This window comes from Streptomyces sp. NPDC005374, assembly GCF_042872225.1.
Lineage (GTDB): Bacteria > Actinomycetota > Actinomycetes > Streptomycetales > Streptomycetaceae > Streptomyces.
This window is the reverse complement of record NZ_JBIAKA010000002.1, coordinates 453099-565761: the sequence shown is the minus strand read 5'-3', so window position 1 is coordinate 565761 and position 112663 is coordinate 453099. Positions and strand designations below refer to the sequence as shown.

Annotated in this window: 106 protein-coding genes and 7 pseudogenes (2 of these 113 only partly in view); 66 read left to right on the top strand and 47 right to left on the bottom strand. The window is 69.4% G+C overall.

The features are described 5' to 3' along the window. Together ACFYRX_RS08055 and ACFYRX_RS08050 are read left to right on the top strand one after the other, a co-directional pair. Positions 1-535 carry the 3' end of an acyl-CoA dehydrogenase family protein gene (locus ACFYRX_RS08055; RefSeq protein ID WP_389097472.1) on the top strand. Its footprint begins 641 nt before the window's first position, so the window shows 535 of its 1176 coding nt (coding positions 642-1176); its start codon lies beyond the left edge, outside the window; the stop codon is at positions 533-535. 10 nt (positions 536-545) lie between these two features. Then, the gene (locus tag ACFYRX_RS08050) at positions 546-1328 is read left to right on the top strand and encodes an enoyl-CoA hydratase (protein WP_389097471.1); all 783 of its coding nucleotides are present in this window, start codon (positions 546-548) and stop codon (positions 1326-1328) included. 53 nt (positions 1329-1381) lie between these two features. Here ACFYRX_RS08050 and ACFYRX_RS08045 read toward each other — a convergent pair whose 3' ends face one another. Beyond that, positions 1382-2227, bottom strand: coding sequence for a helix-turn-helix transcriptional regulator (locus ACFYRX_RS08045; RefSeq protein ID WP_389097470.1), 846 nt, complete (start codon positions 2225-2227; stop codon positions 1382-1384). Between the two features lie 103 nt (positions 2228-2330). Here ACFYRX_RS08045 and ACFYRX_RS08040 point away from each other — a divergent pair, with 103 nt between their 5' ends. Then, positions 2331-3038 carry an SDR family NAD(P)-dependent oxidoreductase gene (locus tag ACFYRX_RS08040; protein WP_389097469.1) on the top strand — a complete coding sequence of 236 codons (708 nt, stop codon included), beginning with the start codon at positions 2331-2333 and terminating at the stop codon, positions 3036-3038. A gap of 25 nt (positions 3039-3063) precedes the next feature. On the opposite strand, the gene ACFYRX_RS08035 is transcribed toward ACFYRX_RS08040, so the two are convergent. The 5 genes from ACFYRX_RS08035 to ACFYRX_RS08015 all read right to left on the bottom strand — a co-directional run bounded on the left by ACFYRX_RS08035 (position 3064) and on the right by ACFYRX_RS08015 (position 6493). Continuing rightward, positions 3064-3822: an acyl-CoA dehydrogenase family protein gene (locus tag ACFYRX_RS08035; protein ID WP_389097468.1), complete on the bottom strand. Its 759-nt coding sequence runs from the start codon at positions 3820-3822 to the stop codon at positions 3064-3066. A gap of 2 nt (positions 3823-3824) precedes the next feature. Then, positions 3825-4940 (bottom strand): acyl-CoA dehydrogenase family protein, encoded by a 1116-nt coding sequence (locus ACFYRX_RS08030; RefSeq protein WP_389097467.1) that lies wholly within the window; start codon positions 4938-4940, stop codon positions 3825-3827. Beyond that, positions 4937-5353, bottom strand: coding sequence for a nuclear transport factor 2 family protein (locus tag ACFYRX_RS08025; RefSeq protein ID WP_389097466.1), 417 nt, complete (start codon positions 5351-5353; stop codon positions 4937-4939). The genes ACFYRX_RS08030 and ACFYRX_RS08025 overlap by 4 nt, the downstream gene beginning before the upstream one ends. After that, positions 5343-5906 carry a carboxymuconolactone decarboxylase family protein gene (locus ACFYRX_RS08020; protein WP_389097465.1) on the bottom strand — a complete coding sequence of 188 codons (564 nt, stop codon included), beginning with the start codon at positions 5904-5906 and terminating at the stop codon, positions 5343-5345. Before ACFYRX_RS08020 ends, ACFYRX_RS08025 begins: the two co-directional genes overlap by 11 nt. Positions 5907-6037: 131 nt before the next feature. Further along, positions 6038-6493, bottom strand: a complete 456-nt coding sequence (locus ACFYRX_RS08015) for a pyridoxamine 5'-phosphate oxidase family protein (protein WP_389097464.1) — start codon at positions 6491-6493, stop codon at positions 6038-6040. A gap of 135 nt (positions 6494-6628) precedes the next feature. Here ACFYRX_RS08015 and ACFYRX_RS08010 point away from each other — a divergent pair, with 135 nt between their 5' ends. The 12 genes from ACFYRX_RS08010 to ACFYRX_RS07955 are packed head-to-tail and all read left to right on the top strand — an operon-like array spanning position 6629 to position 18672. Further along, positions 6629-8083 carry an aldehyde dehydrogenase family protein gene (locus ACFYRX_RS08010; RefSeq protein ID WP_389097463.1) on the top strand — a complete coding sequence of 485 codons (1455 nt, stop codon included), beginning with the start codon at positions 6629-6631 and terminating at the stop codon, positions 8081-8083. Between the two features lie 26 nt (positions 8084-8109). Continuing rightward, the gene (locus ACFYRX_RS08005) at positions 8110-9495 is read left to right on the top strand and encodes an ABC transporter substrate-binding protein (RefSeq protein ID WP_389097462.1); all 1386 of its coding nucleotides are present in this window, start codon (positions 8110-8112) and stop codon (positions 9493-9495) included. Then, on the top strand, positions 9496-11598 hold the full coding sequence (locus tag ACFYRX_RS08000) for an ABC transporter permease (RefSeq protein WP_389097461.1): 2103 nt from the start codon (positions 9496-9498) through the stop codon (positions 11596-11598). Next, positions 11579-12289, top strand: a complete 711-nt coding sequence (locus ACFYRX_RS07995; RefSeq protein WP_389097460.1) for an ABC transporter ATP-binding protein — start codon at positions 11579-11581, stop codon at positions 12287-12289. Before ACFYRX_RS08000 ends, ACFYRX_RS07995 begins: the two co-directional genes overlap by 20 nt. Next, entirely contained in the window at positions 12286-12993 is a 708-nt protein-coding gene (locus tag ACFYRX_RS07990) for an ABC transporter ATP-binding protein (RefSeq protein WP_389097459.1), read from the top strand. The genes ACFYRX_RS07995 and ACFYRX_RS07990 overlap by 4 nt, the downstream gene beginning before the upstream one ends. Then, the gene (locus tag ACFYRX_RS07985) at positions 12990-13394 is read left to right on the top strand and encodes a hypothetical protein (protein ID WP_389097458.1); all 405 of its coding nucleotides are present in this window, start codon (positions 12990-12992) and stop codon (positions 13392-13394) included. The genes ACFYRX_RS07990 and ACFYRX_RS07985 overlap by 4 nt, the downstream gene beginning before the upstream one ends. Then, entirely contained in the window at positions 13360-13677 is a 318-nt protein-coding gene (locus ACFYRX_RS07980; protein ID WP_389097457.1) for a hypothetical protein, read from the top strand. The genes ACFYRX_RS07985 and ACFYRX_RS07980 overlap by 35 nt, the downstream gene beginning before the upstream one ends. A gap of 15 nt (positions 13678-13692) precedes the next feature. Next, a complete protein-coding gene (locus tag ACFYRX_RS07975) occupies positions 13693-14427 on the top strand; it encodes an SDR family NAD(P)-dependent oxidoreductase (protein WP_389097456.1) in 735 nt (244 codons plus the stop codon). Next, positions 14427-15587: a CaiB/BaiF CoA transferase family protein gene (locus tag ACFYRX_RS07970; protein ID WP_389097455.1), complete on the top strand. Its 1161-nt coding sequence runs from the start codon at positions 14427-14429 to the stop codon at positions 15585-15587. The genes ACFYRX_RS07975 and ACFYRX_RS07970 overlap by 1 nt, the downstream gene beginning before the upstream one ends. Beyond that, positions 15584-16393, top strand: a complete 810-nt coding sequence (locus tag ACFYRX_RS07965; RefSeq protein ID WP_389097454.1) for an enoyl-CoA hydratase/isomerase family protein — start codon at positions 15584-15586, stop codon at positions 16391-16393. Before ACFYRX_RS07970 ends, ACFYRX_RS07965 begins: the two co-directional genes overlap by 4 nt. Beyond that, entirely contained in the window at positions 16378-17511 is a 1134-nt protein-coding gene (locus ACFYRX_RS07960; RefSeq protein WP_389097453.1) for a thiolase family protein, read from the top strand. Before ACFYRX_RS07965 ends, ACFYRX_RS07960 begins: the two co-directional genes overlap by 16 nt. A 12-nt stretch (positions 17512-17523) precedes the next feature. Then, positions 17524-18672, top strand: coding sequence for an acyl-CoA dehydrogenase family protein (locus ACFYRX_RS07955; protein WP_389097452.1), 1149 nt, complete (start codon positions 17524-17526; stop codon positions 18670-18672). Between the two features lie 3 nt (positions 18673-18675). Here ACFYRX_RS07955 and ACFYRX_RS07950 read toward each other — a convergent pair whose 3' ends face one another. Together ACFYRX_RS07950 and ACFYRX_RS07945 are read right to left on the bottom strand one after the other, a co-directional pair. Then, on the bottom strand, positions 18676-19695 hold the full coding sequence (locus tag ACFYRX_RS07950) for a phosphotransferase family protein (protein WP_389097451.1): 1020 nt from the start codon (positions 19693-19695) through the stop codon (positions 18676-18678). Continuing rightward, positions 19692-20993 carry an acyl-CoA dehydrogenase family protein gene (locus tag ACFYRX_RS07945; RefSeq protein ID WP_389097450.1) on the bottom strand — a complete coding sequence of 434 codons (1302 nt, stop codon included), beginning with the start codon at positions 20991-20993 and terminating at the stop codon, positions 19692-19694. The genes ACFYRX_RS07950 and ACFYRX_RS07945 overlap by 4 nt, the downstream gene beginning before the upstream one ends. A 37-nt stretch (positions 20994-21030) precedes the next feature. Between ACFYRX_RS07945 and ACFYRX_RS07940 the strand changes: the two genes are divergently transcribed. The 3 genes from ACFYRX_RS07940 to ACFYRX_RS07930 are packed head-to-tail and all read left to right on the top strand — an operon-like array spanning position 21031 to position 22963. Beyond that, on the top strand, positions 21031-21681 hold the full coding sequence (locus ACFYRX_RS07940; protein ID WP_389097449.1) for a TetR/AcrR family transcriptional regulator: 651 nt from the start codon (positions 21031-21033) through the stop codon (positions 21679-21681). A 2-nt stretch (positions 21682-21683) separates the two neighbouring features. After that, positions 21684-22139, top strand: a complete 456-nt coding sequence (locus ACFYRX_RS07935) for a VOC family protein (protein ID WP_389097448.1) — start codon at positions 21684-21686, stop codon at positions 22137-22139. Next, positions 22136-22963 carry an SDR family oxidoreductase gene (locus ACFYRX_RS07930; protein ID WP_389097447.1) on the top strand — a complete coding sequence of 276 codons (828 nt, stop codon included), beginning with the start codon at positions 22136-22138 and terminating at the stop codon, positions 22961-22963. The genes ACFYRX_RS07935 and ACFYRX_RS07930 overlap by 4 nt, the downstream gene beginning before the upstream one ends. A gap of 195 nt (positions 22964-23158) precedes the next feature. On the opposite strand, the gene ACFYRX_RS07925 is transcribed toward ACFYRX_RS07930, so the two are convergent. Genes ACFYRX_RS07925 through ACFYRX_RS07915 form a run of 3 tightly spaced genes read right to left on the bottom strand, consistent with a single transcriptional unit; the run spans position 23159 to position 24944 of the window. After that, positions 23159-23467 (bottom strand): DUF1330 domain-containing protein, encoded by a 309-nt coding sequence (locus ACFYRX_RS07925; protein WP_389097446.1) that lies wholly within the window; start codon positions 23465-23467, stop codon positions 23159-23161. 11 nt (positions 23468-23478) lie between these two features. Then, a complete protein-coding gene (locus ACFYRX_RS07920) occupies positions 23479-23667 on the bottom strand; it encodes a ferredoxin (protein WP_389097445.1) in 189 nt (62 codons plus the stop codon). Then, positions 23664-24944, bottom strand: coding sequence for a cytochrome P450 (locus ACFYRX_RS07915; RefSeq protein WP_389097444.1), 1281 nt, complete (start codon positions 24942-24944; stop codon positions 23664-23666). The genes ACFYRX_RS07920 and ACFYRX_RS07915 overlap by 4 nt, the downstream gene beginning before the upstream one ends. 129 nt (positions 24945-25073) lie before the next feature. On the opposite strand from ACFYRX_RS07915, the pseudogene ACFYRX_RS07910 reads away from it, so the two are divergent. From ACFYRX_RS07910 to ACFYRX_RS07890, 5 genes and pseudogenes are all read left to right on the top strand, one after another. Further along, positions 25074-25480, top strand: a pseudogene (locus tag ACFYRX_RS07910) (NAD(P)-binding domain-containing protein); the annotation flags it as partial. After that, entirely contained in the window at positions 25478-25942 is a 465-nt protein-coding gene (locus tag ACFYRX_RS07905; protein ID WP_389097586.1) for an NAD-binding protein, read from the top strand. The pseudogene ACFYRX_RS07910 and the gene ACFYRX_RS07905, both read left to right, overlap by 3 nt. 88 nt (positions 25943-26030) lie before the next feature. Beyond that, positions 26031-27299, top strand: coding sequence for an aromatic ring-hydroxylating dioxygenase subunit alpha (locus tag ACFYRX_RS07900; protein ID WP_389097443.1), 1269 nt, complete (start codon positions 26031-26033; stop codon positions 27297-27299). A gap of 17 nt (positions 27300-27316) precedes the next feature. Further along, positions 27317-27646, top strand: coding sequence for a hypothetical protein (locus ACFYRX_RS07895; protein ID WP_389097442.1), 330 nt, complete (start codon positions 27317-27319; stop codon positions 27644-27646). Then, positions 27646-28905 carry an amidohydrolase family protein gene (locus tag ACFYRX_RS07890; protein ID WP_389097441.1) on the top strand — a complete coding sequence of 420 codons (1260 nt, stop codon included), beginning with the start codon at positions 27646-27648 and terminating at the stop codon, positions 28903-28905. Before ACFYRX_RS07895 ends, ACFYRX_RS07890 begins: the two co-directional genes overlap by 1 nt. 51 nt (positions 28906-28956) lie before the next feature. Here the strand turns inward: ACFYRX_RS07890 and ACFYRX_RS07885 are convergent, their stop codons facing one another. Both ACFYRX_RS07885 and ACFYRX_RS07880 read right to left on the bottom strand, forming a co-directional pair. Beyond that, on the bottom strand, positions 28957-29721 hold the full coding sequence (locus tag ACFYRX_RS07885) for an SDR family NAD(P)-dependent oxidoreductase (protein WP_389097440.1): 765 nt from the start codon (positions 29719-29721) through the stop codon (positions 28957-28959). A gap of 5 nt (positions 29722-29726) precedes the next feature. Further along, a complete protein-coding gene (locus ACFYRX_RS07880) occupies positions 29727-31193 on the bottom strand; it encodes a class I adenylate-forming enzyme family protein (RefSeq protein ID WP_389097439.1) in 1467 nt (488 codons plus the stop codon). Between the two features lie 73 nt (positions 31194-31266). Here ACFYRX_RS07880 and ACFYRX_RS07875 point away from each other — a divergent pair, with 73 nt between their 5' ends. After that, positions 31267-32433: an acyl-CoA dehydrogenase family protein gene (locus ACFYRX_RS07875; protein ID WP_389097438.1), complete on the top strand. Its 1167-nt coding sequence runs from the start codon at positions 31267-31269 to the stop codon at positions 32431-32433. Positions 32434-32457: 24 nt separating this feature from the next. Here the strand turns inward: ACFYRX_RS07875 and ACFYRX_RS07870 are convergent, their stop codons facing one another. From ACFYRX_RS07870 to ACFYRX_RS07830, 9 genes are all read right to left on the bottom strand, one after another. Continuing rightward, positions 32458-33420 carry an electron transfer flavoprotein subunit alpha/FixB family protein gene (locus ACFYRX_RS07870; protein ID WP_389097437.1) on the bottom strand — a complete coding sequence of 321 codons (963 nt, stop codon included), beginning with the start codon at positions 33418-33420 and terminating at the stop codon, positions 32458-32460. Positions 33421-33441: 21 nt separating this feature from the next. Then, positions 33442-34230, bottom strand: coding sequence for an electron transfer flavoprotein subunit beta/FixA family protein (locus ACFYRX_RS07865; RefSeq protein ID WP_389097436.1), 789 nt, complete (start codon positions 34228-34230; stop codon positions 33442-33444). A 39-nt stretch (positions 34231-34269) separates the two neighbouring features. Beyond that, positions 34270-35016, bottom strand: coding sequence for a GntR family transcriptional regulator (locus tag ACFYRX_RS07860; RefSeq protein WP_389097435.1), 747 nt, complete (start codon positions 35014-35016; stop codon positions 34270-34272). Continuing rightward, positions 35009-36175 carry an acyl-CoA dehydrogenase family protein gene (locus ACFYRX_RS07855; RefSeq protein ID WP_389097434.1) on the bottom strand — a complete coding sequence of 389 codons (1167 nt, stop codon included), beginning with the start codon at positions 36173-36175 and terminating at the stop codon, positions 35009-35011. The genes ACFYRX_RS07860 and ACFYRX_RS07855 overlap by 8 nt, the downstream gene beginning before the upstream one ends. A gap of 25 nt (positions 36176-36200) precedes the next feature. Then, on the bottom strand, positions 36201-37394 hold the full coding sequence (locus ACFYRX_RS07850; RefSeq protein WP_389097433.1) for a CaiB/BaiF CoA transferase family protein: 1194 nt from the start codon (positions 37392-37394) through the stop codon (positions 36201-36203). A gap of 141 nt (positions 37395-37535) precedes the next feature. Beyond that, positions 37536-37766 carry a hypothetical protein gene (locus tag ACFYRX_RS07845; RefSeq protein WP_389097432.1) on the bottom strand — a complete coding sequence of 77 codons (231 nt, stop codon included), beginning with the start codon at positions 37764-37766 and terminating at the stop codon, positions 37536-37538. Positions 37767-37843: 77 nt separating this feature from the next. Continuing rightward, a complete protein-coding gene (locus ACFYRX_RS07840) occupies positions 37844-39268 on the bottom strand; it encodes a FadD3 family acyl-CoA ligase (protein WP_389097431.1) in 1425 nt (474 codons plus the stop codon). Next, complete coding sequence (locus tag ACFYRX_RS07835; protein ID WP_389097430.1) at positions 39265-40443, bottom strand: amidohydrolase family protein; 1179 nt, start codon at positions 40441-40443, stop codon at positions 39265-39267. Before ACFYRX_RS07835 ends, ACFYRX_RS07840 begins: the two co-directional genes overlap by 4 nt. A 38-nt stretch (positions 40444-40481) precedes the next feature. After that, complete coding sequence (locus ACFYRX_RS07830; protein WP_389097429.1) at positions 40482-42020, bottom strand: AMP-binding protein; 1539 nt, start codon at positions 42018-42020, stop codon at positions 40482-40484. An 87-nt stretch (positions 42021-42107) separates the two neighbouring features. On the opposite strand from ACFYRX_RS07830, the gene ACFYRX_RS07825 reads away from it, so the two are divergent. Further along, the gene (locus tag ACFYRX_RS07825; RefSeq protein WP_389097428.1) at positions 42108-42827 is read left to right on the top strand and encodes an enoyl-CoA hydratase/isomerase family protein; all 720 of its coding nucleotides are present in this window, start codon (positions 42108-42110) and stop codon (positions 42825-42827) included. A gap of 176 nt (positions 42828-43003) precedes the next feature. On the opposite strand, the gene ACFYRX_RS07820 is transcribed toward ACFYRX_RS07825, so the two are convergent. Genes ACFYRX_RS07820 through ACFYRX_RS07810 form a run of 3 tightly spaced genes read right to left on the bottom strand, consistent with a single transcriptional unit; the run spans position 43004 to position 45828 of the window. Further along, complete coding sequence (locus tag ACFYRX_RS07820; RefSeq protein ID WP_389097427.1) at positions 43004-43762, bottom strand: SDR family NAD(P)-dependent oxidoreductase; 759 nt, start codon at positions 43760-43762, stop codon at positions 43004-43006. Next, positions 43759-44595, bottom strand: coding sequence for a TauD/TfdA dioxygenase family protein (locus ACFYRX_RS07815; RefSeq protein ID WP_389097426.1), 837 nt, complete (start codon positions 44593-44595; stop codon positions 43759-43761). The genes ACFYRX_RS07820 and ACFYRX_RS07815 overlap by 4 nt, the downstream gene beginning before the upstream one ends. 21 nt (positions 44596-44616) lie before the next feature. Then, positions 44617-45828 carry a CaiB/BaiF CoA transferase family protein gene (locus tag ACFYRX_RS07810; protein WP_389097425.1) on the bottom strand — a complete coding sequence of 404 codons (1212 nt, stop codon included), beginning with the start codon at positions 45826-45828 and terminating at the stop codon, positions 44617-44619. A gap of 167 nt (positions 45829-45995) precedes the next feature. On the opposite strand from ACFYRX_RS07810, the gene ACFYRX_RS07805 reads away from it, so the two are divergent. From ACFYRX_RS07805 to ACFYRX_RS07770, 8 genes are read left to right on the top strand one after another with little or no spacing between them, the layout of a single operon-like run. Next, positions 45996-46901, top strand: a complete 906-nt coding sequence (locus tag ACFYRX_RS07805; protein WP_389097424.1) for an NAD(P)-dependent oxidoreductase — start codon at positions 45996-45998, stop codon at positions 46899-46901. 17 nt (positions 46902-46918) lie between these two features. Then, positions 46919-47779, top strand: a complete 861-nt coding sequence (locus ACFYRX_RS07800; RefSeq protein ID WP_389097423.1) for a mycofactocin-coupled SDR family oxidoreductase — start codon at positions 46919-46921, stop codon at positions 47777-47779. Between the two features lie 34 nt (positions 47780-47813). Beyond that, positions 47814-48005 (top strand): ferredoxin, encoded by a 192-nt coding sequence (locus ACFYRX_RS07795; protein ID WP_389097422.1) that lies wholly within the window; start codon positions 47814-47816, stop codon positions 48003-48005. 15 nt (positions 48006-48020) lie between these two features. After that, complete coding sequence (locus ACFYRX_RS07790) at positions 48021-49439, top strand: cytochrome P450 (RefSeq protein ID WP_389097421.1); 1419 nt, start codon at positions 48021-48023, stop codon at positions 49437-49439. A 16-nt stretch (positions 49440-49455) separates the two neighbouring features. After that, positions 49456-51099 (top strand): OB-fold domain-containing protein, encoded by a 1644-nt coding sequence (locus tag ACFYRX_RS07785; protein ID WP_389097420.1) that lies wholly within the window; start codon positions 49456-49458, stop codon positions 51097-51099. Then, positions 51096-51995, top strand: coding sequence for an alpha/beta hydrolase (locus tag ACFYRX_RS07780; RefSeq protein WP_389097419.1), 900 nt, complete (start codon positions 51096-51098; stop codon positions 51993-51995). Before ACFYRX_RS07785 ends, ACFYRX_RS07780 begins: the two co-directional genes overlap by 4 nt. Further along, positions 51992-52513 carry a DoxX family protein gene (locus ACFYRX_RS07775; protein ID WP_389097418.1) on the top strand — a complete coding sequence of 174 codons (522 nt, stop codon included), beginning with the start codon at positions 51992-51994 and terminating at the stop codon, positions 52511-52513. The genes ACFYRX_RS07780 and ACFYRX_RS07775 overlap by 4 nt, the downstream gene beginning before the upstream one ends. After that, the gene (locus tag ACFYRX_RS07770) at positions 52510-53352 is read left to right on the top strand and encodes an NAD(P)-dependent oxidoreductase (RefSeq protein ID WP_389097417.1); all 843 of its coding nucleotides are present in this window, start codon (positions 52510-52512) and stop codon (positions 53350-53352) included. Before ACFYRX_RS07775 ends, ACFYRX_RS07770 begins: the two co-directional genes overlap by 4 nt. A gap of 331 nt (positions 53353-53683) precedes the next feature. Here the strand turns inward: ACFYRX_RS07770 and ACFYRX_RS07765 are convergent, their stop codons facing one another. Then, positions 53684-54673: a helix-turn-helix domain-containing protein gene (locus ACFYRX_RS07765; RefSeq protein WP_389097416.1), complete on the bottom strand. Its 990-nt coding sequence runs from the start codon at positions 54671-54673 to the stop codon at positions 53684-53686. 158 nt (positions 54674-54831) lie between these two features. Next, complete coding sequence (locus ACFYRX_RS07760; protein ID WP_389097415.1) at positions 54832-55809, bottom strand: alpha/beta hydrolase; 978 nt, start codon at positions 55807-55809, stop codon at positions 54832-54834. A gap of 246 nt (positions 55810-56055) precedes the next feature. On the opposite strand from ACFYRX_RS07760, the gene ACFYRX_RS07755 reads away from it, so the two are divergent. Together ACFYRX_RS07755 and ACFYRX_RS07750 are read left to right on the top strand one after the other, a co-directional pair. Further along, positions 56056-57027 carry a TerC family protein gene (locus ACFYRX_RS07755; RefSeq protein ID WP_389097414.1) on the top strand — a complete coding sequence of 324 codons (972 nt, stop codon included), beginning with the start codon at positions 56056-56058 and terminating at the stop codon, positions 57025-57027. Positions 57028-57107: 80 nt separating this feature from the next. Then, entirely contained in the window at positions 57108-57989 is an 882-nt protein-coding gene (locus ACFYRX_RS07750; protein ID WP_389097413.1) for an LLM class F420-dependent oxidoreductase, read from the top strand. A gap of 491 nt (positions 57990-58480) precedes the next feature. Here the strand turns inward: ACFYRX_RS07750 and ACFYRX_RS07745 are convergent, their stop codons facing one another. Beyond that, positions 58481-59044 carry an NAD(P)H-dependent oxidoreductase gene (locus ACFYRX_RS07745; protein WP_389097412.1) on the bottom strand — a complete coding sequence of 188 codons (564 nt, stop codon included), beginning with the start codon at positions 59042-59044 and terminating at the stop codon, positions 58481-58483. Positions 59045-59162: 118 nt separating this feature from the next. Here ACFYRX_RS07745 and ACFYRX_RS07740 point away from each other — a divergent pair, with 118 nt between their 5' ends. From ACFYRX_RS07740 to ACFYRX_RS07725, 4 genes are read left to right on the top strand one after another with little or no spacing between them, the layout of a single operon-like run. Next, a complete protein-coding gene (locus tag ACFYRX_RS07740) occupies positions 59163-59819 on the top strand; it encodes a TetR/AcrR family transcriptional regulator (protein WP_389097411.1) in 657 nt (218 codons plus the stop codon). Between the two features lie 47 nt (positions 59820-59866). After that, positions 59867-60916 (top strand): LacI family DNA-binding transcriptional regulator, encoded by a 1050-nt coding sequence (locus ACFYRX_RS07735; RefSeq protein ID WP_389097410.1) that lies wholly within the window; start codon positions 59867-59869, stop codon positions 60914-60916. Between the two features lie 16 nt (positions 60917-60932). Beyond that, the gene (locus ACFYRX_RS07730; RefSeq protein ID WP_389097409.1) at positions 60933-62111 is read left to right on the top strand and encodes a 4-hydroxybenzoate 3-monooxygenase; all 1179 of its coding nucleotides are present in this window, start codon (positions 60933-60935) and stop codon (positions 62109-62111) included. 30 nt (positions 62112-62141) lie between these two features. Continuing rightward, entirely contained in the window at positions 62142-63578 is a 1437-nt protein-coding gene (locus tag ACFYRX_RS07725) for a benzaldehyde dehydrogenase (protein ID WP_389097408.1), read from the top strand. 9 nt (positions 63579-63587) lie between these two features. On the opposite strand, the gene trxA is transcribed toward ACFYRX_RS07725, so the two are convergent. Continuing rightward, on the bottom strand, positions 63588-63974 hold the full coding sequence (gene trxA, locus ACFYRX_RS07720; RefSeq protein WP_328752315.1) for a thioredoxin: 387 nt from the start codon (positions 63972-63974) through the stop codon (positions 63588-63590). 144 nt (positions 63975-64118) lie between these two features. Between trxA and ACFYRX_RS07715 the strand changes: the two genes are divergently transcribed. Next, entirely contained in the window at positions 64119-65558 is a 1440-nt protein-coding gene (locus tag ACFYRX_RS07715; RefSeq protein WP_389097407.1) for a dihydrolipoyl dehydrogenase family protein, read from the top strand. Here ACFYRX_RS07715 and ACFYRX_RS07710 read toward each other — a convergent pair. After that, positions 65555-66202, bottom strand: a complete 648-nt coding sequence (locus ACFYRX_RS07710) for a peptide deformylase (protein ID WP_389097406.1) — start codon at positions 66200-66202, stop codon at positions 65555-65557. The genes ACFYRX_RS07715 and ACFYRX_RS07710 overlap by 4 nt on opposite strands. 136 nt (positions 66203-66338) lie before the next feature. Between ACFYRX_RS07710 and ACFYRX_RS07705 the strand changes: the two genes are divergently transcribed. Further along, positions 66339-67733: a PepSY-associated TM helix domain-containing protein gene (locus tag ACFYRX_RS07705; RefSeq protein ID WP_389097405.1), complete on the top strand. Its 1395-nt coding sequence runs from the start codon at positions 66339-66341 to the stop codon at positions 67731-67733. A gap of 54 nt (positions 67734-67787) precedes the next feature. Here the strand turns inward: ACFYRX_RS07705 and ACFYRX_RS07700 are convergent, their stop codons facing one another. The 3 genes from ACFYRX_RS07700 to ACFYRX_RS07690 are packed head-to-tail and all read right to left on the bottom strand — an operon-like array spanning position 67788 to position 69101. Further along, positions 67788-68129 carry a tetratricopeptide repeat protein gene (locus ACFYRX_RS07700; protein WP_389097404.1) on the bottom strand — a complete coding sequence of 114 codons (342 nt, stop codon included), beginning with the start codon at positions 68127-68129 and terminating at the stop codon, positions 67788-67790. A 55-nt stretch (positions 68130-68184) separates the two neighbouring features. Then, positions 68185-68622 carry a MarR family transcriptional regulator gene (locus ACFYRX_RS07695; RefSeq protein WP_389097403.1) on the bottom strand — a complete coding sequence of 146 codons (438 nt, stop codon included), beginning with the start codon at positions 68620-68622 and terminating at the stop codon, positions 68185-68187. Beyond that, positions 68619-69101 (bottom strand): MarR family winged helix-turn-helix transcriptional regulator, encoded by a 483-nt coding sequence (locus ACFYRX_RS07690; RefSeq protein WP_389097585.1) that lies wholly within the window; start codon positions 69099-69101, stop codon positions 68619-68621. Before ACFYRX_RS07690 ends, ACFYRX_RS07695 begins: the two co-directional genes overlap by 4 nt. Before the next feature lie 117 nt (positions 69102-69218). Between ACFYRX_RS07690 and ACFYRX_RS07685 the strand changes: the two genes are divergently transcribed. Further along, positions 69219-70184, top strand: coding sequence for a pirin family protein (locus ACFYRX_RS07685; protein ID WP_389097402.1), 966 nt, complete (start codon positions 69219-69221; stop codon positions 70182-70184). Between the two features lie 1258 nt (positions 70185-71442). On the opposite strand, the gene ACFYRX_RS07680 is transcribed toward ACFYRX_RS07685, so the two are convergent. Next, positions 71443-72687 (bottom strand): IS256 family transposase, encoded by a 1245-nt coding sequence (locus tag ACFYRX_RS07680; RefSeq protein WP_389097401.1) that lies wholly within the window; start codon positions 72685-72687, stop codon positions 71443-71445. A gap of 1177 nt (positions 72688-73864) precedes the next feature. After that, positions 73865-75058 (bottom strand): IS110 family transposase, encoded by a 1194-nt coding sequence (locus ACFYRX_RS07675; RefSeq protein WP_389097400.1) that lies wholly within the window; start codon positions 75056-75058, stop codon positions 73865-73867. Between the two features lie 846 nt (positions 75059-75904). Here ACFYRX_RS07675 and ACFYRX_RS07670 point away from each other — a divergent pair. After that, on the top strand, positions 75905-77095 hold the full coding sequence (locus ACFYRX_RS07670) for an FAD-dependent monooxygenase (RefSeq protein WP_389097399.1): 1191 nt from the start codon (positions 75905-75907) through the stop codon (positions 77093-77095). 127 nt (positions 77096-77222) lie between these two features. On the opposite strand, the gene ACFYRX_RS07665 is transcribed toward ACFYRX_RS07670, so the two are convergent. After that, positions 77223-77357 carry a hypothetical protein gene (locus ACFYRX_RS07665; protein WP_389097398.1) on the bottom strand — a complete coding sequence of 45 codons (135 nt, stop codon included), beginning with the start codon at positions 77355-77357 and terminating at the stop codon, positions 77223-77225. Between the two features lie 132 nt (positions 77358-77489). On the opposite strand from ACFYRX_RS07665, the gene ACFYRX_RS07660 reads away from it, so the two are divergent. Continuing rightward, entirely contained in the window at positions 77490-77711 is a 222-nt protein-coding gene (locus ACFYRX_RS07660) for a helix-turn-helix domain-containing protein (RefSeq protein WP_389097397.1), read from the top strand. A gap of 135 nt (positions 77712-77846) precedes the next feature. On the opposite strand, the gene ACFYRX_RS07655 is transcribed toward ACFYRX_RS07660, so the two are convergent. From ACFYRX_RS07655 to ACFYRX_RS07635, 5 genes and pseudogenes are all read right to left on the bottom strand, one after another. Beyond that, positions 77847-78206, bottom strand: a complete 360-nt coding sequence (locus tag ACFYRX_RS07655; RefSeq protein ID WP_389097396.1) for a hypothetical protein — start codon at positions 78204-78206, stop codon at positions 77847-77849. 489 nt (positions 78207-78695) lie between these two features. Further along, positions 78696-80130: pseudogene (locus ACFYRX_RS07650) on the bottom strand (IS1380 family transposase). A gap of 93 nt (positions 80131-80223) precedes the next feature. Next, positions 80224-80436 (bottom strand): annotated as a pseudogene (locus ACFYRX_RS07645) (MFS transporter); the annotation flags it as partial. A 27-nt stretch (positions 80437-80463) separates the two neighbouring features. Further along, the gene (locus ACFYRX_RS07640; protein ID WP_389097584.1) at positions 80464-80625 is read right to left on the bottom strand and encodes a group II intron maturase-specific domain-containing protein; all 162 of its coding nucleotides are present in this window, start codon (positions 80623-80625) and stop codon (positions 80464-80466) included. A 918-nt stretch (positions 80626-81543) separates the two neighbouring features. Next, positions 81544-81855: a hypothetical protein gene (locus ACFYRX_RS07635; RefSeq protein WP_389097395.1), complete on the bottom strand. Its 312-nt coding sequence runs from the start codon at positions 81853-81855 to the stop codon at positions 81544-81546. Positions 81856-82047: 192 nt separating this feature from the next. On the opposite strand from ACFYRX_RS07635, the gene ACFYRX_RS07630 reads away from it, so the two are divergent. Beyond that, positions 82048-82593, top strand: a complete 546-nt coding sequence (locus ACFYRX_RS07630; RefSeq protein WP_389097394.1) for a hypothetical protein — start codon at positions 82048-82050, stop codon at positions 82591-82593. A 382-nt stretch (positions 82594-82975) separates the two neighbouring features. Here the strand turns inward: ACFYRX_RS07630 and ACFYRX_RS07625 are convergent. Beyond that, a pseudogene (locus ACFYRX_RS07625) lies at positions 82976-84081 on the bottom strand (IS701 family transposase). A 780-nt stretch (positions 84082-84861) separates the two neighbouring features. Between ACFYRX_RS07625 and ACFYRX_RS07620 the strand changes: the two are divergent. The 3 genes from ACFYRX_RS07620 to ACFYRX_RS07610 all read left to right on the top strand — a co-directional run bounded on the left by ACFYRX_RS07620 (position 84862) and on the right by ACFYRX_RS07610 (position 86043). Next, positions 84862-85143, top strand: coding sequence for a hypothetical protein (locus tag ACFYRX_RS07620; protein WP_389097393.1), 282 nt, complete (start codon positions 84862-84864; stop codon positions 85141-85143). 337 nt (positions 85144-85480) lie between these two features. Then, complete coding sequence (locus ACFYRX_RS07615; RefSeq protein ID WP_389097392.1) at positions 85481-85681, top strand: hypothetical protein; 201 nt, start codon at positions 85481-85483, stop codon at positions 85679-85681. Next, positions 85678-86043 carry a hypothetical protein gene (locus tag ACFYRX_RS07610; protein WP_389097391.1) on the top strand — a complete coding sequence of 122 codons (366 nt, stop codon included), beginning with the start codon at positions 85678-85680 and terminating at the stop codon, positions 86041-86043. Before ACFYRX_RS07615 ends, ACFYRX_RS07610 begins: the two co-directional genes overlap by 4 nt. A 1101-nt stretch (positions 86044-87144) precedes the next feature. Here ACFYRX_RS07610 and ACFYRX_RS07605 read toward each other — a convergent pair. After that, positions 87145-87541: pseudogene (locus ACFYRX_RS07605) on the bottom strand (transposase); the annotation flags it as partial. A gap of 374 nt (positions 87542-87915) precedes the next feature. On the opposite strand from ACFYRX_RS07605, the gene ACFYRX_RS07600 reads away from it, so the two are divergent. Beyond that, positions 87916-88884, top strand: a complete 969-nt coding sequence (locus tag ACFYRX_RS07600) for a transposase (RefSeq protein WP_389097390.1) — start codon at positions 87916-87918, stop codon at positions 88882-88884. 408 nt (positions 88885-89292) lie between these two features. Here ACFYRX_RS07600 and ACFYRX_RS07595 read toward each other — a convergent pair whose 3' ends face one another. From ACFYRX_RS07595 to ACFYRX_RS07585, 3 genes and pseudogenes are all read right to left on the bottom strand, one after another. After that, complete coding sequence (locus ACFYRX_RS07595; RefSeq protein WP_389097588.1) at positions 89293-89445, bottom strand: hypothetical protein; 153 nt, start codon at positions 89443-89445, stop codon at positions 89293-89295. A 70-nt stretch (positions 89446-89515) separates the two neighbouring features. Further along, positions 89516-90037: pseudogene (locus ACFYRX_RS07590) on the bottom strand (YoaK family protein); the annotation flags it as partial. A gap of 171 nt (positions 90038-90208) precedes the next feature. Then, positions 90209-93325, bottom strand: coding sequence for a S8 family peptidase (locus tag ACFYRX_RS07585; RefSeq protein WP_389097389.1), 3117 nt, complete (start codon positions 93323-93325; stop codon positions 90209-90211). Between the two features lie 762 nt (positions 93326-94087). Here ACFYRX_RS07585 and ACFYRX_RS07580 point away from each other — a divergent pair. The 6 genes and pseudogenes from ACFYRX_RS07580 to ACFYRX_RS07555 all read left to right on the top strand — a co-directional run bounded on the left by ACFYRX_RS07580 (position 94088) and on the right by ACFYRX_RS07555 (position 100236). Continuing rightward, the gene (locus ACFYRX_RS07580) at positions 94088-95233 is read left to right on the top strand and encodes an ISAs1 family transposase (protein WP_389097388.1); all 1146 of its coding nucleotides are present in this window, start codon (positions 94088-94090) and stop codon (positions 95231-95233) included. Beyond that, positions 95200-95486: pseudogene (locus tag ACFYRX_RS07575) on the top strand (maturase); the annotation flags it as partial. The gene ACFYRX_RS07580 and the pseudogene ACFYRX_RS07575, both read left to right, overlap by 34 nt. A gap of 292 nt (positions 95487-95778) precedes the next feature. Then, positions 95779-96399 (top strand): TetR/AcrR family transcriptional regulator, encoded by a 621-nt coding sequence (locus ACFYRX_RS07570; RefSeq protein WP_389097387.1) that lies wholly within the window; start codon positions 95779-95781, stop codon positions 96397-96399. 126 nt (positions 96400-96525) lie between these two features. Beyond that, positions 96526-98775: an MMPL family transporter gene (locus tag ACFYRX_RS07565; RefSeq protein ID WP_389097386.1), complete on the top strand. Its 2250-nt coding sequence runs from the start codon at positions 96526-96528 to the stop codon at positions 98773-98775. Between the two features lie 166 nt (positions 98776-98941). Beyond that, a complete protein-coding gene (locus ACFYRX_RS07560) occupies positions 98942-99103 on the top strand; it encodes a hypothetical protein (RefSeq protein WP_389097385.1) in 162 nt (53 codons plus the stop codon). A gap of 284 nt (positions 99104-99387) precedes the next feature. Next, positions 99388-100236, top strand: a complete 849-nt coding sequence (locus ACFYRX_RS07555) for a YceI family protein (protein ID WP_389097384.1) — start codon at positions 99388-99390, stop codon at positions 100234-100236. Between the two features lie 178 nt (positions 100237-100414). Here the strand turns inward: ACFYRX_RS07555 and ACFYRX_RS07550 are convergent, their stop codons facing one another. Next, on the bottom strand, positions 100415-101086 hold the full coding sequence (locus tag ACFYRX_RS07550) for a GntR family transcriptional regulator (RefSeq protein WP_389097383.1): 672 nt from the start codon (positions 101084-101086) through the stop codon (positions 100415-100417). Between the two features lie 276 nt (positions 101087-101362). Between ACFYRX_RS07550 and ACFYRX_RS07545 the strand changes: the two genes are divergently transcribed. The 11 genes from ACFYRX_RS07545 to ACFYRX_RS07495 all read left to right on the top strand — a co-directional run. Continuing rightward, positions 101363-101878 carry a VOC family protein gene (locus tag ACFYRX_RS07545; protein ID WP_389097382.1) on the top strand — a complete coding sequence of 172 codons (516 nt, stop codon included), beginning with the start codon at positions 101363-101365 and terminating at the stop codon, positions 101876-101878. 569 nt (positions 101879-102447) lie between these two features. Then, on the top strand, positions 102448-102825 hold the full coding sequence (locus ACFYRX_RS07540) for a carboxymuconolactone decarboxylase family protein (RefSeq protein WP_389097381.1): 378 nt from the start codon (positions 102448-102450) through the stop codon (positions 102823-102825). Positions 102826-102926: 101 nt separating this feature from the next. Beyond that, positions 102927-104573, top strand: a complete 1647-nt coding sequence (locus tag ACFYRX_RS07535) for a bifunctional 3-(3-hydroxy-phenyl)propionate/3-hydroxycinnamic acid hydroxylase (protein ID WP_389097380.1) — start codon at positions 102927-102929, stop codon at positions 104571-104573. 72 nt (positions 104574-104645) lie between these two features. Continuing rightward, on the top strand, positions 104646-105641 hold the full coding sequence (locus ACFYRX_RS07530) for a fumarylacetoacetate hydrolase family protein (protein WP_389097379.1): 996 nt from the start codon (positions 104646-104648) through the stop codon (positions 105639-105641). Between the two features lie 353 nt (positions 105642-105994). Beyond that, a complete protein-coding gene (locus ACFYRX_RS07525) occupies positions 105995-106477 on the top strand; it encodes an acyl-CoA dehydrogenase family protein (protein ID WP_389097583.1) in 483 nt (160 codons plus the stop codon). 631 nt (positions 106478-107108) lie between these two features. Then, entirely contained in the window at positions 107109-107519 is a 411-nt protein-coding gene (locus ACFYRX_RS07520; RefSeq protein ID WP_389097378.1) for a hypothetical protein, read from the top strand. A gap of 756 nt (positions 107520-108275) precedes the next feature. Continuing rightward, complete coding sequence (locus tag ACFYRX_RS07515; RefSeq protein WP_389097377.1) at positions 108276-108500, top strand: hypothetical protein; 225 nt, start codon at positions 108276-108278, stop codon at positions 108498-108500. Positions 108501-109062: 562 nt separating this feature from the next. Continuing rightward, positions 109063-110445, top strand: coding sequence for an acyl-CoA dehydrogenase family protein (locus ACFYRX_RS07510; protein ID WP_389097376.1), 1383 nt, complete (start codon positions 109063-109065; stop codon positions 110443-110445). A 95-nt stretch (positions 110446-110540) separates the two neighbouring features. Next, positions 110541-111110, top strand: coding sequence for a flavin reductase family protein (locus ACFYRX_RS07505; RefSeq protein WP_389097375.1), 570 nt, complete (start codon positions 110541-110543; stop codon positions 111108-111110). Positions 111111-111379: 269 nt separating this feature from the next. Further along, positions 111380-112198 carry a phytanoyl-CoA dioxygenase family protein gene (locus ACFYRX_RS07500; RefSeq protein WP_389097374.1) on the top strand — a complete coding sequence of 273 codons (819 nt, stop codon included), beginning with the start codon at positions 111380-111382 and terminating at the stop codon, positions 112196-112198. 178 nt (positions 112199-112376) lie between these two features. Further along, a protein-coding gene (locus ACFYRX_RS07495; RefSeq protein ID WP_389097373.1) for an alkene reductase crosses the window boundary here: on the top strand, positions 112377-112663 show its 5' end (the start). 784 nt of this gene lie beyond the right edge of the window; 287 of the gene's 1071 nt are visible here — the first part of the coding sequence; the start codon lies at positions 112377-112379; its stop codon lies off the right edge, out of view.

The following is a 112663-nucleotide window of genomic DNA, read 5'->3' as shown; positions in this document are numbered from 1 at the left end:
CTTCAACGAGGTCTTCTTCGAGAACGTCCGCGTCCCCGCCGAGAACCTCGTCGGCCCCCTCGACCAGGGCTGGCGGGTGGCGGGTGGCTCCCTCGGGCACGAGCGCACCCTGATGTGGCTGGGCGAGGCCGAGCGGATGGACGCCGCCCTGCGCGACTTCCAGCCGGCGAACGCCCTGGAGAAGGACTGGTACGCCACCCTCGTCATGGACCTTCAGGCGCTGCGCCTGCTCGGCTCGGCCGCCCTCGCCCGGGCCGCACGCGGCGAACAGGACGTGCCCGCGCTGTCCGTGCTGAAGGTGTTCGGCTCCGAAGCGGCACAACACGCCCTGGAACGGATCCTGGAGGCGTCCGGACCGGACGGCCTGGACCATCCGGCGACGACGGCGCCGTACTTCCACATGAGCTACGACGACGACTTCGCCGGCTGGTTCAACCGCTTCGCCCGCAGCTTCGGCGGCACCATCGCCGGCGGTACCTCCGAGATCCAGCGCACGATCATCGCCGAGCGGGTGCTCGGTCTGCCCCGACGTTGAGGAGACGGCCGTGCACATCCTGTACGAGGTCAAGGACCGCATCGCGACCATCGGCCTGAACCGACCCGAGGCCGCCAACGCCCAGAACATGGCCCTCCTCGACGAACTCGACGCCGCGTGGACGCGGGCGGCCGAGGACGAGGAGGTGAAGGTGATCGTGCTGCGCGCGGAGGGGAAGCACTTCTCGGCGGGCCACGACCTCAAGGACCGCTGGCCGGCCCCGGACGAGATCACCCTGGAATGGATCTACCGGGCCGAGAACCGCCGGTACCTGGACTACACCCTGCGCTGGCGCAACACCCCCAAGCCGTCGATCGCCGCCGTCCAAGGGCGCTGTATCGCGGGCGGGTTGATGCTGTGCTGGCCCTGCGACCTGATCGTGGCCGCAGAGGACGCCCTGTTCTCCGACCCCGTCGTCCAGATGGGCATCGGCGGTGTCGAATACCACGGACACACCTGGGAGTTGGGGCCGCGCAAGGCCAAGGAGATCCTCTTCACCGGCCGCCCCCTCACCGCGGCGGAGGCCGAGCAGGTCGGCATGGTCAACCGGGTCGTGGCCCGGGAGGAGTTGGACTCCGCGACCCGTGAACTGGCCGAGCGGATCGCGCAGATGCCCGCCTTCGGTCTCCGCCAGGCCAAACGGGCGGTCAACCAGAGCCTCGACGTACAGGGCTTCTACGCGGCGATCCAGTCCGTCTTCGACATCCACCAGACCGGACACGGCAACGCGCTCAGCGTCAGCGGCTATCCCGTCCTGGCCAAGCTGGAGGAGATGAAGGAGAAGCTCCGCTAGCCCTTCGAGCCTCCCCTGGCCCTTCGAGCCTGCGCTAGCCCTTCGAGCCTCCGCTAGCCCTTCGCGACCAGGTTCTGCGTGCCCAGCACCGAGATCAACCGCAGCTTCTCGGCGGCCTCGGTGCCGGGCTCGGCCGAGTAGACCAGGATGTGGAGGTCGTTCTCCGCCACTCGGAGCAGATCGCAGTCGAGGGTGATCGGGCCCACCTGCGGGTGCTCGACCGTCTTGTGGGAGGCGGCGAGACGGCCCACCACCCCCGCGTCCCACAGCTCGGCGAACCGTCCACTCCTGGCGCCCAACTCGGCGACGAGACGGCGCAGTTGACGGTCGGCGGGATAGCGGGACGCGGTCGCGCGCAGCTCGGCGACCATGCCGGCCTCGAATACCCGCCGTTCCTCCGGCGTGTGCCGTACCCGGCTCGGCAGGCCCGTGAAGTTGCGCCACACGGCGTTGCGTTCGAAGCCGTGCCGGGCGGAGGGATCACCCATCAGCGCCGCGTACATCGGGTTGGCCAGCAGCAGCGTCATGGCCGCGTCGGAGACCGCGACGGGGGTGTCGACCAACCGGTCGAGGAGCCGTTGCACACTGGACGGGATATGGCCGGGCACGACGTCGGGTCCGGGCGGCACCAGTCCCGCGAGACCGAAGAGGTACGTCCGCTCGTCTCCCGACAGCCGCAGCGCCCGGGCCAGCGCCTCGACGACCTGCACGGACGGGTTGGCGGCACGCCCCTGTTCGAGACGCGTGACGTAGTCGACGGAGACGCCGGACAGCAGGGCCAGCTCCTCGCGCCGCAGTCCGGCCGCGCGCCGGTGACCGCCTGAGGGCAGCCCGGCCGCGTCCGGGGGAACCCGGTCGCGCCAGCGCCGCAGCGCCCGTCCCAGTTCTGTAGCCGCCATGCTCCTCAGTGAACACCGTCGGCCGTCGATGTGCCTGGTACCGGCAGTCCCAGGAAGAAGGGTCTCCTGGCTGATCCCACCGCCGCGCAGGAACCTGGACGGCATGACGACCACACTCATCACCGGAGCGAACAAGGGTCTCGGCTTCGAGGCCGCCCGCCGACTCGTCGCCGCGGGTCACACCGTCTACGTCGGCGCCCGCGACGCCGAGCGCGGCCGGGCCGCCGCCGACGAGCTCGGCGCCCGGTTCGTCCAGCTCGACGTCACCGACGACGCCTCCGTCCAGGCGGCGGCCAAGGCCGTCGAGGCCGACGGCGGGCTCGACGTCCTGATCAACAACGCCGGCATCGAGACCAGGACCGAGGACAACGGCGTGCCGGTCGCCCGGACCGTCACCGCCGACCAGATGCGCCGCACCTTCGAGACGAACGTCTTCGGTGTCGTCCGTGTACTCGGCGCCTTCCTGCCGCTGCTGGAACGCTCGGCCGCGCCGGTCGTGGTCAACGTCAGCAGCGGCCTGGCCTCGCTGACCCATCTCTCCGACCCGGACCACCCGGCGCACTTCTACCCGGGCATCGCGTACCCGACGTCCAAGACCGCGGTCAACATGCTCACCGTGCAGTACGCGAAGGCCTTCCCGGCCCTGCGGATCAACTCCGTGGAGCCCGGCTTCACCAGGACCGACCTGAACGGCAACACGGGCACGCAGACCGTCGAGGAGGGCGCGGAGATCATCGTCCGGATGGCACAGGTGGCCCCCGACGGCCCCACCGGAGGCTACTTCGACGTCAAGGGTCCGCTGCCCTGGTGACTCACGGACTCACAGACTCACGGACTCACAGGTGAACCAGCCGGGGCGCCGTGCCCTCCGCGCGCAGCCGGGTCCCGGCCTCCCGCGTCAGCTCCCGCGCGCTGCCCAGCAGCCCGTCCAGCACCAGAGCCCGCCGTACGTGCCGGTGCAGCGGATGCTCGGCGGTGAACCCGATCCCGCCGAGCACCTGCTGGCAGTGCCGGGCGGCGGTGAGCGCGGCCTGTCCGGCGGCCGCCTTGGCCAGCAGGGAGCCGAAGGGGTCCTCGGCGGCGACCAGGGCGGCCTCCGCGCCCTCCAGCGCCACGAAGGTCTCGGCGAGCCGATGCCGTACGGCCTGGAAGGAGGCGAGCGGACGGCCGAACTGAACCCGGTCGAGCACATGGGTCCGGGCCAGCGACAGCATGGTCCGCCCCGTGCCCAGGAGCCACCAGCCCAGGGCGCGTCGGCCGGCGTCCAGAGGCAGGGGGTGTCCATCGGTGACCGGCCGCAGCGGAAGTTCGGGATCCAGCGTCCGGCCCGGGCCGTGCCGTTCCCATACGACCCACCTGCCGCCCGCGTACGGCAGCGGGGGTGTCCCGCCGAGCATGACGTCGTTCAGCACCGAGGCGTGCGCCCCCGTCTCGCCCAGCAGCCGGAACACGACCGGGATCGCCACCTCGGGATACTCCGCCAGCAGCTCGTGCCAGCCCAGTTCGCCCAGTGCCGAGTCCAGCGCGGGCCCCGACACGGCCGACATCACCTTGCGCACGGTCTCGGAGAGCAGCTCCACCTCGTCCGCGTCCATGGTCACTCCCTCCCCAGATCGAGCAGGCGCCGGGCGATGATGTTCCGCTGGATCTCGGCGGTGCCGCCGTAGATGGTGGCCGCTTTCGCGTACAGGTACTCCGACCGCCACGGCGACTCGGTCAGCTCCAGCACTCCGGGGAGCAAGTCCCGCACGGTGTCGAAGAGTTGTTGCTCGGCGGTGGCCAGCAGCACCTTGTCGACGGAGGTCTCCGGGCCCAGCGGGGCGCCCTTGGCCAGGCGCCGCTGGGTCGTGTGGGAGCGGCAGCGGGCCGTGTGCAGCGCGAGGTAGGCGGAGCCGAGGGCGGTGTCGTCGGGGTCGGACGTGTCGTCGAGGAGACGGTCCAGGCGCGTGTAGAGATGGGCGATCCGGTGCCAGAAACAGGCGGAGCGCTCGTGCGGGAGCAGGTCCATCGCGAGCCGCCAGCCGTCGCCGGGTCGGCCCAGCATCCGGTCGGCGGGCACCACGACCTCGTCGAAGAACACCTCGGCGAACTCGTCGACACCGTGCAGGGTGCGCAGCGGCCGGACGGTGATGCCCGGGGTGTCCATGTCGACGAAGAAGGCCGTGATTCCGTCATGGCCCGGGGCGGTGCGGGTCAGGAGCACACAGCGGGCCGCGTACTGGGCGAGGCTCGTCCACACCTTCTGCCCGGTGACCGCCCAGGTGCCGTCCTCGCGCGGGACCGCCCGGGTCGTCAGGGACGCCAGGTCGCTGCCGGAGCCCGGTTCGGAGAAGCCCTGGCACCACTGCTCCCGGCCGCCGAGCAGCAACGGGACCATCTCGGCGGCCAGTTGGGGTGGGGCGTAGGAGATCAGCGTCGGGACGAGGACCTCGACCATCGACCAGATGCCGGGTTCGGCCAGAGCGCGCGAGGCGACCTCCTCGCCGAGCACCGCGCGGTACACGGCCGGCCCGCCGAGCCCCCTCACCTCGGCGGGCCAGCCGTACCGCATCCACCCGGCCTCGAACAACGCCCCGCGAACCCGGGCGAGTTGTGCGACCTGGGCGTCGAGCGAGCGGTCCGGGCCGGGGGAGAGGTCGTGCTCGGTGAGCCAGGTCCCGAGCGCGGACCGGAACTCACCGACCGTCTCCATATCGGGCAGGGCCGGCTTCATGCCGTGGGACGTTCGAAGGCGTGGGGGCGCCCCGAGTCGTGCGTCCCGCTGCGTCGGATGAAGGTCATGGCCCGGGTGCGCAGCCGCCAGCCCTCGGCGGTGCGTACGTAGGTGTCGTCGTAGTAGCCGATCCGCAGGTCGTGTGTGGCGTGGTCGACGAAGCAGAGCGGCTGGGTGCCCGTCGCCGTGTCCTGGCCGGATGCCTCGACGGCGGGCGTGCCGGTGAGGAACAGCCCCTTGGGGGCGGCCGCGACCAGGGCCGGGAACTCAGTGAGGGGATAGGTGTCGCCGAACGCGCTGTAGCTGCCGTCGGGGGTGAACACCGCGAGCAGTCCGTCGATGTCGCCCCGGGTGATGGTCACCGCGTAACGGGCCAGGAGCTGCTGGATCTCCACGAGGTCGTCAGTTGTCACGGGCGTCTCCCTCCGGTGCGCCCGGCACGCCGAACGCGTTGAAGACCATGGCCAGCAGGGCGTACGTCCCGACCGTGAACACCAGGTCCATCCGCTGGCGTTCGTCGAAGTGCTCGGCCAGGGCGTCCCAGGTGGCGTCCGAAAGAGTGGAGTGGTCCTCCAGTTCGTCGACCGCCGTCAGGACCAGGCTCTCCACGGGATCGGCCGCCTTGCCCTCGGCCGCCGCCTCGATCTCGGCGTCCGACAGCCCCGCCTCCCGCCCGAGCTTCACATGATGGGCCCACTCGTAGGCGCAGTCGCGGCGCCTGGCCACCCGCAGGGTGGCCTGCTCGCGGATCCGGGGCGGCAGTGAGGACTTGAACAGCATGAAGGTGCTGAAGGGCAGGAAGAGTTCGGCGAGGTCCGGATGCCGGGCCAGCGCGCCGACGGCGGGGCCGGCGCCGCGCTCGTTCCGCAACCGGCGGGGGAGCAGTGAGGACAGTGCCTGACGGGTCCGGTCGTCCCACTGGTCGTCCGGCAGCGGAGGCAGGCGCGGAGATGGACGCGGGGGCATGCGGAACTCCTCACGACGGAACGACGGAACGACGGAACGACGGGACGACGGGGCTGGCGGGGTCACTGGCGAGAATGGCGTTCTCGTCATACGTAGGGAAGATTTCCACGTGCTCCCGCGGGCGTCAACCGTCAGGCGCGCAGCTTGCCAAAGTCCCAGCTGACGATCTTCTCCGGCCGCAGCCGGAGCCAGCCGTGGCGGCCGTCGTAGCGGAAGTCGCCGTACTTCTCGGCGAAGAGCCGCTCGGGTGACCGGAGTTCGTCGTTCGGCTCGCCCGTGCGCGGCACCTCGCCGACCGGGAGGGCGCGACCCAGCAGCTCGACGCCCCGCAGACGCAGGAAGTCGAAGCCGCCGTCGTCCACCACGACGCTGACCCGCCCGTCGCGCGACACCTCGGTCCAACGCTGGCTGCGCACCAGGGAGTTGAGCCACAGCGCTGATCCGTCCCAGGCGAACCAGAGGGCGCCGTTGTGCGGATGTCCGCCGGGTCCCACGGTGGCGACCCGGCAGACGGGGCTGCCGCGAAGGAAGGTGTCCCGCTCCTCGTCCGACATGGCGATCGCGGTACCCCTGCGCTGACCGGGCATGATTCCTCCCACTGGTGCATGAATGTGTAATTCTCCTGCAGGAATGGTTGCTTCTCATCTGACGAGAAGCTACTTTCCACCGCAGGCAGGACCGTGGCAAGCAGGACCCTGCGACACCGGAAGAGATGGGGAGCCGTGAGTCTTTTCCATGAGGACCGGCTGTTGATCGACGGCGAACTCGTCCGCGCCGACCGCAGCTTCGAGACGGTCGATCCGGCCACCGGGAAGGTGCTGGGCACGGCGTCCGACGCGGACCCCGGCCATGTCGCCGCAGCCGTGGCCGCGGCCCGCAGGGCCTTCGACACGACCGGCTGGATGCGCGACCGCGACCTGCGGCTGCGGTGCCTGCGCCAGCTCTACGACGGACTGCACCGGCACCGCGAGGAACTGCGGGCCCTGACCGTCGCCGAGGTGGGCGCCCCGCTGCAGCTCACCCACGGCGCACAACTCGACGAGCCGATCGAGATGGTCCGGTACTACGCCGACCTGCTCGAACGCTACGAGTTCCGTGAGGAGCTCGGCACCGTCGAGAGCCGGGGCCGGCACCACCGCCGCTGGGTGGAGAAGGAGGCCGCAGGAGTCGTCGCGGCGATCGTGGCGTACAACTTCCCCAACCAGCTCGCCCTCGCCAAGCTCGTCCCCGCGCTCGCCGCCGGCTGCACCGTCGTCCTCAAGGGCGCCCCGGACACCCCCTGGACGACTCTCGCGCTCGGCCGGATCATCGCCGAGGAGACCGACATCCCCGCGGGCGTGGTGAACGTCCTCACCTCCTCGGGTCCCGAGACCGGCGAACTGCTCACCACCCACCCCGATGTCGACATGGTGACCTTCACCGGGTCGACCCCGGTCGGCCGGGCCATCATGGCCGCCGCCTCGGCCACCTTGAAGCGGGTCTTCCTGGAGCTCGGCGGCAAGTCCGCGATGATCGTCCTGGACGACGCCGAGCCCCGGAACGCCGCGATGTTCGCCGCGTTCACCATCTGCTCCCATTCGGGCCAGGGCTGCGCGCTCACCTCCCGGCTTCTGGTCCCACGCGACAGGTACGACGAGATCGTCCCCCTCGTCGCCGCCATGTTCGGCAAGGTCACCTACGGCGACCCGAGCGATCCCAAGACGCACATGGGCCCCCTGATCAGCGAGAAGCAGCGCGCCAAGGTGCACGGCATGGTCGAGCGCGCGGTCGCCGCCGGAGCCCGCCTGGTGACCGGCGGCAGGCCCGCCGACCGCGAGGGCTTCTTCTACGAACCGACGCTCCTGGCGGACGTCGACCCCAGCTCCGAGATCGCGCAGGAGGAGGTCTTCGGACCGGTCCTCGCCGTCATCGCCTACGACGACGAGGACGACGCCGTCCGGATCGCCAACGACTCGGTGTACGGGCTGTCCGGCGTGGTGCTCGGCGCCGACGACGAGCGGGCGGCCGCTGTCGCCCGCCGGGTCCGCAGCGGCACCTTCAGCATCAACGGGGGCAACTTCTTCGCCGCCGACGCCCCGTTCGGCGGGTTCAAGCAGTCCGGCATCGGCCGGGAAATGGGTGTGGCGGGGCTCGAGGAGTTCCTGGAACTCAAGACCTTCGCCGTGCCGGCGAAGTAGTCACCGCCGTCGAGAAGGGAACTCTCTTGAGAGTCCAGGCAATTCCCGCCGCCCTCGCGGCGGCCGCGCTGTTCGCCGTCGCCGGATGCGGCGGCCATGACGACACCGGCTCGGCCTCCGACGACGGGCAGGCCACCAAGGCCGCCCAACAGGCCACCGCGGTCGACTTCGGCGATCTGAAGAAGATCTGCGGCCCCGGCACTGCCAGAACCGCGTCCGCCCAGGGCGTCACCGCCGACTCCGTCGACGTCGGGGTCTTCTCCGACGTCGGCTTCACCAAGAAGTCCGAATTCGTCGACACCGCCAAGGTGTTCACCTCCTGGTGCAACGCCGCCGGTGGCATCAACGGCCGCAAGCTCACCGCCACCACCCGCGACTCCAAGCTGATGGAGGTCCGCCAGCGGATGCTGGAGGCCTGTAAGGAGGACTTCGCCCTCGTCGGCGGCGGCGCCGCACTCGACGCCCTCGGCGTCAAGGACCGACTGGACTGTCTGCTGCCCGACTTCCCGGCGCAGGTCAGCCAGATCCAGAACAACGGCTCGGACCTCCAGCTCAACGCCACGGGCGGCGCGTCCTACAACCGCTACGCCGGCTACTACGACTGGCTGCTCAAGCAGGCCTACCCGGACTCGGCGGGCGCCGTCGGCACCATCGGCGGCGACGTCCCGGTCACCAAGGTCATCAACGCCGAGTCACAGGAGGGGCTGAAGGCCGCCGGCGCCACCATCGTCTACAAGGACCTGTACCCGGCCCAGGGCGTCTCCGACTGGACACCGTATGCCCAGTCCATCAAGAGCAAGGGCGTCAAGGGCCTCATCTTCAACGGCGACTTCGTCCAGCTGTCCAAGCTGGAACAGGTATTGACCGGCATCGGTTACAAGCTTGACTGGATCGACGCGAACAACAACGCCTACGGCCCTGCCTTCCTCCAACTCGCGGGCAAGTCCGCCGACTTCCAGAACAACCTCGCCGACCTCAGCGGGGTGTACCCGCTGGAGAAGTCCGCCGACAACCCGGCGACCCAGCAACTCGTCGACCTGTTCAAGAAATACGCCCCCAAGGCCCAGGTCACCCTCCCCGCGGTACGCGGCTTCGCCGCCTGGCTGCTCTTCGCCAAGGCGGCCACCGCCTGCGGCGACGACCTCACCCGCAGGTGCGTCTACGACACCGCCCGCAAGGAGACCGCGTGGACCGGCGGCGGTCTGCTCGCCCCGGTCGACCTCGCCAAGACGGACGCCCCGCTGAGCTGCTTCAACATCGAGAAGGCCACCTCAAAGGGATGGGAGCCGGCCGACTTCGCACCCAACGACGGCGCCTACCGCTGCGACGCGCCCACCTACAAGTTCAAGGGGAACTACGGCAAGCCGCTCACCCTCGCCGACGTGGGCAAATCCCTGAGCGACGTGAAATAGATGGAGCAGTTCCTCACCTTCGGGATCGTCGGCCTGAGCACCGCCGCCATCTACGCGGTGATCGGCAGCGGCCTGGTGCTCACCTACGTCACCACCGGCGTGTTCAACTTCGCGCACGGGGCGGCCGGCATGCTGGCGGCTTTCTGCTACTGGCAGTTCACCGTCGGCTGGGGCTGGCCCGTCCCGGTGGCCCTGGCGTTGGTGTTGCTGGTGCTCGCCCCGGGCTTCGGCCTCGCCGTCGAGCGGGTCCTCATGCGGCCCGTGCAGCACCTCGGCGAGGCCGAACGGCTGGTGATGACGGTGGCGCTGCTCAGCGGCGCCATCGCCGCCGCCCGCTGGATCTGGGACCCCAACGTCCCCCGCCCCCTGGACACCTTCTTCGCCGACCGGAAGCCCTTCCACCTGGGACCGGCCACCGTCACCTGGCATCAGGCCCTCACCATGACCGTGGCTCTCGCCGTCGCCGCAGGCCTGTGGTTCCTGCTGAACCACACCCGCACCGGTACGGAGATGCGGGCCACCGTCGACGACCCCGCCCTCGCCCGGCTGACCGGCGCGGACCCCACCCGGGCCGGCCGCACCGCCTGGATCCTCGGCACCCAACTCGCCGCGATCGGCGGCATCCTGATCGCCCCGACCGTCGCGCTGGACGCCTCCCAGCTCTCCCTGCTGATCGTCAGCGCCTACACCGCGGCCGTCTTCGGACGGCTGCGAAGCCTGCCGCTCACCTTCCTGGGCGCGGTCGTCGTCGGCAGCGTGGAGAGCTACCTCACCGGCTACCTCCCGCAGAACGACTACCTCCCCGGCCTGCGCCTGGCCGCCCCCGCGCTGCTGCTCTTCCTGACCCTGCTGGTCTTCCGCCACCCCCGACTGCGGGGCCGGGAAAGGCGGTTGACCGCCGTACCGGCACCCTCCCTCAGGGGGACGGCCGTCTTCGCCGCCTGCACCGTCGTCCTCGCACTCGTCCTGGCCACCGTCCTCGGCGAAGCCGACCTCGTCACCTACGGCCCGATCTTCTCCCTCGGGATCGTCGCCCTGTCGTACGTCCCGCTCGCCGGGTACGCCGGACAGATCTCCCTGTGCCAGCTCAGCCTGGCGGGCATCGGCGCGGTCGTGTGGGGTCACCTCGGCGCTCACGGCCAACTCTGGGCGCTGCCCGCCGCGATCGCCGTGTCGGCCGCCGTCGGTGCCCTCATCGCCGTACCCGCGCTGCGCTTCTCGGGCGTCTATCTCGCCCTCGGCACAGCCGCCGTCGCGGTCGTCCTGGACCGGTGGATCTTCACCCTGCCCTCGTTCGAGGTCCTCGGCGTGCGGATCGCGCTGTTCGACCAGGGCTCGGTGGACACCGCCGGCCCCGACGTGTTCGGGCTACGGCTGGACTCCGCGGCGGAGTTGACCGTCCTGGCCGCGATCGTCCTCGGCCTCGCCTCCCTCGCCGTCGCGTGGCTGCGGCGCAGTGGCTTCGGGCGGCGGCTGATCGCGCTCCGGGACAGCGAGGCGGCGTACGCCACGCTAGGCGGGAACCTCCTGGTGGCCAAGGTGCTCGTGTTCGCGCTCTCCGCCGGGATCGCGGGGCTCGGCGGCGCGCTGTACGGGATGCAGCAACAGGCCGTCACCGCCGATCAGTTCAACCTCGTCGCCGGACTGCCGATCTTCCTGGTCGCGGTGATCGGAGGACTCGGGGCGGTGGGCAACGGACTGTTCGCCGGCACCGCCTTCGTCGGCCCCAACCTCCTCATCGGGCTCGCCTCCTGGACCCAGAACATCGTCAGCGCACTCCCGGCGCTGGCCGGGATGGGCCTGGGCCACAGCCCGCAGGGCCTCACCTCCCGCTTCCGCGACCAGTGGGAGATCCTCGGCCGCGACCGGATCGCCCTGCCCGCCCTGCTGGGCACCCTCGCCCTGGGCTGGGTCCTGCGGCTGACCCACGTGATCAACGGCTGGACGCTGCTGCTCGGTTCCCTGGCAGTGGCGTACGCCCTGCGCGCCTACGCGTCCCGCCCCCGCGGCGAGCCGGACGTACCGGTGGAGTGGTGGGGCATCCGGCGTCCCTGGCGCCCGCAGGACGGGGAGGTGCTCGCCCGTGGCACTGCTGGAAGTTAGCGCGGTCACCGTCGCCTTCGGCGGCAACCGCGCCCTCGACGGGGTCGCACTGAGCGCCGAGCGCGGCCGGGTCACCGGCCTCATCGGACCCAACGGGGCAGGAAAATCAACCCTGTTCGATGTCGTGTCCGGGCTGCGCAGGCCCTCGGCCGGCCGGGTCGTCCTGGACGGACGGGACGTCACCCGGTTCGGCCCGGCACGCCGGTCCCGGCACGGCCTCGCCCGGACCTTCCAACGCCTGGAACTCTTCGGCCGGTTGAGCGTCCGCGACAACCTCCTGGTCGCCGCCGAACTCGGCCCGGAGCGGCGGCGGGCCCCGCAGGTCACCGACGAACTGCTCGAAAGACTCGGGCTGACCGGCATCGCCGACTCGAGCGCCGACACCCTGCCCACCGGAGTGGCCCGGCTCGTCGAGGTCGGCCGCGCCCTCGCCGTACGCCCCGGGCTGCTGCTCCTCGACGAACCCGCGGCCGGACAGGACGGCGAGGAGACCGAGCGGTTCGCGGCCCTGCTGCGGTCCCTCGCCGACGACGGAACAGCCGTCGTCCTCGTCGAACACGACATGGGCCTGGTGATGAGCGTGTGCGACGAGGTGTACGTCCTCGACCTCGGCAAGGTCATCGCCGTCGGCCCGCCCGCGCTGATCCGCGCCGACGAGACGGTCCTCGCCGCCTACCTGGGGGACGCGTGAAGGCAACTCTCGCACTGCGCGACATCCGGGCCGCCCACGACGGCATCACCGTCCTGCACGGCATCGACCTCGACGTCCGCGCCGGCCAGGTCGTCGCGCTGCTCGGCCCGAACGGAGCGGGAAAGACCACCGCGTTGAGAGTCGCTGCCGGACTCCACCCCGCACAGTCGGGACGGCTGCTGCTCGGCGGCCGGGACGTGACCGGCGCCGACCCGCGCGACCTCGCCCGCGCCGGAGTGTGCCTGATCCCCGAGGGACGCGGGGTGTTCCCCAACCTGTCGGTCCGGGACAACCTCCTGATGATGACCTTCACGGGCCGCAGCCGCGCGGAGATCGAGGAGATCGCCTACGCCCGCTTCCCCGTCCTGGCCCAGCGGTCCTCACAGGCGGCCGGCACCCTCTCCGGCGGCGAACAGCAGATGCTCGCCCTGGCCCGCGGACTGGCCACCGACCCCGCCGTACTGCTCCTGGACGAACTGTCCATGGGACTGGCCCCGTTGGTCGTAGCCAAGCTGTACGAGCAGGTCGCCGAGATCGCCCGGCAGGGCGTGGCGGTCCTGGTCGTCGAACAGTTCGCGGCCGCCGTCCTGGGCATCGCCGATCACGCGGCCGTCGTCGTCCGCGGTCGCGTCGAACGGCAGGGCCACCCCGACGGCGGCCTGCGCGACGAACTGTCCGCCCTCTATCTGGGGAGTTCCGCATGACCACCACCGAACCGCTCAACCGGCCGGGCGAGTCACGGGCCGACCGCTTCATCGAGGAAGTGGCCGAACTGAAGATCCCCGACCCGGCCGCCGCCCGCGCGACCCTCTGGCTGCGCCTCGGCGTCGGCCTCATGGTCCTCGGCCTGGCCCTCGCCGCCTCGGCCTACCTCGTCACCCACTCCACCCAGAACCCCCTCGACCAGCGTGACGGACTCGCCCTCGGCCTCGGCGGGATCGCCGCGACCGTCGTCGGCGCGGCGCTCTTCCTGCGCTACTCGCTCACCGGCTTCCTGCGGTTCTGGATGGCCCGCCAGTCCTACGACCTCGCCGTGCTCGCCGACCGCCTGAGTGAAGGGGCCGCCCGCCATGACCTCACCAGTACCGACCCCACGCCCAGGTGACCAGTTCGCCAGCACCGTCTGCACCACCCGCGTGGTCGTCGTCCGGGCCCCCGCCGACCGGCGGCCCGACCTCACCTGCGGCGGCGAACCGATGATCCCCGCGGCCGGTGCGCCGGCCGCGCCCGCCACGGACACCGGGCCGGTCACGCTCCTCGGCAAGCGGTACATCGACGCCGACGACACCCTCGAAGTGCTGTGTACCAGCGCCGGGACGGGCCGACTCGCCTGCGACGGCGCTCCGATGACGCTCAAGGCGGCCAAGCCGCTGCCGGCCTCCGACTGAACGACTGTGAAAACTGTGAAGGACGACATGATCAACGGGTTGTTCGACCTGACCGGACGCTCCGCGCTGGTCACCGGAGCCGCGGGCGGCATAGGCGCCGCCGTCGCCCACGCACCGGCCGGCTCCGGAGCGGCGGCCGGCGGTACGGCGGACAGCGCACCGCTGGACGTACGGGATCGGTCGGCCGCGGACGCCGCCGTGGCCAAGGCGGCCGCCCTCACCGACGGCGCCCCGCACATCCTGGTGAACAACGCCGGAGTGACCGCACCGGCCATGTTCCCCGACCTCGACGAGGACTCCTTCCGGGGACTGCTCGACATCCACGTCCTGGGCGCCTTCTCCTGCTCCCGGGCCGCCTTGCGCCTCCTGCCCACCGACGGCACGGGACGCATCATCGACGTCACCTCCGCAGCAGGCCTCACCGGCACCCTCGACGGGGAGCACGACCCCCACGCCGGCCAGCCGGACTCCCCAGGGGCGCGGGGAACTGCGCGACCAGCCCCCACGCAGCCGCAGAAGGCCGACGACCCCGAGGCCGATGACGGCAAGCCGCCCGTCGATCAGCCCACCGCCCGCTCCAAGGCCCCTCGGCCCCCCGTGGACCAGCCCGCCACCATGCTCGCCCGCATCCCCCTCGGCCGCTGGGCCGAGCCCGAGGAGGTCGCCGGCGCCTTCGTGTTCCTCGCCTCGGACGCGGCCTCCTTCGTCACCGGCCAGGTGCTGCCGGTCGACGGCGGCCTGGTGATCTGATGGGCCCGCTGGACGGCGTCACCGTCGTCGCCCTCGAACAGGCCGTCTCCGCCCCCCTGTGCACTCGGGCCCTGTCCGACCTCGGCGCCAGGGTCATCAAGGTGGAGAACCCGGCAGGCGGCGACTCGGCCCGGTACATCGACGACGTGGTCGGCGGGATGTCCGCCCACTTCGTGTGGGTGAACCGCGGCAAGGAGTCGGTCACCCTCGACCTCAAGACCGCACCCGGACTCCGCACCCTGCACCGCCTCCTGGACCGTGCCGACGTCCTCGTCTCCAACCTCACCCCGGGCACCACCGCCAAGCTCGGCATCGCCCCCGACGACCTGGCCACCACTCACCCGAACCTGATCGCCGTCGAGATCGACGGCTACGGACAGGGCGGCCCGCTCTCCCACAAGCGGGCCTACGACCTTCTCGTCCAGGCCGAGTCCGGCGCCTGCGCCATCACCGGAACACCGGGCGCGCCCGCCAAGCCGGGGCCGCCGATGGCCGACGCGAGCACCGGCCTGTACGCGGCGCTGTCGATCGTGGCCCTGCTGTACTCGGGGGAACGGCGGGCGATCACGGTCAGCCTCTTCGACACGATGACCGAGCTGATGGGCTACGCCCTCAACTTCACGCGGCACACCGGAGTCGACCAACAGCCGCACGGCATGGGCTCCCCGGCCGTGTCCCCGTACGGCGCCTACCGCACCGCCGACGACCGGACCGTCGTCCTCGGCACCACCAACGACCGCGAATGGCAGCGCCTGGCACGGGAGTTGCTGGAGCGGCCGGACCTCGCGGACGACGACCGGCTGCGCACCAACCCCGGCCGGGTCGCACACCGCGACCTGCTGGACACGGAGCTCGCCGCCTGGTGCGCACGGCACGACCTGTCGTACATCCAGCAGCGCGCCGACGAGGCGGGCATCGGCAACGCCCGCTACAACACCCCCAGCGACGTCCTCGTCCACCCGCACCTCGCGGCCCGCGACCGCTGGCGCGACATCGACACCCCCGCAGGGCCGGTACCGGCGCTGCTGCCGCCTCCGGTCATCTCCGGGTACGACCCGCCCATGGGCGCGGTCCCCGCGCTCGGTGCGCACACCGACCGGGTGCTGGCGGAACTGGGCCTGTCCGACGTGGAGTTGCGCGAGCTGCGGAGGGACGCGTGAGCGTCCTGCTGTCGAGCGACACCGGTGGCGTACGGACCCTGACGCTGAACCGCCCGCACCGCAAGAACGCGGTCGACGCCGAACTGTGGGCGGCCCTGCGGGAATCGCTCATCTCGGCGGCCCGCGACCGTGGCGTACGGGCGCTCGTCCTCACCGGTGCGGGCGGGGCTTTTTGTTCCGGTGCCGACCTCACGGCGGGGGCCGCCGATGCACGCCATCCTCTGGACAAGGTGCGTGACCTGAACGAGGTGGCCGTCCTGCTGCACGAACTCCCGGTCCCCACCGTCGCGAAGGTCACCGGGGTGGCCGTCGGCGCGGGCTGGAACCTGGCACTCGGCTGCGACCTCGTCGTGGCCACGCCCGAAGCCCGCTTCTCGCAGATCTTCACCCGCCGCGGGCTCTCCCCGGACTGCGCCGGCACCTGGCTGCTGCCGAGGCTCGCCGGGCTCCAGCAGGCCAAACGGCTCGCCCTGCTGGCCGAGACGATCGACGCCGAGGAGGCGCGAGCCCTGAACCTCGTCACCTGGGTGGTGCCCGCCGAGCGGATCGACGCCTTCGTCGATGACCTGGGGGAGCGCCTCGCGGGCGGGCCGCCCGTCGCCCTCGCCCAGACCAAGGCGCTCCTCAACGAGGCCACCCACAGCACCCTGCACGAGGCCCTCGCCTCGGAAGCCCGCGCCCAGGCGGTGAACTTCGCCACCACCGACGCCCAGGAGGCCTACGCGGCCTTCGCCGAGAAACGCGAACCCCGCTTCACCGGCCGCTGGTACCGATCCCCGGAGGGCCCCGCATGCGCGAAGCCGTGATCGTCGAAGCCGTCCGCACCCCCGTCGGCAGACGCGCCGGAGGCCTGGCCGAGACGCACGCCGCCGACCTGTCGGCCCTGGTCCTCGGGGAGCTGGCCCGGCGCACGGGCATCGATCCTGCGGTCGTCGACGATGTCGTCTGGGGCTGTGTCTCCCAGGTCGGCGACCAGTCGAGCAACATCGGCCGGTACGCCGTCCTCGCCGCCGGCTGGCCCGACACAATCCCCGGCACGACGGTCAACCGGGCCTGCGGGTCGAGCCAGCAGGCCCTCGACTTCGCCGCGCAGGCCGTCATGTCCGGCCAGCAGGACGTCGTCGTGGCGGGCGGGGTGGAGGTGATGAGCCGGGTGCCGCTCGGCTCGGCACGGGCCACCGGGATGCCGTACGGCCCCCAAGTCCTCGCCCGCTACCAGGGGTTCGACTTCAACCAGGGTGTCTCCGCCGAGAAGATCGCGCAGAAGTGGGGCCTCACCCGCGCCCGGCTGGACGCGTACGCCACGCTCACCCACGAGCGCGCCGCCGCCGCGCAGGACGACGGGGCCTTCGACGCGCAGATCGTGCCGGTGGGCGCGGTGACGGCCGACGAGGGTATACGGCGGGGCACCACCGTCGAGAAGCTGTCCGCCTTGAAGCCCGCCTTCCTCGACGACGGGGTGATCCACGCGGGCAACGCCTCCCAGATCTCCGACGGCGCGGCCGCCCTGCTGGTGACAACCCCGGAGCGAGCGAGGGAGTTGGGGCTGACACCGATCGTCCGCTACCGCGCGGGCACGGTCACCGGATCCGACCCGGTCCTGATGCTCACCGGTCCGATCCCGGCGACCGGGAAGGTGCTGCGAAAGGCCGGAGTGGGCCTGGCCGAGATCGGGTTGTTCGAGGTGAACGAGGCGTTCGCGTCCGTGCCGCTCGCCTGGCTCGCCGAGACCGGAGCGGCCCCGGATCTGCTCAACCCCCTGGGCGGAGCCATCGCGTTGGGCCATCCACTCGGGGCCTCGGGCGCGGTCCTGATGACCCGCATGATCCACCACATGCGGGACCACGGCATCCGCTACGGACTCCAGACCATGTGCGAAGGCGGCGGCACCGCCAACGCCACGCTCGTCGAACTCGCCGACTGAAGGGGGCCTACCGTGCGACGAGACGTCTTCGACGCCGACCATGAGGAATTCCGCAAGCTGGTCCGGGAGTTCGTGGCCAAGGAGGTCGTCCCGCACTACGCCGACTGGGAGAAGGCGGGTCGGCTGCCCCGCTCGCTCTTCGAACAGCTCGGCGCGCTGGGGGTGTTGGGAATGTCGATCCCCGAGGAGTACGGCGGCACAGGCCTCGACGACTACCGCTACAACATGGTCCTCCAGGAGGAGTCCGCCCGGGCCCTGGTCACCCTCGGTACCGTCCGCACCCAACTCGATGTCGTCCTGCCGTACTTCCTCGCCTACGCCGACGAGGCCCAGCGCCGACGCTGGTTCGCGGGGCTCGCTGCCGGGCGGCTCCTGACCGCGATCGCCATGACGGAGCCCGGCACCGGCTCCGACCTGGCCGGTATCCGCACCACCGCCGTCCGCGACGGGGACACCTACGTCCTGAACGGAGCCAAGACCTTCATCACCGGTGGACTCCTCGCCGACCTGGTGATCGTCGTCGCCCGCACCTCCACCGACCCCGACGACCGGCGTGCGGGCCTGACCCTGCTGGTCGTGGAGGACGGCATGCCCGGATTCACCCGCGGACGCGTCCTCGACAAGATGGGCATCAAGGTCCAGGACACGGTCGAGCTGGCCTTCGACGACGTACGGGTGCCGGTGGCCAACCGGCTGGGGGAGGAGGGCGCCGCCTTCGGTTACCTCGGCCACAACCTTCCGCAGGAACGGATGACGGTCGCCGTCGGCTCGGTGGCCCAGGCGCGGGCCGCACTCGACACCACCGTCGCCTATGTGAAGGAGCGCCAGGTCTTCGGCAGGACGGTCTCCTCCTTCCAGAACACCAAGTTCGAACTCGCCGCGGTCGCCGCCGAGATCGAGGCCGGGCAGGCGATGCTCGACCGTGCCGTGCTGTCCCTGGTCGAAGGCGACCTGTCCGGTGCGGACGCGGCCAGGGTGAAACTGTTCTGCACGGAGATGCAGGCCCGTGCCGTCGACCGGTGCCTGCAACTCTTCGGTGGCTACGGCTATATGACGGAGTATCCGATAGCCCGGCTGTACACCGACGCCCGCATCACGCGCATCTACGCGGGCACCAGCGAGGTCATGAAGGTCATCATCGCGAAGTCCCTGGGGCTGTGAGTCCTACGCCCCGTACGGTGTCGTCTCCGCCAGGTCGGCCGCGTTCTTCATGAGGTCGAGCACCATCGGGCCGAAGGCCAGCAACTTCTCGTTGTCGCCCGCCCGTTGGAAGCCCTGCTCCAGGACGATGGCAAGCTTCCACTGGGCGAGGACGTCGTAGTAGTCCATGTCGTCGACCTGGCGGCCGGACACCGACGCGTAGTGCCGGATCAGTTCGGATCGTGAGGGCATGCCGGTCAGGTCGACGTACAGGGCGGTGGCCGCCTCGGGACCGCCGGTGTCCTCGGGCCAGCCGCGGAGCATCCAGGCGAGGTCGAGCTTGGGGTCGCCGACCGTGCCCATCTCCCAGTCGACGATCGCGGCGAGCCGGGCCGGTGCCCCGTTCCTGAACATGACGTTGGCGAACTGGTAGTCGCCGTGCATCAGCCCGGGCACGTAGTCGAGCGGCTTGTGGGTGCGCAGCCATGCGCAGGCCTCGTCGAAGCCGGGCAGTTCCCGCCCCTTCACCCGGTCCAGGTAACGGGTCCAGCGGTCCACCTGGCGTTCGTGGAAGCCGTCGGGCCGGCCCAGGTCGTCGAGGCCTCTCGCCCGCCAGTCCACCTTGGACAGCAGCGCGATGCCCTCCGCGAGCCGGTACCCGAGCCCCGCCCGCGCCGCCAGGTCGGTGTCGAAGGGGGCGGCCCAGCCCCGTACGCCCATCGGCGACCAGCCGTCGACGAACTCCATGAGGTAGAAGGTGCGGCCCAGGACCGCGGGGTCCGTGCAGACGGCGACGGCCTCGGTGTGCGGGACGTCCGTGCCGTTCAGGGCCTCGATGATCCGCCACTCCCGCAGGATCCCCTCGTCCCGGGCGGCCGGAGCGGCGGCCGGCGGGATGCGCAGGGCGCAGTGGAGGTCGCCGCGGCGGATCTCGTAGATCTCGTTCTGGGCGCCGCCGGAGACGTACCGGTGCTCGATCGGCTCGCCCTTGCCTGGCAGTCCGGACCGGTCCAGCCACTCGGCCAGTCGCTCGATGTCGATCATCGGGCCTCCACCCCGGGCTCCAGGAACCCGGCGTACTTGGCGCGTGCCGCCGCGACCCGTTTCGGGAGGTAGGCGCTGGGCCACAGGTCCTCGCTCGGCTCGTGGTCGCGCAGCACCTGGCGGGCGACCGTCACCTTGTGGACCTCGGTGGGGCCGTCGGCTATCCCCAGGACGCTCGCGCCGAGCAGCATCCGGAACAGCGGCATGTCACCGCTCACACCGAGCGCCCCGTGGACCTGGATGGCCCGGTGGGCGATGTCGTGCAGCACCGTGGGCAGCTGGGTCTTGATCATCGCGATGTCCTTGCGGACCTTGCGGTAGTCGTTGTACTTGTCGATCTTCCACGCGGTGTGCAGCACGGCCAGCCGGAACTGCGTGAGCTGGGCGTACGAGTCCGCTATGTGACCCTGCACGAACTGCTTGTCGGCGAGGCGCTCGCCCTGTGTCCGCCGGCTCAGCGCCCGCTCGCACATCATGTCGAAGGCCTTGCCCGCAAGCCCGATCGTCCGCATGGCGTGATGGATCCGGCCGCCGCCGAGCCGCGTCTGGGCGATCACGAAGGCCTGGCCCGCGCCGCCGAGCAGCGCGTCCGCCGGCACCCGTACACCGTCGTACCGGACGAGCGCGTGCGAGCCCCGCTCCTCGGGCTCACCGGCCAGGGCCACGTTGCGTTCGATGACGATGCCGGGTGTGTCGGCGGGCACCAGGAACATCGACATGCTCTTGTACGGGTCACCCTCCGGGTCGGTCACCGCCATCACGATGAAGAAGGCGGCGGTCTTCGCGTTGGAGGAGAAGTACTTCCAGCCGCTGATCACCCAGTCCCCGCCCTCCCGCACGGCCCGGGTCGTGAACTCCTTGGGGTCGGCGCCGGCCTGGGGCTCGGTCATCGAGTAGCAGGAGAAGATCTCACCGTCGAGCAGCGGACGCAGATAGCGGTCCTTCTGCCCCGGGGTGCCGTAGTGGGCGAGGATCTCGGCGTTGCCCGTGTCCGGGGCCTGGCAGCCGAACACGATCGGGGCCCACGAGGAGCGGCCCAGGATCTCGTTGAGCAGGCAGAGCTTGACCTGCCCGTGACCCTCGCCGCCCAGTTCGGAGCCGAGGTGCGTGGCCCACAGCCCGCGGGAGCGCACCTCCTTCTTCAGAGGGTCCAGGACACGGCGGAGGTTGTCGTCGGGCGGGGTGAACTGCAGCCCGTCCCACAGGAGATCGAGAGGCTCGACCTCCTCGCGTACGAACTGGGCGGCCCAGTCCAGCTGTGCCTGGTAGTCCGGGTCCGTTTCGAAGTCCCACGGCATTGTGTCTCCTTCCGGCGGCTGTCAGAATAGCGTTCTCATGAATGAGAACACAATTCCCACGTCGCGGAGTGTCGTTGCCGACCGGATCGCGCACCGTGCTCTGGCGGGCCGCGAAACCCGGTACACGACCGAGGTGCGGGCACTTCTCGACGCCGCACGCCAGGTGATGCGGCGCTGTGGCACCACGTCACGGCCACGCGTCGCCGACATCGTGGCGGCGGCCGGACTGTCCAACGAGGCGTTCTACCGGCACTTCAGGTCCAAGGACGCCCTGGTCGTCGCGATCCTGGAGGACGGCGCCGAGCAGTTGTGCGGCTACATCACCCACCAGATGGCCAAGGAGACCGCACCGGAGGAGAAAGTGCGCCGCTGGGTCGGGGGCGTGCTCTCCCAGGCCATGGACGAGGAGACGGCGGCGACCACGCTCGCGGTGATGTGGAACGCCGGCGGCATCACCGAGGGCTTCCTCGCGGGGCCCCCGTCGGCCGCGGGCCTGCTGGCGCGGCTGCTGCACGGGCCGTACACCGAACTCGGCAGCGCAAACGCGGAGTTGGACGCGTCCCTGGCCGCCCACGCCACCGTGGGCCGGCTCGCGGACCATCTGTGGCGTCGGGAGCGGCCCACGGCGGCCGACGTCGACCGCATCACCCGTTTCTGTCTGCGCACGGTCCTGCCCGAAGGAGCGTAGGAGTGAAGCCAAGTGATCAGTTCCATGTGGGGTTCGTCGTCGACGACCTCGCGACGGCCGCCGCCGAGCTGACGGAGCTCTTCGGCTACCAGTGGTGCGAGGAGATCGGCGCACCGGCCCAGGTGCTGCTGCCCGAGGGCGAGGCCGTTCTCGACCTCCTGTCGGTGTACTCGATGTCCACCCCTCGCGTGGAACTCGTCCGGAGCGTCCCGGGCACCCTCTGGCAGCCCGCCGACTCCGGCGTCCACCACCTCGGCTACTGGTCGGACGACGTGGCCGCCGACTCCGCCCGACTCGTCCGCCACGGCCACCCGTTGGAGGCCCAGGGCAGACGCCCCGACGGCACTCCCTACTGGGCGTTCCACCACTCCGTCGGCGGTCCGCGCATCGAGCTCGTGACCCGTGGTCTCCAGCCGCTGCTGGAGCCCTACTGGACGACCGGCAGGAGGAACGGATGAGCACCGTGGGGATCGTCACCGGGGCGGGCCGGGGGATGGGACTGGAGTGCGCGCGGCGTCTGGCCGACGACGTGGACCGGCTGCTGCTGGTCGACCTCGACGAGGCGACGGTGCTCGCGGCGGCGGCCGAACTGTCCGGCGCCGGACACCGGGCCATCGTGGAGCCGTTCGCCCTCGACGTCACCGACCCCGGCGCACTGGCCCGACTCGCCGCCCGCGCCGGGGAGTCGGGCTCGCTGCGAGCGGTCGCCCACGCGGCCGGGATCTCGCCGACCATGGCCGACTGGCGGCGCATCCTCCATGTCGACCTCGTGGGAACGGCGTTGCTGGCCGAGGCGCTGCGACCGCTGGCCGCCGACGGCACGGCGATGGTGTGCTTCGCCTCGATGGCGGCCCTGCTGGGAGCCGGCGAGCCGAACGCGGCCGCCGACGAGGCCCTCGACGACCCGCTCGACGCCGGGTTCCCCGACCGGCTGAGGGACGCGCTCGGCCCCGCCGTGGAGGAACCCGGCGTCGCCTACAGCTGGGCCAAACGCGGAGTCCAGCGGTTCGTGCGGCGGGAGGCGATGCGGCTCGGTCCGCTCGGGGCCCGGGTGTGCTCGGTGTCGCCGGGCATCGTGGCCACCCCGCAGGGGCTCCAGGAGGCGGCGAACCATCCGTCGATGAAGGCGCTCGTGGACGGGTCGGCGCTGGGGCGCGAGGGGCGCCCCGAGGAACTCGCGGCCGTCGTCGCCTTCCTGCTGTCCGACGGGGCGTCGTTCCTCACCGGAGTCGACGTCCTCGTCGACGGGGGAGTGCTCGCCGCGCTCGCGGGACGGTCATGAACGATGCCGGCGGATCGTGCCCGGGCGCGCGGCCCGTCCGGCACGGTCTGCCGGCACCGAGGGGCGTGCGGGAGGCCCCTGAATCCCTGCTCGGTGAGGGCGAGCGAGGCGGCCGCCGATGCGTTCCGTGCCGCTCACCCGACGGGCCCGCCTCTTTCAGGGCGTCACGCCGACCGGCGGCACCCCGACTTCGCGTCAGCCCGCGGACGGCATCTCGAAGCCGGACACGATCACGCCGTTCGACTCGGCCGCCGCATGCCGCAACGGCTTCGCCTTCTGGTACGACTCCGACTCGTACCAGGCCTTCGCCGCCGCCACGGACTCGAACTCCAGGACCACGGTCTGGGTCCCGTGCCACTCGCCCTCCAGCACCTCGGGCCCGGGGTCGACGACGAGGACCTTCGCGCCGCTCTCGGCCAACGAAGCCGTGGCGGCCTTCGCGTAGGCCGCCATGCCGGCGGCGTCCTTGATGGTCTCGGTGATGATGATGTAGCCCTTGGGCATGGCTCTCCCGGTCAGCTGACGGTGATGGCCCGTTCGGGGCACATCGTGGCGGCGGTGCGTACCGCGTTCTCGTGCTCGGATGGTACGTCGGAGGAGTCGACCACGGCGTAGCCGTCGTCGCTCAGCTCGAAGACCTCCGGGCAGTAGGTGCAGCACACTCCGTGGCCCCGGCAGCGGTCGTCGTCCACGGCGACCTTCACCGCGCCTCGCTCCACTCCAGCTGGAGATGGGTCAGCCCGCGCAGGATGAACGTCGGCACGTACGGGAAGCGGCGGGCGTCCGCGGGCCCGTGCTCGGACTCGGCGATCCGGATGTCCGTCGTACGGTCCAGGAGCCGCTCGACGGCCACCCGGGCCTCGGCGCGGGCCAGCGGTGCCCCCGGGCAGGTGTGCGCCCCGCGGCCGAAGGCGAGGTGGCGGCGGACGTTCGCCCGGCCCACGTCGAACGTGCCCGGATCCTCGAACTGCTGCGGATCGCGGTTGGCGGCGCCGTTGAGCACCATCAGCGTGGTGCCTGCGGGGATGTCCACCCCACCCACCGTGGTCGCCACCCTGGACAGCCGGAAGTCGCCCTTGACCGGGCTCTCCGCGCGCAGCGCCTCCTCGACGAAGTTCGGGATGCGGTCGCGCTCGGCACGCAACAGCCGCTGCACGTCCGGCTGTTCGGCGATGATCCGCAACGCTGTGCTCAGCAGTCGGACCGTGGTCTCCTGGCCGGCCGCGAAGAGGTTGGCGGCGACCCGTACGACGTCGGCGACCTCCGGCGTCGAACCGTCCGGGAAGGTCGCGGTCGCGAGGCCTGTCAGGACATCGCCGCGCGGCTCCCGGCGGCGCTCCTCGACGTACTCGGCGAAACGGCCGTAGAGGAACTCCAGCGGCGAGTGGTGCATGCTGTCGTCACCGGTGCTGCCCACCCCGGCCTCCGTGCGCGGCCGGTTCTGGAGCCGGTCCGTGAACTCCTCGCGGTCCTCCTCGGGCACGCCCAGCAGGTCGGCGATGACGAGCAGGGTGAAGGGGCCCGCGAACCCGCCGATGAACTCCCCCTCGCCGGACGGGAGATACCTGTCCAGGAGGCCGTCGGCGAGATGCCACATCGAGGCCTCGTTCTCCTTGAGGCGCTTCGGCGTGATCAGCCGCATCAGCAGGGCGCGGTGATCCGTGTGCTTCGGCGGGTCGAAGGTGGGGAGCTGGTCGCTCATCGGGAGCGCGTCGCGGTGCTCCTCGATGAGCGCGCTCACGTCGTCGCCCTCGAGCGGTACAGGGAAGCCGGGGAAGGGGCCGCTGACCGACAGGCAGGACGAGAAGGTGTCGGCGTCGTTGTAGACCTGCACGGCCTCGTCGTACCCGGTCACCATCATCACGTCGTGGTGGTTCTCCCGGCGCACGGGGCACTGCCCGCGGAGGGCGTCGAAGTACGGATACGGGTCCGCGACGAGGCGTTCGTCCCGGAAGAAGTCGATGTTCTCGAAGTCGTCCACAGTCTGCCGGTCTCCCTCGGGTCAGCGCCCTGACGGGGTGGGACGGTAGCACAATTCTCCCTTTCGTGGAATCTTGGATGTGCATTTGAGAGAGCGCCATTCTCAACACTCGTCCCCACCGGGAGACCCATGAAAGAGACAGGACGGGAAGTGATCGGCTTCGTCGGGCTGGGCAGCATGGGTGCCGTCCTGGCCGCGAACCTCGTGGACGCGGGCCACCCCGTGGTGGCCCACGACGCGGTCGGCCCGGCGCGGTCCCCCGTGGGGGCGGTGTACGCCGACGACGTGGCCGAAGTCGCCCGCCGTACCGAGGTGATGGTGCTCAGCCTGCCTGACGGCATGGCTTGCGAGCAGGTCGCCCGCGAGATCCTCGCCGCCGAGGGTCGCAGGGTCGGCTGTGTCGTCGACACCTCGACGATCGGGGTGTCGACGGCGGGAGCGATCACCGAACTGCTGGCGAAGGGCGGGATCGGCCATGTCGACGCCCCGTCTCCGGCGGCGTCGCCGGAGCCCGTGCCCGCACCCTCACCGTGATGTACGCGGGCGCCGACGACGCCTGCGCCCGCGCCGGGGACGTACTGGCCGGGTTGAGCGACCGCCGCCACCGGGTGGGCGACCGCCCCGGCATGGCCCAGGCCCTCAAGCTCGCCAACAACTTCCTGTCCGCCACCACGCTCGCCGCCACCAGTGAGGCCGTCGCCTTCGGCCTCGCCGCGGGTCTCGACCTGGCCACCATGCTCGACGTCCTGAACGCCTCCAGCGGCCGCAGCGCCGCCACCGAGGACAAGTTCCCGCGCCATGTCGTCACCGGCCGCTACGCCGCCGGCTTCACCAACTCCCTGATGGCGAAAGACGTCCGGCTCTATCTGGGCGAGGTGGAGGAGCGGGGAGGACCCGCGGTCGTGGGCCGTTCGGCGGCGGCCGTCTGGGAGGCCTTCGCGACGGCCGAACCCGGAGTGGACTTCACCCGGATCTTCCCCTTCACGGAGGGTTCTTGACGGCCGATCGCGAGCGAGAATAGCATTCTCGTACGGAGAGACTGAGATTATCGCATCCTCCGTACAGCCGACTGGAGGACCAGATCCCATGGCGCACTTCAAGAAGCCCGACGAAGGCAGCTGGACCGAACACCTCAAGATCGGCACCGAGCCGGTCTCCTACGAGGACTCCATCTCGCCCGAGCACTACGAGCTGGAGCGGGACGCCATCTTCCGGCGGACCTGGCTGAACGTCGGCCGCGTCGAGCAACTCCCCAAGCGGGGAAGCTTCTTCACGAAGGAACTGGACGCGGCGGGCACCTCGGTGATCGTGGCCCGGGGCACGGACGACGAGGTGCGGGCCTTCCACAACGTGTGCCGGCACCGCGGCAACAAACTCGTCTGGAACGACTTCCCGCGCGAGGAGACCAGCGGGGTCTGCCGCCAGTTCACCTGCAAGTACCACGCCTGGCGCTACGACCTGGAGGGCAAGCTCACCTTCGTCCAGCAGGAGCAGGAGTTCTTCGACCTCGACAAGTCGAAGTACGGCCTCAGCCAGGTCCAGACCGAGGTCTGGGAGGGGTTCGTCTTCGTGAACCTCGACCCCGACAACACCACTGAGCTCAGGGAGTTCCTCGGCGAGTTCGCGAAGGGCATCGAGGGCTACCCGTTCCACAGGATGACCCAGGCCCACAAGTACCGGGCCGAGATCGGCGCCAACTGGAAGCTGTTCATCGACGCGTTCGCCGAGTTCTACCACGCACCGATCCTGCACGCCGGCCAGTACATGGCCGACGAGGCCCGCAAGATCCAGAAGTACGGCTACGAGGCCCTGCACTACGACATCGACGGCCCGCACAGCATGGTGTCCTCCTGGGGCGGCATCGCCCCGCCGCACGACCGCGCGATGGTCAAACCCATCGAAGGCGCCCTGCGCAGCGGCCTGTTCGGCCCATGGGAGTTCCCCGACATCGGCCTGGCCACCGACGACCTGCCCCCGGCCGTCAACCCGACCCGCGACCCGCGCTGGGGCATGGACTCGTTCGTCTTCTTCCCCAACTTCATGCTGCTGATCTGGCGGCCCAACTGGGTGCTGACCTACCACTACTGGCCGACCGCCCACAACACCCACATCTTCGAGGCGACCTGCTACTTCGTCCCCCCGGAGAACGCCTTCCAGCGCCTGCAGCAGGAACTCGCCGTCGTCTCCTTCAAGGAGTACGGCCTCCAGGACGGCAACACCCTGGAGGCGACCCAGTCGATGCTCGAGTCCCGCGCGGTCACGGAGTTCCCGCTGAACGACCAGGAAGTGCTCCTACGGCATCTGCACAGCACCGCCCGCCAGTACGTCAGCGACCACGCGCAGCGCACCCCCTGATCCGAGGAGGACCGAGCATGTCCCCTGTCTTTCCCCCCGAGTTCGCCGCACTGGAGCCCTTCGCCGACTGGGCCGTCCCGACCGAGAAGGCCCGCTACGCCAAGCGGATCGCCTCCACGATGGACGAACTCGACACCTTCTACAACACGGCGTTCCCACTGCTCCAGAACAGCACGGAATACCTGCAACAGGTCTCCATGGAAGGCATATCCGAAGAGGACAAGCACCTGCTGTGGCTGTTCTGCGCCCTGGTGACCGTCGCCTTCCCCGTGGAGGCCTGGCGCCAGCCCAGGGTCCCCGACACCGGCGCGGCCGCCATCGACGCGGTCCTGGAACCGGCGATCTGATGCCACGACCCCGCACGCCCCAGCCGCCCGTCCACCTCCGCGCCGCCCGCATGCTCGACGTGGCGAAGGGCGAACTGGTCGAACCGGGCGACCTGTTGATCCGGGACGAGCACATCGCCGAGATCGCGCCCGCGTCGGTCCCGGCCGACGCGGTGGTCATCGACCTCGGGGACCTGACCCTGCTGCCCGGGCTGATGGACATGGAGGTCAACCTGCTGCTCGGCGGCCCCGACCACCGCAGCCCCCTCAACCCGGTCCAGGACGACCCGGCCGTCCGGACCCTGCGCGCGGTCGCCAACGCCCGCCGGACGCTGCACGCGGGCTTCACGACCGTACGCAACCTCGGTCTGTTCGTGCAGACGGGTGGACTGCTCCTGGACGTGGCCCTCCGGAAGGCCATCGACCTGGGCTGGATCGAGGGACCGAGGGTCGTCCCCGCCGGACACGCGATCACCCCGACCGGCGGACATCTGGACCCCACGATGTTCCAGGCGCTCGCGCCGCACATCATGCCCCTCACCGTCGAGGAGGGAATCGCCAACGGGGTCGACGAGGTCCGCAAGGCCGTGCGCTACCAGATCAAGCACGGGGCCTGCGTCATCAAGGTCTGCGCGTCCAACGGCGTCATGTCCCACACCGGGCCGGCCGGCGCCCAGCAGTACTCCGACGAGGAACTGCGGGCCATCGTCGACGAGGCCCACCGGGCAGGGCTCAGGGTCGCCGCCCACTGCATGGGCGACCGCGCTGTCCGCGCCGCCCTGGCCGCGGGCATCGACTGCGTCGAGCACGGCTTCCTCGCCGGCGACGAGACCCTGGACCTGATGGTGGAGCGGGGCACGTTCCTCGTGGCCACGACCTACATCGCCGACGGCATGGACGTCTCCAAGGCGGCCCCCGAGCTCCAGGCCAAGGCGGCGGAGGTGTTCCCGCAGGCCAAGGCGACGATCCGGCGGGCCATCGAACGAGGAGTCCGCGTCGCCTGCGGCACCGACGCCCCGGCCGTCCCGCACGGCCGCAACGCCCGGGAGCTGATCGCCCTGGTCGACCGCGGCATGACCCCCCTGGCCGCGATCCGCGCCGCCACCACGGTCGCCGCCGACCTCATCGACGTCGACGACCGGGGCCGCCTCGAACCGGGCCTCCTCGCCGACGTCATCGCCGTCCCGGGCGACCCGCTCACCGACATCGGGGTGACGGAGGACGTGCGGTTCGTGATGAAGGGCGGGCAGGTGTACCGGCACGAGGGCGCCGAGCGCTGACCATGGGTGAGGGGGCCCTCCGTCCGTCACGGAGGGCCCCCTCACCCTTGGTCACACCTTGCGCGTGATGCCCCCGTCGACCCGGACGATCGCCCCGGTCGTGAAGCTCGACGCGGCGCTCGCGAAGTGCAGGGCCAGCGGTGCCACGTCGTCCGGCTGTCCGAGCCGCCCCAGCGGGACGAAGGAAGCGTCGAAATCCGAGGCCGCCCAGGCCTGGTGAGCATCCGTCAGAACCGGCCCCGGGAGGATGGCGTTCACCCGGACCTTCGGGGCGTACGCCTCCGCAAGGCCCACGGTGAGGGCGTTGAGGCCCGCCTTGGCGCAGGCGTACGGGAGTTCGTGGACGCTTGCGAGCAACGAGCCCGCGGTGCCTATGTTGATGATCGAACCGCCCCTATGGTCCGTCATGTGCTTCGCCGCGAGCACGGCCAGCCGGAACGGCCCCTTGAGGTTCACGGCGAGCGTCTTGTCGTAGAGCTCCTCGCTGACCGTGTCGAGGCTCTCGTACATCGGGGACATGCCCGCGTTGTTGACCAGGACGTCGAGCCGGCCGAAGTGCCGCAGCGTCTCCTCGACGAGCCGCTCGCAGTCGCTCCACCGTCCGACATGGCAGGCGATCGCGACGGCCCGCCGCCCGGTCGACGCCCGTACCTCCTCGGCCGCCGCCTCGCACGCCTCGATCTTCCGTGAGGCCACGACCACATCGGCGCCGGCCTGTGCCAGTGTCCGCACGATGGACCGGCCGATCCCGCGTGAACCGCCGGTGACCACCGCCACCTTGCCCGTCAGATCGTGCAGCTCCGCGAAGGATGTCACCCGCGTCAGCCTTTCTGCGTCGTCTCGAGCAGCTGCCGGCGCAGCAGCTTTCCGGTGGGTGTGTACGGCAGTTCGGCGAGGAAGACGACCGTGTCGGGTGTCCTGGAGCCCCGCAACCGCTCCCGCACCCAGGCGCGGAGCGCCTCCGCGTCCACGCGAGCCCCCTCGTGCACGACGACGAAGGCGGCGATCCGCTCGCCCCACTCCTCGTCGGGCACCCCCACGACGGCCGCCTCGCGCACGGCGGTGTGCCGCAGCAGGACGTCCTCGATCTCGGCGGGAGCGATGTTCTCCCCGCCCCGGATGATCGTGTCGTCGGCCCGCCCCGAGACGAACAGATAGCCGTCGTCGTCGAAGTGGGCGAGATCGCGGGTGGGGAACCAGCCGTCGGCGTCCAGCAGGGCGTCGGCCCCCTTGTACTCCCCGGACACCTGCGGCCCGCGCACCCACAACTCGCCGGGTGAGCCGGGCTGTCGGGCTCTCCGGACCTGGGCCTCCACCCCCGGGACCATCCGTCCGGCCGAACCCAGCCGGGCCCGCACCGCCGGGTCGTCCGACGACAGTGCCGCGCGATGGTCCTCCGGGCCCAGCAACGCGATCGTCGAGCTGGTCTCGGTGAGGCCGTACGCGTTGGTGAACCCGGTGTCGGGGAAGGCGCGCAGGGCCGCCTCCAGAACGGTGTGCGGCATCCGGGCCCCGCCGTACGCCAGCGACCGCAGCGTGGGCACCTCGGCCGGCCGGCCGTCCAGGTGCTCCACGATCCGGGCCAGCATGGTCGGCACGACCATCGCCGACGTGACCCGCTCGGCACGCACCAGCGCGAGCCACGCCTCCGGCTCGAAGGCGCCCAGATGCACCGTCCGGCGCCCGGCGTAGAGGTTGCTGAGCACCGACCCGACACCCGCCACGTGATACGGCGGCACGCTGGTGAGAACCGTGTCCTCGGGCCCCGCTGACGCGAACTCGACGGTCCCCAGCACGTAACTCGTCAGGTGCCGATGCCTCAGTACGGCCGCCTTGGGGGCCGCCGTAGTCCCGCTGGTGAAGAGCAGTACCGCCGGATCGTCGGGCGAGGCCTCGAGACCGGTCGCCGGTTCGACCGACATGGCCTCCTCGATGAGGGACCCAGGAGTCCGCACCTCGTCGAAGGCGCCGGTGAAGGCCTCGTCGGCGACCACCAACGGCCGTTCCACGTGACTGAGTTGCTCCTTCAACGCATCCGGCGACAGACGGTAGTTGACCGGCACCAGCGGCACTCCCGCCAGCGCGGCCCCGAACAACATCACCGGGAAGGACGGGCCGTTGACCCCGGCGAACACCAACTCCCGTGCACCGGCGGCATGGACGGCCGCGGCCACACCGGCGGCCGTCCGGCGCAACCGCGCACAGGTCGTACCGGACCCGTGCGGGCCGATCACCACCCGGTCGGGATCACCCGCCGCGGCCATGTCGAGCAGCGTCGCGATGTTCAAGGCGCTCTTCCTCTCTCCGTGGACGCGAACGCTATTCTACTTACAGGGAAACCTCATTCTCCAGGGAGTCGCCGTGGATTTCGAGTTGACCGAGCAGCAGGAGGACATCCGCGCGGGCGTCCGCGAACTGGCCGCCTCCTTCGGCCCCGAGTACTGGGCGGCGCAGGACGAACGCGCCGAGTTCCCCTGGAGCTTCTACGACGCCTTCGCCAAGGCCGGCTGGCTCGGCATCGCCGTGCCCGAGGAGTACGGCGGCGGGGGACTGGGCGTACTGGAGGCCTCACTGCTGCTCGAAGAGGTGGCCGCCTCCGGAGCGGGCATGAACGGGTGCAGCACCATGCACCTGACCATCTTCGGCCTCAACGTCCTCGCCCGGCACGGCAGCGAGGAACTGCGCCGCGAGGTCCTCCCGCACGCCGCCACCGGCGACCTGCACGTCTGCTTCGGCGTCACCGAGCCCGACGCCGGTACCGACACCACCAGCATCTCCACCTTCGCCCGTCGCGACGGCGACCACTACGTCATCGACGGGCGCAAGATCTGGATCACCAAGGCCGGGGACTCCCAGAAGATGGTGCTCCTCGCCCGCACGACCCCGCGCGACGAGGTGGACAAGCCCACCGAAGGGATCTCCGTCTTCCTGGTCGACGTCGACCGCACCGCCATGGACATCCGGCCGATCCCCAAGATGGGCCGCAACGCCGTCGCGTCCAACGAGATCTTCATCGACGGCCTGCGCGTCCCGGTCGGCGCACGGATCGGCGAGGAGGGGGAAGGCTTCCGGTATCTGCTCGACGGACTCAACCCCGAGCGCATCCTGCTCGCCCACGAGGCCCTCGGCCTCGGCCGGGCCGCCCTCGACGCGGCGACCCGCTACGCCCGCGACCGTGTCGTCTTCGGCCGCCCGATCGGCCAGAACCAGGGCATCGCCTTTCCGCTGGCCGAGGCACTGACCCGGCTCGACGCGGCCCGTCTCATGGCCCGCAACGCGGCCTGGCGCTACGACCGGGGCCTGGAATGCGGGCGCGAGGCCAACATGGCCAAGTTCCTCTGTGCGGACGCGGGTTTCCAGGCCGCGGACCGGGCCGTTCAGACCCTGGGCGGTATGGGGTACGCCCGCGAGTACCACGTCGAGCGGTACTTCCGGGAGTCCCGGCTGCTCAGGCTCGCCCCGATCAGCCAGGAGATGGTCCTCAACTACGTGTCCCAGCACGTGTTGGGGCTGCCCAGGTCGTACTGACCCGGGCAGCCCCCTGCAACACGCTCAGCCCTTGCGGGTGTTGATCTCTTCGGTGAGGGCGGGGACGACGTCGAAGAGGTCGCCGACGACGCCGTAGTCGACGAGGTCGAAGATGGGGGCTTCGGCGTCCTTGTTGACGGCGACGATGGTCTTGGAGGTCTGCATGCCGGCGCGGTGCTGGATGGCGCCGGAGATGCCGTTGGCGATGTACAGCTGCGGGGACACGCTCTTGCCGGTCTGGCCGACCTGGTTGGTGTGCGGGTACCAGCCGGCGTCGACCGCGGCGCGGGAGGCGCCCACGGCCGCGCCGAGGGAGTCGGCCAGGGCTTCGATGATGGCGAAGTTCTCGGAGCCGTTGACGCCGCGGCCGCCGGAGACCACGATCGCGGCCTCGGTCAGCTCGGGACGCCCGGTGGACTCGCGCGGGGTGCGGCCGGTGACCTTGGTGCCGGTGGCCAGCGGACCGAAGGACACGCTCAGTTCGGAGACGGTGCCGGCGGCCGGAGCAGTCTCCACGGCGGCGGAGTTGGGCTTGACGGTGATGACGGGGGTGCCCTTGGAGATGCGGGACTTGGTGGTGAAGGAGGCGGCGAACACCGACTGGGTGGCGATGGGGCCTTCGTCGCCGGCTTCCAGGTCGGTGGCGTCGGTGATGATGCCGGAGCCGATGCGCAGCGCGAGGCGGGCGGCGATCTCCTTGCCCTCGGCGGAGGAGGGCACCAGCACGGCGGCCGGGGACACCTCGGTGACGGCGGCCTGCAGGGCGTCGACCTTGGGTACGACGAGGTAGTCGGCGTACTCGGCGGCGTCGTGGGTGAGGACCTTGACGGCACCGTGCTCGGCCAGGGTGGCGGCGGTGTCGGCGGCGCCGTTGCCCAGCGCGACGGCGACCGGCTCGCCGATCCGGCGGGCCAGGGTCAGCAGCTCCAGGGTGGGCTTGCGGACGGCACCGTCCACGTGGTCGACATAGACGAGAACTTCAGCCATGGGAAAGCAACTCCTACTTGGTCAGATGAACTTCTGGCTCGCGAGGTACTCGGCGAGCTGCTTGCCGCCCTCGCCCTCGTCCTTGACGATCGTGCCCGCGGTACGCGCGGGCCGCTGGGTGGCGGAGTCGACCGTGGTGTACGCGCCCTCCAGACCCACCTGACCGGCCTCCAGCTCCAGGTCCGACAGGTCCCAGGCCGCAACCGGCTTCTTCTTGGCGGCCATGATGCCCTTGAAGGAGGGGTAACGCGCCTCGCCCGACTGGTCGGTGACGGAGACGACGGCCGGCAGCGAGGCCTCCAGCTGCTCCGAGGCCGCGTCACCGTCGCGGCGGCCCTTCACCACCCCGTCCTCGACGGACACCTCGGACAGCAGGGTCACCTGCGGCACACCGAGGCGCTCGGCCAGCAGCGCCGGGACCACGCCCATGGTGCCGTCGGTGGAGGCCAGACCCGAGATCACCAGGTCGTAGCCGGCCTTCTCGATCGCCTTGGCCAGCACCAGCGAGGTACCGATCGCATCCGTGCCGTGCAGATCGTCGTCCTCGACGTGGATCGCCTTGTCGGCGCCCATCGACAGCGCCTTGCGCAGCGCGTCCTTGGCGTCCTCGGGGCCCACCGTCAAAACGGTGACCTCGACGTCGTCGTCGGAGTTCTCCGAGATCTGCAGCGCCTGCTCGACCGCGTACTCGTCCAGCTCGGAGAGCAGACCGTCCACATCGTCCCGGTCGACGGTCAGGTCATCGGCGAAGTGCCGGTCGCCGGTGGCGTCGGGCACGTACTTCACAGTGACAACGATCCTCAAGCTCAAGGCTCTCTCCTGATTCTTGCGTATGGGGAAACACTCGTGTCAGCGTCCGCTGCGCCGCAGCCGTACGCGATACGAGTAGTGCTCGGGCAGGAAGTGACTGACGGCCAGCTCGACGAGCCGGCCGGTGGCCGACTGGTAGACCCGGTCGATGCGCAGCAGCGCCCGGCCCGGTTCACAGCCGAGGTGTCCGGCGATCTCGGCGCCGGCCGCCGCGACCGTGATGCTCTGCTCGGCCTCGGCGATCGGCTCGGGCAGCCGCTCGTCGAGCAGCCCGATGACGGTGGAGGCACCGGCGGTGCCGGGTTTCGCCAGTTCCGGGGCCGACTCCAGCAGCCGGCCGACCTCCGGTGGCAGGAAGACGGAGGTGTGGCAGAACGCGGTGTCCTCGTGCAGCCGTAGGAAGGCGACGTGGTGCACCTGGTCGGTGTGCAGCCCCAGCCGGCCCGCCGCGGCGACGTCGACCCGCCGGCTGAGCGGTGTGACGACGTCCATACGGGTGTCGATGGACAGGCCCATCAGGTCGTCCACCGAGCCGAACTGGCGCAGGTACTGCTCCTCCCTGGGGGTCGCGAAGGTGCCCCGGCCCGGAATCCGCTGCACCAGCCCCTCGGCGACGAGATCCTGGAAGGCCCGCCGCACGCTCTGCCGGCTGATCCCGAACCGGTCTGCCAACTCGGCCTCGGTGGGCAGCCGTACGCCCTCCGGGAAGTCCTGGCGCAGGATCGCCGCCCGCAGCTCCCGGGCGAGCCGCAGATAGATGCTGTCGCGCTGTGCCTGTTCAGCCATCCAGACCACCCCGCGCCACCAACTGCGCCGCGATCACGGTGCGTTGGATCTCGTTCGTGCCCTCGCCGACGATCATCAGCGGTGCGTCCCGGAAGTACCGCTCGACGTCGAACTCGGTGGAGTAGCCGTAACCGCCGTGGATGCGCACGGCGTTGAGCGTGAGCTCCATCGCCGTCTCGGACGCGAACAGCTTGGCCATGCCGGCCTCCATGTCGACCCGGCGTCCGGCGTCGGCCTCCCGGGCCGCGTACAGCGTGAGTTGGCGGGCGGCCGTCAGCTTGGTCGCCATGTCGGCGAGGTAGGTGCCGATCGCCTGGTGCCGCCAGATCGGCCTGCCGAAGGTCTCGCGTTCCTGGGCGTAGCGCAGCGAGTCCTCCAGTGCGGCCCGGCCCACTCCCAGGGCGCGGGCGGCGACCTGGATCCGCCCGGTCTCCAGGCCCTTCATCATCTGGGCGAACCCGTGTCCCTCTGCACCGCCCAACAGGGCCTCGGCGGACGCCCGGTAGCCCTCGAAGGCCAACTCGCAGCTCTCCACGCCCTTGTAACCGAGTTTGGGCAGGTCACGGGAGACGACCAGGCCCGGCCCGTGTTCGGCGAGCAGGACGGAGATGCCCCGGTGGCGGGGTTCGGCGGCCGGGTCGGTCTTGCAGAGCACGGCGATCAGCCCGGAGCGCCGGGAGTTGGTGATCCAGGTCTTCGCCCCGTCGACGACGTACCCGGCGCCCTCGCGGCGGGCGACGGTGGTGATCGACTGGAGATCGCTGCCACCGGCCGGCTCGGTCAGGGCCATGGTCGCGCGGATCTCCCCGGTGGCCATCCTCGGCAGCCAGCGGCTCTTCTGCTCGTCCGTCCCGAAGAGCAGCAGCAGTCTGGCGACGACGGTGTGCCCGCCCATCGCCCCGGCCAGGCTCATCCAGCCGCGCGCGAGTTCCTCGGTGACCAGGACGAAGCAGGGCGTGGAGACGGGGTTGCCGCCGTACTCCTCGGGGATCGCGAGGCCGTAGACGCCGAGCTCCTTCATCCGCTCGATCAGCGCTTCCGGGTAGGTGTCGCTGTGTTCCAGCTCCCGGACGACGGGCCGGACGTCCCGGTCGACGAACTCGCGCACGGTCCGTACGACGAGACGCTCGTCGGCGGAGAGGATGTCCAGGACGCTCATCGCTCGTGTCTCCTTCGCCCGGGACTCAGACGACCGCGTCGGCGCGCAGGGCCGCGATGTCGTCGCCGGTACGGCCGAGTTGCGTGAGGATCGCCTCGGTGTGCTCGCCCACCGCAGGCACCGGGTCCATGCGTGCGGGCAGTCCCGCGAGGTCGGCCGGCGGAAGCAGTGCTTCAACGGTGGCCCCGCCGGGGAGCGCCACCTCGTGCCAGCGGCCGCGGGCAGCCAGCACCGGGTGGTCGAGGAACGCGGCGACGTCGTTGACCCCGGCGCAGGCGATGCCCATGTCCTCCAGGTCCTTCAACACCTCATCGGCGTCGGAGCGAGCGACCCGCTCGGCGACCAGGGCGTTGAGCTGCTCGCGGTGGGCGACCCGGTCGGAACCGGTGGCGAAGCGCGGGTCCCCGGCCAGTTCGGGCTGTCGGAGGAAAGTGGTGCAGAGGATCATCCACTCGCGTTCGTTCTGGATGGAGAAGAGGACATCCCGGCCGTCGGCGGCCGTGAAGGCGCCGTACGGGGCGATGGTCGCGTGCTGGGTGCCCAGGCGTGGCGGCTGACTGCCGCCGTAGCGCGTGTAATTGGCCGGTTGGCCCATCCACTCTGCCAGTGCCTCGAAGAGCGACACCTCCACCGGGTGAGCGGTGCCGGTGGTGGCGCGGGTGTACAGGGCGGTCAGGATGCCGCTGTAGGCGTACATCCCGGCGGCGATGTCGGCGACGGAGATCCCGACCCGGGCGGTCTCCTCGGGTGTCCCGGTCAGTGACACCAGGCCCGTCTGGCACTGCACCAGCAGGTCGTACGACTTGCGGTCGGCCCACGGGCCGTCGGTGCCGTAGCCGGAGATCGTGCAGGGGATCAGCCGTGGCCGGCGCTCGGTGAGCGCGTCCACGCCCAGCCCCAGCCGGTCGGCCGCACCCGGAGCCAGGTTCTGCACGAACACGTCGGCGCCGTCGAGGAGTTCGCCCAGGATCTGTTGGCCCCGCGGGTCCTTCAGATCCAGGGTGAGCGCCTCCTTGGACCGGTTGAGCCACACGAAGTAGCTGGAGTGGCCGTGCACGGTGGTGTCGTAGCGCCGGGCGAAGTCACCGTCGCCCGGCCGCTCCACCTTGATTACCCTGGCGCCGAGGTCGGCGAGCTGACGGGTGGCGTAGGGCGCGGCCACGGCCTGCTCGAGGCTGACCACCGTGACCCCCGCCAGGGGAAGCTGCGGCAGGCTCATGCGGCCATTTGTACGGCCAAATCAAAGAGGGTGTCAACGGCCGCCGCACCCTCGCGACCTGTGCTCTTCGCCACCTCGTGGGCGTCGCGCAGATCACTTCCGCGGACGCCCGTCAGCTTTGTACGGCCCTTCGTCCGCCGCTCAGTTCTGACGGCCCGGATGGCACAGGACCAGGACCGCGCGGGCGACGAGTTCTCCGGCTCCGCCCAGTTCCTGGCGGTAGCGGTCGGTGATCTCCCGTACGGTCTCCACGAAACCGGGGTCGACGACGCGGGCCCGGGCCGGGGCTGGGAGTTCCCGGGCCATCTCGCGACGGAGCGCGAGCAGCGCGATGATCTCCTCGTCGAGACGCTCTATCCGAGTGAGTGACATGTCTTCCCCCGGGACGGTGGCCTGGTTCGTCGTCACGCTGGATCTCCGATCTTGTGCGCGAAACGCGGCGCGTTCCTTCACAGCTGGTCCTTCAACACCTTGCCCGTGGCGGTCAGCGGCAACTCCTCCCGGAACTCGACGGTCCGGGGCACCTTGAAGTTGGCCATCCGCTCGCGGCTCCAGTCGATGAGTTCCGCCTCGGACACGGGGGCGCGCAGCACCACGTACGCCTTGCCGATCTGTCCGAGCCGGACGTCCGGCACGCCGACCACCGCGGCCTGCGCCACCGCCGGATGTTCGAGGAGGAAGCCCTCGATCTCGGCCGGGTAGGCGTTGAAGCCGCCGACCACGAACATGTCCTTCTTGCGGCCGACGATCCGCAGGCGCCCCTGGTCGTCGAAAGAGCCGAGGTCACCGGTGTGCAGGCGGCCCTCCCCGTCGATCACCCCGGCGGTGGCGGCCGGGTCGTCGAGATAGCCGAGCATCACGCTGTAGCCGCGCACCAGGACCTCACCGTCGTCCGCCAGGGAGATCTCGATGCCCTCGCACGGTCTTCCGACGGTGGTGGCGATGTCCTCGAAGGAGTCGCCGGGCCGGGACGCGGTCACGGTGCCCGCCTCGGTCAGGCCGTAGCCGGTCATGATCGACCGGAAGGGCAGCTCCTCGCGGATACGGCGGATCAGCTCGACCGGGATGTCCGCGGAACCGGTCACCGCCGCCCGCAGCGAGGACAGATCCCTTCTCCCGGTCGCCTCCAGCAGCGAGTGGTACAGCGTGGGCGGCCCGGGCAGCATGGTCACCCTCTCGCGCTCCACCAGGTCCAGCACGACGTCCACGTCGAAGACGGGTACCGGCAGGATGGTGGCGCCCCTGATCAGCGAGGCGATGAGGCCCGCCTTCCAGCCGAACATGTGGAAGAACGGGTTGACGATCAGATAGCGGTCGCCCTCCCGCAGATCCGCCAGCTCGCACCACTCCGAGAACAGCCGCAGGTTCTGGCCGTGACTCATCAGGACGCCCTTGGGCCGTCCGGTCGTCCCCGAGGTGAAGATGATGTCGCAGACGTCGGTCCCGCTCACCTCGCGCGCGAACGGCGACCCGCTCGCCAGGAAGTCCGACTTCAGGTCGATCACCGGGACGCCGGGCGGCCCGGTGAACTCCAGGCCCAGGAAGCCCTGTTGGACGAGCACGGCCTTTGCGTCACTGCGCCTGACGATGTCGTGTGCCTCGTCCGCCTTGTACCGGGTGTTGACCGGCACGAGCACCCCGCCGGCCGTCAGCAGTCCGAAGGCGGCCACGATCCACTCGGCGGAGTTCGGCGCCCAGATCGCCACCCGGTCGCCCTTCTCCACCCCCAGGGAGGCGAAGGCGCCCGCGGCCACCCGTACCCGCTCGACGAGTTCGGTGAAGGTCAGGCGCAGCGGGCCGTCGACGACCGCCTCGGCGTCCCCGAAGCGGTCGGCCGCGCTGAGGACCATCGCGGGGACCGAGTCCCACTTCATGCCGGGATCAGCCTCGACAGGTTCCCGCCCATGATCTTGGCCTGGTCGGTGACGCTCAGGCCCTGGATGGCGTCGACGTACGACGTCGGCTGGGCAAGGCCCTCCGGGTGCGGGTAGTCCGAGCCGAACAGGATGCGGTCGGCGCCCATCAGGTCGACGAGACCGCCCAGGTCCTCCTCGTAGAAGGGGCTCACGTGGATGCTGTTTTTGATGGCCTCGACCGGGTCGCCGAGGAACTGCTCCGGCATCTTCTTGTGGACGTCGGCGAGGGTGTCGAGCAGCGGGGCCACCCACGACGAGCCGTTCTCGATGAGCGCGATCTTCAGCTCGGGGAAGCGGAACAGCGCCCCGTGGCACACCCAGGCCGCCACCGCGTCCTGGATCGGCCGCCACTCGCCGACCTGCCGGAAGGCGTTCGACTTGAACGGCAGCATCTCGCCACCACCGCCCTCCCAGTCGGCGGCGTACTTGGCGTACCCGCTGTCCGAGGAGTGCATGGCGACCAGCACACCACTCTCCACGACCCGCTTCCAGAACGGGTCGAACTCCTCCAGCGCGAAGGAGCGCGAGCCGCCGTAGCCGGGGACCGGCGCCGGGCGTACGAGAATCGCCTTCGCTCCGTGCTCCACCGCCCAGTTGAGCTCGGCGATCGCCTTGTCGACGATGGGGAGCGTGATCACCGGTGTGGTGAGGATGCGGTCCTTGTAGTTGAACGACCAGGTCTCGTACAGCCATTCGTTGAGCGAGTGGATCACCGCGTGGATCAGTTCGGGGTGGTGCCGCATCCGCTCCTCGATGAGGCTCGCCAGCGTCGGGAACATCAGCGTGCGCTGCACGCCCAGTTCGTCCAGCAGCTCCAGGCGCGGACCCGGTTCGCGGAAGGCGGGGATCGAGCGCATCGGCTCGCCGAAGATCTCCCGGCGGGACTTCCCGTCCGGGTTGCCCACCCGGAAGTACTCCTCCATCGCCCCGGGACGGGCGACCACCTCGAAGGTGGGGTTCGGGATGTAGTCGCTGATCTGACCCAGGATCGCGATCTTCGTACGGCCGCGGACCTGCACGTACTCGATCGCGCCCTCGTACTGCTTCGGGAGGTGCCTGGTCAGTGCCTCTTCGGTCTCGTACAGGTGGTTGTCCGCGTCGAAGAGCGGGTACGGCAGCGCACGCGACGGCATGAGACTCTCCTTTGCTTTTTGCGAGAATGCTATTCTCTTCAGTTGTGTACGGCAATGTCCTGCCGCAGTCTGAACTTCTGGACCTTGCCGCTCGCGGTGCGCGGGAAGTCCTCGACGCCGTGCAGTTCCTCCGGCCACTTCTGCCGGGCCAGACCGGCGCGTTCGAGGTGGGCGCGCACCTCGTCGAGGCCGGGGAGGGGTTGGCCTGGCCGCATCCGCAGGACGGCGGCCGCGTGCTCGCCGAGGCGTTCGTCGGGGGCGGCCACCACCGCGGCCTCCGCGACTCCGGGCAGCCTCAGGAGCACTTCCTCGACCTCGGGCGCGCTGATGTTCTCGCCGCCGCGGATGATGATGTCCGCCTTGCGGCCGGTGATCGCGAGATAGCCGTCCTCGTCGAGCACTCCGAGGTCACCCGTGCGGTACCAGCCCTCCTCGTCGAAGGTGCTCGCCGTCAGGTCCGGGTCGGTGTAGCCGAGGCAGAGATCCGGGCCCCGGCTGAGGATCTCGCCGTCCCGCGCCAGCCGGATCTCCACGCCCGACAGCGGATCCCCGTCCGTGAACAGCCGCTTCACCTCGGGTGCGTCGTGCCGGGACGAGGTGATCGAGGGGTGCTCGGTGCTGCCGTACGCCCGGAAGACATGGATGCCGAGGCCGGCCAGCCGGGTGGTCACAGCGGCCGGGACCGACGAGCCGCCCAGACCCGCGTACCGCATGTACGGCAGATGGGTGTCGGCCACGAACCCGGGGTGGTCGAGGAGGCTCGTGATGTAGTACGGCGCCCCGCCACCGACGTGGAGTTCGTGGCCGGTCATCAACTCCAGGGCGCGGCCCGGGTCCCAGACGTCCGTGAGGTTGACCGGGGTGCCGTCGAGGACGGGGATCAGGAAGGCGTTCACCATGCCGATGAAGTGACCCACCGGAGCCGCGGTGAGCTGGTCGCCCCGGTCGGGCGGGTAGCTCGCCGCGAGTTGGCGGGTCTCGTGGCCGAGGGTCTGGTGGCTGTGCACGACTCCCTTCGGGTCCCGGGTGGTGCCCGAGGTGAACGCGATCAGGGCCGGGGCCCTCGGGTCGGCGGGGAGGGTGCCGGGCAGGGGTTCGTCGGCGAGCAGGTCGTCGAAGTCGCGGCCCACCACGCCCACGACCGGCACGTCCGCACACAGGTCGGCCTGGAACTCCAGCCGCCCGAACCGCTCGGCGGCGACGAAGACCCGGGGCTCGACCGTGCCGAGGATGTAGCCGACTTCCTTACGGCCGTAGAAGTGGACGATCGGCACCACCGCTGTCCCGAGGATCGCCGACGCCCAGAACACCGCGGCGGCCTCCATCCAGTTCGGCAGCTGGAAGGCGACCGTGTCACCGGGGCCCACTCCTCGCTCGTGCAGTCCCGCGGCCAGTCGGCGTGCCGTGTGCTCGACGTCCGCGAAGGTTCCGGACCAGGGGCGGACGGCCGAGTGCACCCGGAACTGCGTGTCGGGGGCCGCCGCGAGGCCCCGGGTCAGCAGGTCTCCGATCGTGTCCTGGGTCCACCAGCCCTCCGACTCGTACCGTTCGACCAGCTCCGCGGGAATCCTTCGCATGTGAGTGCTACCTCCAGGGCTGCGGGTCGGCGGCGTATACGCTATTCTCCGATTTCGAGAATGCCAATATCTGGGGAGGGGAATCGCGTGATCGACCTCGCCGTGGACCAGGGCCTCGCCGTGGTGACCATCGACCGCCCTCATGCGCGCAACGCCATCTCGCTCGGCACGATGGACGAGTTGGAGAAGGCGCTGGACGCGGCCGAGGGCGCGCGGGTGCTGGTGATCCGGGGTGCAGGCGACCGGGCGTTCGTCTCCGGCGGCGATCTGAAGGAACTCGCCGCGATCCGTACCGAGGAGGAGGCGGCGGCCATGGCGTGGCGGATGCGCGGCATCTGCGACCGGATCGCCGCCTTTCCCGCGCCCGTGATCGCCGCTCTCAACGGCCATGCCCTGGGCGGCGGGGCCGAGGTCGCCGTCGCCGCCGACATTCGGGTGGCGGCGGACGACATCAGGATCGGTTTCAACCAGGTGGCCCTCGCGATCATGCCCGCCTGGGGCGGCGCCGAACGGCTCGCGGCTCTCGTCGGCCGGGGGAGAGCGCTGATGCTGGCGGGATCGGGCACCGTCCTGGACGCTGCCCGGGCACAGCAACTCGGCCTGATCGACGAGGTGTTGCCGCGTGCCGCCTTCGAGGAGGGCTGGCGTGCCCTGGCCCGCTCGCTCGCCCATGAGCCGGCCGCGGAGATCAAACGCGTGGTCTCGGGCAGCACTTCGCCGAGCGAGGCCGTACAGGCCTTCGCGCGACTGTGGGCGTCCGACGCCCACTGGGTGGCGGCGGACAGGGTGATGACCCGGGGGAAGTGAGCGGGGGAGCGGTCACCTCGGCCGCGCGGGAGGGTACCTCCGAACACGGGACGCCGTCGCTGCTGCCCAGCCCGTACCGCAGGCGCGCGGCCGAGCGCCACGGCCCGGCCGCTCGACCGACCGGGCTGCGCCGAGGGTGCTGTTTTCCCCTCGCCGCCGCCCGCCCGCCGCGACCCTCAGGTGTTGCGCCCGCCGTTGACCCCGATCACCTGCCCGGTGATGTAACCCGCCTCCTCGGACACCAGGAACGAGCACGCGGCCGCGATGTCCTCCGGGCGCCCCGGACGCCGTACCGGAGTCAGCTCGGCATGGTGCTCCACCGAGCCGCCGAGCAGGCCGCGCTGCTCCGAGGCGCGCAGCATCGGGGTGTCGACGAACCCGGGCGGGACGGTGTTCACCGTGATGCCCGCCGGGCCCAGCTCCAGCGCCAGGGCCTTGGTGAAACCGATGAGACCGGCCTTCGACGCCACATAGTGCGTCATGTACTGCTGCCCCGACTGGGCGCTGGAGGACGAGATGTTCACGATGCGGCCCCAGCCCGCCTCCTTCATGTCGGGCACGACCGCCTGGCAGCAGTAGAACGGGCCGTTGAGGTTGACGGCCATGATCCGGTCCCACCACTCGTCGGTGATCTTCAGAAAGCTCTCGGTACGGGCGAAACCGGCGTTGTTGACCAGTGCCAGCACCGGAGCGCCGAAGGTCTCCCGCACCCGCCGTACGGCATCGTCGACCCGGGCACGGTCGGATACGTCGACGCCCCCGAACGCGGCCGCCTGGTGCCCCTTGTGCCGTATCTCCTCCGCTACCTGACCGGCCGACTCCTCGTCGAGATCCAGGACCGCGACGGCGAAGCCGTCCTCTGCCAGCCGGAGGGAGATCGAGCGTCCGATGCCGGACCCGCCGCCCGTCACGACCGCCGTGCGCCGCTCGCTCATGCCACCGTCTCCTCGCCCGCCACGGACGTGCGGTGCATCAGCCGGGAGGAGGCCCTGCCGTAGGGCAGGGCGCGGTGCAGCATCCCGGTGTTGTCCCACACGACGAGGTCCCCCGGGCGCCACCGGTGGCGAAGGGTGAACTCCGGCCGGGTGGCCCGGTCCAGGAGGTGGTCGAGGAACGCGCGGCCCGAGGCGGCGGGCCGGCCCACGACCTCGCCGGCCGTCGCCCCGATCAGGAGGGACCTGCGGCCGTCGGCGCGCTTCCAGACCAGGGGGTGTTCGCGAGCCGGGTTCCGGTCCCAGGCGGCCCGTTCCTCCGGCGACGGATCCGGGGTCACCAGCAGCTGGGAGGCCGCGAAACTGTGGACCGCGCGCACCCCGTCCAGCTCCCGTTTCTCCCGCTCCGACAACGCCTCGTACGCGGCGAAGGTGTTGGCGAACTCGGTGTCGCCCTCCCCGTCGTCCGACACCTGTCGTACCGTCAGAAGTGTGGTGCTGTCCGGGACTTCACTCGTCGTTCCGTCGATGTGCCAGTGGAAGGTGCTCTCGCGGTAGGCGGCGAGCGGGCTCTTCGACGGATCCCGGGTGATGCGCTGGATCTCCCGATGGGTCGGGTGACCGCCCCTCGGCAGGGGCACGACCCGACCGAGCAGCCTGCTGAACGCGACCAGATCGTCGTCGTCGATGTCGGCCCCGCGGTAGATCACCACACCACGCTGCTCAAGAGCGGACCGGCACTCCTTGGCCACGGCCCTGTCGACCAGGCGGCTGCCGGACAGGCCGGTGATCTCGACACCGGTCGTCGGGGTGGGTTCGGTGACGGTGACTGCCATGTACGTGTCCTCTCCTGCGCTTCAGGTCACCGCTCCCGCGGCCTTCAGCTCTGCGATCCGCTCCCAGCCGAGACCCAGCTCCAGCAGGACCTCCTCGGTCTGCGCGGCGAACTCCGGCGCCGGTCCGAGATCGGGGGCGCCGACGTCGAACTGCACCGGGCTCGCGGCGAGTTCGAGCTCACCGGCGCGCACCAGGTACTCGTTCGCCCGGACCTGGGCGTCCGAGGCCACCTGGAGGGAGTCCTGCACGGGAGCCCAGGGGCCGGCCAAGGTGGCGAACCGCTCGGTCCAGTGGGCGAGAGTGCGGCCGGCCAGTACCTCGCGGAGGATCTTCACGGCCTCCTCGGTGTGCGCGACGAGGTCCTCGGAGGTGGCGAAGCGCGGGTCGTCGGCGAGTTCGGGCCGGTCGACGTGCCGGCACACATCCGCCCAGAACTTGCCGGGCTGCATCATGACGAACGCCAGATAGCGATCGTCGGCGGTGCGGTACAGACCGGACAGGGGGTTGGTGGGGGAGCCGTGGCCGCCGAGCGGCGGGGCCACCATGGGTTTGCCGAGGTGGACCGAGAGCGCCACACCGTGCCCCAGCGCCCACACCCCACTGCCCAGCAGGGAGACGTCCACGACCGAGGCCTCGCCGGTGCGTTCGCGTTTGAGCAGTGCGGCCGCGATGCCCCCGGCGAGGTTCGTGCCGGAGATGGTGTCCCCGTAGGCGGGACCTGGGGGCGGGATCATGCCCTGCACGCCGGGCGGGGTCAGACTCGCCGCCGTGCCCGCCCGGGCCCAGAACGCGGTCATGTCGTAGCCGCCCTTGTCCGCCTCCCGGCCGCGTGGCCCCAGCGCGCTGCCCCGGGCGTACACGATCCGCGGGTTCACCGCGCGGACGTCGTCCACGTCGATGCCGAACTTCCGCCGTGCCTCGGGCAGGAAGCTGGTCAGGAACACGTCCGAGCGCCGCACGAGCTCGTACAGCACCTCCCGGCCCTCGGCCCGCGCCATGTCGAGGCCGAGGCTGCGCTTGCCGCGGTTGGCGTGCTCGACGTTGGGGTTGGGATCCCCCTCCACCTTGAACGCTCCCGTCTGCCGCAGTCCGCGCTGCGGATCGCCGCGCACGGCGTGCTCGACCTTGACGACGTCGGCGCCCCAGTCGGCGAGCACGGCACCGGCCGACGGCACGAACCCGTACATCGCGACTTCGAGGACCCGTATCCCCTCGAGCGGCCCTGCGCTCATGCGACCACCTCGCCGTAGGTCTTGCGCTCCATGAACTCCTCCAGACCGTCGATGCCAGGGAACGTTCCTTCCCCGGCGACGGAAATGTGGTTCTCGAAAATTGAGATCTGGCGTCAAGTTCGCTGAGAACCATACCCCTGGCGGTAGGTACCGTCACGACCTGGGTCATGCGCTCCTTGTGGCTGTCACGCAGTGACATGAAGTCGAGACGGGGGACTTCCGATCGGCAGGTTGTTGAAAGTATGGTTCTCGCATTCGGAAGGGAGATTCTTGTGATCGGTGTCGTGGGCGCCGGAAGAATGGGCCGTCCGATGCTCCGCCGACTGGCCGAAGCGGGCCATGACGTGCGAGTGCTGGGCCGTACTCCCGAGGCTCGCCGTGCGCTCGCCGGGGAGCCGGCACGCGTCGTGGCCCGGCCTGCCGAGGTCGCCGAGGGCGCCGACGCGGTGCTGGTGTGCGTGCACAACGACGACCAGGTCCGTGAAGTCTGCCTGGACGGGGACCTGTTGGACGCGATGCCGGCCGGGGCCGTCGTCGTCGTGCACACCACCGGTAGCCCGCACACCGTGGAGGCCGTCGCAGCACGCGGGACCGAGGTGGTCGACGCTCCCGTCAGCGGTGGTCCGCACGACGTGGCCGCGGGCCGGGTGACCCTCTTCGTGGGCGGCGCCGACGACACCGTCGCCCGGATCCTGCCGGTGCTGCGCAGCTACGCCGACCCGGTGCTGCACGTCGGCCCCCTGGGCACCGGACAGCGGGTCAAGCTGATCAACAACACCGTCTTCGCCGCCCAGATCGGACTGCTGTCGCACGCGGTCCGCCTCGGGCAGCACCTGGGCATCGCCGAGGCCGACCTCCTGGACGCCCTCACCCACGGCAGCGCCGCGAGCCGCGCCCTCGCCGGAGTCGTGCGCCGGGGATCGGTGGCGGAGTTCGCCCGGTCCACGGCCGAGTTCCTCGGCAAGGACCTTGACGTCGTCAAAGCCGTCGCCGACGAACTCGGCGCGGACCTGGGGGTGTTGGCCGCCGTGCTCGACGCGTCGCCCCCCGAACAGCACGGCCGGCACGACTGAACACGAAGGGACACGCGATGGGACGAGTAGAGGGCAAGGTCGCGTTCATCACGGGCGCGGCCCGCGGACAGGGCCGCAGTCACGCCGTGAGGCTGGCGGAGGAGGGCGCCGACATCATCGCGGTGGACATCTGCCGCGACTACGAGACGGTCCTGTACCCGATGGCCACCCCCGAGGACCTCAAGGAGACGGCCCGGCTGGTCGAGGAGCAGGGCCGCCGGATCGTGGCACTGAAGGCCGACGTACGGGACACCGGGCAGCTCCGTGACGCCCTGGAGACGGGCCTCGCCGAACTGGGCCGACTGGACATCGTCGTCGCCCAGGCCGGCATCGCCCCGCTGCGCGGCGAGCCCAAGATGCAGGCCTGGTGCGACGCCGTCGACGTCGACCTGATCGGCACCATCAACACCGTCCAGCTCGCCCTCCCGCACCTGCGGGAGGGCGCCTCCGTCATCGCGACCGGCTCGACCGCCGCCCTCATGGACCACGGCATCGTGCAGAACCCCGGGTCGAACCCGGGGGGCGCCGGATACGCCTTCGCCAAACGGGCCTTGTCCGAGTACATGCACGAACTCGCCCGGAATCTGGCACCGTTGAACCAGCGCGCCAACGTCATCCACCCCACCAACGTGAACACCCGGATGCTCCAGAGCGAGCCGATGTACAAGTCGTTCCGGCCCGACCTCGACAACCCCACCCGCGAGGACGCCGAACCGGCCTTCGCGGTGCAGCAGGCCATGCCCGTCCGGTACGTCGAACCGCGCGACATCAGCGACGCCGTGCTCTTCCTCGCCTCCGACGAATCCCGCTACATCACCGGAACCCAGCTGCGGGTGGACGCCGGCGGATACATCAAGTGGTACGACTGGCGCCGCTGAACTGCTCGAACCCACTGCGACAGGGAGGCACGACGTGAAGGTCCACGTAGATTCCGAGCGCTGCCAGGGCCACACGCTCTGCGCCATGATCGCGCCGAAGGCGTTCGAACTGGACGACGTCGACGGGCATTCCACGGCCGTCGGCGAGGACGTCCCGGCCGACCAGGAGGAGGAGGTGCGCGAGGCCGCGCACTCCTGCCCGGAACGGGCGATCCAACTCTTCTGAAAGGAGGGCGACTTCATGAGCGAAACCGCAGGCGGCGACAACAGCGGTCAGTACGACGACGGCAGTCGGCCCGACGACCGTGAGCAGTACGACGACCGCAAGCAGCACCGGGTGCACTTCGACCGTCACACCCCCGAGTACCGCCACCAGTTCGAGGAGACCACCCACGAACTGCACGCCAAGTGCCCCATCGCCTGGACCGACGCCCACGACGGCCACTGGGTCGCCAGCGGCCACCACGAGGTCTTCGAACTGGCCCGGTCCGCCGAGTTCCTCTCCAACGACCACGACGTCAAGGGCGAGCGGCGCGGCTACAAGGGCATCACCATCCCCTCGCCGCCCCGCGCCCGCGAAGTGCAGGGCGGATTCCTCGAGATGGACCCACCCGGGCAGCGCCACTACCGCCAGACCCTGAACCCCTACCTCTCCCCGGCGGCCGTCGCACGCTGGATCCCCCTCGTCGACGAGGTGGTGCGCGCCTGCATCGACGAGAAGATCGAGGAAGGGCGGCTCGACTTCGTCGACGACCTCGCCAACATCGTCCCGGCCGTCCTCACGCTGGCGATGATGGGCATCCCGCTCAAGGACTGGACCGTCTACAACGAACCGGCCCACGCCTCCGTCTACACCCCGCCGGACTCCCCGGACATGCCACGGGTGGCGGAGATGAGCCGGAACATGGGCATCGCCCTGTACATGTCCATCCTCAAGGTGCGCGAGCAGCGCAGGCCGGGACTGATCGACGCCCTCGTGCACGCGGAGATCGACGGGAGGACCCCGTCCGACGAGGAGCTGACCGGCGTCCTCGCCCTGCTCGTCGGCGGCGGCTTCGACACCACGACCGCGCTCACCGCGCACGCCCTGGAGTGGCTGTCCGAACATCCCGGTGAGCGGGACCGGCTCAGCCGTGAGCGGGACACTCTGCTGGACTCGGCCACCGAGGAGTTCCTGCGCTACTTCGCGCCGGCTCCGGGTGACGGCCGTACGATCTCCGCCGACTGCGAGATCGCCGGCCAGCGGTTCGAGGAGGGCGAACGTCTGTGGTTGTCCTGGGCGATGGCCAACCGGGACCCCTCCGTCTTTCCCGACCCCGACCGGGTCGACCTGGAACGCAGGGGCAACCGGCACAGCAGCTTCGGCCTCGGCATCCACCGGTGCATTGGCTCCAACGTCGCCCGCACGGTGTTCAAGCGGATGATCACAGCCGTGCTCGACCGCATGCCCGACTTCCGCTGCGACCCCGACGCCACCGTCCACTACGAGACGATCGGCGTCATCCAGGGCATGCGTCACCTCCCGGCGGTCTTCACCCCCGGCAAGCGGCTCGGACCCTCCCTCGACGAGACCCTGGACATCCTCCAGAAGGCCTGCGACGAACAACGCCTGGCCGAGCCGGTCACCGTACGGACGGGCCGCGCGCGCATCACCCGCTGACGACGGAGGTACCCACGTGGCCGGATCCCCGGGACGCCCCCTGCCCCAACTCACCGACCAGAACGCGTTCTTCTGGACCTCGGGGGCCGACGGCAGACTGCGGATACAGGAGTGCCGGTCCTGCGCGGCCCTGATCCACCCACCGCAGCCCGTGTGCCGCTACTGCCACGGGCGCGACCTCGCCCCACGCCCCGTCTCCGGCCACGCCACCCTCATCGGCTTCACCGTCAGCCACCGCTTCACCCTGCCCGGCCTCCCCTCGCCCTACGTCGTCGCGCAGGTCGCACTCGAAGCGGACCCCCGGGTCCGGCTCACCACCAACGCAGTCGAGTGCGATCCGGACCAACTCGCCCTCGGCATGCGGATGGAGGTCGTCTTCGAGCAGTCCGGGGACGTATGGCTGCCGCTGTTCCGACCGGCGGCCGAGCAGGGCGAACCGGCACCACTGCCCGAGGACGACACCGCGCCCGCGGTCCGCCCCATGGCCACCACGGAGAAGTTCGAGGACAAGGTCGCCCTCACCGGCATCGGCAGCTCGCGGATCGGCCGCCGACTGATGGTCCCCCCGATCTCGCTCACCCTCCAGGCCTGCGAGGCGGCCGTCGCCGACGCCGGACTCACCCTCGACGACATCGACGGCCTCGCCACCTACCCCGGACCCGGCCCCTACGGCGGCTTCTCCGAAGGCGGCGTCACCGCCCTGGAGTCCGCCCTCGGCATCCGGCCCACCTGGTACAACGGCGGCGGCGAGACCTTCGGCCCGGGCGGTTCGATCGTCGCGGCGATGCTCGCGGTCGCCGGCGGCCTCGCCCGCCATGTGCTCTGCTTCCGCACCCTGTGGGAGGCCAGCTACGGGGAGTTGCTGAAGCAGGGCAGACTCCCGGCCCCGGCCGGCGGCGACGCCGGCTGGCTCAAGCCGTTCGGCGCCACCTCGGCCGCCCACACCCTCGCCCAGAACGCCCAACGCCACATGCACCGTTACGGCACCACCCGCGAGACCCTCGGCTGGATCGCCCTCAACCAGCGCGCCAACGCCGCCCTGAACCCCACCGCCGTCTACCGCGACCCGCTCACGATGGACGACTACCTCGAAGCCCGTTCCATCACCACCCCGTTCGGGCTCTACGACTGCGACGTCCCCTGCGACGGAGCCGTCGCCGTGATCGTCTCCGCCGTCGACGCGGCCCGTGACCTCGCGAAACCGCCCGTTCTGGTCGAGGCCGTCGGCACCCAGATCACCGAACGCATGGAGTGGGACCAGAGCACCCTCACCCACGAACCCCACACCCTCGGCCAGTCCGCACATCTGTGGTCCCGCACCGATCTGCGCCCCGCCGACGTCGACGTGGCCCAGCTCTACGACGGCTTCACCTTCAACTGCCTTTCCTGGATAGAGGCGTTGGGGTTCTGCGGCATCGGCGAGGCGAAGGACTTCCTGGACGGAGGAAAGAACATCGCCAGAGACGGCGTACTGCCCCTGAACACCCACGGCGGCCAGCTCTCCCACGGCCGCACCCACGGCATGGGCCTGGTCCACGAGGCGATCGTCCAGCTGCGCGGCGACGGAGGAGCACGACAGGTGCCAGGCGCCCGGGTCGCCGTGGTCAGCACCGGCGGCCTCGCTCCCAGCGGGGTCCTGCTGCTGAGGACGGACACGTGATCGACGGCCACACCGTGGAGGTGGACGGCATCTCCCTGTCGTACCGGGCCAGTTGGGTAGGTGAGCCGCGTGCTGTCGTCCTCGCCCTGCACGGCGGCGCCACGACCTCCACCTACTTCGACTGCCCGCACCACCCGCGCCTCTCGCTCCTGCGCACCGGCGCCGCGCTCGGCTTCAGCGTCCTCGCCCTGGACCGTCCGGGCTACGGCGCCTCGCTCGTCGACGCCGCCCGACTCACCGACCCCGCACGGCGGGTGGACCTCGCCCACGCGGCCCTCGACCGCCTGCTCGCCCAACGCCCGCAGGGAGCAGGGGTGTTCCTGATGGCCCACTCGGCGGGCAGCGAACTCGCGGTCAGGATGGCCGCCGACGCACGCGGACACGGCCTGCTCGGGATGGAGATCGCCGGCACCGGACGCCACCACCACCCGCGCTCCCTGAACTTCCTGGAGTTGGGCCCGGAGGACGAACTGCGCCGGTCGGGGCGGGCCCGTGCGCGGCTGCGTGAAGTGCTGTGGGGGCCCGCCCATCTGTACCCGCCCGAGGTGGCGGGCGGTGCGAGCATCGCCGCCGCCTCGCCCGCCTACGAGTCCGCGGCCCGTCACTGGCGGTACGAACTCCCCGAACTGGCGGCACGCGTGCGTGTCCCCGTGCAGTACAGCCTGGGCGACCACGAGGAGGTGTGGAGCGCGGGGCCCGAGGCCCTGGCGGACATCGCCGCCCTCTTCACCGCATCGCCCCGGGTCCGCGTCAACGAACAGCCCGACAGCGGACACAACCTGAGCCTCGGCCACTCCGCCCGGGCCTACCACCTGAAGGTGCTGTCGTTCGCCGAGGAGTGCGCGGTGGCCCGCGAGAGCGCCTGTGCGCAGGCACGAGAGGGGAGAGCGGGATGAGCGACGCCGACACGCTCGCGCTGCTGCTGGTGCGCCTGGTCCTGGGTGCCGTCATGATCGCGCACGGCCTCAACCACTGGCGCGGCGGCGGCCGCATCGAGGGCACCGCCCGCTGGTTCACCGGCCTGGGCCTGCGCCACGGCACCCTTCAGGCGTGGCTCAGCGTCCTGACCGAAGTGGGCGCGGGCGCACTCCTGTTGCTGGGCCTGTTCACCCCGCTGGCCTGCGCCGCGGTCATCTCGGTGATGCTGGTGGCCGGCCTGCTCGCCCACCGGCCCAACGGCTTCTTCGTCTTCAAAGAGGGCTACGAGTACGTCCTCACGCTCGCCGTCGTCGCACTCGCGCTGGCGCTGCTGGGCCCGGGGGACATGTCCGTGGACGAGGCGGCCGACATCGCGGTGACCGGCTGGGCCGGCGGGGGCGTCGCGCTGGGTGTGGGCGTGGTGGCGACCGCCGGGTTGCTGGCGGTGTGCTGGCGCCCGCAGCCCGCACCGGCGCAGGAGGAGGTCCCCTCATGAGGGTCGGATTCATCGGGCTGGGCAGCCAGGGCGCCCCCATGGCCCGCCGGATCGTCGACGCCGGGTTCGAGACGACCCTGTGGGCACGGCGCCCCGCCTCACTCGTCCCCTTCGCCGACACCGCCGCGCGACGCGCCGCTTCACCGGCGGATCTGGCCGCCGTCAGCGACCTGGTGTGCGTGTGCGTGGTGGACGACGCGGACGTCGAGGAGATCGTCACCGGCGAGTCGGGTGTGCTGGCCGGACTCCGCAGAGGCGGGGTGATAGCCGTGCACAGCACCGTCCACCCCGACACGTGCCGCCGTCTGGCCGACCGTGCCCGCGCCCGCGGGGTCGCCCTGATCGACGCACCGGTCAGCGGGGGAGGACAGGCGGCCGCCGAAGGGCGCCTGGTGCTGATGGCCGGGGGCGAACCGGGCACCGTCGCCTACTGCCGCCCGGTCTTCGCGACCCACGCCGACCCGGTGGTCCACATGGGCCCACTGGGCGCCGGCCAGGTCGCCAAGCTCCTCAACAACGTCCTGTTCACGGCCAACCTCGCTACGGCCGCCGACACCCTGGCCCTCGGGCGCGACCTCGCCGTCGACCCCGCGGCCCTGGCCCGCGTCATCTCCCACGGCAGCGGCACGAGCTTCGCCCTGGACCGGGTGGCCTCGGCCGGAGGCACCCTCGACCGCATCGCCGCCCACGCGGGCCCCTTGCTGCGCAAGGACGTCCGCCTGCTGACGGACGTGGCCACGGCGGCCGGATCGTCGCCGGGCACCGTCACGGCGGCTGCCCAGGACGCACTCGCGCTGATGAACGCGGCGAGCGCGGCAAGCGCGCCCCGCCGCTCCTGACTCGGGTGGCCCTGCGGAGGCTTTCCAGGGGGCTTACGTGGGGCGCGAGTTCGGGGCCCAGCGCCACACCCTCTGGCGCGCCACAGGTCCCGGGGAGCTGGACCTGGTCAGGCTTCTCCCCGGTCCTCGACGAGCATTAGGCGATCAGCACCGCCCGGACCGGAACGTCAAGCACGGCGGCGCCGGTTTCGCGACCCGCTTCGAGGCCGAGCCGGACTGCGCCGGCGGCTGCTCCGTCCACCCCTTCCAACAGCCGGTGGCCGCACGATTCCCGACCTGCGGGTGCCGGCAACGCGTACATCGTCGGCGGGATCGAGGCTCCGACCTCGCGCTACGGTCGGGCCAACTGGCGCATGACCAAAGCCAGTTGCAACCGGATCCGGCCCTGGGGCGTGCGCAGCGGCCAGCCCAGCAGATGCTCCGCGTGGGACAGCCGGTCCTGGAGCGTGGAGTGGTGGACGTTGACCTCGGCGGCGGCCGCCCGCAGGCTCGTCGTCGACACCACGGCGTGCAGAGTGGTGAGCAGCCAGGGCGTGGCGGCCCCCGCCGCCTCCAGCTGCTGGACGTCGGGCGGCGGCTCCGCACCCGGGGCGACGAGGTCGGCCAGCAGCGCGACACCGCCCAGCTCGTCGGCGTACACGGCCCTGGGCCCGGGGTCCTGAGCCGTCCCGTCCGCGGTGAAGCGCAGTGCGGTGCGGGCCTCCGCCCAGGACCGCGGCAGTTCGAGCACGGGCACGGCGGGGCCCACCCCGACCCGCCCGGCGGGCACCTCGGCACCGGGCTGGTCGGGCACGATCCGGGGCCGTCCGTCGAGCGGGGCCAGTGCCCGCACGGACACCGCCGGGTCCAGCCCGAGCCCACGGGCCGCGTGCAGCCGGGCCGCCTCCGGAGCCGTACCGTCCAGCAGCGTCTCCACGAGTGCGGGATCGTCGACGGGCGCGCGTCCGCGCGTACGGTCCAGAACCAGGCGTACGGCCCCCGCGGCCCGCTCCAGGATGACCGCGTCGACCACGCTGGGAGCGGCACCGTCCCGCTCCAGCCACAGGGCGGCGGCACCGCCGGGCGCGAGCGCGGCGGACGGCCAGCCGGAATCCGGGGGCGCCGTGGAGTCCCGGCGGCTGCCGTCCGTCTCCACCCGCACGGCCACCCGCCGCTCGACGTCGACCAGCCGCGCGGGCACCCCGGCCAGCACAGCGGCCCCACGCACCAGGGCTTCCAGCCCCGCTCGGGACTCCGACAGCCGGTCGAAGTAAGCGATCACCCGGACGGCGGCACCGGCATCCGGATCCAGTGCGGTGAGGCGCCCGGCCAGCTCTTTCATAGGCCCATGGTGCGGCATGGGAGCCGCGAAGCGCCCCTGCGGGGGCACACGACTGTGACATCTGCGGCTGTGCCGCGCGGGCGCCAGAAGCCAGGACGGCTCAGCGGGCGGCCACCGACCCGGCGTGACGTCCCCGGGAGTGACGTCCCGGGAGCCGTCTAACTCCCCAGCAGCCTCCGCAGCCACAGCAGCTGCGCCGCCCGTGCCGCCTGCGACAACGCGGCCTGCGGAGCGAACCCGTCGAAACCGTGAAAGCCCCCCGGCCACACATGCAGCTCCGCCACCCCGCCGGCCTGCCAGATCCGCGACGCGTAGGCCACCACCTCGTCCCGGAAGGTCTCCGCGGACCCCACGTCGAGGAAGGCCGGCGGCAGACCCGTCAGATCCTCGGCCCGGGCCGGCGCGGCGTACGCCGGAACTTCGGGACCGCCCCGCAGCTCGCCCAGCAGCGCGGTCCAGCCCGTCTCGTTGGCCGTGCGGTCCCAGACGCCCAGGCCCGCCATCTGGTGGGTCGAAGGACTCTCGTTGCGGTCGTCCAGCATCGGGCACATCAGCAGCTGCCCGATCGCCCGCGGCCCCTTGCGGTCCCGGGCCAGCAGCGCCAGCCCCGCCGACAGCCCGCCACCCGCACTCGCGCCCGCGATGACGATCCGCTCCGGGTCACCCCCGATCTCCTCGGCGTGCTCCGCGGTCCACACGAGACCGGCGTACACGTCCTCGACCGGGGCGGGGTGCGGATGCTCGGGCGCCAGCCGGTACTCCACCGACACCACGACCGCGTCCAGTTCCTTCGCCCAGGCCAGCGGGGAGTCGACCCCGACCCGGTTGTTCCCGAGAACCATGCCGCCACCGTGCACGTGGTAGATCACCGGACGCCCGGTTCCGGCGGGCGCCGGGGCGACCGGACGGCAGATCAGCAGGGAGATCTCGGGGGCACCCTCGGGCCCGGGCACCGACCGGTCCTCCACCTCGAAGAACCCTCCGATGGTCAGGTCCATGTCCGCCAACAGCTGGATACCCGGTCCCTTACGGACGAGGTCGATGTCGTCCAGGGTCATGCCGGGCGAGATCATCTCCTTGATCACATCGAGGGCGGCGGCGAGTTCGGGGTCGAACGGAGGCGGGACGTAGGTCATGGCTTCTCCTCACGCGGGGCGCGGCGGCTCGTGCCGTCATGATCGGGGCACCGGAGCCCGTCCTGGGCGCCGCCGTTCGGCGGAACCTGCCCGCCGTACGGCGGGTGGCGGCCCCGAGACCCGGCCACGTTCCCACGTGACCTGCAGTTCCTTGCCATCACATGACCTTTTGTTCACCTTCCGTAGGTGGAAGGCATCCCCGGTGGTGACAACGCTGTCGATGCCCCCCATGCACCAGGAGAACCAGTGAACGTAACTCTGAGCGTCTGGCTGCTGACCATCCTCGCCCTGTGCGTGCTGGTCGGTGCCGACTTCTTCATCGGCCGCAAACCCCACGACGTGTCGGTCAAGGAGGCCGGCATCTGGACCGTCGTCTGGATCGTGCTGGCCTGTCTGTTCGGGCTCGGCCTGCTGATCTTCGGCGGGACGAAACCCACGGGCGAGTTCTTCGCCGGATACGTCACGGAGAAGTCCCTGAGCGTCGACAACCTCTTCGTGTTCGTCCTGATCATGGGGAAGTTCGCGGTGCCCTCGCAGTACCAGCAGCGGGTGCTCATGGTCGGCGTCGTCATGGCACTGGTGCTGCGCGCCGGGTTCATCGCGGCCGGAGCGGCGATCATCTCCGCGTTCTCCTGGGTGTTCTACATCTTCGGCGCCTTCCTGATCTGGACCGCCTGGAAGCTCGTCCAGGACGCCCGCAAGGACGGACACGACGAGGAGTACGAGGAGAACAAGCTGCTGAAGATGGTGGAGAAGCGTTTCGGCGTGGCGGACCGCTACCACGGCACCAAGCTGTGGATCGAGGAGAACGGCAAGCGGGTGATGACCCCGATGCTGGTCGTGATGCTCGCCATCGGCTCCACCGACGTGCTGTTCGCCCTGGACTCCATCCCCGCCATCTACGGCCTCACCCAGGACCCGTACATCGTCTTCACCGCAAACGCCTTCGCGCTGATGGGCCTGCGCCAGCTGTACTTCCTCATCGGCGGCCTGCTGAAGAAGCTGGTCCACCTCAGTTACGGCCTCTCGATCATCCTCGGCTTCATCGGCGTCAAGCTCGTGCTGCACGCGCTCCACGAGTCCGGCGTCCACGTCCCCGAGATCGGCATCCCCTTCTCGCTGGGCTTCATCGTCCTCGTCCTGACGATCACCACACTGACGAGCCTGCGGGCCGCGAAGAAGCAGGAGGAGCGGGAGGCGGCGGAACGCGTGGCATGACGGGCGCCCCCTTGACTTCGAGAGCACTCCAGGTTCTAGCGTCGGCGAGGTCGGCGAAAGCCCCGTGAACGGAGACGGACATGCGTGTGGGCGTACACATCAACCGGTTCGACCACCCCGCGGGCGGTCCCGCTCTCGGCGCCGAGCTCGCCGCCGCCGGTGCCGCGGCCGAGGCGGCGGGGGTGAGCTGGCTGTCGGTGATGGACCACTACTTCCAGATGGAGTTCAACGGCGGCGCCGAGAACCCCATGCTGGAGGCCTACACGACCCTGGGCTTCCTCGCCGCCCGCACCGAGACGGTACGGATCGGCGCGCTGGTGACCGGAGTGACGTACCGCCACCCCGGGCTGCTCGCCAAGATCGCGACCACACTCGACGTGCTCTCCGGCGGCCGGGCCACCCTCGGCGTCGGAGCCGCCTGGTACGACCGGGAGCACGAAGGGCTCGGCGTGCCGTTCCCGCCGCTCGCGGAGCGCTTCGAGCGGCTGGAGGAGACCCTGAGGATCTGTCTCCAGATGTGGGACCCGGAGGAGAACGGCCCCTTCGAGGGCAGGCACTACCGGCTCGCCGAGACCCTGTGCGTACCGGCCCCGGTCAGCAGCCCGCACCCCGAGATCATGATCGGCGGCAGCGGCGAGAAGAAGACCCTCCGCCTGGTCGCGCGCCACGCCGACGCCTGCAACCTCTTCGCCACCTCGCCGGAGGAGGTCTCCCACAAGCTCGACGTGCTGCGAGGCCACTGCGACACCGAGGGCCGGGACTACGACGAGATCCGCAAGACCGTGACCTACTCGGCCGACCCGTCCGACGAGGGTGACCTGGAGGCGTTCACCAGGAACATCACCGGCTACGCCAAGCTCGGCATCGACACGGTCATCCTCGCCCCGCGCATCGGGGCCCCCGCCGAATGGATCGAGCACTTCGCCGCGCCCGCCGTGCAGCGGCTGGCGGGGCTGGACTGAACGGTCCCGGACCGAGCAGTACCGACACACCGGCCGAGGTTCGGCCGATGGCGGGGGCGAGGGCCAACGGCGCGGGGTCTGGAGGGAGTTCGTCCGAGCGGAGGCTGAAAAGCGCCGGGCCCGGCGGAGGCGGCCCGGCCCGGCCCGGCCGGGGCGACGGCCGGACGACTGCGGGAGAGGATCCGGGTGTCGCCGTCATCGGCCGCCCGGCCCCGCAAAGAGCCGCAGCCGCAGCGGACCCGCACCGTCCGCCCTCCGGCCTTGCCGTGCAGCCGATACGCGGGCCACGAGCGTCCGGCGATCACTGCCGCCCTGAGGGACCGCGAGGGACGGCACCGACGGCACTGGCCTGGGACGGGAACCGGATACCCGCCACACGGCGCGAGCGGAAACGCGCGGCCGGCCCCCACCGGGCCGTGGGCAGCGCAAAAGGGGACCGGAGCACAAAGACCCCGATCCCCTCCAGGCGAATCCGTTCCGGCGCCGCAGGATCAGGCCGCGGCAGTCTCACCCGTGTTGCTGTGCAGCTGCGCCACGACCTCGCTCAGCTGCGCGGCGACCTCCGCGTCGTCCGCCGGGTGGGTCTCGGCGAAGCGGATCACGGAGCCCGGGATGGACAGCTTGACGTCCTCGAGCACCTTGCCGCCGGCGATGCCCACGGACTTGCGGGTCTCGTCCTGGGCCCACACGCCGCCGAACTGGCCGAACGCGGTCCCGACCACGGCGACCGGCTTGCCGTCGAAGGAGCCCGCCCCGTAGGGACGCGACAGCCAGTCGATGGCGTTCTTCAGCACGGCCGGGATGGTGCCGTTGTACTCGGGGGAGAAGAACAGGAACGCGTCGGAGGCCTGGGCGGCCTCGCGCAGCTTGGCCGCGGCGGCCGGCACGGCGCCTTCGACGTCGATGTCCTCGTTGTAGAACGGGATGTCGGCGAGGCCCTCGTAGAGCACGACATCCGCGCCCTCGGGAGCGTGCTTGACGGCCGCCTCGGCGAGCTGGCGGTTGTGCGAGCCGGCGCGGAGGCTTCCGACGAGGGCGAGAATGCGAACAGACATGCGTACTCCAAGGGAGGTGAAACACTGCCGTAATGATGCGGACCGGGGTCCGTTTAATGTTCTACATGGGTAACCGGACCCCGGTCCAGTTTTCTTCCCGTTGCTTTACGCTGATTTCATGCCCGCCGTCCTGCCGCCGTTGCCGACCCCCCCTGACTCCCAGCCCGAACTGCTCCAGGTCGGGCTCCCCGAGGACGAGCCCTGCCTGCGTGCCGACGCCGCGCGCAACCGGGCCCGGCTCCTGGAGGCGGCCGGCCGCCTGGTCGCGGAGCACGGCGCGGCCGGGGTGACGATGGAGGCGGTGGCCGCGGCGGCCGCGGTGGGCAAGGGCACCGTCTTCCGGCGCTTCGGTGACCGTACCGGTCTGCTGACCGCGCTGTTGGACCATTCCGAGCGGAAGTTCCAGGCCGCGTTCCTCAGCGGCCCCGCCCCGCTGGGACCCGGCGCGCCGCCTTCCGACCGGCTGCGCGCGTTCGGCCGAGCCATGCTGCGCCGGTCCGTCGAGGAGATGGACCTGATGCTGGCGTCCGAGCCGAGCCCGGACCGCCGTTTCACCCCCGCCCCCCGCCAGGTGCACCACAGCCACGTGGCCCTGCTGCTGCGCCAGGCCGTCCCCGAAGAGGACTGCGAACTGCTCGCCCAGACCCTCATGGGCTACCTCGACCCCGCCGCGGTCCATCACCTCACCCGCAGGCGCGGAATGCCGATCGAGCGTCTGGAGAGGGGCTGGGACGATCTGGTCGCCCGGCTCACCTGCACCGATTCACCGCGGTGAGGCAGGGGACCGCCCCGGTCCGATACACCTTCACAGCTTCTGCAAAGATGACGACCGTCATGGTGCAGATACCGAAAACGCCCGCGCCCGTCACCCCAGCGACGCGCTCGGTTCCCACGAGCGCCGATGTGGCCCGTCTGGCCGGCGTCTCACGAGCGACCGTCTCCTACGTCCTCAACAACACCAGCGCCGTCCGGATCAGCGAACCCACGCGCCGCCGTGTCCACGAGGCGGCCAAGGAACTCGGGTACGTCCCGCACGCGGCCGCCCGTAGCCTGCGGGCCGGTCACAGCCGCATGGTCCTGATGCCCGCCCCGTCCATCCCGGTCGGCCCGCTCTACAGCCAGTTCATCAGTGAACTCCAGTGGGCGCTCGGCCGGTTGGACTACACCGTCGTGCAGTACGGCAGCGTCGGCCTCCATGGTGACGAGGCCGCCCGCGCCTGGGCCGAGCTGCGTCCGGTCGCCGTCCTCGTGCCCGGTGCCGGACTCGGCCCGCAGGGCGTGTCGCTGCTCCGGCGCTCCGGCGCACGGGCCGTGGTCACCATGGGCCCCGAGCCGGTCGAGGGCGCCCACACCCTGATCATGGACCACGAGAGCGTCGGCCACGGCGCGGGCGCCCATCTCTACGCCCGCGGCCGTCGCCGCGTCGGTGTCGTGGTCCCCGAGGAGGCCGGCCTGCACGCCTTCTCGCTGCCCCGCCTGGCAGGCGTGCGCCGAGCTCTGCGCGACAGGGACGACGCCACCCTGACCGAGCTCCCCCTCGCCTACGAGGAGCAGTCCGCGGCCAAGCTCGCCGTGCGCTGGCGGGATCTCGACCTCGACGCCGTGTTCGCGTACAACGACGAGTACGCGATGCTGTTAATGCGCGCACTTCAGGACGAGGGCGTGCGCGTCCCGGCGGACACCGCGGTGATCGGCGCCGACGACCTGTTGCTGGGCCGGCTTCTGAGGCCCCGGCTGAGCACGGTCCACATCGAACTGCCGTCCGGCCGCGAGCTCGCCGAACTGGTCGACCGCGCGGTGCGCGAACCGGGCGCCGCGCCCGAGACGCACACGGTGCTGGGCGCCACGGTGGTACACCGCGACTCCAGCTGACGCAGGGAGGCCTGCCATGCGCACCACGGTCGGGATCATCGGCGGCGGCCCCGCCGGACTGCTCCTCGCCCGGCTGCTGCACCGTGCCGGCGTCGACTGCGTGGTCCTGGAGAGCAGGACGCGGGACTATGTCGAACAGCGCCAGCGCGCGGGCATGCTGGAACAGGGCACGGTGGATGCCCTGCGCGGGTGCGGTGCGGCCGGGCGCCTGGAGGCGGAGGGCCTGGTCCACCAGGGCATCGAGCTGCGGTTCGCGGGGGAGCGGCACCACATCGATTTCCCCGCCCTCACCGGTGGCCGAACGGTCACGATCTACGCCCAGACCGAGATCGTGAAGGACCTCGTGGCGCTCCAACTCGCCGACGGGCCGCCCCTGTTGTTCGAGGCGGAGGCCCTCGCGGTCGAGAAGCCGGACAGTGACGCACCCGTCGTGCGGTTCCGGCACGAGGGCCGCGAGCAGACGCTGACCTGTGACTGGGTCGCCGGCTGCGACGGCTTCCACGGCATCGCCCGCGCGGCCTTCCCGACGGCGACGAGCCGGACGTACGAGCAGGACTACCCGTACTCCTGGCTCGGGATCCTCGCCGATGTCCGGCCGTCCTGCGAGGAGTTGATCTACGCGCGCGGGGAGCGTGGCTTCGCGCTGCACAGCATGCGCTCGCCCGCCGTCTCCCGGCTCTATCTCCAGGTCCCCAACGGCACCGACCCGGACGACTGGTCCGACGACCGCATCTGGGACGAACTCGCCGCCCGCTTCGCGGTCGACGCCGACTGGACGCTGGAGCGCGGCCCGGTCACCGCCAAGTCCGTGACGCCCATGCGCAGTTACGTCCACGAGCCGATGCGTCACGGCCGCCTCCTGCTCGCGGGCGACGCGGCCCACATCGTGCCGCCGACCGGGGCCAAGGGGCTCAACCTCGCCGTGTCGGACGTATCCGTCCTCGCCCGGGCCCTGACGGATCTGTACCGCACGGGATCGACACAACTGATCGACAGATATTCGGAGTTGTGTCTGTCTCGTGTGTGGCAGGCCACGCGTTTCTCGTATGACATGACTAGGATGTTGCACGCTCAACAAGATGGGGATGCGTTCGAGAGCAGGGTGCAGCTCGCGCGGCTGCGCCGCATCACCGCATCCCGCCATGCGGCCGCCGAACTGGCCGCGAACTACACGGGACTACCGCTCCCGGCGTGAGTCCCATCGGTGATCGAACGGAGAGCCGTCATGTCGTTGCTCGACCCCAAGAGCTGGCAGCCCCACCCCCTTTCGGGACCTGAGTACGCCGTCACCGAGCCCGCCACCGGTGACACCCTCGCCACCGTCGGCCTCGCCACCGGCGAGGACGTGGAGCGCTCCGCCGGGACCGCCCGCGCCGCCCAGGCCGAGTGGGCCCGGCTCCCGCACTTCGTCCGGGCCGGGGTGCTGCGCAAGGCAGGTGACCTGTTCTCGGCGCACGCCGAGGAACTGCGCGGATGGATCGTCCGCGAGTCCGGGTCGATCCCCGGCAAGGCCGACTTCGAACTGCACGTGGCCGCCCAGGAGTGCTACGAGGCAGCCGCCCTCGCCTCCCGCCCCGCGGGCCAGGTCCTGCCCAGCGAGGCGCCCCGGCTGTCCTACACGCGTCGCGTCCCGGTCGGAGTCGTCGGCGTCATCGCGCCCTTCAACGCCCCGCTGATCCTCTCGATCCGTTCCGTCGCCCCGGCCCTCGCCCTCGGCAACGCGGTCATCCTGAAGCCGGACCCGCGCACCGCGGTCTGCGGCGGCCTCGCGCTCGCCGCCGTCTTCGCCGAGGCCGGGCTGCCCGAAGGCCTGCTGCACGTCCTGCCCGGCGGCCCGGACGTCGGCCAGGCCCTGGTCGCCGACCCGCGCGTGCCGGTCATCTCCTTCACGGGATCGACCGCCGCGGGCCGCGCGGTGGGAGAGGCCGCCGGCCGTCACCTCAAGCGCGCGCACCTGGAACTCGGCGGCAACTCCGCACTGATCGTCCTGGAGGACGCCGACCTCGAAGCCGTGATCTCCACGGCCGCCTGGGGGTCCTTCTTCCACCAGGGCCAGATCTGCATGACGACGGGCCGCCACCTCGTCCACGCCTCGCTGTACGAGGAGTACGTCGAGCGGCTGGCAGCCAAGGCCGACTCGCTCGCCGTCGGCGACCCGAACCTCGACCAGGTCCACCTCGGCCCGATCATCGACGACAACCAGCTCGCCAAGGTGCACGGCCTGGTCGAGGCCAGCACCGCCCAGGGCGCCAAACTGGCCGCCGGCGGCACCCACGAGAAGCTCTTCTACCGCCCCACCGTCCTCGCGGGCATCGACGACAGCACGCCCGCCTACACGGAGGAGGTCTTCGGCCCCGTCGCGCCCGTACGGTCCTTCAGCACGGTCGACGAGGCCGCCGCCCTGGCCGCAGCGGGGCCGTACGGTCTCTCGCTCGGCATCGTCACCGGCGACGCGGCCCGCGGTCTCGACCTCGCGGAGCGCATCCCGACCGGCATCGTGCACATCAACGACCAGACGGTGAACGACGAGGCCGTGGCGCCCTTCGGCGGCATCGCCGCGTCCGGCACCGGCGCCCGCTTCGGCGGCGAGGCCAATGTGGAGGCCTTCACCGACGTGCGCTGGACGACGGTACGCGCGGACGTGGCGACGTACCCCTTCTGATCCGGGGAGTTACTCGCCGTTCTGCTCGGCCTGGGCCTGCTGCTCGGCCACCGACTTGCGGACCTCCGCCATGTCCAGCTTGCGTGCCTGCCCGATGACGTCCGTCAGGGCGGACTCGGGCAGCGCGCCCGGCTGGGCGAACACGGCGACCTGGTCGCGGACGATCATCAGCGTCGGGATCGACTGGATACCGAAGGCCGCGGCCAGCTCCGGCTGCGCCTCGGTGTCCACCTTGCCGAAGACCAGATCGGGGTTGTCCCCCGCGGCCTTCTCGTAGACCGGCGCGAACTGGCGGCAAGGACCGCACCAGGCCGCCCAGAAGTCGATCAGGACGAATTCGTTCTCCGTGACCGTCTGGTCGAAGTTCTCCTTGGTGAGCTCCACGGTGCTGCTCATGACGTGATCCCTCTTCCTGGTCTCGGAGCGAAGCAGTCGGCACAACACGGCCGCCCGGCCGGGTATTCCGTGGCTGTCACCACTCGGTGTGCGGCGCGCGTACCCCTGGTGGCCCGAGCGCACACCACCCACCAGACTGGCCCCATGACGGAAACGGAAAACATCGCGTACAGCACCTACGACGTAGTGGTGCTCGGTGCCGGGCCCGTGGGGGAGAACGTGGCCGACCGCACCCGCGCGGCCGGTCTCTCCACCGCGGTCGTGGAGAGCGAGCTGGTCGGTGGAGAGTGTTCGTACTGGGCCTGTATGCCCAGCAAGGCCCTGCTGCGGCCGGTGATCGCGCAGGCGGACGCGCGCCGCCTGCCGGGTCTGAGCGCCTCGGTGCAGGAACCTCTCGACGCGGCGGCGGTCCTCGCGCGCCGGGACTACTTCACCTCGAACTGGAAGGACGACGGGCAGGTCGGCTGGCTGGAGAGCATCGGTGCCGACCTCCACCGCGGCCACGGACGCCTCAGCGGAGAGCGCACGGTGACGGTCACCGGCCCCGACGGCGTACGGAAGACACTGACCGCCCGACACGCCGTGGCCGTCTGCACCGGAACCCGGGCCGTCCTGCCCGACCTGCCGGGCCTCGACGAGGTCAAGCCGTGGACCAGCCGGGAGGCGACCAGCGCCAAGACGGCACCAGGACGGCTCGTCGTGGTCGGCGGGGGAGTCGTCGCCACCGAGATGGCCACCGCCTGGCAGGCCCTCGGCTCCCGCGTCACGCTCCTGGTGCGCGGGAAGGGCCTGCTCAACCGCATGGAGCCGTTCACGGGCGAACTCGTCGCCGAGTCGCTCACCGCGGCGGGCGTGGACGTCCGCACCGGCACCTCGGTCGAGTCGGTGACCCGCGAGAACGGCACGGTCGTGGTCGTCACCGGCACCGGCGACCGCATCGATGCCGACGAGATCCTCTTCGCCACCGGACGCGCCCCGCGCACCGACGACATCGGTCTCGACACCGTCGGCCTGGAATCCGGCTCCTGGCTGGAGGTCGACGACAGCCTCCGCGTCACCGGAAACGAGTGGCTCTACGCGGTCGGCGACGTCAACCACCGGGCGCTCCTCACCCACCAGGGCAAGTACCAGGCCCGCATCGCGGGCGCCGCCATCTCCGCCCGCGCCTCCGGCGCCCCGGTCCAGGCGGACCCCTGGGGCGCCCACGCCGCGACCGCCGACCACGACGCCGTACCCCAGGTCGTCTTCACCGACCCCGAGGCGGCCTCCGTGGGCCTCTCCCTGGCCGAGGCCGAACAGGCGGGCCACCGCGTCCGCGCCGTCGACTACGACCTGGCCAACGTCTCCGGCGCGAGCCTCTACGGCGAGGGCTACCGCGGCCGCGCCCGCATGGTCGTCGACCTGGAACGCGAGATCGTCCTCGGCGTCACCTTCGTCGGTCCCGGTGTCGGGGAACTGATCCACTCGGCGACGATCGCGGTCGCGGGCCAGGTCCCGCTCAGCAGGCTGTGGCACGCGGTCCCCTCGTACCCGACGATCAGCGAGGTGTGGCTGCGCCTGATGGAGGCCTACCGGGACAACTAGCGAGGCAGCTCGAAACCGAGGGACGCGGCCGCCTGCCCAGGCGTCGGCTGCGTCCACCGCTCGGCCATCGCCTGGTTCGAGGACAGCGAACGCAGTTCCGCGCGGTCGAGATAGAGCATGCCGTCCAGGTGGTCCGTCTCGTGCTGGACGATCCGCGCGGGCCAGCCGGTGAACACCTCGTCCACCGGGTGCCCGTGCTCGTCCTCACCCGTCAGCCGCACCTGGGCGTGCCGCGCCACCACCGCCTGCCAGCCCGGCACGCTCAGACAGCCCTCGAAGAACGCGACGCGCTCGGCGCCGACGGGTTCGTACGACGGATTGACCAGGACCCGGAAGGGCTGCGGCACCCGCCCACGCGCCAGCCGCACCTCGTCCGGTACGGGCGCCGGGTCCTCGATCACCGCGATCCGCAGCGGCACACCCACCTGCGGGGCCGCCAGGCCCACGCCCGGAGCCGCGTGCATGGTGAGGCGCAGCGCCTCGACGAAACGGGACAGGAGGACGGCGTCCAACTGGCCGTCGTAGCGCTCGGTGCCGCGCCGCAGGACCGGGTCGCCGGCCGCCACGATCGGCAGCGGACCGTCCGTGGCCAGGAGTTCCTCGACCAGCTCGGCAAGGGGCGTGTGATGACCAGAAGTTGACATCGCGCCAGGATGCCATGACGCCTCAGCACATTCTGCGCATGCCTGTGACGCAGGTCACTGCGAGTGCCGGGAACTCGGCGCCCTCCTCCTCCGACTACTGGACCGCTACCGTCCCCAGCCTTCGGAGAAGCCGCCGATGTCCATTGCTCCCCCGACCACCACGGACGAGGCCCCGCAACCGGCCGCTCCGGCACCGGCCCGCAGCAGTTGGGCCCCGCTTCGCCCGCTCGTGCTGCGTCTGCACTTCTACGCCGGGGTGTTCGTCGCACCCTTCCTGCTCGTCGCCGCTGTCACCGGCTTCCTGTACGCCGGTTCCTTCCAGGCCGAGAAGATCGCCTACCGGGACGAGATGACCGTCTCGGCCGTCGGCGACAGCAAGTTGCCCATCTCCGAGCAGGTGGCCGCCGCGCGCAAGGCCCATCCCGAGGGCGACGTCTCGGCCGTACGGCCCTCGCCCGAGGCCGACGCGACGACCCGGGTGATGCTGTCGGGTGTCAAGGGAGTCGACCCGACGCACACCCTCGCGGTGTTCGTCGACCCGTACACCGGGAAGGTCCAGGGCGCGCTGGAGCAGTACGGCTCCAGCGGAGCGCTTCCGCTGCGGACCTGGATCAGTGAACTGCACCGCAACCTGCACCTCGGCGAAACCGGGCGCCTCTACAGCGAGTTCGCCGCGAGCTGGCTGTGGGTGATCGCGGGCGGCGGCATCGTGCTGTGGTTCACCCGCCGTCGCGCCCTGCGCAAGCTCCGCGGCACCGGCGGGCGGCGCCGCACCCTCGGACTGCACGGCAACATCGGCGTGTGGGCCGCGGCCGGGTTCTTCTTCCTGTCGGCGACCGGGCTGACCTGGTCGACGTATGCGGGCGCCAACATCGACGAACTGCGCACCTCCCTGGGCCAGTCCACCCCGTCGGTCTCCTCGGCCGCGGGCGGCGACCACTCGGGCCACGGCGCATCCGCCTCGGCAGGGGACGCCGAGCACGGTGTGGGCCTCGACAAGGTGCTGGCCGCCGCCCGCGCCGAAGGGCTCGGCGACCCGGTCGAGATCGTCCCGCCCGCCGACGAGTCCTCCACCTATGTCGTACGGCAGGTGCAGCGCAGCTGGCCCGAGAAGCAGGACGCGGTCGCCGTCGACCCGACCAGCGGCGAGGTGACCGACGTGCTGCGGTTCGCCGACCACCCGTTCCTCGCCAAGCTCACCCGCTGGGGCATCGACCTGCACACCGGCCTCCTCTTCGGCTTGGCCAACCAGATCGCCCTGATGCTCCTCGCGCTGTCGCTGGTCCTGCTGATCGTGTGGGGCTACCGCATGTGGTGGCAGCGCGGCCGGGGTTCCTCCTTCGGCCGGCCGATCCCGCGTGGCGCCTGGCAGCAGGTACCGCCGCAGATCCTGGTGCCCGGCGTGGTGGTCGTCGCCGTCGTCGGCTACTTCGTACCGCTGCTCGGCATACCGCTCGCCTGCTTCGTCGTCGCCGACGTGGTCCTCGGCGAGATCGCGCACCGGCGGGGGAGGAAGGCCGCCGCCGGCTGAGACGTACGGGGGCCCGGTTCCTGTGCGGAACCGGGCCCCCGTGGTGTTCGGGGCCTACTCGAAGTCGCCCGCCAACGCCGAGGCCAGACGCAGATGCGGCTCGGCTTCCTCGCTCCGCCCCTGCCGCTGGAGCGTGCGCCCGAGCATCAGCCGGGCGTACTGCTCGACCGGGTCGCGCTCGACGATCACCCGCAACTCGGTCTCGGCGCGGTGCAGTTGGGCCGAGTGGTAGTAGGAACGCGCCAGCAGCAGCCGGGGTCCGGTCTGCTCCGGCACCTCCTCGACCAGGCCGCCCAGGACCCGCGCCGCCGTGGCGTATTCCTTCGCGTCGAAGAACAACTGCGCGCGCTCCCAGCGCTCCGCCGGTGTCCCGTGGTCGTAGTACGTGGTCTCCACTCGTGCCTCCTTCGCCTTCGAGGCCGACAACGGAGCCGGGTGGTTCAATATTCCACTACTTCGCCAGTTCCGCGTTGGCCCGCTCGGTGATGAGGCTCAGCACCCGTCCGGCCACCGCGAGGTCCTCCGTGGGGATGCCGTCGTAGATGCGGGCCGTGATCGGGGCGGTCTCCGCGGAGGTCGTCTCGTGTAGCTCCCGTCCGGCGTCCGTGATCCGGACCCGGGACGACTCCTGAGGGGCCAGCAGTTCCGCGGCGAGCAACTCGTCGACCACGGAGTGGGCCTCCTCCGCGTCGACCTTGAGGGAGGCGACGACGCTCTCGACGAGGTGCTCCGTCTCGACCGGCCCGTCGGCGACGGCGACCAGCCGGAGGGTGACCGACTGCTGGAAGGTCGCGCCATGGCGGGCCAGGACGCTCTCGAGGAGCGCGCGGGCGGCGTAGTGGGCCAGGCCTATGACCCGGGAATTGAGGACGGGAGTGCTGGTGGTCATGACTGCTCCTCGGGGTTCTGGTTCGTCGGGTCGAGAGGTGTGTCGAGCAGGGTCGCCAGTTCGTGCTTGAAGTCCCGTGTGCGCGCGCTGTCGAGGCCGCCGAGTGGCGCCAGCAGTTGCTCCAGGAGCCCCTGGACGACCTTGATGGCCTGGAGTGTCCGCTGCCGCCCCTCCTCGGTCAGCGCCAGTTGCACCGCACGCGGGTCGCGCGGGTCGCGTGCACGCTCCAAAAGCCCGGCGCTCTCCAGGGAGCGCGCCAGTTTGGAGACGTAGAGCGGTTCGAGGCCGGTCTGATCGGCGAGGCGCCGCTGACTGGGGCGTTCGCCGGACCGCTGCATCCCGTACAGCGACGCCACCAGCGAGTACTGGGCGTGGGTCAGGCCGAGCGGCGCCACCGCGCGGTCGACCGCGACCCGCCACTTCATCGACAGTCGCCAGACCAGGAAACCGGGCGTCGCGCCCTCGGATGCCGGACTCACCGTACTCATGCTCGATACGGTACATGGATACTATGTACATGGCTACTATTTCTCGGGCCGTCGGGCCCCCTGAGGACGGCCTGACGGGAAACGCTTCACGGGTCTAGGTTGGGCGCCATGAGCAATCTTGATCGCGAGGCGGTTCCCGCCCTGTGCGGCGGCCGCGGCTTCGTGGTGGCCGAACCCGTGCGCGAACTCCTCAGCCCTCGGCGCGTCAAGCTCGGCGAGTCCAGCGAGGTGCGACGACTGCTGCCCAACCTGGGCCGCCGCATGGTCGGCGCCTGGTGTTTCGTCGATCACTACGGCCCCGACGACATCGCCGACGAGCCGGGCATGCAGGTGCCGCCGCACCCGCACATGGGCCTGCAGACGGTGAGCTGGCTGCACCAGGGCGAGGTGCTGCACCGCGACTCCACCGGCAGCCTCCAGACGATCCGCCCCCGTGAGCTGGGCCTGATGACCTCCGGCCGCGCGATCAGCCACTCCGAGGAGAGCCCGCGGTCACATGCCCGCTACCTGCACGGGGCCCAGCTCTGGGTCGCCCTCCCGGACGGCGACCGCCACACCGAACCGCACTTCGAACACCACGCCGAGCTGCCGCAGGTCACGGCCCCCGGACTGACGGCCACGGTCATCCTCGGCGACCTCGACGGCGCACGCTCACCCGGAACGGCGTACACCCCCCTCGTCGGCGCCGACCTCGCCCTCACCCATGGCGCGGAGGTACGCCTCCCGCTGCGACCGGACTTCGAGTACGCCGTCCTGTCGATGTCCGGCGAGGCCTACGTGGACGGGGTGCCGGTCCTGCCCGGTTCGATGCTCTACCTCGGCTGCGGCCGCACCGAACTCCCGCTGCGCGCCGAGTCGGACACGAGCCTGATGCTCCTGGGCGGCGAGCCGTTCGAGGAGGAACTCGTCATGTTCTGGAACTGGATCGGACGGTCCCAAGAAGAGATCGTACAGGCCCGTCGGGACTGGATGGAAGGCACACGGTTCGGTGAGGTGAAGGGGTACGACGGTGCCGCGCTGCCCGCTCCGGAACTGCCGCCTGTGCCGTTGAAGCCGCGGGGCAGAGTACGTTGACCTGCAGGAATGCGAACGTGTCGGTGACGCTGTCCAGTGGGGCGCGGTTAGACAACACCTCTCGCTGCCGATCGCTTGCAGCAGGGCAGTCGACCGCGTTGCAGTCTTGGGCGCAGGCGAACGGCGGTTCCACGGTGTGGCCGTCTGTGGGCGGCTGTGGCAGAGCTCTTGCTGACTTTTGCTGACTTTTCTGACGCCCAGTCAGACTAGGTTGGGAAGTTACCCTTGAAGCCCAGTCGCTTACTCACGGCTTCGTGGATTTGACGGCGACCAAGTGGACGCTGGCCTGAGACGTGGCTGAGGAAGGCGCTGGTACGAATCGCGGGGCCTCACACTGTCGCCTTGTGGAGAGTCGACGAGGCCAGGTGTCGTCGCGGGGTGTGCTGTGCTGTAAGACCACCAGCAGGTTCTTCGTCTGCTGGTGGTACGCCGTCTCTGTGTCTCTGACCAGCGTCGATGCGGGGTATGGAGGTTAGGCAGCGGACCTTGGCCCGTCTATGGTCCGGATCTTGGTTCAGGGCGAGGGGGAGGCGTGTCAGGTTGGGACCACGCCCGACGTGGCGGCCGCCCTGTAGACTGACTTGACCGTGATGTGCCGCAACATCCTGATGTGCCTGGCATGGGGAACCCATCTCGAACCGAACCCGGCGTAGCGCCAGAACGTCGGTGCCGTCCGACAAAATCCCAGTTCAGAGCATGTGTGGCACGGTGAAAATGGTGGGCCGGGTCGAATCCGGGTCGAATTTCGCCATGTGCGTGCAGAGTGTCCTTCGCCGGCTGAGCGCCATTCGATGAAAACGCTGTGACCTGCGGCGTTGCGTCCGACAGTCAGACACCTCGGACGATACAAAAATATCGCCCGAGGTGTCTGGATGGCTCAAAACCGAAAGAATTGGACAGTAGTCCCGCTCTGTCAGACTTCGCTCGTATCCTCACGGCGTGATCGCAATGCAGGGTTCAGACGCGTCCGGGAGCGACGCGGCAGTACTCGCAGCCTGGCCGCCTCAACCGGCGCCGCTCGATACCGGGAGCGGCGCGCGCGAGGACCGGCTACGGATGCTTCGGCAGATGCGGTCCGCATGGGACGACATCAACGGAGCCCGCCGCAAGCGGATAAATAGGGAACTCGCAGCGGCCAAGGCCCGGCAGGCCGAAGCCACTGCTTACTGGGATCGGCACAAGGTCACGGTCATGGAACGGTGGGACAGCCGTACCAGCGGCCGCGGAGAAACCGGTCGTGTCCCGCTGGGTGGTGTAGTCACGGCAGCTGTTTCGATTCCGGTTGTGGGGTGATCTGTGGTTCGGGCGGGGTTGGTTGGGTGGTGAAGAGCTCGGCCATGGAGGCTTCGGAGAGATAGCGGCGGTCGAAGACCTGCCATTCGTCGTGGAGTTCGGCCAGGACCGCGGCGGCGAGCCGGTCCAGGGCGGCGGGGTTGGGGAAGACCTGGACGACGTCGGCCCTTCGTTTGACCTCCCGGTTCAGCCGCTCCAGCGGGTTGGTCGACCAGATCTTCTTCCAGTGCGCCGGCGGGAAGTCGGCGAACGCCGTGATGTCCGTCGCGGCCTCCAACAGCATCTTCTTGACCTGCGGGAACTGTCGTCCGAGCATGTCGGCGACCACGTTCAGCTGGGTGCGCACCTGCTCTCCGGTGGTCTGCGCGAAGATGGTGCGGATGGTGGCCGCGACCATCTCCCCTGAGCCCTTCTCGATCACGCTGAAGACGTCGCGGACGAAGTGAACTCGGCACCTTTGCCAGGCCGCGCCGAGGAAGACGGTGCGGATCGCGGCCACCAGACCGCAGTGGTTGTCGGAGATCACCAACTGGACGTTCTCCAGGCCACGGGCCCGTAAGGACCGCAGGAACTTCGTCCAGAACGGTTTCGACTCGCTGTCGCCAACCATCAGCCCGAGGATTTCGCGGTGCCCGGTGGCGGAGATCCCAGTGGCGATGACCACGGCCTGCGAGGCGATCCGATGATTCACCCTCGCCTTGCAGTAGGTGGCGTCCAGGAAGACGTAGGGGAAGACGGTGTGATCCAGCGGCCGTTCCTTGAACGCGGCCAGTTCCTCGTCGAGTTCGCCGCAGATCCGGGAGACCTCGGACTTGGAGATCCCGCTGTCCGCACCGAGTGCCTTGACCCGGTCGTCGACCGAGCGGGTCGAGACCCCGTGCACGTATGCCTCCATCACCACGGCGAACAGCGCCCGGTCAATGCGCCGGCGCCGCTCCAGTAACGAGGGGAAGAACGACCCGGTCCGCACCTTGGGGATCTTCAGCTCCAGATCGCCGGCCTGCGTGGTCAGCAGCCTCTCGCGGTGTCCGTTGCGCCAGGTGGTGCGCTCGTCCGAGTGCTCACGCGGGGCGGCCCCGATGGCCTCAGTCGCCTCGGCCTCGATGAGTTCCTGCAGGATGCGCTCGCACACCACCCTGATTGCTTCAACTCCGTCGGCCCGACGTAGTGACTCCAGCCGCCGCATCAGCTCAGACTGGGACAAGGCCATCGCGTGCTCCTCAGGTTGAACTGCCCGTTCACCAGGGAGACTTGCGCGATGGCCAGCCCTTGCTCAGGGAGCATGCACGGTCAACGGATGCACGCCCCGGGCAGACACCCGCGCGTTCCGGGACCATGCCCGGCTACACCACTTCGTGGGACGCGATCGAGAAACCACCGTCGCGGACATCCCGGAAGTCGCGGCGCAGTGGCACTCAGACAACCTCATCCATCCCTAGAACGTCTCGGCGACAGCTCAGAGACGAGGCGAAGTCAGTCAGTACCTGTGGCGCTGCCCCCTTGATTTCGGTCATGCCCCATGGCCGGCCTGGCCCAAGGAGCGCATCCAGAAAGGTTCGGGATGCCCCGAGTGCCGTCGCTTGATCCGGCTCACGGACTTTCCGACCTTGGCCGCTCAGTACCGTGGACAGCGGCCGGCGAGTGACATCACCCACGCTGCACACGGGAGTCTGCCGTGGACCTGCCGGACATGGGCGGTCGATCCAAGTAACTGGAGTGTGGAGACCAGTTGAGCACCGTTTCGAAGCGGTGGTCGAAGAGCGGGCACTTCAGGGGGACGGCTGCCTGGTGTGTGCGGGGTACGTGATCGATGACACGAACTCGCTGTTCACTTGGTTCCCAGAAATCGCGGACGAGTTGGATGCTCCGGACCTTGACGCGCGTCGGCTGCCTACGAGTCAGCACAACGTTCCTCGGAAGCATGCTGCTGAAGCCGGCAGCGAGGGAAAGTACGCGACACTGCCTTGAAGATGCCGTCATGGCCATGGCTGGGAGGCCATGATCCTCAACCGGGTCCAGGGCACCGGCTGCGGCAAGTGCTCGACTTCTGGAATATCGAAGGAGCAGGTCCGGCTGGTTGCTGAGCTCGCCGGACCCATCGACCTCGCACCTCCGGAGAACCGGGATCCACGACTGCCGGACGGTGTGCCCGACTTCGCCTCGCACCGTCTCACCGTTCCGCCCGGGCACAAGCCAGCTCACTGGCGATACAAGGACGTTGAGGTCGACGTGGTCTTCAATCTTGCTCACGGCATCCGCGTAGGCATCGAGTACGACGGAGCTTTCCACCACTCGGCCAGACAGCGGGATCGCCGCCAGTACGAGAACGACAAGTTGCTCCTTTCGGGGGGGGCTTCTATCTGTTCGGTCAAGGTCTGTGGGCTTGGTCAGGCCGTGTGTTCGTGCCCAGGTTGGTAGAGGGTGCGGTGTTTGAGCATGGCGTGCAGGACGTCAACGCGGCGGCGGGTGAGGCAGATGAGGGCTGCGTTGTGGCGCTTGTTTTCCGCGCGTTTCCTGTCGTAGTAGGCCCGCGAGGCGAACAAGGCCAGGAACAGGGCCCGTTTGAGTATCTTGTTGCCGCCGCGGGGCGGTCCTTCGCCCCGGATGGACGTCCCGGAACGACGGGTGGTGGGGGTCAGGCCCGCGTAGGAGGCCAGGCGGGCGGCGGTGGGGAACGCGCTGGCGTCGCCGACCTCGGCCAGGATGCGGGCACCGGTCCTGACCGCGACCCCGGGCATGGAGGTCAGGACCTTCGCGGGAGGGTGGGCCTCCAGCAGGACAGCGGCCCGGGTTTCCAGGATTTCGCGGCGTTTGAGGAGGACAGCGAGGGCCTCGGCCAGGCCGGAGACGATCTCCCCTGCCGAGGCGGTGCCGGGGACCGTGACGGTCTGCTCGGCCAGGGCGGTGGTGATCTGGTCGGCCAGGTTGTGGGCACTGCGCATTCGCGGGGCGATCTGGAGCATGACCTGTGCGATCTGCCCGGTGCCGGCCTGGGCCAGCTGGTCCGGGGAGCCGTAGGTCTGCAGCAGGGCCAGGACGGCCGGGTGCCGCAGACGGGGCCCCAGGACGCGTTCGAGGGCGGGGTGGATGCAGGTGAGCAGGCCGCGCAGCCGGTTGGAGGTGCGGGTGGCGTCCTGGGCGAGGTCGTCGTCATATCCCAGGACCATCGTCAGTTCGGCCCGCACGCTCTCCTCGGCCTCGATGGTGTGCAGCAGGTGGGGCATGGTGCGGGCGGCATCGGCGATGACGTAGGCATCGCGGGCGTCGGTCTTGCCGGTGCCGGGGTGCAGATCGGCCAGCCGGCGCATCGACAGGCCCGGGAGATAAGCGACTTCGCACCCGCAGGCACGGGCCACGGTCACCGCCAGAGTGCCGATGGAGGCCGGCTGGTCGACCACGACCAGGACCTTCCCCTTGCGCCCCAGGCGGGCGAACAGTTGCCTCAGCTGGGGCTCGCCGTTGGGCAGCGGCTTGTCGAACGTGATGCGCCCATCACGCAGCAGGGCCGTGCCATGGTGCTCCGATTTGCCCACGTCCAGGGCGCAGAACACATCGATCGACGTAAAGTTGTTGCTGGTCACCGGGCTTTCCCTCCCCGGAGTCGCAACCGGTGGCCCGCCCGGGCACCGGAGATCGGCAGCCACATTACGCAGCCCTGCCCGAAGGCGGACACCCTTCCATCAGCGATCAACCGGTGCCCCCAGAACCGGCGACAGCACCCCCCCGGATCATCAAGGACAGGGGCAACGAGTCATACCGATCCCGAAGGCCACGAGCCCGAACCGGGCTCTACAGGGAAGGTAATGGGCAGATGGGCGAGTCCATCGAACACAAGGGTTCGCAGACGATCCAAAACGATATGGATGAGCTGGCCCGGCGCCGCAACCGTGCCAGATAGCGCGGCGGAACACGACAGGCAGGCCGTCACGATGTGGCCCCTGACGTCCGGGGGGCGGCCGCCTGCGCACGCGCTCTCGAAGCCAGGCAGGTTCGGCCACCAGCGCGTACCTCGTGCCCTCAACTGCGAAGAGCCACTTCAGGAGCCGACGCTGGATGACGACAATGAGCTGATCCGCGACGGCGACGGACTGGCGGTCATCGGAAGTCGGAGGCGATCATCAGAGGCTCTGCGGCGGTGGGTGGAGTGTCCTCCTGCCGCGGCGAAGCCTTCCAAAAACGGCACGCGCGGGTCAGCGCCGCCCCGCAGTCCAGCAGCGCCTTGTGTGAGGCACTCGTAGCGCAGAAAGAAGAGTGTCCGGGATCACGAGAACTTCACTCCGGCTCGGGAACGCCCTGGCGGATGCAGGGAGTTGCTTCACCGGGACCCCAGGTTGGCAGCATGATCTTGGCACGATGCGCTGAAGCGGCGCCGTGCGCAGGCGGACGAGTTATGGAGGCGCAGAATGCAAGGTGGCCGGGTTGCTGTCGTGGGCGGCAGCATAGCGGGATGCGCGGCGGCACTTGCGCTGCGGCGGGCGCGGGTCGAGGAGATCACGGTGTACGAGCGTGCGGCGGTCCGCCTGGCCGACCGCGGGGTCGGAGTCGCTGTGCACAATGCCCGCTACGCGGAACTGGAGTCGGCCGGATACCTCGACACCTCCATACCGTTTGTGCAGATCGCCCGCAGCCGCTGGTACGTCCGTGACGACACGGCGCCGCGCAGCCCACTGGGCCGCGAGATCGGCGTGATGCCCTCCCCCTTCCGCACCTACAACTGGGGCTTGCTGTGGGATGGGCTGTACTGCCGGGTGTCCGAGACGACGGACTTCCGGCCCGGCTCGGCGGTCGAAGCGGTCAAGGCGACTCCGGAGGGCGCAGAGGTGCACACGGACGGGCGCACCGAGCACTACGACGTGGTGATCGGCGCGGATGGCTACCGCTCAAGGGCGCGCGCGGCCATTTCCTCCGATGCCCGCCCCGGGTACGCCGGATACCTGGCCTGGCGCGGCGCCTACTCGTCGAGCCGGCTGCGCGACGCGGAGCTGTTGGCCGAGGATGAGGGCGCCTACGTCCTCTTCCAGGGCGGCCATCTCGTGGTGTACCGCATCCCGGATGGGGCCACTGGCGGTCACCGCGTCAACTGGGTCCTGTACTCGGCGCCGCCCCCCGGCCTGGACCAGGGTATGCACACACCCACGAGCCTGCCCCCGGGCACAGCGGGGGACGGACTGCGTGCCCATCTAGCTTATGTCTGCGCCGAGTTGCTGCCGTCCTACTGGGCCGACCTGGTGCGGGCGACAGTTTACGATGAGCTGTTCGTGCAGCCTGTCTATGACTTCACGGCACCCCGTCACGCGGTAGGCAGGATACTGCTCATGGGCGACGCGGCCACGGTCGCCCGCCCTCACACGAGCGCTGGCGCCGTCAAGGCGCTGCAGGACGCCACGATCCTGGAGACAGTGCTGACGCAGACGGCCACCTGGTCTGAGGCCCTGGCCGCATACGATAGCGACCGCGTATCTTCCGGCCATGCCATGGTCGACCTGGGGCGGCGGCTCGGACGGGCACTCGTCACAGAGACCCCGAATTGGCAAACGTTCGATCAGACGGGCCTGGAAACCTGGTGGAGGCAAGCGACCGGGACGGGCCAGTTCGGTGGACGGCAACTGACGCGCTAAGCGGGCCATCTCAAGAGGTTGGTGCCGTGGCTGTAGGCGACCGATCCGGTGTGTCCTCCTGCTCGGCAGCGAAGGGATGGTCAGTCGCCCGTAGGACGGGCGACAGGTGTGTTCAGAACAATCCGCATCAGGTCGTCTCGCTGCCCAGCGGTTGGCCAGGGCAGCGGAAGTGCACGAACCGGGTGGTGCCGCCCTCGTCCGCACTGCTCAACCTGCCGGTGGTGACCAGCTCCAGCACCACCGCCGAGAAGCAAATGTCCACTCTCACCGTCCTGGCGGACTCGCCGACGTGAACGCGTTACGCGACGCCGCCAGCAACTGCCTGCGCCCCTACTGACTTTGTTGGCGTGATGTCGTAGCTGACGAGTCGTGGTTTCGGCGGTACGCCGGTTGTATGAGGTATGTGCAAGGGGGGGGCCTGACCGCGGAGCGGCAGGCGTTTCGTGAGCACATTCAGTTGTGGGCGGCCGAGTTGTTCGACGGTGGGCACGGAAGTGCCGCGATCGCCAGGGAGTTACGTGTCAGTGTGCGGTCGGTGCAGCGGTGGCGCCGAGCCTGGAAGAGGGTGGGGAGCGTGCTCTGGCACCGAAAGGGCCGGTGTCCAGACCCAAGTTGAGCGAGGCGCTGTTCGTGGTGCTGGAGGGGGAACTCGCGCGGGGGCCGATGGCGCACGGCTGGCCGGATCAGACCTGGACGCTGTCGCGGATCAAGACCCTGATCGGACGCCAGTTTCACAATATCAGGCGACATATCAGGCGACAGCAGGATAGCTCTTGCCGCGGTAGGGGCCAAATCCCTGCACTTCGAAGATGTCCTTGGCGAAGGTGGCCCCTGTGGCCAGCGCCGCACCGGCCACCTCACCTCCCTCATCCAGCCGGTTGAACAGCCGGATGAGCTCGCCTTCCGCATCACTGACCGGTCGGTCCTTCTCCTGCTCCAGGGCATCGGCGAACCGCCCGCGGAGCTCGTCCGGGGTGCGGTAGGAGAACTCGTCCGCCTGGCCCCGATGTTCGAAGTGCAGGGTGTAGACGCCGGGCTGCAACTGCGACTCAAAGGCGTGCACCGCGCTGGTGGACTCGAAGCCGGCGAAGCGCACCTTGGGTGCGTGCACCGTTCCCTTGCGCCCCTCGTCTCCCAGACGTGAGCGGGGGAGAACAGGTAGGGGCACACTTGCGCCGCGTAGAGTGCGTACACCTCGTGCACCGGTGCCTCCCGTTGGTGACGGAGGAAGGCAACGGCCCGTCCTGGAAGACCATCTGCCAGCGCGGCTCGTCCGCGAAGGGCACAGCGCATACCGCACACCAGTCGAACGCTGCCAAGGCCAGCTTCCGCCCGATCAGCAGTGCTGACGCGGCCGAGTAGTTCGTGCGGGGTGTGCATCTGGACGACGGTGCTCCGGGAGACGACGGAGACGGTGTCGGCGGTGCCAGCGATGACGAGGAAGGCCTAACCTCGCCGTTTCAGTTGAGGCGATGAGGCGTCGCTGAGGGGCTACTGTCGGGTGGTCGATGCGATCTTGGTGCTCGGACATGGCGGAGTCCCGGCGCGGTGGTCGGGTTCTCCAAGGTCCTTCGGGTCGTGGTGGTCCAGGGTTCGCCGGTCAGCCGGCGGGGCGGGGCAACGCGGCGAGGCGATGGAAGGCCGTGGTCAGTTCGTGTCTCCAGGGCCAGGTCGCCGATATTCGCAGGCGCAGGCGGCGGCCGCCGCGGGTGAGGCGTGCGGCGACATGCAGCAGCCGGTAGCGGAGCTTCTTCGGTTCGGCGGCGGCCAGTTCGCCGTCCAGGAGCAGGACGCGGGCCCAGGCCAGCAGGTCGATCGCGGTGAGGCTGAGTTCTAGCCAAACGGTGTTGATGCCGAAGTGGCGGGAGGGGAAGCGGCCGAAGCCTGTGGTCTTGCGCACCGGATGTGGTCCTCGACGGTGGCATGCCCGCGGTGGCGGACCTCCAGGAACTGGGCGGAGCCACCACTGGAGTAAGGGGTGTCGGTGAGGAATACCTGGTGACGCAGGCCCTCGTCCTGGTCGAACAGGGACAGTTGGGCTCCGGGGTGCGGCCGCTCGCGGCGCACGATGATGCGGGTGCCGGCCGGGTAGCCGGCCAGATCGACCATGCCGGTCAGCTCGGCGACCTCGGCGCCATCACGCAGGGTGCCGTCCTGGTCCAGGGCGGGATGCCAGACGCGGTCGGGCATCGCCCGGACAGCGCGGCGGACCGGCTCGGTGATGGCGTATCCGACCGAGAAGAAGGTACGGATTCCTCGTTTCCTCACGTCGCGGACGTGGGCGAGGAAGGCTTTCGCGGATCCGGCACTGTCGGCGCGGATGAGAATGTCGGTGCCGTGCCGGTGAGCGTCGGGGATCTGCGCGAGCGCCTGGTCGAAAACCACAATGTGATCGGCGGCAGTGTGGCTCCGGAGTTACCGGACCGCAGCCGTCCCGACACGGCCTCGCCGGTGTTCGCCAGGAAACACAGCAGCGGATGGAAGCCGAAGCCGCCCTTGTAGGTCGGGGCGGCCTGTTCCTTTTCCGAGTGGCAGGCGACCAGCGTGGCGTCGAGGTCCAGAACCAGGCCGGGAAGCTCTCGTCCGCCGACCCGAACAGCAGGTATGCCCTCGCCGGTCTCGGCGGCCTGCATCCAGGCCACTTCCCGGGCTGAAGCGCGGGCCGCTCGCAGTGAGGCGAGTGCAGCCTCATCGATGTCGGCGAGCAAACGCCAGGCCGTAGGTGTGGAGGCGACCGGGCCGAACACCTCGCACTGGTCCCGCAGCACGGCCAGATCCGCGATCGCCTCACCGCCGTCGGCGAGCATCACCGCGAGATCGGTGGCGACCCGTCCCGGGTCCTGCCCGGTCCCGCGCGGGCGAAGCGGCCTGAGAGCGGCGGAATACGCGGCACTCAGCCCTGTCGCGTCAGCGAGATCCACCAGCAACCGTGCCCCGGCATGCCCGACCACCCCCGAACCATCAGCACTGACATGGATTTTGGGACGCAACCCGATAGCCTGCACGTAGAAAGTGCCCTCCGCCTGGACCGACAGAACCCCTCAGCAAGGTTCATCGTCCCAGGTCAGGAAGGCACTTTCGCGTTTCCGCCCCAAAGCCAGCCGTACCCGAGTGAAACGGCGAGGCTAACCGGCCCAGGGGTTGGGCGACAGTCCGAAGAGCGTCAACGATGCGCCCCAGGCGGCGGATCCGCCGAGCATGACCAGGCCGGGGCGAGGGAATCGTGTGAAGGTTCCGGAAAACAACGACGCTGCAACGCCACCGACGGCGATGGCCGTGAGGAACATTCCGAGAGTGCGGGGGTTGCCGCCGAATCGTTCGGCGTTGATCAGGGGGAACAAACCTCCATCCCTGGTCACAGAATCCCTTCAACTGGCTGCTGGGGATGCTGTGTTTGCGGCGGAGCCAGATCGCAACCGGTGCCACGTGTGGTGGTCGACCGTGTTGAAGGTCCGCTTCGCCGCGCCGTGACGTAAGTAGGTCGCCCATCCGGTCAGTGTCCGGTTCAGACCCTCCAGGAGGGTGGCCAGACTCTGTCAATCCCCCCCCGCAGCGTGGAGAGTTCCTACGCCGCTTCTTGCAAGACCTGCTCGGCCCGGTACTGCCGTTCGAACTCCACCGGGCTGACGAACCCGCACAGCGGACCGATTCAACTGGCTCATGGGGCCGGCTGGACGCTGATGGAATCCGATGCCCTGTGGTGGAACGTCAACAGCGCGGCTTTCATGCGCCGTTGAGACCAGAGCCAGGCACTGGAGGGATGCCGCAGGCGGTCGCCGTTCTTGCCTGGGGCCCTTTTCCGGTCGGCCAGGAGTTCGAGAGTGGGGGTCGGTCTTGATCTGCGCTAACCCCCCACGCTTTCCGGCAGCCTTGCGACCGTCCGTCCGGTCGCGTCCGCGGGCCGCAGAACACCTCGGTGTCCATTGCCCCCGCACCCCATTACGGCTACATTGTAAACGAATTGTGGGGTACCGGCCCGTGGCGACCCCTTCGTGGCGCCGCGACCTGCGTGACGGCAACCGGAAGCAGCCCATGGCCAAGCTTCGCGCCGCCACAAAGGCACCTGGTGCTGCCGCGACTCGCCGGACAGCCCGTGGGCGTACCGCCATGTGTCAGGCCGAACACGAGGAGCGTGCAGGAATGTCGGCACAGCAGAAGGTCGCCGAAGGCCGCTCTGCGCCGGTCGTGACCCTCGACCTCGTCGGCAGCCGGGCGGAGACAGTAGAGGTCACGTCGGGCCTCTCGTCTGAACTCGCCACGAGCCAGAGACTCCCCGGAACCTGCTCAGCCGCTGGTGGATAGCAGTCTCCAACTGCTTCTGGTCGCCTCCGTGAAGCGCCACTTCGTCAGGAGGACCGTCCGGATCGAGGGCGCCGCTCTGAGGCTGTTCGGGCCTCACGCGCTTCGTCGCGCGAGATCTACCGCCACCTCAAGCCCCTTGGTGACCTCTAACCAGAATTAATCTGAAATATCATGATGTGACTGGTCTGCTTCAACCAGCTGCCGCCTGGCGCCGATTGGATACCGGACAGGGCGTCGGACACCACAGTTGTCCGCGCAGGGCGACTGCGCGGCACGTAGGTGGTGCCGCAAGAAAGCGAGAAGCACGTGCGCACAAGACTCATGCGGTACGCCGTCGTATCCGCCGCCGCCGTCATGGCGGGGGCCGGTGTGCTCGCCACTGCACCGCAGGCCGCCGCCAACCCGCCGTCGGGCACGAACATCCGCGGCAAGGAAGCCTTCGACACCGACACGTTCATGGACCGGTTGTGCGGTGACATGAGCGAGCGGGACAAGGCGTTCGTCTACAACATCCACACCATGGAGAGGTCGTTAACTCCTCCTCGGCCAACGAGAAGAAGCCGTACTACCAGCTTGTCGCCGGCAGCTCTCACCAGGCGTCCACTTCCGCGCCCCACGGCTACCACTGGGCACTCACGCCCGGCTGGGAGGTGTTCGGCGGCAACTGCGAGTACCCGCAGTCGTCCTCATGGACCTGGTACGACTCCGAGCGCAAGGTCTCCAACGACACGGTGACCAACTGCGGCAGCGGCACGGCCAGCCTCGCGGTCAACGAGTCCTACGCGACCACACGCGCCTACACCATGACGATCGGCGCCAACACGAAAACCTCCGCCAAGGTCTCTCAGGTCTTCACCTCCGAGATCGGCGGCCACTTCGGCTACTCCTGGGCCATCTCCACGACTCACACGCTGGGCCGGCAGGTCACCATCACGGTCCCGCGAGGCCGGCAGGGCTATATCAACGCCCGCCCGCTGAAGCGGACCGTGCGCGTCAACCCGGTCTTCCACGTCGTGAACTACATCTGGAGCGACGGCAAGTCCGAGTCCGGCACGACCGTCCACAACTGGCGCGGCCGCGGCTACGACCGCATCTGGTCGTACGGCTACTACGTCGACGGCAAGGCCGACGTCCTCAACAACGACGGCACTCCCGCGATGGACTACGTGACCCGTGACAAGGCGGGCCACTGCTGAGTCAGGCCCCGGAACGAGGCGAGGGTCATCCGGTGGAGCAGAGAACGCCTGATGGCCCGCGTCCCGTGAATGCCCCGCGTCACCACCGTTGCCAGGGCTGAGCTACGGCTGCGCCTAGCGCCTGGTGGCGCGGTGTCGATGCTCTGCTCGATCACGTGCCGCCCGATCCGGCCCCAGGCTCCCGTTCCTGGCCCCACGGTGCGGGTGACTTGCAGGGCAGGGCGCACGGTCTTTGCGTGAAGCGGATCGGTCCGGTTCGGTGCAGTCATCCGTGACGTGTCGTCATGTCCCGGTCTGGGGGCGGTAACAGAGCAGGCACGGCGGCGGTGATGTTGTTCCATCTCCGGTGGGCTTCGGCGGCTTGGTGTTGGTGGTGGCGGCGTCAGGCGGACCAGTGCAGGAGGTGGTCGCGTCGGGGGCGGGGCAGGGCGGTGATCCTCAGGAGTCGGAGCAGTTCGCGGCCGCTGGCCGGGACGAGTTCGCTGCCGGTGGTGGTGGTGTGGGCGCGGGTGACGGCCAGGACAGCGGCGGCGAGCAGGCTGATCAAGGTCCAGCGCATCCAGGAGTTCCAGCAGGTGGTCTGGCCCTGGTCGAGGCCGCAGACGCCCTTGGAGGTCTGGAAGTCCTCCTCGACGCGCCACCTGCGGCACACCACATCCACAAGATCGGCCAGGGTGACGGGGGTGGCGGAGTGGCAGCGGTAGAAGGAGAGTGCACGGGTGTAGCGGTGGCGGCGGACCAGGACGGTGGCGTGCCCGGGCCGGTGTCCGTCGGGGGTGTCGTCGGGGTGGATGTCGAGCATGGCCCAGTCGTAGTGGCGGTCGCCCTTGAGGCCGTGGCCGGTGCGCAGGCGCATCCAGTTCTTCTTCGGGACGCGGGCGGCGAGCTGGGTGACGGTCAGGCGGCCGATGGCGCTGTACACACGGTGGTCGGTGCGGACGGCCAGGGCGTAGTCGAAGCCGAGTGCGCGGGCCGTCCGGCGAAGCTCCTTGCCTCCGTAGACCTCGTCGCCGGCCAGCCAGCGGGCGTTGATGCCCAGGTCGCGGGTGCGGGCGAGCAGGGCGCCGGCCAGCTGCGGCTTGGTGGCGAACATGACGTCGTCGGGAACATGGGTGAGCAGGCGTCGTTCCTCGTCGGCGGCCACTCGGCGCCCAGGTACAGGGCCCGGTCGATCGGGGCGTGCCCGTGCCGGCCGGCGTAGGTGAGGTGGACGGCGACCTGGCACAGACCGATACCGCCCAGTGCTCCGGAGTATTGGCGGGCCGCGCCGACGCAGTCCGTGGAGGACTTCTCGTCCCCGGTCTCGTCCACTATCAGCACCACGTCCGGATCGGCGAGTTCACCGGCTGCCCAGACGGCGATGCGATCCCGGGCCAGGTCGTGGTCGACGGCAGCGCGGGACAGGAAGTGCTGCAGGCGGTGCGGTCCGCGGTGCCCGAGGGCTTCGGCAAGGGTCCCGCAGTTGCGGGTGTCCAGCTCCATCGGCATGGCCTCGGTCATCTCCCGTGTCAGGACCCGCGGTTCACGGCGTTCGAAGCAGTCCGCGATCTCTTCGGTCACCGCCCCGAGCGCCGCCGTCCACACGCGCTCGGCTAACGTGGCCTCCATGGTCACTTGTTCTTGATACGTCGTCACCAACGTTCATGATCACGGTGGTCGTGCCCATGCCCACCGGTGCCCCCGGACATCCAGCTGACCGGCAGCGACGCCCTGCACCGCCATATCTGCAGCTGTCGTGACTGTGTATGTGGTCCTTTCCACCGCTGGTTATACACCTTCACAGGTTTTCCCCAGAGTTGGTGCTTGTGTGGCTGGACGGGCTGAAATGCGGGCGACTTACCGGCGTCTTCTTTCTGGTGCTGTCCGGCTTCTCTCCGGCGCGCCACGAATCTCGTCGGGTGCGTCGGAGAATTCCTGCCTTTGCGCATAACCATTAACCCACCGACACGAAACCCGCACATCGCAGTGAGGGGAACGAGACTGCTCGGGCCGTTCCTTGCAGTAGGTTTGGGAAACAGCGTAGCCGAATCCGGCCGTTGTCACTCCTGCGACGGAGCAGGAGGACCGCACAGGAACTCGGGCAAGTTCTGCGATGCCTGGGTTCCTGTCTAATGACAGTGAGGATCCATAGTGTTTCTTATGAAGTCAGGGTTGAAGAAGGTGTGCAAAGTCGCCGCGGTAGCTGCGCTGACGGGCGCAGCACTCGGAGTGACCGGTGTCGACAGCGCGTCTGCTGGGACCAGCAAGGGACACTTGATGCTGGGCGTCGTGCCGTCGTCGCAGTGGACGGGGACGACGTACGCCTACCCGCACAGCGCTTCCTACGTCGCGGGTGGCACCAGGCATTGCTACAAGGTGAGCGCCGGCGCCTGGACCACGACGGACCAGCCCGGTACCTTCTCGCAGGCGATCACGCTCTACACGTCCAGCGACTGCAACCTTGAGAATGAGATCGGCTGGAAGAACGTTCCGGCTGATAAGAGCAGCAACGATAACTACTGGTACTCGATAGACCAGAGCGGCATACAGCCCCCGAGTTGGAACGGCTGAGTAGGACGGAGCTCCGGTAGGACGAGGGTTGTCACACCAACTCATGTCTGCCGGAGCTTCGTTGCCGGTCGAGTCTGCCGTCCCTGATGCCTTGTTGTCCGCGTTCGGAGGGCTGGTGTCGGCGGAGTTGCCGGTGCGGGCGACGCCTCATGTGCTGAGGGGCCTGTCGGCGTGGTGGGGGCAGGCCGGGGACGGTCGGCAGGAGCCGGGGCGGTTGTATCCGGAGCCCGGCGTCCGGGCTTCGGATACAGCACGGCCGTCAGGACGGATCACCATGTCACCGCTTCCGCCGGCATGTTCACCGCCGCCGAACTCGCCCAGGAACGCCTGGGCACGCATGCGCACCGGCCACGGACTCAAGGGCGACCGCCAGCACGACTGGGCCCTGCTTGACGTACCCGCCGACGCCACCCCCACCGGACACGCAGCCGGCCGCTCCCACCTGGTCATCCGCCGCCACCGCTACACCGGCGAACTCTCCTTCCGCCGCTGCCATTCCGCCACCCCCGACGGCCCCTGGCCACACTCGTCGACGTGATCGGCTGCCGTTGGAAGATCGCAGAAGCTTTCCAGCTCGGCAAGAGTGCCTGCCGCCTCGACCAGGGCCAGACCACCTGCTGGAACTCCTGGCGCTGGACCTTCAGCAGCATGCTCGCCGCCGTCCTCGCCGTCACCCGCCCGCGCACCACCGCCCAGGCCACCAGCGGCCGACTCGTCCCGGTCAGCGCCCGCGAACTGCTCCGCCTCCTGAGGATCACCGCCCTGTCCCGCCCCCGACGCGACCGCGACCACCTCCTGCACTGGTCCGCCTGGCGCCGCGAACACCAGCACCGTGCGGCCGAAGCACACCCACTGCAACAATTTCACAGCCGCCGCGACGACATGACACCACCGGAGTGATCAGGAACTACAGCTGCCGTGACGGACCACGCCGCCCGCCACCCACACCTGTTCCACCCGCACCGCATCGAGGTGCGGAGACCCGATCCGTACGAGGTCATCACACTCGCTGACAATGCCGCGTCCTATGGCGGAGCGTCACCGGCGCACAGTGGCACACTCCAGCTTCACGGAAATCTTGCCAGGGCCACGATCTCCTTGTACGCCGACATGAGGCAGGTCGAGTGCGGCAGGATACGGAACCAACAGGGCTCCTGCGCTGCTGAGTTGACACGTCGAACACCTCTCTCAACGGCACGGGAGCCCTGTCCGTTGCGCACACCCCCGCATGACCCCAGCAGCACTCAAAAGGTGGCCACGCCGAAAAGGCTCCGTGAAGGAATTGAGGTCATGCCTAACTTTCAGTCAATTAACCAAGTTTTAAGCAGAGTTGCCTTGCTTCCGTATCCGGCCTTCCGTAGTGTTCCCATGCCGAAAGCAAACGATGCAAGCTGCGCTTGGAATGGGCCTTTCGTGTCTGGGCACCGCAAGCGCACGGCTAGTCGCATACCGACGCAACTCAGATCACGAATTACTGCTTTGATATAAATGGAATCTCACGTGAGAGTTTATCGCAGGCGGCAATTCCCAGGAAGGCGCACTTGAGATGTCTACTCGTCGATTCAAGCGTATCAAGAAGATCATGATTGGCGCTGCGGTCTCAGGTGTCGCAGGAATGCTAGGCGTAGTCGGGGTGGCTGTTCCCGCGAACGCGGCGGCCGGAGATCTCGGGACTTGGGTCCTCACGGTCCATGTCAAGTCGTCGAGCGCAAGCACTCGTTCCATGGAAATAATTTGGGTAGGCTCTCAGTCAACATCAACAGCGGTTACACGGTGCGACAATATTGGCCCGGGCCAATCGCAGACCACGAACCTTACCGGGATACTCGGTAAGCCAGCGGAAGTCGTTTCATACACCGAGAAGGGCTGCGCTGGAAATCCGCGGCAGATAATTGAATTTTATGCACCAAATGAAGCAGGTGCGACAGTTACCAAGAGCTTTAGCTACTGACCTTTTCAGGTTGGGTTCGGTTGGTGTGCAGTGATTCCTAATGTGGTCTGTCAAGCCGCGCGTGCGGTGGGCGGCGTGGCTTCATACGTTCGTCCATCCCGCAGGAGGGCCCAGAGGACGTTGACGCGTCGGCGGGCCAGGGCGAGGACTGCTTGGATGTGTCGCTTTCCTTCGGCTCGCTTGCGTTTGTAAAACCGGCGGAACTCGTCGCAGTGGCGGATGCTGAACAACGCGGATATGTAGAAGACGCGTTGGAGCCTGCGGTTGTAGCGTCGTGGCCGGCGAAGATTGCCACTGATCTTGCCGGAGTCGCGGGGAACATGCGACGCCACCGAAGCCGGCGAGGCGGTCTGGGGCGCCGAAGGCGGTCATGTCGCCGCCGGTCGCAGCCAGGAACCTGGCACCGAGGATCATGCCCAGGCCCGGCATGCTGGTGATCACCTGCGCCGGTGTGCGGACCGGACGGGGCTGACGGACGCGCTGGTGAAAGTGCTGCCGTCCAGTACCGTGGCCGGCTGGCGGGACCGCGCCGGGGTGCTGGTGCACCTGACCGTCGCGATCGTGCTCGGCGCGACGAATCTGTCGGAGGCCGAACAACTCCAGCTCTACCACCGGCCGCTGTTCGGGCCGTCGGCCTCGGGCTCCACCGCTCGCCGCACTCTGGCCGCGCTCGACGAGACAGTCCTGGCGAAGATCGCAAAGGTGCGGGCGCGGGTGCGCCGGCACGTGTGGAGCCTGCTGCACTTACGACCGTGCGGCTTCCCCTGGCTACAGCAACGGTGGCGGGCAACGGCTGACCGGCTGGATCGTCATCGTCCTCGATGCCACGATCATCACGTCCGCGTCCAAGAAGACCGGGGCAGCGGTCACCTTCAAAAGGGACGTTCGGGTTTCATCCGCTGGCCGCGTGGTGCGCGAACACCACCGAATCGCTGGCGATGCCCCTGCGTCCGGGGAATGCCGGAGCAAACACGGTGGCCGACCACATCACGGTGCTCACCGGCGCCCTCGCCCAGATCCCCTGCTCCTCGGCCGCGAAGATCCTCGTCCGGGTGGACGGGGCCGGGGCCACCCACGGGCTGCTCGAACACCTCGAAGCGCTGAACACCACGCGGCGCACGGTCCGCTACACGGTCGGCTGGAAGATCACCGAAGACGACGAGAAGGCCATCGCGAAGCTGCCCGGAAGTGCCTGGGAGACCTCCGTGCACCAAGACGGCAGCCTCCAGGAGGGCTACTTCGTCGCGGAGTTGACCGGGCTGAACACCCGTGAGAGCTGGCCGGAGGGCATGGGGCTGATCGTGCGCCGTGTCAGGCCCACCCGCCGCCGCCTGAAGAAACTGACCGGCTTCGAGAAGAAGACGGGCTGGCGGTACTGCATCACCGCCACCAATATCCGTCACATGTGGGGCATCGCCGGCTCGGGCCACAGTCAGTTCCTGGATGTTTTGCACTACTCGCACGCCGGAGTCGAAGACCGGGTCCGCACCAACAAGGCCATGGGACTGGACAATCTGCCGTCCGCCTCCTGGGAAGTGAACCGCGGCTGGATGCTCGCTGCGAACCTCGCGAGTGATCTCGACGCCTGGGTGCGGCTGCTGGCCCTGCACGACATCGACGGTCTGGCCGGCGCCGAACCGGACACCATGCGCTTCCGCCTCTACCACCTGCCCGCCCGCCTCGCCGACCACGCCCGACGCCGATGGCTGCGCATCGACGCGACCTGGCCCTGGGCAAAGGCGTTCACCACCTGCTGGCAGCGGCTCACCGTCCTTCCGGCTGTCACCTGACGGCCGGGCACCGCCGCGGCAAGGACCAGGAAGAAGAAAACCAGCAGGACTCCGGGCCCGTGGAACCCGGCGCACCCGCGGCGTCACGCGACGGCCCACCTCGCACGACCCGAGGAGATTACGGGCGAACTGCCGAGCACGTCAGCCACCGAACCCCGCTGGCGAATCGAGGATAACCGGCGATCCCGCGCTATGTTGCCCCGCTATTTGTGTGCCGGTGATCAGCGTGAACGGCTGGCTGCGACCGCTGGAGCGGCTGGCGGGCTGGCGACAAGGCGCGCCTCGATCTGACACGTGTGCAGATGGTCTCCTCTCAATTTTGTGCGCTGCGGCTATTTCCGAGGGGTTGCACAGGTGGGCGGCTGGGCGAGTAATCGGCGTTCGGAGCATCCGCCAGGTTCGCGGTCTTCAGCGCCTTCGGCTGCTGAGCGACGTAGACCGGGGAACCCCCGGCTTGATCCCGGCCCGCTCGGCCTCATCCTTGATCGCCTGCCGTCGCTCGCCGTCGTTCATGCGAGCCTCGTGGCTGCGGTAATAGCCGTGCTCGCCGAAGAACGGCACCTTCTCCTCGTCCGGCAGATCGATATGGAGGCCGGGTTCCAGCTCGTCGATCGAGGGGACACGTCCGTCGGCCGCCGCCCGTGCGGGAGTCGTCAGCGAGGCCGGTGAGTCATCGTCAGGACCGTCGTCGTCAGGTCGGGGACGCTCAGTCTGCGGACCGTCGCGCTGCGCAGGCCCATCGCGACGGCCGTGACGGCGATCATGGCGTAGGCGGTCGTGGTGGCGTGGGGCGCGGCGAAGGCGACCGCCGCCGACGAGCCCAGCAGGACCGCCTAGGCGGCGAGCGTGAGCCGTGCCCAGGTGCGGAGTGAGCCGCAGCCGAGCCGTACGGCGTGCGCCCGCCCGCCGCCGCGCCCACCACGAAGGACCCCAGCGACGTGAGGGTGTGCGGCACCGAGAAGCCGGGCGCGCCGGCGGCGACGAAGCCCAGTAGCACCACGTTGCCGGTCATGTTGGCGGTGAAGACGTGCCCGAAGCCGAGATAACTCACCGCGTCGATCAGGCCGCTGACCACGGTCAGCGCCAACAGGACGGGGACCAGGCGCAGTCCACGGTCCTTCACTGGCGGTTCGCGGTCCTCCGAGGTGTCCATGGGGCCTCCGGCGGCTGGGCGGGTGAGGTGCACCCCGGTTCACCACGGGGCGCGGGCAGATCCGGATCCTGGGTAGGCCCGGGCTCTGGGCAGGCCCGGACCTTGGGCAGGGAAGGCGGGCACGGGCGAAGGCGGCGGCCCCGGGGTCGGGGGCCGCCGCCTCTTCGTGCCTTACGGCGTGACGGTCAGGACCGTCGTGCCGACGGTGCCGGTGCCGTCGCCGTACTCGACCACGCCGAGGTACTCGCTGCCGGGTGTGAGGTCGCGCCAGGAGACGGTGGTCTCGACGGTGTCGCCCGCAGCCACCTGCTGTTCGGCCGGGGTGGCCGTGGCCGTGTGGTCGGGCCGGGTGTCCGGGCCGACCAGCCAGGTGTGCAGGGTGTACGTCTGGCTGGTGACGCCCTCGGGCATGGCGTACTGGTTGACGTACACCTCGTAGGTGCCCGGGGTGAGGTCGACCTGCTCGTCGTTGCCGTCGTCCGGGTTCGACAGCAGGTTGCCGTCCTTGTCGTACACCCACAGGTCGACGTCACTGCCCGCCAGGTGGTCGGCGGAGCGGAGTGCGACGCGGGCGAGGGTGGTGCCCTCGGGGACGGTGATCTCGGTCTTGATCGTGGAGGGCGCCAGCTGCGCGGGCGGCGGGCCGAAGTCGGGGTCGGTGCCGGTCAGGGTGCCCGTCTGGGTGGTGCCCGCGTAGAGGCCGTTCACCTTGGTGGTGAAGGTGCCCTTCCAGCCGGCCTGCGGCGTGACGGTGACCGAGCCGGTCGCGTCCTCGCTGGTGGCCGTGGCCGTGGCCGGTGCGGTGAGCTGTACGGCGCGCAGGGCGACGGTGCTGCGGACCCGGTGGTCGTCCTTGTCGCTGAGGGTGACCGAACCGTAGGCCCAGTCGCCGTAGGCGGCGTCGGTACGGGTGAAGGTCACCTTGTACGTCGCCGATCCGCCCGCCGGGACGACCAGCAGCTTCGGGGTGACCTCGGCCTCGTAGCCGTCCGGGGTCTGGAGCTCGGCGGTGTAGACGCCGGTGGTGGCGGTGACGTTGGTGACCGTGCGGGTGACCGTCTGCTTTCCGGTCAGGTCACCGACCGAGATGTTCGGGGTGTTGAGGTCGCTCGCGTCGGTCTTGCGGGCGGTGGCGCAGGCGTCGCTGCCGTCGCCGGTCACCGGCTCGTCGCCGAGGGCGCACATGTACGACGTCCAGTCGGCGGAGTGGGAGTCGTAGACCAGGCCGGGGTCGTCGGCGGTGTTCGGTACGACGTGTCCGGAGCCGTAGTCGAGCGGGGTGGCCGGGCCGTCGACGTTGGTGCGCGCGATCGGCTTGCCCTCGTTGTCCTTCGTGGTCGCGGTGGTCATCAACGCGGACTTGATCTCCATGGGGGACCAGTCGGGGTGCAACTGCCGCAGTAGCAGGCCGAGTCCGGCGACGTGCGGGGCGGCCATGGACGTACCGGACATGATGCCCTGCTCGCCCTTGAAGGTGCCGTCCTCGCCGCCCGGCGTGGTGCCCGCGACGATGTCCATGCCGGGGGCGGTGATGTCGGGCTTGAGCTGATCGCCGCCGCTGGTCAGGTCCGGGCCGCCGGAGGAGAAGCCGGCGACCTGCGGAGCCCGCTGGTGCACGGCCTTCGCGGCGCCGATCGCCGCTGTGGCGCCGGTGGTGCCGGCGTACGCCTTGACCGCCTGGCCGTCGGCCGGGTTCAGGTAGGCGGTCGGAATGGTGTGGGCGTCGGCGATCGTGTCGTCGGCCTCGCTGGTGTAGTACAGCACCATGCCGACGCCTCCGGCCGCCTTCACCGCGTCGCTCTTGGCGACGCGGTCGTTGTCTCCGCGCACGCAGACCACGATGGCGCCGGTGACCTTCGCCGGGTCGAGGCTGTCCGCCGTGCAGCGCCCCGCCGAGGTGGCGTCGACGCCGTCGCGGGCGGCGTTCGCGCCGTCGACGAGCGGTGCGGACGGCACGGCGGTGGCGTTGACGCCGACACCGGAGTAGGAGACGCCGTTGCCGAGGGTGACCTTCGTGCGGTAACCGAGGTCGTGGCTGGAGGCAGCGACGGTGGTCACCCACGGGACGTTGTTCTCGACGGTGCCGCGCCCGGAGTTGCCCGCCGAGGTCGAGACGAAGACGCCCGCCTTCGCGGCGTTGAACATCGCCGTGTACTCGGGGATGTCGGTCCGGCTGTCGGAGCCGCCGCCGATGGAGTAGTTGATGACGTCGACACCGTCGGCCACGGCCTTGTCGTAGGCCGCGGCGATGTCCACCGCCCAGCAGCCGTCGTGCCAGCACACCTTGTAGGCCGCGATGCGGGCGGCGGGGGCGAGCCCGGATATCCGGCCGGATATGGCGGTGTCGGGCACGGTGGCCGGCACGTCGTAGTTGCCGGCTGCGGTGGTCGCGGTGTGCGTGCCGTGGGAGGAGGAGTCCATCGGGGACGCCCAGTCGGTGTCGGTGGGGTCGGTCTCGCCCTTGTCGAAGTACTGGGCGCCGATCACCTTGTTGTTGCAGGTGACCCGGTGCGCACTGTCCTCCCCCCGGTCACAGCTGCCCTTCCACTTCTTGGCTATGGCGTCGGCGTCGGAGAGGGGCTCCGGGAGTGCCGCGAGGGAGGGGTTGTTGGTGTCGATCCCGGTGTCGAGGACACCGATGATGAGACCCCGGCCCGCGTTCGCCTGTCCGCCGGGCACCTTGGAGTAGAGCCCGCCGGGGTTCTTCAGTCCGAGGAACTTGGCGGTGTCGGGGACGGGGAGGGTGCCGGAGGCCGCCTTGTTGGAGGACGTCCCACCGGAGGAGTCGGCGGCCGTGGCGTGGATGTCGGCCGTGGCGTTCGTGTCCGTCTCCGCGGTGGCGGTCACCTGGCGTCTCTCGTTGCGGGACAGCGAGACGACACCCTCGGTGCGGGCCAGGGTGTTGGCCTGACGGGCCGTCAACTTCGCGGCGAACCCGTTGAGTACGTACTGGTAGCTGTACAGCGGCCGGACGCCCGGCACCTCGTCCAGTACCTTCTCGCGCTGCCGCTTCAGGTGGCCGACGTAGTCTCGTACGGCCTCTGTCCCCGTGTTCAGCCGCTTGCCGGGCGCGGGTGCGGTCTTCGAGTACGTGGCGACGGGATCGCCGGCGATCTGTACGAGATAGATGCCGGCGGAGTACGTCCCCGCCTGCCGGGCGCTGCCGGCCTGTGCGGCCTGGGAGAGTGGGCTGTAGGCGAGGATCATTCCTCCGGCGAGTGCCGGGGCGAGCAGAAGGGCTGCTCGGCGGCCGACGCTACGGCGTCGGCCGGGGTGTTGCTGGGGCAAGGTGGTGCCTTTCCCGAAGGAGTGGTCAAGTCCCCGAGGTCAAGGTCATTTTGTGCCCGCGAGGTCGCGGTGAGAAGGCTGGAATGATTGAATCATCAGTAACTGCACGAGTTCTTCACGGAGTTCACGGATTACTTTCCACCTAGCGACTGTTCGGTCCGCCGGGCCCGCCGTGACCATGCGCGAACCTGCAGTAACTGACCCTGGACAAAGCTGGGTTACAGCCGGAGTCGCAGCGGAACCGGCTAGCCTCGCTGTTTCGCGCGCCCAGCAGACTCGGAGGTCTTCGTGTTGTAGTTGATCTTGAGTCGTAAGCTCGTTGTCGCCTGCCGGTGGAAGTCCGGTCCGGGTAGCTGCCAGGAGGCCCGGTGGCAGACTGGCGGCGTCGGGGGGAAACGCCCGGCGTCGAAGCCCAGTGTCGAAAGCCCTGCAAGGGGGAGCGAGGCAGCGGTCCGTAGCATCACGCGAAGTCTGCGGCGTCGATAGAGGCCCGCCTTTCGGGGCGGGGACAGGGCAGGGCTGATGCGTTCTCAGGTGGCGAGATGAGGGGTTCGCCCTGGTGTGGTGCGGGGTGGCTGATGTGCCCGACTGGAAATGACGAACGCGACTCCCGATGATCAAGGTTATCGAAGCCAAAGATCACGAACAGGGGTCGCGTTCGCGTGCCATCTTCCCTGGATCGACGCCCTCGCGCGCCACCACGAGGACGTTGACTTCCCATGCCCGCTCATCGAACTGCCCGGCCTGTGCACACTGGCCGACGTGCTGGACCAGGTGCCCGACCCGCGCCGGGTCCGAGGCCGCCGCTACCGGATCGGTTCCCTGCTCGCCCTGTGCCTGGTCGCCGTCCTCAGCGGCACAAAATCGGTGGCCGCCATCGCCCGCTTCGCCGCCGACAGCGATTGTGACCTGCGCACACGCCTCGGACTCACCTGCGCCACGCCGAACACCACCACCCTGGGCCGGCTGCTGGCCCGCCTGGACGGCGACGCGCTGGACGACGCCGTGGGTACCTGGATCGCCCGCTACGCCACCGACCCGGCCGACGAACCCGGTGACACCCTGGTCGGCCTCGCCGTCGACGGCAAAGCCGTGCGCGGCTCACGCACCGACGACAAGGCCGTCTACCTGCTCGCCGCCGCCCTGCACACCTCGCAGACCGTCATCGCCCAGCGTCAGATCCCCGCGAAGAGCAACGAGATCCCTGCCTTCGCCCCGCTGCTGGACCGCATCGACCTGCGCGGCACGGTGGTCACCGCCGACGCCATGCACACCCAGCGCGCCCACGCCGAGCACATCATCGCCGCCGGCGGCCACTACCTGCTGGTCGTCAAGGGGAACCAGTGCGCCACGAGGCGCTTTGACACATCCCCGCTGAAGGCGGGACAGGCTCGAAGGGGGGTCTGCTGGGTCCGATGGCTTACCTGGATCCGAAAGGTGAAGGGGACCAGAGCATGCCAGGAAACCGGCGACCGGGCCCAGGTGCCTGGGGCGGTGCGTCGGGGGACCCGCGCGGTATGGCGAAGGCTTGATTCCTTGAACCCCAATCTCCAGCGGCAGCAATTTACTGCGACCGGAACGGCACCTGAAACCGGTGCCCGTCGTGACCGGGGACGTACTGGTTCGCCCTGGTCAACCTTCGCGGCGGGAGCGATGCCCAACGAGGGCATTGAAGGAGAGGAATGGGGCGCCTGGGTCGCGCTGATCGTGTGTCAGAGACGAACGTGGGATCACCGTCCCAGTACGGCTGGCGGTGACGGAGTGCCCGTAGTAGTCGCCGGAGTTACGCCCGGCCGAGGAGAGCGGGAAAGCCGCTCGCAGGGCGAAGGGGCACAGGTGGTACGGACACCGGCGACACCGGGGAGGTATGCGAAATGCAGAGCGCTGACACAGTGCTCGGTGTCCTGAGCGACAGGGGCAGACGCGGTCTGTCTCTGGAACGGTTGTATCGGCAGCTGTTCAGTGAACAGCTGTTTCTGATGGCCTACGGGCGTATTTACGCCAACGGCGGAGCGATGACGCCCGGGGTCGACGGGGAGACACCCGACGGGATGAGTCTGGGGAGATCATCGGCCTGTTGAAGGCCGAGCGTTACCGGTTCTCCCCGGTCCGCAGGGTGCGCATCCCGAAGAAGAACGGAAGTCTGCGGCCCCTAGGGCTGTAGAAGACGCTGTTGCGGGAGGACGCGGTCATGGTGATCTGCCGGCCGTCCCGGACGTGTAAGGCCCCACAGACGCAGGTCTTCTCCGGCCGGCAGCTGTAATCGATCTCGGATCTGATGCGGTGCCCGTCCGGTGCCCAGCCTGGTGCGGGAGGGGAGACTGAGTTGGTCGGGTCGAGCCTGTGCGACCTGGCGTACGAAATAGTTTCGTTTCTCTTGCTGCTCGGGGTATGGTCGTCAACATGCGTTCCAACTGTACGAAGTAGTTTCGTTTACCTAGGAGGTGCGTGAGATGGCGGAGACAGCGGCGCCGCGTCGCGGTCGGATCACGCCCGAGCGGGAGGCCGAGCTGTACGCGGCCGTGCTCGACCTGCTCCGGGAGGTCGGCTATGACGCGCTGACCATGGACAGCGTGGCCGCACGCACCCGGTCCAGCAAGGCGACGCTCTACCGCCAGTGGGGCGGCAAGGCCGAGCTGGTCGTCAGGGCGATACGTCACCACAAGCCCGGCAGCATCGCCCACTCCGACACCGGATCGCTACGAGGCGACTTCCATGCCGTGCTGTCCCACGAGGACGACTCCACCATGGAACAGACCTCCGCGCTGATGCGCGCTCTGGACATGGCGATGCATCACAACCCGGATCTCAAGCGTGCGTTCCGGGAACTGCTCATCGAACCGGAGACGGACGAGGTCAGCCGGGTGTTGCAGCGCGCCGTCGACCGGGGCGAAATCCGTGCGGACAACCCGGCGCTGGAGTTCGTGGTGCACATGCTGATCGGCGCGTTCGTCGCCCGCACCTTGATCGACGACCGGCCGCCGACGCAGGCCTTCCTGCATTCGTACCTCGACGCCGTGGTCCTCCCCGCCCTCCGCGTCTGCCCTGCCCCTTCCCCAGGTCCCCAGCAGTAACCCGATGTCCCAGCCGTACCCGACACGACCTCCTCAATGCCCTGTGGGCAGAGGAAAGACCCCACCGTCGTCGGGCCGGTCCGCTCTGCCCTGAACCACCCTCACAACTGACCGGGAGCACGTCCCGTGGCCACCTTCCTTTACAAACTCGGCCGATTCGCCTTCCGGCGACGGCACTTCATCGCCCTGTTCTGGGCAGTACTGCTGGCCGCCGCCTGTGTAGCGGCTGCCAACGCTCCCTCCGCGGGCTCATCGTCCTTCTCGATCCCCGGCGTCGAGGCACAGAAGGCCTTCGACCTGCTGGACGAGCGCTCGCCCGGTTCGAGCGCGGACGGTGGAAGCGCCAACGTCGTCTTCAAGGCTCCCGCCGGGGAGAAGATGACGGAGGCCGACAACAAGGCGGTCGTCGAGCAGACCGTCAAGAAACTGGGCTCAGGCACCGAGGTCGCCTCCGTCACCGACCCGTTCACCCAGCGGAACGCGGTGAGCAAGGACGGGACGATCGTTTACGCGCAGGTGAAGTACACCGCCCCGGCCCAGGAACTGAAGGACTCCACCAAGGACTTCCTGGAGAAGACGGTGGAGGAGTCACGGGACTCCGGGCTGACCGTCGAGATCGGTGGTGACGCGCTCGATACGGTGGCCGGGACGGGTGCCGGGGAGATCGTCGGCGTCGCAGTCGCCGCACTTGTCCTCGTCATCACCCTGGGGTCGCTCGTCGCGGCCGGGCTGCCGCTGCTGACCGCGCTCATCGGGGTGGGTATCAGCTTCGCGGGCATCACGGCCCTCGCCAACGCGCTCGACCTAGGCTCCACCACCTCCATCCTGGCCATGATGCTCGGCCTCGCCGTCGGCATCGACTACGCCCTGTTCATCCTCTCCCGCTACCGGGGCGAGCTGGCAGAGGGCCGTGAGCGCGAGGACGCGGTCGGACGGGCCACGGGCACGGCGGGCTCGGCAGTGGTCTTCGCCGGACTGACGGTCGTGATCGCGCTGGCCGGCCTCTCGGTCGTCGACGTCCCGTTGCTGACCAAGATGGGCATCGCGGCGGCCTGCGCGGTCGCGATCGCGGTGCTGATCGCCATCACAATGATTCCGGCCCTGATCGGCTACGCGGGCCGGAAGATCCAGCCGGCGGGCAGGAAGAGCAAGCGGTCCGGCGGCGAAGAGGCGAAGGAGCTTGCCGGGGACAAGCCCAACATGGGCACCCGCTGGGCGAACTTCGTCGTCCGCCGCCCCGCCGCCGTCCTGATGCTGAGCGTCGTCGCGCTGGGTGCGGCGGCCATACCGGTGACCCAGTTGGAACTCGGCCTGGGAGACGACGGCACGAAGCCGACGTCCACGACGCAGAGGCAGGCCTACGACCTCCTCTCGGAAGGCTTCGGCCCCGGCTTCAACGGCCCGCTGATGGTCGTCGTCGACACCAAGGAAAGCGGGGACCCGAAGGCGGCCGCCACCACGGTGACCGACGAGATCAAGAGCCTGAAGGACGTCGCCACCGTCAGCCCGGCGATGTTCAACGAGGCCGGCGACACGGCGACGGTCACCGTCATACCGAACTCCAAGCCGTCCTCGACGCAGACCGAGGACCTGGTGCAGGCCATCCGTGACCAGGCCGACGGCATCAAGGCCGACACGGACGCGCAGGTGCTGGTCACCGGCACCACGGCGCTGAACATCGACTTCTCGCAGAAGCTGACCGACGCGATGATCCCCTACCTGGGGCTGGTGGTCGGCCTCGCCTTCCTGCTCCTGATGGTGGTCTTCCGCTCGATCCTGGTCCCGCTGAAGGCAGCCCTCGGCTTCCTGTTGTCGGTGCTGGCGGCGCTCGGTGCCGTGGTCGCGGTCTTCCAGTGGGGCTGGCTGGCCGGTCTGATCGGCGTCGAGGAGACCGGTCCGATCATGTCGATGGTGCCGATCTTCATGATCGGTGTGGTCTTCGGCCTGGCGATGGACTACGAGGTGTTCCTCGTGACGCGGATGCGCGAGGCCTACGTCCACGGGGAGAATCCCAAGCAGGCGGTGGTGACGGGCTTCAGGCACAGCGCGCGCGTGGTCACGGCTGCCGCGATCATCATGATCTGCGTCTTCGCCGGGTTCATCAGCTCCAGCGAGTCCATGATCAAGATGATTGGCTTCGGCCTGGGGATCGCGGTCTTCTTCGACGCGTTTGTCGTCCGCATGGCCATCGTCCCGGCGGTCCTGACCCTGCTCGGCAAGTCGGCCTGGTGGCTCCCGAAGTGGCTGGACCGCGCACTGCCCAACGTGGACGTCGAGGGCGAGGGCCTGCGCACCGGGACCGAGCAGCAGAGCGAGGACTCGGAGACCCCGTCCTCCGAGCCGCAACCACAACCCCAACCGCAACCGCAGCGGTAGCCGGTGCTCGTCGGCGCAGGCGCTGTGCAGCGCCGGACGAAGTCCCAGCCGCAGGCCGCGTACACCTACACCCGTAGCGGGGACGTGATCCCCGCGACGGGCGGACGGTGCATCGAAGGCCAGGTGCGCAGCGCGGACGGCACGGGTATCGGCGGGCACCACGCTGATGCTGATCTACCTGATCGGACGTCAACGCGGCCGGAGCGTCGCCCGGTCCGACGGCCGGCACTCACTGCTGCCGCCGGGCTCCGACTCGTACGTCCCGTACGCGGCGGCGGATGCCACCAGCCGCGGCCCGCCACTGTGGTGGCGGGCGAAGGGCCGGTGACATACGACGTGCTGCTCTTCGGAATCAGTGAGCCGGTCGCCACCGCGCTGACTGTCGCCGGCGCCGACGACTTGGACCTGGAGCTGGGTCACCCCGAGGGGTGACCCACACCGGGTCGAACCAGACGCCGGTCCGTACGGCCTCGGATGCGTACGGACCGGTAACACAGGGCCCCGGCCGGGGCGGCCGGAGCAGGGGACGGCACAAGCCGTCGCGGCCGGGGCCCGCATCACATCGCAGATTCCTCGCGACTTTCCCGGCGACGATTTCGAGGGGCAGCAACCATGAAAAGTACAGAAGCGGGCGGCGGCCTGCGGGCCCGGATCCGCACCGGAGACGGCTGGGCCGTGCCGCACGCCGCAGTGACCGTCACCGACATGACGGGGCAGCAGACACTCCGCGAGGCCACGTCGCAGGACGGCACCGTGGCCACCGGCGCCCTGCCGTCCGGAACGTACACCGTGATCGTCACCGCCGTCGGCTACAACCCCGTCGCCCGCACCGCCATCGTGACCGCCTCCGGCGGCGCCGACCTCGGCACGCTCGTTCTGGGACGAGCCGGGGACGTGGGACTGCCGCCGCCCGGGCCGTGGACGATCGACCCGGCCCACTCCACCGTGAGCGCGGTCGCCCAGCACCTCGGACTGACCAGTGTGCACGGCCGGTTCACGCAGTTCGGCGGCCGGATCGAGATCGCGGAGAACCCGCTTGCGTCGAGCGTGGAGACGGTCATCGAGGCTTCCTCGATCGATACGGGCAACGGCACGCGCGACGGTCACCTGCGCTCCGCGGACTTCCTCGACGTGGACATCCACCCCAAGATCACCTACCGCAGCACGGGCATCACCCCGGCGGGCAGCGCCCGCTGGACCGTCCAAGGCGAACTCACCCTGCACGGCGTGGCCCAGTCCGTCGATCTGGACCTGGCCTACCTGGGCACCGGACCGGACCCGTGGGGTGGCGTACGGGCGTCGTTCCGCGCCGCCACCGAACTGCGGCGCGAGGACTTCGCCATGAACTACAACCAGATCGTCCAGGCCGGTATCGCGGCCATCGGCACCACCCTTCGCGTAGAACTCGACGTCCAGGCCGTCCAGGCCGTCCAGGGCGAACAACTGCCGCCCCTCGCCTGACAGTGGAGGGGGCGCCTTCACGTCCGCCGTCCGGGACCTCCTGGGGCGGTGGACGCTGCCTGTTCGAAGTTCCCACGCCCCGAACGACGGCTTCACAAGGGAGTTGACGTCCCGCATGCCATGCCCAGGACACCGATCACGCTTCGTCACCACCGCCAAAGGCACCGAGCCGTGCGCTTTACGTTTCTCCGGCCGGGAGGGCGCCAGTGGGGGAGTGGGCGGCGTCCACGGTGGTGTGCAGGTGGACGGTGATCAGGCGGACAGCCTCGCCGATATCCCCTTCGAGGACTGCCTCGGCGAGGGCGCGGTGTTGGCCGATGTGCTTCACGTCGATGGAATTGGCGGCGAATCGCTGGGTCTGGTCCTGCAGGAGCGTACACATGCGCAACATCTCCCGGTTGCGACAGCGGGACAGCAGCGTTTGGTGGAAGCTGCGATGTGCACTGAAACCGGTCTCGACGCTGTCCGCGGTCCCCACTGCCTCCAACTCGGTGATGGCACGACGGACCTCATCAAGGAAGGCCGCGTCGGCTTGGCGGAGCGAGGACTCCAGTGCACGGGGTTCGAGCAGGAGCCGCAGTTCGTAGTACTCGGCGGCCTTCTCGCGGTCGAGGCCTGCCACCCGCGCCCCCCGCTGGGGTGCGATCTCGACCAGTCCGTCGCCGGCCAGGCGCTGGAACGCCTCCCTGAGGGGCGTGGCCGACACGCCCCACTGGGCGGCCAGTCGCTCCGCGTGGAGCCTGGTCCCGGCCTTCAGTTGCCCAGTGAGGATGGCCATGCGCAGCCGCGCGTCAACCCAGTCCGCGCGGGTCTGCGGGGGATCGGCCGGCCAGGTCGAGGAAGAAGACATGGCCACATTCTTCCTCAGCCCTTCCCCAAATGGAATCTATAGATTATTGTTTATCTAGTTGCTGATGCTCCATCGGCCCTGGCTGGCGAGGTGGCTGAGCAGGACAGCGGGCGGACCTTGTCGCCGGTCGGCGAGAGTGGTTGCTCGACGTCGCGGCTCTGCATGGCCATGAGCGACGGCAACCGGTATCGACGCCACATCTCGGCGGGCTCTCACTTCAGGAACACGCGATGGCCGCCGGCATTCAGTAGTGCCGCACAATCAAGGAGGCATAAAATGGTCGCTCCCGTCAAACTCGCACATGTCGTGCTGAAGACCGGCCGTATGCAGGAGATGATCGATTGGTATTCACAGGTTCTTGACGGCCGCCCAGTTTATTCGAATGACATGCTGGGCTTCATGACCTACGACGACGAGCATCACCGAGTCGCGTTTCTCGCACTCGGTTCGTCGGTGATGCCCGAAATGGAGCACACCGGGCTGGAGCATTTCGCCTTCACCTACGAGAAGCTGGGTGACCTGGTCGGCACCTACAAGCGGTTGAAGGAGAAGGATATCAACCCGGTCTGGGTGATCAATCACGGCATGACCGTGTCGCTGTATTACGCGGACCCTGACGGAAACCGTATCGAGCTGCAGATCGACAACTTCCCCGACGCGGAGTCCACGCAGGAGTACCTGCTGTCCGATGAATTCCAGAAGAACCCGGTCGGGGTGGAGTTCGACCCCGATGAGTTCGTCGCCCGCTTCGAGGCCGGGGAGCCGGAGTCCGAACTGACCAAGCGCCCATGATCCGCCCTAGCCCTCTCCCCACCGCCGGCACCGGACCGGCGGGCTCCGCCAAGGTCGAACTCGACATCTAGCGGGGCTCCGAGGCGACAACCGCGGCGTTCGTTACGTTCGCGCCCGCTCATCGGACCGCTGGGTGCCTGCGATCAAACCTCGTGATGCCGTTTGTGGGCGTCCAGGCCTCGGTGGCGGTGGCGGTGGCGGCGATGCGCGGTGCCGACGCCTCGTCGAAGTCGGCACCACACGGAGCCTGTGGCGGAACAGCGTGCCGGTGGCTGAACAGGTGTCGCAGTCGAGCACCGCCCCTCGCCGCCACGAGGCTGAGCATCAAGAGCCGCGCCACCACTGCGGTGAGCACCTCACTTTCGACGTCCGCCCCGCCAACGCCGTGACCGATGGCCACGGTAGTCACAGCGGTTCGGTCTCGCGTGCCCTGCCCGACATCGCCCGCGCTCCGTACGAGGCCGCGGGGGAGGTGGGGGTCGAGCTGCTGACGCGGACTCGACCAGACCCGTCAATGGCCTATGGAACCGAATGCTAATTCGCTTATTCCGCTGTCAAGGAGGATTCCAATGTCCCGTGCCGATGCCGAAGAGACTATCCAAAGGGTCATGACGATGAAACTACCGGACGGCTACACTCCCACGCCGCTGGACGAAGCGGCCCGCGATTTCGTTTACGGCAAGGTGTGGGCGCGGCCGGGGTTGAGCAACCGTGATCGACGGTTGGTGACGCTGGCCTGCGTTACCGCGGCGGGCGCTCCGGAGGCGCTGGAGGATCACGTTCGGGCCACGCTCAACAGTGGCGATCTCACCCTGGCGGAATTGGAGGAGTTCGCGCTGCACGCCGCCGTCTACAGCGGCTGGCCCAAAGCGCGCCATCTGCAGAGCGTGATTCAGGAGCAGTGGGCCCGCATCCAGCAGGAGTCCGACGAAGACATCGAGCCCTGACCACTCCTGGTCGAAGTTTCCGCAGATGACGCCCAAGGAGCCCGAGGGCGAGGAATCGACGGGCCCCGTCTTCCGCAACACATGGACCGTTTGGAGCTGGGATGGAGCAGAATGACGAATACTCTGAGTCACCGGACGACTCCGTTGCCGCCTCGTGGGATGTGCTTGTCGTAGGGGCCGGTCCGTCGGGACTGACCCTCAGCCTGCTGCTGGCGCGCAACGGGCACCGCGTTCTGGTGGTGGAGCGATGGCCGGCCCTGTACCCCTTGCCCCGGGCAGTGGGCCTCAGCAGTGAGGCGCGGCGGGTGCTGCACCTGACGGGGGTGACCGAGGCTCTGGAGCCCCACATTCTGTGGGATGTGAAGAGCACCAGCCTCGACTACGTCACCCCCGGGGGAGAAATCCTCTTTTCGGAAGTCATGCAGGTGCCCGAGAGGGCCGAGGGACCGCATGGGGGGACGTTCAACCAGCCGGATCTTGAGGCGGTGTTGGAGGCACAGGTCGAGGCAGAGCCGAGAATCCGGCTGCTGCGGGGCCATGTGGTCACCGACCTCAAGGAGACCGAGGACGGGGTCCGGGTCTGCTTCGTGCCCTCCGACGAGAACGGAGGCCCCCGTGCCGGGGCGGATGAACTGACGTGCACCGCCGAGTTCGCTGTCGGGTGCGACGGCGCCACGAGCATCGTCCGGAGCCTGGCCGGGATTCCGTTGGACGGCGACCTGCAGTTCTCCTCCGACTGGCTGGTTGTGGACCTCAAGCCCACGGTGGAACGGGACTGGTTCCCGCACTTCGGGCAGGTTCTCGGCCCGCCGCGTCCTGTGACATCCGTGCCGGCCGGGCCGGGGCGGCGTCGTTTCGAGTTCATGCTGCTGCCCGGGGAGCGGAAGGAGGAGATGGCCACCGACGAAACCGTGTGGCGGCTGCTGGCCGAGCGCGGGGTCACTCCGGCCGACGCGGACCTGGTGCGGTACGCGGCCTACAGCTTCCGAGCCTGCTGGGCCCAACGCTGGCGACAGGGGCGGGTGTTGCTGGCCGGTGATGCCGCCCACCTGATGCCGCCGTTCCTGGGTCAGGGCATGAACTCCGGAATCCGCGACGTGGCGACCCTCGGCTGGCGCCTGGACCTGGTGCTGAGAGGGGTGGTCCCGATGGACACCCTCGACGACTACGCCCGCGAACGTATTCCGCACGTGAGCAAGTTGATCTCCGACGGCGTCATGATCGGCAACATTCTCTGCTTGGTCGACCCAGAAGCGTGCGCCGAGCGCGACAAGGCGATCCGGGAGAACACCGGTGACGGCCCGCCGAAGATGGAGTGGCGGATGGGCACTGATCCGCTCGCGGCGGGAGACCCGCACGCGGGACGCCTGGGCCGTCAGGGGCTCGTGCGGGCCGACGGCCGGGAGGGCTTCTTCGACGACGTGTGCGGCATGGGCGTACATGTGCTGCTCAGCCGAAGCGGGAACCCGCTGGAGTCGCTGTCGCCGCCGGTCCGTGAGGCATGGGAGCGCCTCGGGGGCATTGCCGTTCACATCGGGCCGGATGCACCGGTGACCGACGTGGAAGGCGGGTACGCCGCATGGTTCGACGAATGGGACCGTGATGTGATCCTGGTCCGCCCCGACTTCCACGTCTTCGGCACCGCTGCCTCACTCGACGGCGCCGACGCCCTGGTCCGCGAACTCACCCAGCGTCTGCGATGTGGACCGCCCGCCCCGACCGGAGCCCGGTTGACGGCCCGGGACTAGGGCCTGCCCTGGCGGACCATGCCGCAGTCGCGGGGCGTGGCACGCCCCCCGCGGTCACGACCCTGCCCGACCGTGGAGCCACGCGTCGACGTCGTCGTCGGGTTGCCGACTCCCCATCGCGTCGACACCACCCTGAACTCACCCCTCACCTGCCTTCGGCTGCCGTATGCGCCGCCGCAGGCTCTCTTCTCCCGGAAGGACCTCACCATGAAACTCGCCAACCTTGACGGCCGGGCTGTCGTCGTCACACCCGAAGGCGTCATCGACCTGAACACCGCCTCCCGCGGCCGGTTCACGACCTCACTCGACGCCTCCGTCACCCGGATCGCCGAGATCCGCCAGTGGCTCGCCGCCGCCCGCCCGAAGGCGGACCCGACGACCACCCTGGCCATGCTGGAAGCCGACGCCAGCCGGCTCGGTCCTCCCGTCACCGATCCGCGCCAGATCTTCGCCATCGGCCTGAACTACCGTGACCACAGCGCCGAGAACAACGCGCCGGTCCCCGACGCTCCGCTGGTGTTCACCAAGTGGCCCTCCAGCCTGGCGGGGCCCGCTGCGGAGATCCCGCTGCCCAACGAGACCGTCGACTGGGAGCTCGAACTCGTCGTCGTCATCGGTGAAGGCGGCCGCAACATCCCCTCCGACAAGGCCTTCGACCATGTCGCCGGATTCTGCGTCGGCCAGGACATCTCGGAGCGCACGATGCAACTGGCCGGATTTCCTCCGCAGTTCAGTCTCGCCAAGAGCTACCAGGCCTTCAGCCCGATCGGCCCCTGGCTGACCACCCTCGACGAACTCGACGACCCCAACGACCTCGCACTGTCCTCCACCTACAACGCGGAAACCATCCAGAAGGGACGCACCAGCGACCTGATCTTCGACATCCCGACCCTGATCAGCCACCTGTCCAGCGTGTGCGAACTGCGGCCGGCAGACCTGATCTTCACCGGCACTCCCGCTGGTGTCGGCAACGCCTGCAAGCCGCCCCGGTACTTGGCCCCCGGAGGTGTGCTGAACTCCACCATCGAGGGACTCGGCGGCCTCAGCAACACCTGCACCACCCCCTGACCACAGGGACTGCACGCCGTTCGGTGTATCTCCCGGCCACGGGAGATACACCGATGCCGGCACCAACATGACCGAGCCCGAGCCCGAGGCCGGCGAGGCATCCGGACCGCCACCGGCTCGATGTCGGACTCGACCTGACGCCTGGCTGAGTGGCTCCGCCGCCCAAGTTGATCTCTCACGATCAGACCCCCACACCTGCAGCGAGGAACCCCTTCATGGCCCACGCCTGTTGACCCCGCTCAGTCCGAGGACCGGGCAACCAGTGACAGTGTGCTCGACCGTGTCCGCCCACTCCTTCCCGAGACCGCGGCACGTTCCGCCGAAGGTGAGAATGCCCGGCTGTTCCGGCGGACATCGTCGCCGCCCTGTGCGAGGCAGGCGTGTTCCGGATGGCCCTGTCCAAAGTGTGGGGCGGAGAGCAGCTCGGGCTGACCGAGGGCGCCCGGGTCGTACGGGAGATCGCGCGAGCCGACGGCTCGACGGGCTGGACCGTCCAGGTCGCTTCGCTGAGCTGGTTCTTCGTACGGTCACTGGCCCGGGAGACGCTGGAGAAGGTGTTCGCCGACGTCCCCGACCTGTTGCCCCGTGGAGCGGCGGCTGCGAAAAGTCGGGCGACGCCGGTGAGGGGCGGCTATCGACTCAGCGGTCGCTGGCCGCTCGCGAGCGGCCCGTTCACCCCGGACTGGATGCTCGCCGGTTTTCTGGTCGACGGGGCGCCCCCGCAGCAGGGTGGCCTCCCGGACTTGCGGGTCGCGCTCTTCCGGCCCGACCAGGTCACGTTCCTCGACACGTGGGACGCGGTCGGCCTGCGGGGCACCCAGACACGGCGGCTGTAGTCCCTTGATCGATGGTGCGTCGTTGCTGGTCAGGTCGATCTCTTCGGTCACCGCCCCGAGCGCCGCCGTCCACACTCGCTCGGCTTACGTGGCCTCCACGGCCACGTGTTCTTGATACGTCGTCATAAACGTTCATGATCACGGTGGGCCTCCCCATGCCCACCGGTGCCCCCGGACATCCAGCTGACCAGCAGCGACGCCCTACACCGCCATATCTGCAGCTGTCGTGACTGTATGTGGTCCTTTCCACTGCTGGTGATACACCTTCACAGGTTTTCCCCAGAGTTGGTGCCTGCGTGGCTGGACGGGCTGGAATTCGGGTGACTTGCCGTCGTCTTCTTTCTGGTGCTGTCCGGCTTCTCTCCGGCGCGCCACGAATCGCGGTCGGGTGGCCTCGGGGAATCCCCGCCTCCGCAGCACAACCATTAACCCACTGACACGAAACCCGCACATCGCAGTGAGGGGAACGAGACTGCTCGGACCGTTCCTTACAGTAGGTTTTAGAAACAGCGTAGCCGAAATCGGCCGTTGTCACTCCTGCGACGGAGCAGGAGGACCGCACAGGAACTCGGGCAAGTTCTGCGATGCCTGGGTTCCTATCAAATGACAGTGAGGATCCATAGTGTTTCTTATGAAGTCAGGGTTCAAGAAGGTGTGCAAAGTCGCCGCGGTAGCTGCGCTGACGGGCGCAGCACTCGGAGTGACCGGTGTCGACAGCGCGTCTGCCGGGACCAGCAAGGGACACTTGATGCTGGGCGTCGTGCCGTCGTCGCAGTGGACGGGGACTACGTACGCCTACCCGCACAGCGTTTCCTTCATCGCAGGTGGCAGCGAGCATTGCTACAAGGTGAGTGCTGGCGCCTGGACCACGACGGATCAGCCCGGTACCTTCTCGGGCGCGATCACGCTCTACACGTCCAGCGACTGCGGCTCCTACACGCAAGAGATCGGCACCAAGAACGTTCCGGCTGATAAGAGCAGCAACGACAACTACTGGTACTCGATAGACCAGAGCGGCATACAGCCCCCGAGTTGGGGCTGAGTAGGACGGAGCTCCGGTAGGGCGAGGGTTGTCACACCAACTCATGTCTGCCGGAGCTTCGTTGCCGGTCGAGTCTGCCATCTCTGATGCCTTGCTGTCCGCGTTCGGAGGGCTGGTGCACGAGCGGTGGGCCAGGCTCAGGCCGAGGCGTTCAGCTGACCGGCGAGGTTGGGCTGCTCATGAGGGCGAGATCACCAGCTGTTCTCAACCCGCAAAGGCGTACTGCTGGGCAGCGCCCCATTCCCCGATGTCGTCGAAGGCCTCCCGGAGATCACCGACGCGCCCGTCATCGGGGCCGCCAAGTCCGCAGGCGCCGCTGGGCGCCACTGTTCGTCGCCCTGTCGACGGAGCGGAGCGCGACGACAAGGTGCGTGACACGTTCCGCACCGGCGTATCACCCCGGCACGTACCGGCAGGTCCCTTACGGGATCCTCCTTGTCCTGGGTGTCCCTGCTGAACGCCACTGCACCTCTTGTGCCGTGCGCCGTGAGAGCTGGCCTTGACCTCTCGTTGTCGCCGGGCAGGGCATTTCGCCGTTTCCTGGCCCGGTGCTGTTCGCGCGCAACGGGCCCGACACGCTCCTGGCGGTCCGCGCTGTACTCGGCGGAAAGCTGGCGGGGCTCCCTCACGCGGGATCTGACCGCCTCTCATGCAGCCTGCACAGCACGGCCTTTGTTCTGACGCGCGTCCTGGCGGGTGCCGTGTTGTTGCTGCTGATGACCGGTGCCGTGATCACGCGGCGACGGTCCCTGCGGCATGACGCCCGCGCTCGCGTGCACCTTGCTCGTCGCCTGCTACCTCGCGGCCCTGATCGTCATGCAACCCACCCCGGGATGCATCGTGACCGCAGTGTGCGGCACGGGTGCGCGTGTGCTGTCCCGCCCCGCGTTGGAGAGCTGCCAGGCCGATGAGGAGTACCCGAAGTCGCTCGTGGGCGCCGTGCTGCTGCCCGCCCTCGGACAAGCAGCATCCCTGTCCTGACGGTCGACCCGAACAATAAGGGCACTTCTGCAAACGTGCCGGCCAACCCGGCCCCTGTGCGCACCCGCCAGGGGCCACGCCGCTGCCGCTCCTGCGTCAGTCGGGCCCCAGCGCTCTCGATGTGATGCGACGGAGCAGGGCTCGCAACTCCAGCGGTGTACATGCCGGTTGATCTGCTGACGTGCGGATCCTCGTACTCCGTGGCAGCCCGGGGCATGCCCCGCCCGAGGGGGGCTCGGCACGCGCGCGGCCGTCGACGGATGGCTGAATCCCGGCATCGAAACGGTTGCATTTCGCTTGGAGTGAATCTAGGATCGATCGAAACGAAGTAGTTTCGTTTCGATGGCACTCTGCTTGCGTACCGCGTCACGGCGGCGCCCGCGGTGGCCCGACGTCACCGTCCTCGGAGCAACCCGCACACCGCACTCCAGCAAGGGCTCCAACTCATCGATCGGCCCCCCACCCCGCCGGGAGATCGGAAAACCAGGGCTGCGACGTACGAACCCTGGACGGTCCCGGGCGCATACCGATTCCGACCACTACGAAGGAAGAGCTGAACGAAATGGCCACCGAAACCCCGGCCCATACGCTCGATGGCCCCCCTGACGTCTCGCCTGAGACGCTCGTCGAGCGCGCCGCCGCGCTGCGCGACCTGATCCGCGAGCAGGCAGATAAGGCAGAGGAACTCGGCCACTACACCCCCGAGGTGCACGAGGCATTCAAGGAGGCCGGCTTCTATCACCTGCTGACCCCGAAGCGGTACGGCGGCCTCGATGTCGACGTGCGTACCTTCGCCAGGGTGATCATGGAAGTGGGTCGCGCCGACCCGGGCACCGCCTGGTGTCTGTGCCTGGGGCAGGGCCACGGACTGTCGACCGCCGCGAACTGGCCGAAGCAGGCGCAGGACGAGGTGTTCACCAATGCCCTCGGCTACTTCCGCGCCTCTCAAAGCCTGTCCCCGGCCGGCACCGCCCAGCGGGTTGAGGGCGGCTGGCTGATCAACGCCAAGTCGCCCTACCAGTCCGGGAGTGCCTACGCCAGCCATGTCACGGTCACCGTCAAGGTCGTCGATGAGAAGACAGCTGATGAGACAGCAGAGAACGCCACTTCTGCCGTTCCCTCAAATGCCCGGGCCGGCGCACCCCTGCCTCCCGGCGCCCCTTCCGGCGGTCCGGGGCGTCCCAGGCGTCTTCCCGGTGCGCCGGAGCCCATGCTCCACGTACTGATCCCCGCTGGTCAGTTCGAGATCGAGGACGACTGGGGCGGTGATGCCGTCTTCGGCATGCGGTCCAGCGGCTCGAACACGGTCGTGGTCAAGGACCAGGTCGTGCCCGAGTACTACGGCGTCTACGGCGACTTCATGGAGCTGGCGCCGGATACGGAGCACAAGGCGACATCCCCGGGGCTCGAACTGCACGGCAACCCCCTGTACCTTCCCTCCGTCCATCTGGTCTTCTTCTCGGTGGAGTTGGCCAGCAGCGTCATCGGCGCGGCCCGCGCCGCGCTGGACGAGAGTGAGAGGCTCGCGCGGACCAAGATCACCCTTCTGCCCCGGCGGGGGCCGCGCTACAAGGACATGCTGTATCAGCGTGACTTCGGCCAGGCGATGATGAAGGCCGACAGCGCTGAGGCGATCATGATGCACGCCTGCGACCTCCACGCGCAGTGGTGCCGCGACGATGTCGAGAACGTCAGGCCGTACACCACGCAGCAGGCCCAGCGGGTGGGGGCGATGATGGTGGAGGCCGCGGAGTCGGCCTGCCAGGCGGTCGACATACTGTTCCGCTCAGCCGGCACGTCAGCGTCCGGACGTGGTCAGCGCATGCAGCGCTACCTGCGCGATGTCTCGATGTATCGCACGCACATCGCCACGCAGTACCACACGACCGCCCAACGGCTCGGCGAAAGCCGCCTCGACCCGGTGCCGTTCCCGCCCGCGCCGTAGTCCTTCGCGCCATCCCGCGGTCTACCTGCGGCTGTCTGTGAGCCGCGGCGCCGCTGCGGCTCCCCCCACGTGCAGATCAGCTGAGAGGAAGAACGATGTCGGAAACGTCGCCCCGCGCAGTCCTGGAGACACCCCGCATCGGTGAGAGTCGTACGCCCGTGGTCGCCCTCGACGCCGCCGAACTCGATGCCGAGACGCTCAGGCAGGCATTCGGTTGCTTTCCCAGCGGTGTGGTAGCTGTGTGCGCCCTGGTGGACGGCGCACCGGCCGGGATGGCGGTCAGCTCGTTCACGTCCGTGTCCATCGGTCCTCCCCTGTTGTCGGTGTGCGTACAGGACACGTCGGCCACCTGGCCGAAGCTCCGTGACCGGCGGCGGCTGGGGCTGAGCGTCCTGGCCGAGGGTCAGGACCTGGCGTGCCGCCGCCTGGCGGGCAAGGATGAGAACCGTTTCGCCGACGTGCAGTGGCACTCGTCGCTAGACGGCGCCGTCTTCCTCGACGGGGCCGCGGCCATGTTCGACTGCTCCCTCCACGCGGAACTGCCAGGCGGCGACCACACGATCGCGCTCCTTGAGATCCAGGGCCTGTGCATGGTGCCGGTCGCCGCCCCTCTGGTCTTCCACGGCAGCCGTTTCCGGAGTCTCGCCTCCCACGATCCCCAGTAGTGGTAACCGGGTCCGGCAGCCACGAAGGCGAGCCGATCAGGCAGTCGGCGCAGACCGGCAGGCCGAAGCCCGCAACGACCAAGCGATGAGCAGGAGCGGTCATGTCCGCCGCGAACTCGTCCTCACCTTCGACTGACCCTCTTCACGCCGCGTGACAAGCGGGTTCAGGACTTGCCCTGAGCTGATCTCGCGCCCTGGCAGGGGCAATTCGTCATTCACAGGAGCCGGGAATTTCGCCCGAGAGGCCCGGCGCCAAGCAAAGGAGACAAATGGTGTCTACGGCACAGCGTGATCTCGACAAGGTGATTGCTGATTACCAGCGAGACGGAGCGGCCGTTGTCAGGGGGCTCATCGATCCGAAATGGATTGAACGGATGCGGCTCGCGATCGACGAGATGATCGCGTCGCCGCCACCCCTGCTCCTGGCAAAGGATGGTGGGGTCCAAGGCTCTTTCATGAGCAGGTGGAACGATACGGTGCAGGAGTTCTCCCGTACTTCGCCCCTCGTAGATCTGGCCGCGAGCGCCATGGCCAGCAAGAGCGTCCGGTTCTTCTATGATCAACTGTTCGTCCGGGAGCCGAACAGCCACGGAACGACACCACTCCACCAGGACCTGTCGTACTGGCCGTTGACCGGACGACAGATCGTGTCGATCTGGGTGCCGTTCGACCACGTATCGCCCGACAGTGGTGTCGTGAGCTACGTGAAGGGTTCCCATGATTGGGACACGCTCTATCGCAGTGCGCCGTTCTCCGCCGGCGATCCCGTCATCGATCAGCCGATGCCGGTCTTGGAGGACCCCGAGCGCGTCATCGCGGAAAACGAAGTGCTCGCCTGGGAGTTGGCACCCGGCGACGTACTCATGCATGCACCCACGACGCTGCACTTCGCGCAGCGCAATTCCACCGGTGACCGTCGACGGGAAGCGGTGGCGTTTCGCTATCTGGGAGACGACGCGCGGTGGTTGAATCGACCGGGACACTTCTTGGGGATGAGTTACTTCCGCGAGTGCCTTCCCCCGTTCGCCTTTGCGGACGGCGACATCCCCCGACATGACGAGCTGTTTCCTGTGCTGCGCTCGAACTGACCGCTGACCGGGGTTGCTCGTGCAGGGGTGGCAGACCACGGGCGCTGTCACCCCTGCCTTGAGATCAACAACTCGAGCGCATCTTCGGACGGCCCTCCCCATCCCGGCCGGTTCGATCAATCGGCCGTGCATCCGCGGTGTCCCGTGGCCGTAACCACCCCACTCTTAAGGAACCCCCATGCTGAATGCCTTGTGGAACCCGACCACGGCCGGAGACATCGCCCTGCCGCACCGGCTTGCGATGGCACCCCTGTCGCGGAGCCGGTCGACCGTTGAAGGCGTACCCACCGAGCTGAACGTCGAGTACTACGCCCAACGTGCCTCGCACGCGTTCATCATCTCCGAGGGCACTCAGCCCTCCGCCGACGGGCAGGGCGGCCCGATGTCGCCCGGCATCTACACCGAGGAGCACATCGCCGGCTGGCGCAAGGTCACCGACGCCGTCCACGCGGCGGACGGCCGGAT

Bases quoted from the DNA above. Each gene is read 5' to 3' on its own strand.
- ACFYRX_RS08045 (WP_389097470.1), bottom strand. From the start codon at position 2,227: ATGGCGGCTACAGAACTGGGACGGGCGCTGCGGCGCTGGCGCGACCGG.
- ACFYRX_RS08040 (WP_389097469.1), top strand. From the start codon at position 2,331: ATGACGACCACACTCATCACCGGAGCGAACAAGGGTCTCGGCTTCGAG.
- ACFYRX_RS08035 (WP_389097468.1), bottom strand. From the start codon at position 3,822: ATGGACGCGGACGAGGTGGAGCTGCTCTCCGAGACCGTGCGCAAGGTG.
- ACFYRX_RS08030 (WP_389097467.1), bottom strand. From the start codon at position 4,940: ATGAAGCCGGCCCTGCCCGATATGGAGACGGTCGGTGAGTTCCGGTCC.
- ACFYRX_RS08020 (WP_389097465.1), bottom strand. From the start codon at position 5,906: ATGCCCCCGCGTCCATCTCCGCGCCTGCCTCCGCTGCCGGACGACCAG.
- ACFYRX_RS08015 (WP_389097464.1), bottom strand. From the start codon at position 6,493: ATGCCCGGTCAGCGCAGGGGTACCGCGATCGCCATGTCGGACGAGGAG.
- ACFYRX_RS08000 (WP_389097461.1), top strand. From the start codon at position 9,496: ATGGAGCAGTTCCTCACCTTCGGGATCGTCGGCCTGAGCACCGCCGCC.
- ACFYRX_RS07985 (WP_389097458.1), top strand. From the start codon at position 12,990: ATGACCACCACCGAACCGCTCAACCGGCCGGGCGAGTCACGGGCCGAC.
- ACFYRX_RS07980 (WP_389097457.1), top strand. From the start codon at position 13,360: ATGACCTCACCAGTACCGACCCCACGCCCAGGTGACCAGTTCGCCAGC.
- ACFYRX_RS07970 (WP_389097455.1), top strand. From the start codon at position 14,427: ATGGGCCCGCTGGACGGCGTCACCGTCGTCGCCCTCGAACAGGCCGTC.
- ACFYRX_RS07960 (WP_389097453.1), top strand. From the start codon at position 16,378: ATGCGCGAAGCCGTGATCGTCGAAGCCGTCCGCACCCCCGTCGGCAGA.
- ACFYRX_RS07950 (WP_389097451.1), bottom strand. From the start codon at position 19,695: ATGATCGACATCGAGCGACTGGCCGAGTGGCTGGACCGGTCCGGACTG.
- ACFYRX_RS07945 (WP_389097450.1), bottom strand. From the start codon at position 20,993: ATGCCGTGGGACTTCGAAACGGACCCGGACTACCAGGCACAGCTGGAC.
- ACFYRX_RS07940 (WP_389097449.1), top strand. From the start codon at position 21,031: ATGAATGAGAACACAATTCCCACGTCGCGGAGTGTCGTTGCCGACCGG.
- ACFYRX_RS07930 (WP_389097447.1), top strand. From the start codon at position 22,136: ATGAGCACCGTGGGGATCGTCACCGGGGCGGGCCGGGGGATGGGACTG.
- ACFYRX_RS07925 (WP_389097446.1), bottom strand. From the start codon at position 23,467: ATGCCCAAGGGCTACATCATCATCACCGAGACCATCAAGGACGCCGCC.
- ACFYRX_RS07905 (WP_389097586.1), top strand. From the start codon at position 25,478: ATGTACGCGGGCGCCGACGACGCCTGCGCCCGCGCCGGGGACGTACTG.
- ACFYRX_RS07900 (WP_389097443.1), top strand. From the start codon at position 26,031: ATGGCGCACTTCAAGAAGCCCGACGAAGGCAGCTGGACCGAACACCTC.
- ACFYRX_RS07895 (WP_389097442.1), top strand. From the start codon at position 27,317: ATGTCCCCTGTCTTTCCCCCCGAGTTCGCCGCACTGGAGCCCTTCGCC.
- ACFYRX_RS07890 (WP_389097441.1), top strand. From the start codon at position 27,646: ATGCCACGACCCCGCACGCCCCAGCCGCCCGTCCACCTCCGCGCCGCC.
- ACFYRX_RS07870 (WP_389097437.1), bottom strand. From the start codon at position 33,420: ATGGCTGAAGTTCTCGTCTATGTCGACCACGTGGACGGTGCCGTCCGC.
- ACFYRX_RS07860 (WP_389097435.1), bottom strand. From the start codon at position 35,016: ATGGCTGAACAGGCACAGCGCGACAGCATCTATCTGCGGCTCGCCCGG.
- ACFYRX_RS07855 (WP_389097434.1), bottom strand. From the start codon at position 36,175: ATGAGCGTCCTGGACATCCTCTCCGCCGACGAGCGTCTCGTCGTACGG.
- ACFYRX_RS07850 (WP_389097433.1), bottom strand. From the start codon at position 37,394: ATGAGCCTGCCGCAGCTTCCCCTGGCGGGGGTCACGGTGGTCAGCCTC.
- ACFYRX_RS07845 (WP_389097432.1), bottom strand. From the start codon at position 37,766: ATGTCACTCACTCGGATAGAGCGTCTCGACGAGGAGATCATCGCGCTG.
- ACFYRX_RS07840 (WP_389097431.1), bottom strand. From the start codon at position 39,268: ATGAAGTGGGACTCGGTCCCCGCGATGGTCCTCAGCGCGGCCGACCGC.
- ACFYRX_RS07835 (WP_389097430.1), bottom strand. From the start codon at position 40,443: ATGCCGTCGCGTGCGCTGCCGTACCCGCTCTTCGACGCGGACAACCAC.
- ACFYRX_RS07830 (WP_389097429.1), bottom strand. From the start codon at position 42,020: ATGCGAAGGATTCCCGCGGAGCTGGTCGAACGGTACGAGTCGGAGGGC.
- ACFYRX_RS07820 (WP_389097427.1), bottom strand. From the start codon at position 43,762: ATGAGCGAGCGGCGCACGGCGGTCGTGACGGGCGGCGGGTCCGGCATC.
- ACFYRX_RS07815 (WP_389097426.1), bottom strand. From the start codon at position 44,595: ATGGCAGTCACCGTCACCGAACCCACCCCGACGACCGGTGTCGAGATC.
- ACFYRX_RS07810 (WP_389097425.1), bottom strand. From the start codon at position 45,828: ATGAGCGCAGGGCCGCTCGAGGGGATACGGGTCCTCGAAGTCGCGATG.
- ACFYRX_RS07805 (WP_389097424.1), top strand. From the start codon at position 45,996: ATGCGCTCCTTGTGGCTGTCACGCAGTGACATGAAGTCGAGACGGGGG.
- ACFYRX_RS07800 (WP_389097423.1), top strand. From the start codon at position 46,919: ATGGGACGAGTAGAGGGCAAGGTCGCGTTCATCACGGGCGCGGCCCGC.
- ACFYRX_RS07790 (WP_389097421.1), top strand. From the start codon at position 48,021: ATGAGCGAAACCGCAGGCGGCGACAACAGCGGTCAGTACGACGACGGC.
- ACFYRX_RS07775 (WP_389097418.1), top strand. From the start codon at position 51,992: ATGAGCGACGCCGACACGCTCGCGCTGCTGCTGGTGCGCCTGGTCCTG.
- ACFYRX_RS07770 (WP_389097417.1), top strand. From the start codon at position 52,510: ATGAGGGTCGGATTCATCGGGCTGGGCAGCCAGGGCGCCCCCATGGCC.
- ACFYRX_RS07765 (WP_389097416.1), bottom strand. From the start codon at position 54,673: ATGAAAGAGCTGGCCGGGCGCCTCACCGCACTGGATCCGGATGCCGGT.
- ACFYRX_RS07760 (WP_389097415.1), bottom strand. From the start codon at position 55,809: ATGACCTACGTCCCGCCTCCGTTCGACCCCGAACTCGCCGCCGCCCTC.
- ACFYRX_RS07750 (WP_389097413.1), top strand. From the start codon at position 57,108: ATGCGTGTGGGCGTACACATCAACCGGTTCGACCACCCCGCGGGCGGT.
- ACFYRX_RS07745 (WP_389097412.1), bottom strand. From the start codon at position 59,044: ATGTCTGTTCGCATTCTCGCCCTCGTCGGAAGCCTCCGCGCCGGCTCG.
- ACFYRX_RS07740 (WP_389097411.1), top strand. From the start codon at position 59,163: ATGCCCGCCGTCCTGCCGCCGTTGCCGACCCCCCCTGACTCCCAGCCC.
- ACFYRX_RS07735 (WP_389097410.1), top strand. From the start codon at position 59,867: ATGACGACCGTCATGGTGCAGATACCGAAAACGCCCGCGCCCGTCACC.
- ACFYRX_RS07730 (WP_389097409.1), top strand. From the start codon at position 60,933: ATGCGCACCACGGTCGGGATCATCGGCGGCGGCCCCGCCGGACTGCTC.
- ACFYRX_RS07725 (WP_389097408.1), top strand. From the start codon at position 62,142: ATGTCGTTGCTCGACCCCAAGAGCTGGCAGCCCCACCCCCTTTCGGGA.
- trxA (WP_328752315.1), bottom strand. From the start codon at position 63,974: ATGAGCAGCACCGTGGAGCTCACCAAGGAGAACTTCGACCAGACGGTC.
- ACFYRX_RS07715 (WP_389097407.1), top strand. From the start codon at position 64,119: ATGACGGAAACGGAAAACATCGCGTACAGCACCTACGACGTAGTGGTG.
- ACFYRX_RS07710 (WP_389097406.1), bottom strand. From the start codon at position 66,202: ATGTCAACTTCTGGTCATCACACGCCCCTTGCCGAGCTGGTCGAGGAA.
- ACFYRX_RS07705 (WP_389097405.1), top strand. From the start codon at position 66,339: ATGTCCATTGCTCCCCCGACCACCACGGACGAGGCCCCGCAACCGGCC.
- ACFYRX_RS07695 (WP_389097403.1), bottom strand. From the start codon at position 68,622: ATGACCACCAGCACTCCCGTCCTCAATTCCCGGGTCATAGGCCTGGCC.
- ACFYRX_RS07685 (WP_389097402.1), top strand. From the start codon at position 69,219: ATGAGCAATCTTGATCGCGAGGCGGTTCCCGCCCTGTGCGGCGGCCGC.
- ACFYRX_RS07680 (WP_389097401.1), bottom strand. From the start codon at position 72,687: ATGGCCTTGTCCCAGTCTGAGCTGATGCGGCGGCTGGAGTCACTACGT.
- ACFYRX_RS07660 (WP_389097397.1), top strand. From the start codon at position 77,490: ATGAGGTATGTGCAAGGGGGGGGCCTGACCGCGGAGCGGCAGGCGTTT.
- ACFYRX_RS07635 (WP_389097395.1), bottom strand. From the start codon at position 81,855: ATGAACGTGTCGGTGTCGAAGGCTTCCTTGCCGCGGATGTTCGTGCCC.
- ACFYRX_RS07615 (WP_389097392.1), top strand. From the start codon at position 85,481: ATGCGCACCGGCCACGGACTCAAGGGCGACCGCCAGCACGACTGGGCC.
- ACFYRX_RS07600 (WP_389097390.1), top strand. From the start codon at position 87,916: ATGCCACGATCATCACGTCCGCGTCCAAGAAGACCGGGGCAGCGGTCA.
- ACFYRX_RS07570 (WP_389097387.1), top strand. From the start codon at position 95,779: ATGGCGGAGACAGCGGCGCCGCGTCGCGGTCGGATCACGCCCGAGCGG.
- ACFYRX_RS07560 (WP_389097385.1), top strand. From the start codon at position 98,942: ATGCTGATCTACCTGATCGGACGTCAACGCGGCCGGAGCGTCGCCCGG.
- ACFYRX_RS07555 (WP_389097384.1), top strand. From the start codon at position 99,388: ATGAAAAGTACAGAAGCGGGCGGCGGCCTGCGGGCCCGGATCCGCACC.
- ACFYRX_RS07550 (WP_389097383.1), bottom strand. From the start codon at position 101,086: ATGTCTTCTTCCTCGACCTGGCCGGCCGATCCCCCGCAGACCCGCGCG.
- ACFYRX_RS07545 (WP_389097382.1), top strand. From the start codon at position 101,363: ATGGTCGCTCCCGTCAAACTCGCACATGTCGTGCTGAAGACCGGCCGT.
- ACFYRX_RS07540 (WP_389097381.1), top strand. From the start codon at position 102,448: ATGTCCCGTGCCGATGCCGAAGAGACTATCCAAAGGGTCATGACGATG.
- ACFYRX_RS07535 (WP_389097380.1), top strand. From the start codon at position 102,927: ATGGAGCAGAATGACGAATACTCTGAGTCACCGGACGACTCCGTTGCC.
- ACFYRX_RS07520 (WP_389097378.1), top strand. From the start codon at position 107,109: ATGAAGTCAGGGTTCAAGAAGGTGTGCAAAGTCGCCGCGGTAGCTGCG.
- ACFYRX_RS07515 (WP_389097377.1), top strand. From the start codon at position 108,276: ATGACGCCCGCGCTCGCGTGCACCTTGCTCGTCGCCTGCTACCTCGCG.
- ACFYRX_RS07510 (WP_389097376.1), top strand. From the start codon at position 109,063: ATGGCCACCGAAACCCCGGCCCATACGCTCGATGGCCCCCCTGACGTC.
- ACFYRX_RS07505 (WP_389097375.1), top strand. From the start codon at position 110,541: ATGTCGGAAACGTCGCCCCGCGCAGTCCTGGAGACACCCCGCATCGGT.
- ACFYRX_RS07500 (WP_389097374.1), top strand. From the start codon at position 111,380: ATGGTGTCTACGGCACAGCGTGATCTCGACAAGGTGATTGCTGATTAC.